Source organism: Peribacillus sp. YIM B13482 (assembly GCF_042787975.1).
GTDB lineage: Bacteria > Bacillota > Bacilli > Bacillales > DSM-1321 > Peribacillus > Peribacillus simplex_A.
The window spans coordinates 1-115,343 of sequence record NZ_JBHZPF010000007.1; the positions used below are offsets into that span (position 1 = coordinate 1).

General features: G+C 41.9%; 116 protein-coding genes, 1 tRNA gene, 2 pseudogenes and 1 riboswitch (1 of these 120 running past the window's edge). Of the genes and pseudogenes, 26 read left to right on the forward strand and 93 right to left on the reverse strand.

Going from position 1 to position 115,343, the window contains the following annotated elements; translation table 11 throughout:
• The 34 genes and pseudogenes from ACFX4L_RS05750 to ACFX4L_RS05915 form a co-directional block, all read right to left on the reverse strand.
• Positions 1–402: pseudogene (locus ACFX4L_RS05750) on the reverse strand (NADH-quinone oxidoreductase subunit C); the annotation flags it as partial.
• Positions 403–879 carry a NuoB/complex I 20 kDa subunit family protein gene (locus tag ACFX4L_RS05755; RefSeq protein WP_176431826.1) on the reverse strand — a complete coding sequence of 159 codons (477 nt, stop codon included), beginning with the start codon at positions 877–879 and terminating at the stop codon, positions 403–405.
• A gap of 26 nt (positions 880–905) precedes the next feature.
• Entirely contained in the window at positions 906–1,280 is a 375-nt protein-coding gene (locus ACFX4L_RS05760) for an NADH-quinone oxidoreductase subunit A (RefSeq protein ID WP_061465692.1), read from the reverse strand.
• A gap of 372 nt (positions 1,281–1,652) precedes the next feature.
• Positions 1,653–2,054 (reverse strand): F0F1 ATP synthase subunit epsilon, encoded by a 402-nt coding sequence (locus tag ACFX4L_RS05765; RefSeq protein ID WP_061465694.1) that lies wholly within the window; start codon positions 2,052–2,054, stop codon positions 1,653–1,655.
• Positions 2,055–2,079: 25 nt separating this feature from the next.
• Positions 2,080–3,477: a F0F1 ATP synthase subunit beta gene (gene atpD / locus ACFX4L_RS05770; RefSeq protein WP_061465696.1), complete on the reverse strand. Its 1,398-nt coding sequence runs from the start codon at positions 3,475–3,477 to the stop codon at positions 2,080–2,082.
• Positions 3,478–3,565: 88 nt separating this feature from the next.
• Entirely contained in the window at positions 3,566–4,426 is an 861-nt protein-coding gene (locus ACFX4L_RS05775; protein WP_061465697.1) for a F0F1 ATP synthase subunit gamma, read from the reverse strand.
• 37 nt (positions 4,427–4,463) lie between these two features.
• Entirely contained in the window at positions 4,464–5,972 is a 1,509-nt protein-coding gene (gene atpA / locus ACFX4L_RS05780; protein WP_061465699.1) for a F0F1 ATP synthase subunit alpha, read from the reverse strand.
• Positions 5,973–5,996: 24 nt separating this feature from the next.
• The gene (locus ACFX4L_RS05785; RefSeq protein WP_377381017.1) at positions 5,997–6,533 is read right to left on the reverse strand and encodes a F0F1 ATP synthase subunit delta; all 537 of its coding nucleotides are present in this window, start codon (positions 6,531–6,533) and stop codon (positions 5,997–5,999) included.
• Positions 6,530–7,048: a F0F1 ATP synthase subunit B gene (gene atpF / locus ACFX4L_RS05790; RefSeq protein WP_317777930.1), complete on the reverse strand. Its 519-nt coding sequence runs from the start codon at positions 7,046–7,048 to the stop codon at positions 6,530–6,532. Before atpF ends, ACFX4L_RS05785 begins: the two co-directional genes overlap by 4 nt.
• Positions 7,049–7,198: 150 nt before the next feature.
• Positions 7,199–7,423: a F0F1 ATP synthase subunit C gene (atpE, locus tag ACFX4L_RS05795; RefSeq protein ID WP_061141280.1), complete on the reverse strand. Its 225-nt coding sequence runs from the start codon at positions 7,421–7,423 to the stop codon at positions 7,199–7,201.
• Positions 7,424–7,495: 72 nt separating this feature from the next.
• Complete coding sequence (gene atpB, locus ACFX4L_RS05800; protein WP_061465706.1) at positions 7,496–8,212, reverse strand: F0F1 ATP synthase subunit A; 717 nt, start codon at positions 8,210–8,212, stop codon at positions 7,496–7,498.
• Between the two features lie 19 nt (positions 8,213–8,231).
• Positions 8,232–8,603 (reverse strand): ATP synthase subunit I, encoded by a 372-nt coding sequence (locus ACFX4L_RS05805; protein WP_061465708.1) that lies wholly within the window; start codon positions 8,601–8,603, stop codon positions 8,232–8,234.
• A gap of 286 nt (positions 8,604–8,889) precedes the next feature.
• Positions 8,890–11,118, reverse strand: coding sequence for a S8 family serine peptidase (locus tag ACFX4L_RS05810; protein ID WP_377381021.1), 2,229 nt, complete (start codon positions 11,116–11,118; stop codon positions 8,890–8,892).
• A gap of 84 nt (positions 11,119–11,202) precedes the next feature.
• Positions 11,203–12,345 carry a non-hydrolyzing UDP-N-acetylglucosamine 2-epimerase gene (wecB, locus tag ACFX4L_RS05815; RefSeq protein WP_317777932.1) on the reverse strand — a complete coding sequence of 381 codons (1,143 nt, stop codon included), beginning with the start codon at positions 12,343–12,345 and terminating at the stop codon, positions 11,203–11,205.
• Positions 12,346–12,367: 22 nt separating this feature from the next.
• Complete coding sequence (gene upp, locus ACFX4L_RS05820) at positions 12,368–12,997, reverse strand: uracil phosphoribosyltransferase (RefSeq protein WP_034315825.1); 630 nt, start codon at positions 12,995–12,997, stop codon at positions 12,368–12,370.
• A 235-nt stretch (positions 12,998–13,232) separates the two neighbouring features.
• Positions 13,233–14,474: a serine hydroxymethyltransferase gene (locus ACFX4L_RS05825; RefSeq protein WP_125159883.1), complete on the reverse strand. Its 1,242-nt coding sequence runs from the start codon at positions 14,472–14,474 to the stop codon at positions 13,233–13,235.
• Between the two features lie 369 nt (positions 14,475–14,843).
• The gene (locus ACFX4L_RS05830) at positions 14,844–15,440 is read right to left on the reverse strand and encodes a TIGR01440 family protein (RefSeq protein ID WP_377381026.1); all 597 of its coding nucleotides are present in this window, start codon (positions 15,438–15,440) and stop codon (positions 14,844–14,846) included.
• An 82-nt stretch (positions 15,441–15,522) separates the two neighbouring features.
• Entirely contained in the window at positions 15,523–15,969 is a 447-nt protein-coding gene (gene rpiB, locus ACFX4L_RS05835; protein ID WP_061465717.1) for a ribose 5-phosphate isomerase B, read from the reverse strand.
• A 129-nt stretch (positions 15,970–16,098) separates the two neighbouring features.
• Positions 16,099–17,388 carry a methyl-accepting chemotaxis protein gene (locus ACFX4L_RS05840; RefSeq protein ID WP_377404159.1) on the reverse strand — a complete coding sequence of 430 codons (1,290 nt, stop codon included), beginning with the start codon at positions 17,386–17,388 and terminating at the stop codon, positions 16,099–16,101.
• 22 nt (positions 17,389–17,410) lie between these two features.
• Positions 17,411–17,854: a low molecular weight protein arginine phosphatase gene (locus tag ACFX4L_RS05845; protein WP_284469192.1), complete on the reverse strand. Its 444-nt coding sequence runs from the start codon at positions 17,852–17,854 to the stop codon at positions 17,411–17,413.
• A 146-nt stretch (positions 17,855–18,000) separates the two neighbouring features.
• Positions 18,001–18,567 carry a manganese efflux pump MntP gene (locus ACFX4L_RS05850; protein WP_377381033.1) on the reverse strand — a complete coding sequence of 189 codons (567 nt, stop codon included), beginning with the start codon at positions 18,565–18,567 and terminating at the stop codon, positions 18,001–18,003.
• Between the two features lie 75 nt (positions 18,568–18,642).
• Positions 18,643–19,692 carry an L-threonylcarbamoyladenylate synthase gene (locus ACFX4L_RS05855; RefSeq protein ID WP_284469191.1) on the reverse strand — a complete coding sequence of 350 codons (1,050 nt, stop codon included), beginning with the start codon at positions 19,690–19,692 and terminating at the stop codon, positions 18,643–18,645.
• A 262-nt stretch (positions 19,693–19,954) separates the two neighbouring features.
• Complete coding sequence (gene spoIIR / locus ACFX4L_RS05860) at positions 19,955–20,884, reverse strand: stage II sporulation protein R (protein WP_377404162.1); 930 nt, start codon at positions 20,882–20,884, stop codon at positions 19,955–19,957.
• A gap of 268 nt (positions 20,885–21,152) precedes the next feature.
• Positions 21,153–22,022, reverse strand: coding sequence for a peptide chain release factor N(5)-glutamine methyltransferase (prmC, locus tag ACFX4L_RS05865; protein WP_377404165.1), 870 nt, complete (start codon positions 22,020–22,022; stop codon positions 21,153–21,155).
• Positions 22,015–23,085 (reverse strand): peptide chain release factor 1, encoded by a 1,071-nt coding sequence (gene prfA / locus ACFX4L_RS05870; protein WP_061465726.1) that lies wholly within the window; start codon positions 23,083–23,085, stop codon positions 22,015–22,017. The genes prmC and prfA overlap by 8 nt, the downstream gene beginning before the upstream one ends.
• A 159-nt stretch (positions 23,086–23,244) precedes the next feature.
• Positions 23,245–23,700 (reverse strand): hypothetical protein, encoded by a 456-nt coding sequence (locus tag ACFX4L_RS05875; protein ID WP_289319332.1) that lies wholly within the window; start codon positions 23,698–23,700, stop codon positions 23,245–23,247.
• A 246-nt stretch (positions 23,701–23,946) separates the two neighbouring features.
• Entirely contained in the window at positions 23,947–24,552 is a 606-nt protein-coding gene (locus tag ACFX4L_RS05880; protein ID WP_061465730.1) for a thymidine kinase, read from the reverse strand.
• Between the two features lie 138 nt (positions 24,553–24,690).
• Positions 24,691–24,891 (reverse strand): 50S ribosomal protein L31, encoded by a 201-nt coding sequence (gene rpmE / locus ACFX4L_RS05885; protein ID WP_053348458.1) that lies wholly within the window; start codon positions 24,889–24,891, stop codon positions 24,691–24,693.
• A 149-nt stretch (positions 24,892–25,040) separates the two neighbouring features.
• Positions 25,041–26,330, reverse strand: a complete 1,290-nt coding sequence (gene rho, locus ACFX4L_RS05890) for a transcription termination factor Rho (RefSeq protein WP_034315849.1) — start codon at positions 26,328–26,330, stop codon at positions 25,041–25,043.
• Between the two features lie 326 nt (positions 26,331–26,656).
• Entirely contained in the window at positions 26,657–27,619 is a 963-nt protein-coding gene (gene glpX / locus ACFX4L_RS05895) for a class II fructose-bisphosphatase (protein ID WP_284469187.1), read from the reverse strand.
• Between the two features lie 99 nt (positions 27,620–27,718).
• On the reverse strand, positions 27,719–29,002 hold the full coding sequence (locus tag ACFX4L_RS05900; RefSeq protein ID WP_061465734.1) for a UDP-N-acetylglucosamine 1-carboxyvinyltransferase: 1,284 nt from the start codon (positions 29,000–29,002) through the stop codon (positions 27,719–27,721).
• 207 nt (positions 29,003–29,209) lie between these two features.
• Positions 29,210–29,860 carry a fructose-6-phosphate aldolase gene (gene fsa / locus ACFX4L_RS05905; protein ID WP_089362031.1) on the reverse strand — a complete coding sequence of 217 codons (651 nt, stop codon included), beginning with the start codon at positions 29,858–29,860 and terminating at the stop codon, positions 29,210–29,212.
• 180 nt (positions 29,861–30,040) lie between these two features.
• The gene (locus ACFX4L_RS05910; protein ID WP_377404168.1) at positions 30,041–30,898 is read right to left on the reverse strand and encodes a class II fructose-bisphosphate aldolase; all 858 of its coding nucleotides are present in this window, start codon (positions 30,896–30,898) and stop codon (positions 30,041–30,043) included.
• Positions 30,899–31,146: 248 nt separating this feature from the next.
• Positions 31,147–31,518 carry a response regulator gene (locus ACFX4L_RS05915; RefSeq protein ID WP_061465740.1) on the reverse strand — a complete coding sequence of 124 codons (372 nt, stop codon included), beginning with the start codon at positions 31,516–31,518 and terminating at the stop codon, positions 31,147–31,149.
• Between the two features lie 298 nt (positions 31,519–31,816).
• On the opposite strand from ACFX4L_RS05915, the gene ACFX4L_RS05920 reads away from it, so the two are divergent.
• A complete protein-coding gene (locus ACFX4L_RS05920; protein ID WP_284469185.1) occupies positions 31,817–32,347 on the forward strand; it encodes a DUF2529 domain-containing protein in 531 nt (176 codons plus the stop codon).
• Positions 32,348–32,398: 51 nt separating this feature from the next.
• Here the strand turns inward: ACFX4L_RS05920 and ACFX4L_RS05925 are convergent, their stop codons facing one another.
• The 10 genes from ACFX4L_RS05925 to ACFX4L_RS05970 form a co-directional block, all read right to left on the reverse strand.
• On the reverse strand, positions 32,399–34,006 hold the full coding sequence (locus ACFX4L_RS05925) for a CTP synthase (protein WP_061465744.1): 1,608 nt from the start codon (positions 34,004–34,006) through the stop codon (positions 32,399–32,401).
• A 411-nt stretch (positions 34,007–34,417) separates the two neighbouring features.
• Positions 34,418–35,002: a DNA-directed RNA polymerase subunit delta gene (gene rpoE, locus ACFX4L_RS05930; protein ID WP_284469184.1), complete on the reverse strand. Its 585-nt coding sequence runs from the start codon at positions 35,000–35,002 to the stop codon at positions 34,418–34,420.
• A 214-nt stretch (positions 35,003–35,216) separates the two neighbouring features.
• A complete protein-coding gene (locus tag ACFX4L_RS05935; RefSeq protein ID WP_284469183.1) occupies positions 35,217–35,378 on the reverse strand; it encodes a hypothetical protein in 162 nt (53 codons plus the stop codon).
• A 139-nt stretch (positions 35,379–35,517) separates the two neighbouring features.
• Positions 35,518–38,784, reverse strand: coding sequence for a fused isobutyryl-CoA mutase/GTPase IcmF (gene icmF / locus ACFX4L_RS05940; RefSeq protein ID WP_377404171.1), 3,267 nt, complete (start codon positions 38,782–38,784; stop codon positions 35,518–35,520).
• 30 nt (positions 38,785–38,814) lie between these two features.
• A complete protein-coding gene (locus tag ACFX4L_RS05945; RefSeq protein WP_061465749.1) occupies positions 38,815–39,447 on the reverse strand; it encodes a TetR/AcrR family transcriptional regulator in 633 nt (210 codons plus the stop codon).
• Positions 39,448–39,562: 115 nt separating this feature from the next.
• On the reverse strand, positions 39,563–40,702 hold the full coding sequence (locus tag ACFX4L_RS05950; RefSeq protein ID WP_089362035.1) for an acyl-CoA dehydrogenase: 1,140 nt from the start codon (positions 40,700–40,702) through the stop codon (positions 39,563–39,565).
• Positions 40,703–40,728: 26 nt separating this feature from the next.
• A complete protein-coding gene (locus tag ACFX4L_RS05955) occupies positions 40,729–41,865 on the reverse strand; it encodes an acyl-CoA dehydrogenase (RefSeq protein ID WP_284469182.1) in 1,137 nt (378 codons plus the stop codon).
• A 31-nt stretch (positions 41,866–41,896) separates the two neighbouring features.
• Positions 41,897–42,754, reverse strand: coding sequence for a 3-hydroxybutyryl-CoA dehydrogenase (locus ACFX4L_RS05960; protein ID WP_061465754.1), 858 nt, complete (start codon positions 42,752–42,754; stop codon positions 41,897–41,899).
• A gap of 31 nt (positions 42,755–42,785) precedes the next feature.
• The gene (locus ACFX4L_RS05965) at positions 42,786–43,976 is read right to left on the reverse strand and encodes an acetyl-CoA C-acetyltransferase (protein WP_377404174.1); all 1,191 of its coding nucleotides are present in this window, start codon (positions 43,974–43,976) and stop codon (positions 42,786–42,788) included.
• A 193-nt stretch (positions 43,977–44,169) separates the two neighbouring features.
• The gene (locus ACFX4L_RS05970) at positions 44,170–46,299 is read right to left on the reverse strand and encodes a (Fe-S)-binding protein (protein ID WP_377382804.1); all 2,130 of its coding nucleotides are present in this window, start codon (positions 46,297–46,299) and stop codon (positions 44,170–44,172) included.
• A 306-nt stretch (positions 46,300–46,605) separates the two neighbouring features.
• On the opposite strand from ACFX4L_RS05970, the gene cls reads away from it, so the two are divergent.
• Together cls and uvsE are read left to right on the forward strand one after the other, a co-directional pair.
• Positions 46,606–47,808, forward strand: a complete 1,203-nt coding sequence (gene cls, locus ACFX4L_RS05975) for a cardiolipin synthase (protein ID WP_377404177.1) — start codon at positions 46,606–46,608, stop codon at positions 47,806–47,808.
• Positions 47,809–47,835: 27 nt separating this feature from the next.
• Positions 47,836–48,789 carry a UV DNA damage repair endonuclease UvsE gene (uvsE, locus tag ACFX4L_RS05980; protein WP_377382703.1) on the forward strand — a complete coding sequence of 318 codons (954 nt, stop codon included), beginning with the start codon at positions 47,836–47,838 and terminating at the stop codon, positions 48,787–48,789.
• A 48-nt stretch (positions 48,790–48,837) separates the two neighbouring features.
• On the opposite strand, the gene argS is transcribed toward uvsE, so the two are convergent.
• From argS to speE, 4 genes are all read right to left on the reverse strand, one after another.
• Complete coding sequence (gene argS / locus ACFX4L_RS05985; protein WP_377404180.1) at positions 48,838–50,508, reverse strand: arginine--tRNA ligase; 1,671 nt, start codon at positions 50,506–50,508, stop codon at positions 48,838–48,840.
• A 3-nt stretch (positions 50,509–50,511) separates the two neighbouring features.
• On the reverse strand, positions 50,512–50,952 hold the full coding sequence (locus tag ACFX4L_RS05990; protein WP_061465763.1) for a YwiB family protein: 441 nt from the start codon (positions 50,950–50,952) through the stop codon (positions 50,512–50,514).
• Positions 50,953–51,229: 277 nt separating this feature from the next.
• Positions 51,230–52,108 (reverse strand): agmatinase, encoded by an 879-nt coding sequence (speB, locus tag ACFX4L_RS05995; RefSeq protein WP_061465765.1) that lies wholly within the window; start codon positions 52,106–52,108, stop codon positions 51,230–51,232.
• A 13-nt stretch (positions 52,109–52,121) separates the two neighbouring features.
• Positions 52,122–52,949, reverse strand: coding sequence for a spermidine synthase (gene speE / locus ACFX4L_RS06000; RefSeq protein WP_061465766.1), 828 nt, complete (start codon positions 52,947–52,949; stop codon positions 52,122–52,124).
• A 207-nt stretch (positions 52,950–53,156) separates the two neighbouring features.
• On the opposite strand from speE, the gene ACFX4L_RS06005 reads away from it, so the two are divergent.
• A complete protein-coding gene (locus ACFX4L_RS06005; protein ID WP_284469176.1) occupies positions 53,157–55,226 on the forward strand; it encodes a transglycosylase domain-containing protein in 2,070 nt (689 codons plus the stop codon).
• A gap of 148 nt (positions 55,227–55,374) precedes the next feature.
• Here ACFX4L_RS06005 and ACFX4L_RS06010 read toward each other — a convergent pair whose 3' ends face one another.
• Positions 55,375–55,884, reverse strand: coding sequence for a YwhD family protein (locus ACFX4L_RS06010; protein ID WP_089362042.1), 510 nt, complete (start codon positions 55,882–55,884; stop codon positions 55,375–55,377).
• 38 nt (positions 55,885–55,922) lie between these two features.
• On the reverse strand, positions 55,923–56,579 hold the full coding sequence (locus ACFX4L_RS06015) for a site-2 protease family protein (RefSeq protein ID WP_089362111.1): 657 nt from the start codon (positions 56,577–56,579) through the stop codon (positions 55,923–55,925).
• Between the two features lie 146 nt (positions 56,580–56,725).
• On the opposite strand from ACFX4L_RS06015, the gene ACFX4L_RS06020 reads away from it, so the two are divergent.
• Positions 56,726–56,911 (forward strand): 2-hydroxymuconate tautomerase, encoded by a 186-nt coding sequence (locus ACFX4L_RS06020; protein ID WP_061465772.1) that lies wholly within the window; start codon positions 56,726–56,728, stop codon positions 56,909–56,911.
• 28 nt (positions 56,912–56,939) lie between these two features.
• Here the strand turns inward: ACFX4L_RS06020 and ACFX4L_RS06025 are convergent, their stop codons facing one another.
• From ACFX4L_RS06025 to ACFX4L_RS06035, 3 genes are all read right to left on the reverse strand, one after another.
• Positions 56,940–57,449 (reverse strand): YwgA family protein, encoded by a 510-nt coding sequence (locus tag ACFX4L_RS06025; RefSeq protein WP_076368383.1) that lies wholly within the window; start codon positions 57,447–57,449, stop codon positions 56,940–56,942.
• Positions 57,450–57,481: 32 nt separating this feature from the next.
• The gene (locus ACFX4L_RS06030; RefSeq protein WP_061465776.1) at positions 57,482–58,789 is read right to left on the reverse strand and encodes an HD domain-containing protein; all 1,308 of its coding nucleotides are present in this window, start codon (positions 58,787–58,789) and stop codon (positions 57,482–57,484) included.
• Between the two features lie 236 nt (positions 58,790–59,025).
• A complete protein-coding gene (locus ACFX4L_RS06035; protein ID WP_048683566.1) occupies positions 59,026–59,247 on the reverse strand; it encodes a YuzB family protein in 222 nt (73 codons plus the stop codon).
• A 291-nt stretch (positions 59,248–59,538) separates the two neighbouring features.
• On the opposite strand from ACFX4L_RS06035, the gene ACFX4L_RS06040 reads away from it, so the two are divergent.
• The gene (locus ACFX4L_RS06040; protein ID WP_284469173.1) at positions 59,539–60,285 is read left to right on the forward strand and encodes an RsfA family transcriptional regulator; all 747 of its coding nucleotides are present in this window, start codon (positions 59,539–59,541) and stop codon (positions 60,283–60,285) included.
• Positions 60,286–60,540: 255 nt separating this feature from the next.
• Here ACFX4L_RS06040 and lipL read toward each other — a convergent pair whose 3' ends face one another.
• Entirely contained in the window at positions 60,541–61,389 is an 849-nt protein-coding gene (lipL, locus tag ACFX4L_RS06045) for an octanoyl-[GcvH]:protein N-octanoyltransferase (RefSeq protein ID WP_284469172.1), read from the reverse strand.
• Positions 61,390–61,423: 34 nt separating this feature from the next.
• The gene (pta, locus tag ACFX4L_RS06050) at positions 61,424–62,410 is read right to left on the reverse strand and encodes a phosphate acetyltransferase (protein ID WP_061466318.1); all 987 of its coding nucleotides are present in this window, start codon (positions 62,408–62,410) and stop codon (positions 61,424–61,426) included.
• 256 nt (positions 62,411–62,666) lie between these two features.
• On the opposite strand from pta, the gene hemQ reads away from it, so the two are divergent.
• Entirely contained in the window at positions 62,667–63,416 is a 750-nt protein-coding gene (hemQ, locus tag ACFX4L_RS06055) for a hydrogen peroxide-dependent heme synthase (RefSeq protein WP_061465782.1), read from the forward strand.
• 423 nt (positions 63,417–63,839) lie between these two features.
• Positions 63,840–64,343 (forward strand): spore coat protein GerQ, encoded by a 504-nt coding sequence (gene gerQ / locus ACFX4L_RS06060; protein WP_284469171.1) that lies wholly within the window; start codon positions 63,840–63,842, stop codon positions 64,341–64,343.
• A gap of 121 nt (positions 64,344–64,464) precedes the next feature.
• Here gerQ and ACFX4L_RS06065 read toward each other — a convergent pair whose 3' ends face one another.
• The 3 genes from ACFX4L_RS06065 to ACFX4L_RS06075 all read right to left on the reverse strand — a co-directional run bounded on the left by ACFX4L_RS06065 (position 64,465) and on the right by ACFX4L_RS06075 (position 66,074).
• On the reverse strand, positions 64,465–64,833 hold the full coding sequence (locus tag ACFX4L_RS06065; protein ID WP_061466320.1) for a DUF423 domain-containing protein: 369 nt from the start codon (positions 64,831–64,833) through the stop codon (positions 64,465–64,467).
• Positions 64,834–64,859: 26 nt separating this feature from the next.
• On the reverse strand, positions 64,860–65,123 hold the full coding sequence (locus ACFX4L_RS06070) for a YwdI family protein (protein ID WP_061465786.1): 264 nt from the start codon (positions 65,121–65,123) through the stop codon (positions 64,860–64,862).
• Positions 65,124–65,393: 270 nt separating this feature from the next.
• Entirely contained in the window at positions 65,394–66,074 is a 681-nt protein-coding gene (locus ACFX4L_RS06075) for a uracil-DNA glycosylase (RefSeq protein ID WP_089362047.1), read from the reverse strand.
• 152 nt (positions 66,075–66,226) lie between these two features.
• Between ACFX4L_RS06075 and ACFX4L_RS06080 the strand changes: the two genes are divergently transcribed.
• On the forward strand, positions 66,227–67,660 hold the full coding sequence (locus ACFX4L_RS06080) for a phospholipase D family protein (protein WP_377382709.1): 1,434 nt from the start codon (positions 66,227–66,229) through the stop codon (positions 67,658–67,660).
• 139 nt (positions 67,661–67,799) lie between these two features.
• On the forward strand, positions 67,800–68,147 hold the full coding sequence (locus ACFX4L_RS06085) for a YflT domain-containing protein (RefSeq protein ID WP_061465792.1): 348 nt from the start codon (positions 67,800–67,802) through the stop codon (positions 68,145–68,147).
• Positions 68,148–68,221: 74 nt separating this feature from the next.
• On the opposite strand, the gene ACFX4L_RS06090 is transcribed toward ACFX4L_RS06085, so the two are convergent.
• Genes ACFX4L_RS06090 through mobA form a run of 4 tightly spaced genes read right to left on the reverse strand, consistent with a single transcriptional unit; the run spans position 68,222 to position 70,581 of the window.
• Positions 68,222–69,241, reverse strand: coding sequence for a MoeB/ThiF family adenylyltransferase (locus ACFX4L_RS06090; protein WP_377404184.1), 1,020 nt, complete (start codon positions 69,239–69,241; stop codon positions 68,222–68,224).
• A gap of 24 nt (positions 69,242–69,265) precedes the next feature.
• Positions 69,266–69,499 (reverse strand): molybdopterin converting factor subunit 1, encoded by a 234-nt coding sequence (gene moaD, locus ACFX4L_RS06095; protein ID WP_377404187.1) that lies wholly within the window; start codon positions 69,497–69,499, stop codon positions 69,266–69,268.
• The gene (locus ACFX4L_RS06100; RefSeq protein ID WP_061465799.1) at positions 69,492–69,956 is read right to left on the reverse strand and encodes a molybdenum cofactor biosynthesis protein MoaE; all 465 of its coding nucleotides are present in this window, start codon (positions 69,954–69,956) and stop codon (positions 69,492–69,494) included. Before ACFX4L_RS06100 ends, moaD begins: the two co-directional genes overlap by 8 nt.
• Positions 69,946–70,581: a molybdenum cofactor guanylyltransferase gene (gene mobA, locus ACFX4L_RS06105; RefSeq protein ID WP_377404190.1), complete on the reverse strand. Its 636-nt coding sequence runs from the start codon at positions 70,579–70,581 to the stop codon at positions 69,946–69,948. The genes ACFX4L_RS06100 and mobA overlap by 11 nt, the downstream gene beginning before the upstream one ends.
• A 326-nt stretch (positions 70,582–70,907) precedes the next feature.
• Here mobA and pdxK point away from each other — a divergent pair, with 326 nt between their 5' ends.
• The 3 genes from pdxK to bshB2 all read left to right on the forward strand — a co-directional run bounded on the left by pdxK (position 70,908) and on the right by bshB2 (position 72,969).
• The gene (gene pdxK, locus ACFX4L_RS06110) at positions 70,908–71,735 is read left to right on the forward strand and encodes a pyridoxine/pyridoxal/pyridoxamine kinase (RefSeq protein ID WP_377382715.1); all 828 of its coding nucleotides are present in this window, start codon (positions 70,908–70,910) and stop codon (positions 71,733–71,735) included.
• A 124-nt stretch (positions 71,736–71,859) separates the two neighbouring features.
• Entirely contained in the window at positions 71,860–72,207 is a 348-nt protein-coding gene (locus tag ACFX4L_RS06115) for a YojF family protein (RefSeq protein WP_061465802.1), read from the forward strand.
• Between the two features lie 96 nt (positions 72,208–72,303).
• The gene (gene bshB2, locus ACFX4L_RS06120; RefSeq protein ID WP_061465804.1) at positions 72,304–72,969 is read left to right on the forward strand and encodes a bacillithiol biosynthesis deacetylase BshB2; all 666 of its coding nucleotides are present in this window, start codon (positions 72,304–72,306) and stop codon (positions 72,967–72,969) included.
• A gap of 146 nt (positions 72,970–73,115) precedes the next feature.
• On the opposite strand, the gene ACFX4L_RS06125 is transcribed toward bshB2, so the two are convergent.
• The 24 genes and pseudogenes from ACFX4L_RS06125 to ACFX4L_RS06240 form a co-directional block, all read right to left on the reverse strand.
• A complete protein-coding gene (locus ACFX4L_RS06125; protein WP_377382718.1) occupies positions 73,116–74,321 on the reverse strand; it encodes an MFS transporter in 1,206 nt (401 codons plus the stop codon).
• A gap of 18 nt (positions 74,322–74,339) precedes the next feature.
• Positions 74,340–74,759, reverse strand: a complete 420-nt coding sequence (locus ACFX4L_RS06130) for a MarR family winged helix-turn-helix transcriptional regulator (protein ID WP_377382720.1) — start codon at positions 74,757–74,759, stop codon at positions 74,340–74,342.
• A gap of 185 nt (positions 74,760–74,944) precedes the next feature.
• Entirely contained in the window at positions 74,945–75,424 is a 480-nt protein-coding gene (locus tag ACFX4L_RS06135) for a hypothetical protein (protein WP_377404193.1), read from the reverse strand.
• Between the two features lie 160 nt (positions 75,425–75,584).
• Positions 75,585–76,676 (reverse strand): PQQ-dependent sugar dehydrogenase, encoded by a 1,092-nt coding sequence (locus ACFX4L_RS06140; protein ID WP_377404196.1) that lies wholly within the window; start codon positions 76,674–76,676, stop codon positions 75,585–75,587.
• A gap of 27 nt (positions 76,677–76,703) precedes the next feature.
• The gene (locus ACFX4L_RS06145) at positions 76,704–77,570 is read right to left on the reverse strand and encodes a Cof-type HAD-IIB family hydrolase (protein ID WP_377404199.1); all 867 of its coding nucleotides are present in this window, start codon (positions 77,568–77,570) and stop codon (positions 76,704–76,706) included.
• Positions 77,571–77,738: 168 nt separating this feature from the next.
• Positions 77,739–78,857 carry a PRK06851 family protein gene (locus ACFX4L_RS06150; protein WP_089362055.1) on the reverse strand — a complete coding sequence of 373 codons (1,119 nt, stop codon included), beginning with the start codon at positions 78,855–78,857 and terminating at the stop codon, positions 77,739–77,741.
• An 89-nt stretch (positions 78,858–78,946) separates the two neighbouring features.
• Positions 78,947–79,423, reverse strand: a complete 477-nt coding sequence (gene ybaK, locus ACFX4L_RS06155) for a Cys-tRNA(Pro) deacylase (RefSeq protein ID WP_284469162.1) — start codon at positions 79,421–79,423, stop codon at positions 78,947–78,949.
• 98 nt (positions 79,424–79,521) lie between these two features.
• On the reverse strand, positions 79,522–81,066 hold the full coding sequence (gene gntK / locus ACFX4L_RS06160; protein WP_377404202.1) for a gluconokinase: 1,545 nt from the start codon (positions 81,064–81,066) through the stop codon (positions 79,522–79,524).
• A 22-nt stretch (positions 81,067–81,088) separates the two neighbouring features.
• Positions 81,089–81,444: pseudogene (locus ACFX4L_RS06165) on the reverse strand (GntT/GntP/DsdX family permease).
• 2 nt (positions 81,445–81,446) lie between these two features.
• Positions 81,447–81,590, reverse strand: coding sequence for a hypothetical protein (locus tag ACFX4L_RS06170; RefSeq protein ID WP_377382733.1), 144 nt, complete (start codon positions 81,588–81,590; stop codon positions 81,447–81,449).
• A gap of 18 nt (positions 81,591–81,608) precedes the next feature.
• Complete coding sequence (locus tag ACFX4L_RS06175) at positions 81,609–81,809, reverse strand: hypothetical protein (protein ID WP_377382735.1); 201 nt, start codon at positions 81,807–81,809, stop codon at positions 81,609–81,611.
• Positions 81,810–82,067: 258 nt separating this feature from the next.
• A complete protein-coding gene (locus tag ACFX4L_RS06180; RefSeq protein ID WP_377404205.1) occupies positions 82,068–82,766 on the reverse strand; it encodes an ATP-binding protein in 699 nt (232 codons plus the stop codon).
• Positions 82,763–83,257: an ECF transporter S component gene (locus ACFX4L_RS06185; protein WP_377382739.1), complete on the reverse strand. Its 495-nt coding sequence runs from the start codon at positions 83,255–83,257 to the stop codon at positions 82,763–82,765. The genes ACFX4L_RS06180 and ACFX4L_RS06185 overlap by 4 nt, the downstream gene beginning before the upstream one ends.
• Before the next feature lie 2 nt (positions 83,258–83,259).
• Entirely contained in the window at positions 83,260–83,844 is a 585-nt protein-coding gene (locus ACFX4L_RS06190; protein WP_098864429.1) for a cob(I)yrinic acid a,c-diamide adenosyltransferase, read from the reverse strand.
• A gap of 13 nt (positions 83,845–83,857) precedes the next feature.
• Positions 83,858–84,286 (reverse strand): bifunctional adenosylcobinamide kinase/adenosylcobinamide-phosphate guanylyltransferase, encoded by a 429-nt coding sequence (locus ACFX4L_RS06195; protein WP_061465826.1) that lies wholly within the window; start codon positions 84,284–84,286, stop codon positions 83,858–83,860.
• The gene (locus tag ACFX4L_RS06200; protein ID WP_284469156.1) at positions 84,238–84,855 is read right to left on the reverse strand and encodes a histidine phosphatase family protein; all 618 of its coding nucleotides are present in this window, start codon (positions 84,853–84,855) and stop codon (positions 84,238–84,240) included. Before ACFX4L_RS06200 ends, ACFX4L_RS06195 begins: the two co-directional genes overlap by 49 nt.
• Complete coding sequence (gene cobS / locus ACFX4L_RS06205) at positions 84,813–85,604, reverse strand: adenosylcobinamide-GDP ribazoletransferase (RefSeq protein ID WP_377382744.1); 792 nt, start codon at positions 85,602–85,604, stop codon at positions 84,813–84,815. Before cobS ends, ACFX4L_RS06200 begins: the two co-directional genes overlap by 43 nt.
• Positions 85,601–86,176, reverse strand: a complete 576-nt coding sequence (locus tag ACFX4L_RS06210; protein WP_377404208.1) for a bifunctional adenosylcobinamide kinase/adenosylcobinamide-phosphate guanylyltransferase — start codon at positions 86,174–86,176, stop codon at positions 85,601–85,603. Before ACFX4L_RS06210 ends, cobS begins: the two co-directional genes overlap by 4 nt.
• A complete protein-coding gene (gene cobD / locus ACFX4L_RS06215) occupies positions 86,149–87,222 on the reverse strand; it encodes a threonine-phosphate decarboxylase CobD (RefSeq protein WP_377404211.1) in 1,074 nt (357 codons plus the stop codon). The genes ACFX4L_RS06210 and cobD overlap by 28 nt, the downstream gene beginning before the upstream one ends.
• Positions 87,197–88,162: an adenosylcobinamide-phosphate synthase CbiB gene (cbiB, locus tag ACFX4L_RS06220; RefSeq protein ID WP_377404214.1), complete on the reverse strand. Its 966-nt coding sequence runs from the start codon at positions 88,160–88,162 to the stop codon at positions 87,197–87,199. Before cbiB ends, cobD begins: the two co-directional genes overlap by 26 nt.
• Positions 88,159–89,631 (reverse strand): heme ABC transporter ATP-binding protein, encoded by a 1,473-nt coding sequence (locus ACFX4L_RS06225; protein ID WP_377404217.1) that lies wholly within the window; start codon positions 89,629–89,631, stop codon positions 88,159–88,161. Before ACFX4L_RS06225 ends, cbiB begins: the two co-directional genes overlap by 4 nt.
• A 6-nt stretch (positions 89,632–89,637) precedes the next feature.
• Positions 89,638–90,693, reverse strand: a complete 1,056-nt coding sequence (locus ACFX4L_RS06230) for a FecCD family ABC transporter permease (RefSeq protein WP_377382750.1) — start codon at positions 90,691–90,693, stop codon at positions 89,638–89,640.
• Positions 90,656–91,621, reverse strand: coding sequence for an ABC transporter substrate-binding protein (locus ACFX4L_RS06235; protein ID WP_483878230.1), 966 nt, complete (start codon positions 91,619–91,621; stop codon positions 90,656–90,658). Before ACFX4L_RS06235 ends, ACFX4L_RS06230 begins: the two co-directional genes overlap by 38 nt.
• 162 nt (positions 91,622–91,783) lie before the next feature.
• A riboswitch (cobalamin riboswitch) is annotated at positions 91,784–91,958 on the reverse strand.
• A gap of 86 nt (positions 91,959–92,044) precedes the next feature.
• Positions 92,045–92,947: a polysaccharide deacetylase family protein gene (locus ACFX4L_RS06240; RefSeq protein WP_377404239.1), complete on the reverse strand. Its 903-nt coding sequence runs from the start codon at positions 92,945–92,947 to the stop codon at positions 92,045–92,047.
• A 188-nt stretch (positions 92,948–93,135) separates the two neighbouring features.
• Here ACFX4L_RS06240 and ACFX4L_RS06245 point away from each other — a divergent pair.
• From ACFX4L_RS06245 to ACFX4L_RS06260, 4 genes are all read left to right on the forward strand, one after another.
• A tRNA-Arg gene (locus tag ACFX4L_RS06245) sits at positions 93,136–93,209 on the forward strand.
• Positions 93,210–93,384: 175 nt separating this feature from the next.
• Positions 93,385–93,615 carry a hypothetical protein gene (locus ACFX4L_RS06250; protein ID WP_377382751.1) on the forward strand — a complete coding sequence of 77 codons (231 nt, stop codon included), beginning with the start codon at positions 93,385–93,387 and terminating at the stop codon, positions 93,613–93,615.
• A gap of 1,086 nt (positions 93,616–94,701) precedes the next feature.
• Positions 94,702–95,178 (forward strand): GNAT family N-acetyltransferase, encoded by a 477-nt coding sequence (locus ACFX4L_RS06255; RefSeq protein WP_377382752.1) that lies wholly within the window; start codon positions 94,702–94,704, stop codon positions 95,176–95,178.
• A gap of 163 nt (positions 95,179–95,341) precedes the next feature.
• Positions 95,342–95,512, forward strand: a complete 171-nt coding sequence (locus ACFX4L_RS06260) for a hypothetical protein (protein WP_377404220.1) — start codon at positions 95,342–95,344, stop codon at positions 95,510–95,512.
• 221 nt (positions 95,513–95,733) lie between these two features.
• Here the strand turns inward: ACFX4L_RS06260 and ACFX4L_RS06265 are convergent, their stop codons facing one another.
• A complete protein-coding gene (locus ACFX4L_RS06265) occupies positions 95,734–97,926 on the reverse strand; it encodes a DNA topoisomerase III (RefSeq protein WP_377382754.1) in 2,193 nt (730 codons plus the stop codon).
• Between the two features lie 261 nt (positions 97,927–98,187).
• Here ACFX4L_RS06265 and ACFX4L_RS06270 point away from each other — a divergent pair, with 261 nt between their 5' ends.
• The gene (locus ACFX4L_RS06270; RefSeq protein WP_377404223.1) at positions 98,188–99,738 is read left to right on the forward strand and encodes an ABC-F family ATP-binding cassette domain-containing protein; all 1,551 of its coding nucleotides are present in this window, start codon (positions 98,188–98,190) and stop codon (positions 99,736–99,738) included.
• A 107-nt stretch (positions 99,739–99,845) separates the two neighbouring features.
• Here ACFX4L_RS06270 and ACFX4L_RS06275 read toward each other — a convergent pair whose 3' ends face one another.
• The 3 genes from ACFX4L_RS06275 to ACFX4L_RS06285 are packed head-to-tail and all read right to left on the reverse strand — an operon-like array spanning position 99,846 to position 103,544.
• Positions 99,846–101,033, reverse strand: coding sequence for a class I SAM-dependent methyltransferase (locus ACFX4L_RS06275; protein WP_377382755.1), 1,188 nt, complete (start codon positions 101,031–101,033; stop codon positions 99,846–99,848).
• Between the two features lie 33 nt (positions 101,034–101,066).
• Positions 101,067–101,975: a phosphotransferase gene (locus ACFX4L_RS06280; protein ID WP_377382757.1), complete on the reverse strand. Its 909-nt coding sequence runs from the start codon at positions 101,973–101,975 to the stop codon at positions 101,067–101,069.
• Between the two features lie 15 nt (positions 101,976–101,990).
• Positions 101,991–103,544 (reverse strand): DEAD/DEAH box helicase, encoded by a 1,554-nt coding sequence (locus tag ACFX4L_RS06285; RefSeq protein WP_377382759.1) that lies wholly within the window; start codon positions 103,542–103,544, stop codon positions 101,991–101,993.
• Between the two features lie 305 nt (positions 103,545–103,849).
• Between ACFX4L_RS06285 and ACFX4L_RS06290 the strand changes: the two genes are divergently transcribed.
• Positions 103,850–105,142: an NCS2 family permease gene (locus tag ACFX4L_RS06290; protein ID WP_377404226.1), complete on the forward strand. Its 1,293-nt coding sequence runs from the start codon at positions 103,850–103,852 to the stop codon at positions 105,140–105,142.
• 97 nt (positions 105,143–105,239) lie between these two features.
• On the opposite strand, the gene ACFX4L_RS06295 is transcribed toward ACFX4L_RS06290, so the two are convergent.
• Together ACFX4L_RS06295 and ACFX4L_RS06300 are read right to left on the reverse strand one after the other, a co-directional pair.
• Positions 105,240–105,779 carry a hypothetical protein gene (locus ACFX4L_RS06295; RefSeq protein WP_061465853.1) on the reverse strand — a complete coding sequence of 180 codons (540 nt, stop codon included), beginning with the start codon at positions 105,777–105,779 and terminating at the stop codon, positions 105,240–105,242.
• 8 nt (positions 105,780–105,787) lie between these two features.
• Complete coding sequence (locus tag ACFX4L_RS06300; protein WP_284469144.1) at positions 105,788–106,981, reverse strand: ParM/StbA family protein; 1,194 nt, start codon at positions 106,979–106,981, stop codon at positions 105,788–105,790.
• Positions 106,982–108,202: 1,221 nt separating this feature from the next.
• Between ACFX4L_RS06300 and ACFX4L_RS06305 the strand changes: the two genes are divergently transcribed.
• The 3 genes from ACFX4L_RS06305 to ACFX4L_RS06315 all read left to right on the forward strand — a co-directional run bounded on the left by ACFX4L_RS06305 (position 108,203) and on the right by ACFX4L_RS06315 (position 110,855).
• On the forward strand, positions 108,203–109,723 hold the full coding sequence (locus ACFX4L_RS06305; protein ID WP_317778034.1) for an FAD-dependent oxidoreductase: 1,521 nt from the start codon (positions 108,203–108,205) through the stop codon (positions 109,721–109,723).
• Between the two features lie 103 nt (positions 109,724–109,826).
• Complete coding sequence (locus ACFX4L_RS06310) at positions 109,827–110,021, forward strand: YwbE family protein (RefSeq protein ID WP_284469142.1); 195 nt, start codon at positions 109,827–109,829, stop codon at positions 110,019–110,021.
• A gap of 174 nt (positions 110,022–110,195) precedes the next feature.
• Entirely contained in the window at positions 110,196–110,855 is a 660-nt protein-coding gene (locus ACFX4L_RS06315; protein WP_125159941.1) for an SIMPL domain-containing protein, read from the forward strand.
• 60 nt (positions 110,856–110,915) lie between these two features.
• Here the strand turns inward: ACFX4L_RS06315 and purU are convergent, their stop codons facing one another.
• Positions 110,916–111,818 carry a formyltetrahydrofolate deformylase gene (gene purU, locus ACFX4L_RS06320; protein ID WP_377404230.1) on the reverse strand — a complete coding sequence of 301 codons (903 nt, stop codon included), beginning with the start codon at positions 111,816–111,818 and terminating at the stop codon, positions 110,916–110,918.
• 508 nt (positions 111,819–112,326) lie between these two features.
• On the opposite strand from purU, the gene ACFX4L_RS06325 reads away from it, so the two are divergent.
• The 4 genes from ACFX4L_RS06325 to ACFX4L_RS06340 form a co-directional block, all read left to right on the forward strand.
• The gene (locus ACFX4L_RS06325) at positions 112,327–113,106 is read left to right on the forward strand and encodes a transporter substrate-binding domain-containing protein (protein WP_061465865.1); all 780 of its coding nucleotides are present in this window, start codon (positions 112,327–112,329) and stop codon (positions 113,104–113,106) included.
• A gap of 26 nt (positions 113,107–113,132) precedes the next feature.
• Positions 113,133–113,798, forward strand: a complete 666-nt coding sequence (locus ACFX4L_RS06330) for an amino acid ABC transporter permease (RefSeq protein WP_061465866.1) — start codon at positions 113,133–113,135, stop codon at positions 113,796–113,798.
• A gap of 11 nt (positions 113,799–113,809) precedes the next feature.
• A complete protein-coding gene (locus ACFX4L_RS06335; protein ID WP_284469141.1) occupies positions 113,810–114,550 on the forward strand; it encodes an amino acid ABC transporter ATP-binding protein in 741 nt (246 codons plus the stop codon).
• A 333-nt stretch (positions 114,551–114,883) separates the two neighbouring features.
• Positions 114,884–115,343, forward strand: partial view of a glutamine--tRNA ligase/YqeY domain fusion protein gene (locus ACFX4L_RS06340; RefSeq protein ID WP_377404233.1) — the 5' end (the start) only. Its footprint extends 1,193 nt past the window's final position; 460 of the gene's 1,653 nt are visible here — the first part of the coding sequence; the start codon lies at positions 114,884–114,886; the stop codon falls past the right edge of the window.

Here is a 115,343-nt window from a genome sequence, read left to right on the forward strand (position 1 = left end):
TTTCGCCTTTTTCCGAGCCAATGCTGCAGCCTTCGCCTTGGCCGCTGCCGCCGCCTTTTGCTTCGCTATATCCGTTTTGCCTTCCGGCTTTTCCGCACTTTCAGCTTTCGCCTTTTTCCGAGCCAATGCTGCAGCCTTCGCCTTGGCCGCTGCCGCCGCCTTTTGCTTCGCTATATCCGTTTCGCCCTCCGGCTTTTCTGCACTTTCAGCTTTCGCCTTTTTCCGAGCCAATGCTGCAGCCTTCGCCTTGGCTGCTGCCGCCGCCTTTTGCTTCGCTATATCCGTTTCGCCTTCCGGCTTTTCTGCCGCTTCCCCTTTCGCCTGTTTTCTGGCTAACGCTACAGCCTTCGCCTTGGCCGCTGCCGCTGCCTTTTGTTTCACTAAGTCTTCCTTCTCACTCATCTATATCACCCGCTTTCCGGTTTTTGCCTCGTAACGGATTTTTTCTTTTAATTTATTGATTCCATAAATAAGTGCAGCTGGGTTTGGGGGACACCCCGGTATATATACATCAACAGGTACAATTTGATCTACTCCTTTGACCACAGAGTATGAGTTCACATAGGGCCCTCCCGCAGTTGCACAGGATCCCATTGCAATGACCCATTTCGGTTCTGGCATTTGGTCGTATAATCTACTTATTATTGGAGCCATTTTTTTCGTTACCGTTCCTGAGACAATCATGACATCCGATTGTCTCGGTGATGTCCGAAAAAATGAACCAAAACGGTCCAAATCATAATGAGAGGAACCTACACCCATCATTTCAATTGCACAGCAAGCTAAACCGAAAGTCATTGGCCAGAGCGAGTTACTTCTAGCCCAGCCTTTTATTTGTTCAAGTGTGGATAAAAAAATACTGTGACGCATTTCTTCCATTTCTTTAGCGGTAAGTTCATCTAACTTCAATTCCACTTTAACACCTTCTTTTTCCAAGCGTAGATTAGCCCTAGCATAAGGATAAGGACAAAAAATAGCATTTCAATCAGCGCAAACAGCCCGAGTTCATCGTAGGCAACCGCCCATGGATAGAGAAAAACCGTTTCTACGTCAAATATGACGAACATCAATCCGAATAGATAATACCTGACATTGAATTGAACCCTTGAATCATGAAAAGGCTCGATTCCACTTTCATAAGTCGTATGCTTCATATCTGTAGGTTTATAAGGTCTTAGCAGTCTACCAAGAAATAATGCGATTACAGGTAATAGAATCCCAAGACAAAGAAAAACAAATACAATTAAATAGTTATTTTGGTAAATATGCAGCTGTCCCATGTTCATCTCCCTTTATGGATAAATCATGATAAATGTGCATTAAAAATTTGCTTGTCTTCTTTTTTGTTGGATACCATTTTTAAATATTATGCAGGGTAACATTCTTTTAGAAGCAAAGTGACAAGGAGGGGTATGAAGCAATTGATGTAAGCGTATACATTATATCATCAAGACAATCTAATGTCGACGATCGTAAGGATTAATATGGTAAAAAAACTATATTCTATAATTCGATTTTTTTGTCGAATGATCAACAGTTTTTTCCTAATTACGACGTTCAATGACAAAAATCCTCAAAACCACATTTGGGTAAATAAAAAAACACCTGATTTTACCACGAATGGTTCAATCAGATGTTTTCATCATTTAAAGTTATCGCATTTCTGCAATTTGGATCCGGTTGATGGCACGTTTAAGCGCTAAATCAGCTCTTTTGGCATCATTTGATCCATCATTGTTCTGCAATCTTTGTTCAGCACGAGCTTTTGCTTCTTGAGCACGTGCAAGATCGATAGTTTCAGCTCTTTCAGCAGATTGAGCTAAAATGGTTACCACATCAGGGCGAACTTCTAAGAAGCCACCATTTACAGCTACATAGTCTGTGTTGCTTCCATTTTTAAGACGGACAGCACCAATGGTAAGTGGGGCTACAGTTGGAATGTGTCCAGCCATAATTCCCAGCTCACCGCTTTTAGCTTTAGTGCTTACCATTTCAACTTCTGCATCATATACTGGGCCATCGGGAGTAACAACATTGACTTTAATGGTCTTCATTTCATTCCCTCCTAGGTCCCTTTAATTAAGCCATTTCTTTTGCTTTAGCAATAACTTCTTCAATGCGGCCAACTAGACGGAAAGCATCTTCAGGAAGTTCGTCATATTTTCCAGCTAGGATATCTTTGAATCCTTGGACTGTTTCTTTAACTGGTACATAAGATCCTTTTTGACCAGTGAATTGTTCAGCCACGTGGAAGTTTTGTGACAAGAAGTTTTGAATTCTACGAGCACGGGCAACGATTACTTTTTCGTCTTCGCTTAATTCGTCCATACCCAAGATGGCAATGATATCTTGTAATTCTTTATACTTCTGTAAAGTCGATTGCACTTGACGAGCCACTTTATAGTGCTCAGCTCCAACGATTTCTGGGCTAAGAGCACGAGAAGATGACGCCAATGGATCAACTGCAGGGTAAATACCCATCTCAGAAAGTTTACGCTCAAGGTTTGTTGTTGCATCTAAGTGAGCGAAAGTTGTAGCTGGAGCCGGATCCGTATAGTCATCGGCAGGTACATAGATCGCTTGAATGGATGTAACTGAACCTTTATTAGTTGAAGTGATACGTTCTTGTAATTGACCCATTTCTGTAGCAAGTGTTGGTTGGTAACCTACCGCTGAAGGCATACGGCCTAGTAGGGCAGAAACCTCAGAACCTGCTTGTGTGAAACGGAAAATGTTATCGATGAAGAAAAGAACGTCTTGTCCTTGTTCATCACGGAAATATTCAGCCATTGTCAAACCGCTTAGAGCTACACGCATACGTGCGCCTGGTGGCTCGTTCATTTGTCCGAATACCATCGCTGTTTTCTTAATAACACCAGAATCAGTCATCTCGTAGAATAGGTCATTACCTTCACGAGTACGCTCACCTACACCAGCGAATACCGAGATACCGCCGTGCTCTTGTGCGATGTTATTAATAAGTTCTTGGATAAGTACAGTTTTACCAACACCGGCACCACCGAAAAGACCGATTTTACCACCTTTGATGTAAGGTGCAAGTAAATCTACTACTTTAATACCCGTTTCAAGAATTTCAACGGATGTTGATAATTCTTCGAATGTTGGTGCTTGTCTGTGAATTGGATCACGACGCACCTCTGCTGTAAGTGGTTCAAATAAGTCAATGTTTTCCCCTAATACGTTGAAAACACGACCTAGAGTAACTTCACCTACAGGAACGGAAATTGGAGCTCCTGTATCAACAGTCTCTGCACCACGGGTTAAACCATCAGTGGAAGACATTGCTACAGTACGAACTGTATTATCACCTAGTTGAAGGGCTACTTCAAGAGTTAGTCCTGTACCAGACGCTGTATTTTCGATTCTTAACGCGTTATAGATCTTAGGAAGTTGTCCGTCTTCGAATTTCACGTCAACAACCGGACCCATAACTTGAGTAACGCGTCCTATATTCATCGTTTTCCCTCCTAACGTTGCTTATAACGACTATCGAGTTTATGGAACGGCCAAGCTTCGTCCGGGCCGACCGTCCCCTTTAATGATTTTATTCTAAAGCTGCTGCACCGCCGACAATCTCTGTAATTTCTTGAGTAATAGCTGCCTGACGTGCACGGTTATATTGTAATGAAAGTGAATCGATCAATTCTTTTGCATTATCGGTTGCATTTTTCATTGCAGTCATACGTGCAGAGTGCTCACTTGCTTTACCATCTAACAAAGCACCATAAATCAAACTTTCTGCGTACTGAGGTAATAATACCTCAAGAATTTCTTCTGCATTCGGTTCAAATTCATAAGAAGTCAATGTAGCATTGGAAGTATTGAAGTCAGCTAACGGAAGGACTTGCTTTTCCGTTACATCCTGCTGGATTGGACTGACATAATGGTTATAGTACATATAAAGCTCATCACACAGTTCATTCAGATATAAATTCACTGTAGATTTAGCAAGGGAGCTGATGTCAGCGAAAGACGGCTGATCAGGAATCCCAGTTACCTCAAGCTCTACGTGCATGTTACGGCTGACAAAGAAATCACGGCCAACCCTTCCGATTGCGATAATGACGAACTCATCATTGGATTTATGGCGTTCAAGAATAGTTTTATGAACGTGGCGAAGGATACTACTATTGTAAGCCCCAGCCAATCCACGGTCAGATGTGATTACCAAGTAACCGGTTTTCTTAACTGGACGTGAAGTAAGCATTGGATGAGATGCATCCGTGCTTCCGTTCGCAATACTAGAAACCACTTCTTGAATTTTTTCCATATATGGAACATATGCTTTAGCATTAGCTTCTGCACGGTTCATTTTAGAAGCAGATACCATCTGCATCGCTTTTGTAATTTGACTCGTCTTTTTCGTTGAAGTAATCCGAGACTTAATATCGCGTAAAGAGGCCATTCATTCTCACCACCCTTTATAAATTAGTTAGACCTTATTATTCGGAAATAACGAAGTTCTTTTTGAATTCGTTAATTGCAGCAACGATAGCAGCGTCTTCAGGAAGACCTTTAGTTGTGCGAATGTGATCTAATAATTCTGGATGAGAACGATCTAGGAACACATAGTATTCTTCTTCAAAACGAAGGATATCCGATACAGGAATATCATCTAAATGACCTTTCGTCAATGCATAGAAAATCATGACTTGTTTTTCAACTTTGATCGGTTTGTTTAGATCTTGCTTAAGTACTTCAACTGTACGAGCACCACGGTTAAGTTTTGCTTGTGTTGCAGCATCAAGATCAGAACCGAATTGAGCGAATGCTTCCAATTCACGGTATGAAGCCAAGTCAAGACGTAATGTACCAGCAACTTTTTTCATCGCTTTAATTTGTGCAGATCCACCAACACGTGATACGGAAAGACCAGCGTTAATCGCAGGACGTACACCTGAGAAGAACAAATCGGATTGCAAGAAGATTTGTCCATCAGTGATGGAAATAACGTTTGTTGGAATGTAAGCAGAGATGTCTCCAGCTTGTGTTTCAACAAATGGAAGCGCAGTGATTGAACCGGCACCTAAAGTGTCATTCAATTTTGCTGCACGCTCAAGTAAACGGGAGTGCAAGTAGAATACATCCCCTGGGAATGCTTCACGGCCTGGAGGACGACGAAGTAGCAAGGAAAGTTCACGGTATGCAGATGCTTGTTTAGAAAGATCATCATAAACCACAAGAACGTGCTTGCCAGCGAACATGAACTCTTCACCCATAGTCACACCAGCATATGGAGCTAGGTATAAAAGTGGTGCTGGTTGAGAAGCTGATGCAGATACAACGATTGTGTAATCCAATGCACCATTTTTACGTAGTGTTTCAACTGTTCCACGAACCGTTGATTCTTTTTGACCGATAGCAACATAGATACAGATCATATCTTGGTCAGCTTGGTTAAGGATTGTATCGATCGCAACTGATGTTTTACCAGTTTGACGGTCACCAATGATTAACTCACGTTGCCCACGACCGATTGGAACTAATGCATCGATTGCTTTAATACCTGTTTGTAAAGGTTCATGAACAGATTTACGGTCCATTACACCTGTTGCAGGGCTTTCGATTGGACGAGTTTTTGTCGTAGCGATCGGGCCAAGACCATCTAATGGTTGTCCAAGCGGATTCACGACACGTCCGATTAATTCTTCTCCAACTGGCACTTCCATGATTCTGCCAGTACGGCGAACTTCACTGCCTTCTTGAATGTCTCTGAATGGTCCAAGAATAACAACACCCACGTTATTTTGCTCAAGGTTTTGTGCTAATCCCATTGAACCATTGGAAAATTCTAAGAGCTCCCCAGACATTGCATTATCTAAACCATGAACGCGTGCGATACCATCACCAACAGTGATAACCGTACCTACATCGCTTACTTTAATTTCCGACTGATAGTTTTCAATCTGCTTTTTAATCAGCGCACTGATTTCTTCAGCTTTGATGCTCATGAATTTCACCCCTATCTGTGAATATTAACCTAATAGTTGTTTGCTAAGGCGATCTAACTTACCGCTAATCGTACCGTCATAAATGCGGTTACCGATTTGAAGTTTGATGCCGCCAATGATATTGCTATCCGTAATATTAGTAATGCGTAAATTCCGTTTGCCGATTTTTGCAGCGAAAGCTGAAGACACAGCTTTTGCTTCAGCTTCAGTTAAAGGATTAACTGTATATACAGTCGCATCCGCAACTGAGTTTTCTTCATTCGCAAGTTCAATGAACTCTAGTGCCATAGCAGTCACTTCATCTGTACGATGCCGCTCCACCATTAACATTAAAGTGTTTTGAACGGAAGATGATAGACCTGCAAATGCATTTGCCAACACTTCACGTTTTGCATCGCTTGTCATTTTGGGATGAGCCAAAAAACCTAAAAGCTCTTTATCTTTTGTAAAAACTTCATTCACTATGCGAAGCTCTTCTTCAAGTTGGTTAATGAGATTTTGCTCTTTCGCAATTTGGAAAAGAGCTACAGCATAACGTCCTGCTACAGTTATATCGCTCATTTACCTTCTCCTGCCTCTTGAATATATTCGTTTATTAGTTTTTCTTGATCAGCTGATGAAAGTTCTTTCTCAATCACCTTAGATGCGATCATGACAGATAAAGAAGCTACTTGCTCACGCAAGGCGGCAACTGCTTTTTCTCTCTCTTGAACGATTTCACGTTTTGCTGATTCTTTAACACGTTCAGCCTCTGCACGCGCTTGATTGATAATATCTTCACGTTGTGCTTCGCCTTGTTGCTTAGCATTCTCTATAAGTTGTCCCGCTTCAGTACGAGATTGTTTTACGATTTCACGCTGTTCTTCTAAATACTTCAGTGCTTCTTTTCTACTAACTTCAGCTGCTTCAATTTCATTTGCAACATGCTCTTCACGTTCTTTCATGATGCCCATTAGCGGACCCCATGCAAACTTCTTAAGCAACGCTAACAAAATGATAAAGATTAAAAGCTGGTATATGATATCCCCACCATTAAAGTGGGTTGCTTGACCAAGAACAAAATTGCTTGTTAACACGCTCGGTTCACTCCCTTCATGAGATTCACTATTGAAGTTCTGTATTTTCAATTGACACTATCAGTGCCATAAATGTTCACTTTAACACAGAGCAATGGCGAAGGGTCTCCTTGGATCATCTTCGCCATTATTGAACTTTTTCAAGTTATCTTATTTACCTAAAACAATAAACGCGATAACTACCGCGATGATTGGTAGTGCCTCAACTAACGCAATACCGACGAACATTGTAGTTTGAAGCATACCACGAGCTTCTGGCTGACGAGCCATTCCTTCAATTGTACGCCCAACGATAAGACCATTACCAATACCCGCACCAAGTGCACCTAATCCAACTGCGATAGCAGCAGCTATAAGACCTAAAGAACCTGTCATGATAAATTTCCTCCTTGAAATGTTGTTTTATTTTTTTCATCAATATAATGTTCGAAATGAACAATTTTATAATTAATGGTCGTCACTTACTTTATGGGAAAGATAAACCATCGTTAACATAGTAAAAATAAATGCTTGAATCGAGCCAACAAAGACACTAAATCCTTCCCAAGCCATCATTGGAATAAAAGCAGTAACTGCACCTAAAGCGCTACTTGTTCCTAAACCAGCCAGTAAGGTTAGAAGTAACTCACCTGCATAAATATTTCCGTAAAGCCGCAATCCAAGGGTTAACGTATTGGAAAGCTCTTCAATAATCTTTAACGGAAACAAGAAACCCATTGGTTGGACATAAGTTTTGGCATAATTTTTCATACCTCTCATCTTGATACCATAATAATGAGTTAATCCCATTACCATAACTGCCAAGGTTAGAGTTATTGCCGGATCAGATGTAGGTGATTTCCACCAAAGTTCATGTCCTATTACAATCGAGAACGGCAATCCTAACATATTTGAAACAAATACGTACAAAATTAATGTCATTCCCAACATTAGGAACTGACCACCAGTACGCCAATCCATATTGCTGTTTATGATGTTTTTCACAAAATCCATGACCCATTCGATAAAGTTTTGGATTCCTGTTGGCTTCATCGCAAGTTTACGAGTTGCTGTAACAGCAATTATGAAGACAATGAGACTTGCGATAGTCATCATAAGCACATTAGCCAAATTGAAATATATTCCAGTCTCCATAAATTCCCACATAGGAGCTTCATGATTCAACAGTATTCACCTCTCTTCTTTACTTCCTACGTATGTTTTGCATAAAATAATCTATCATAATGACAAAATAAACTGTCATTAATCCCACAACCACACAGACCACTTGAAACTCATATGGATATCTCAATGCAATAATTGCAGCTAAACCCGCTACAGACATTCTAGTTAAACTACCAAGGGAGCGCGTTTTCTTACCTTCCGCAACCTCTTGAGAGAACTTTTTGTTTTTTTTGACCATTGACCAGAATATAAATAGGCTGAAGGCAGTACCAAGCAATAATCCTTGGAAGACTGAATCATATGGAGTGAATCCCACACCAAGTACATAAATACCCATTAAATACAACATGTATTTTAGTTGCCTATTGAACATTTTTTCCAATTCTAGCATTTTGTCATGTAATCTCCCTAGAAATATTGTAGAATCTGTGGTTAGCTAGGTGAAGTTTCCCGTAACAAGTCCAATTAAAAAGTCAATAATAAACTTCTTTTTGACACGTTATTTACGTATGAAACCCCTCTCATTCTATATCCTTTGTTAGCATACAATAGGCAAGAATCATTGTCAATGAGTGGTTAGTGAAATTTGTCACAGGTTTGTAATTATTAACGAATTGTTCACAAATTATCTTTTTTATACTATTGACAAGCGTTTTATTTTACTTATTGTCCCTTGTTCACTCAATAAGTAACGTCTTTTCTATCCGATCTTCCCTTCCGCCCTTCCTGGCAAAGATTATTGCTTTATACACTCCTTTAGGCGGCAAGTTCTTTTTCAACACTTCTTTTTTGATCAAACCAGAAGGTGCCGGTCTCGACCAATCCAAATATCCCACGAATTTCAAGCTATCTTCTTCATATAGGGCAACCCCGAATTCATCAGCCCCCCGTGGAAGGTACATTTCGTATCGATATGTGCCTTTCTGGTCTCCTTGGCCAAAATCAAAACCCATTACCCTTGGATAATCAGGTTCTTCTTTTACATATAAATAAGGAAGGGATATTCTTTTGGTTCCTTCCATTATAATAAGGTAGCCATCAAAGACTCCCTTTCTCAGCTTGGCTGGGTTGACCTGCAGTCCCACTTTAATCGTTTTCTTTTCCTTTGGATTCAAAGTAAGGGATTTCGGCAATTCCCAAGTGAGTCCCGTTTCTTTTAATGGGACCATAAAAGAGTACTTCCTTATGTTCTTTCCGGTATTTTCAATGACTATCGTTTCATGATGCTCTTCAATTCCATCTTTTTTTGTATACATCCCGAATGACAATGAACTTGGATTCAAGAGCGTGTCCGCTTTTAGAGCCTCGTCGATCTGGATGCGTCCAGCCCCCTGTTCGTATGTATGATACAATTGTTTTCCAGATTTCCTCAATGGCTTGGAAGTACTCATCAACGCAGATTTCACTTGATCAGGAGTCCATTCCGGGTGTTTTTGCAGGATTAAAGCGCATGCTCCTGCAACATGCGGCGCGGACATACTTGTTCCATCCAGGGACATATATCCTTTAGGAATGGTGCTTTCAATTTCCACTCCTGGTGCCAATACGTCAGGCTTTATTTCCCATGATACGGTTACCGGTCCCCTAGAGCTAAAATCAGCGAGCCTATCTTGTTCATTCTTATAAACAAATTGAACGGTTTTACTGTGATCTTGCTCCATAACTTGCTTAAGTTGCAACCCATCTCTTCTATTAATAGAAGCAGCTGGTATATTCATTTCTTTTTCCAAGGTTCCAGTAAAGGTCCCGCTCGTATTATTATAAACAATTACCCCTTTTGCACCTGCCTTTTCCGCATTGGATACTTTTTGCTGAAAAGTAAGTGTGCCTCGCTCCAACAACACAATCTTATCCTGAACATGCTTCAGGTCTCTTTCATTTCCCAATCCCCCATATATGACATCCTCAGAAAATGTCAGGTTCCACTTTTTGGAGCCTTGAAACAAGGTTAAGTGAGATTGATACTTTTTCGAGCCAAGTCCGTAAACCATATATGGAACCCTTAAGGGGGGAGTCGATGCCCCAACGGAAATCGCTTTTTCTGCTGTTCCGGGTGATCCGACGGTCCAAACAGCCGGACCGGAATTCCCGTTTGATGTCACGGCAACGATCCCGCTTTCCACAACCTTATTCAAAGCAAGAGAAATAGGTAAATCAGGGCCATTGACGTTATTCCCCAGAGAGAGGTTCAATACATCCACATTATCCTTCATGGCCGACTCAATAGCAGTCAAGACTTGCTCTGTATCTCCTGCACCACCTGGTCCCAAAGCCCGATATGCATATATCTCCGCTTCTGGCGCGACTCCTTTCATTTTTCCATTGGCCGCAATGATACCTGCCACATGAGTTCCATGTAATGTATCCAGATCACCTTGATTTTTGGTTTCCATCGGGTCCTCATCACCATCAACTAGATCCTTCCCTCCTTTGTAAGCACGGTCTAAATCTGGGTGTGTATAATCAATTCCAGTATCGATAATTCCTACTTTTACCCCTTTCCCGGTGATTCGATGATTCTCCTTATCGAAGAACCCCCTCACCCTGCCTCCTCCTATGTATGGCACACTTTTATCCAACACGGCATGATACATGGATACTTCCGTTACAGTCTGAATTTCATTCTCCTTTTTGAGTTGTTCTATTTCATTCAGTTTCCCATGTAAAGAAAAACCATTCAGGGCAACCGAATAAACATTCCGCAATTGAAGGGAAGGATATTTTTCAATCAGTTTATTGATCTTTTTTTGCTGAAGTTCCCTATCCAAAGTGACAACTACCGTTACTTCCTTAGCTTCAGATATTTTTGGTAAAGGCGGCAGAGTGACGGACGCCAATCCCTTTTCATTTGAATAAATACATATAAAAACGAAAACAAACACTATGAACGTTTTCTTTCCCAACATAAGCACCCCCCTTAGCAGTTATCTTTTCTCAACAACCTTGGAGTATGCAAATAAAAAAGGAAAAGCCACGTGGCTTTTCCTTTTTTATGAATCAAATCTAGTTGGCGGTATATTTATTTGCTTAAAATAGTATCGGATGGCTTCAGCAATACGGACTGAAGCATTTCCATCCCCATATGGATTTGAAGCCTTGGACATTTTTTCGTGTTCCCCTCGATTGGTGAGCAATTCATGTGCCATATTGAATATGGTTTGTTCATCAGTACCCGACAACCTTAAGGTTCCAGCTGCAATTCCCTCTGGGCGTTCAGTCGTATCCCTCAAAACAAGAACAGGTACACCTAGTGACGGTGCCTCTTCTTGGATTCCTCCAGAATCGGTCAAAATCAGATAAGCTCTTGAAGCGAAGTTATGGAAATCCAATACATCCAGCGGCTCGATTAAATGAACCCGTGGATCGTCCCCGAGAATTTCGTTTGCTAATTCTTGAACAAGAGGATTCAAATGGACTGGATAAACCACTTGAACGTCCTCATGCTCAGCAATGATTCTCTTGACGGCCCTAAAGATATTCCTCATGGGTTCCCCTAGATTTTCTCTGCGATGGGCGGTAAGTAAAATGAGCCTGTCTTCTCCAAGTCCATTTAAAACCGGATGGGAATATGTGGACCGCACAGTCGTTTTTAAAGCATCTGTTGCGGTATTTCCCGTCACGAAGATATTGTCTTTCTTGTTTTCGTTCAGCAGATTCTCCTCCGCTTTTGAAGTCGGCGCAAAATGCAAATCCGCCATCGTACCGGTAAGCTGCCGATTCATCTCTTCCGGATAAGGGGAATACTTATTCCATGTACGCAGCCCCGCTTCTACATGCCCAATGACGATCTGATTATAAAAAGCAGCCAGACTTGCGACAAACGTTGTGGTTGTATCACCGTGGACAAGAACAATATCGGGTTTAGCTTCCTTCATTACGGAATCCAGACCATTTAATGCTCTTGTTGTAATGTCAGCAAGCGTTTGCCTTTCCTTCATTATGTTCAAGTCATAATCCGGCTGAATGGAAAATAATTCGAGAACTTGATCTAACATTTGGCGATGCTGGGCCGTAACAGCAACGATCGGCTTGAAATATTCTGGGTGTTTTTGAAATTCGAGTACTAAGGGAGCCATTTTGACAGCTTCTGGTCTCGTCCCGAAAATTGTCATGACCTTAATCGGTTTATTCATTCGTGACACCTCAGTTTCTTTCTTATTTTGTGCCGAATAAACGATCTCCTGCATCTCCAAGACCCGGAACGATATAACCATGTTCATTCAGTTTTTCGTCAAGTCCCGCAATATAAATATCAACATCAGGATGGGCTTCTTTTAGTGCTTCTACACCCTCTGGCGCTGCGATCAAACACATGAATTTAATATTGACTGCACCGCGCTTTTTAATGGAATGGATCGCTTCGATGGCTGAACCGCCAGTAGCTAACATCGGGTCAACGACAATGCATTCTCTTTCTGCCAAATCACTTGGCATTTTTGCATAATATTCAACTGGTTTCAATGTTTCAGGATCACGGTAAAGTCCAACATGTCCGACCTTTGCAGCTGGAATCAGTTTAATGATTCCGTCCACCATCCCTATGCCTGCACGTAAAATCGGGACGATCCCCACTTTTTTACCAGAAAGCATTTTCACTTTCGCTGTGCTTACAGGTGTTTGGATTTCCACCTCTTCCAATGGCATATCCCTTGTAATTTCAAATGCCATCAATGATGCAACTTCGTCCACTAGTTCGCGGAATTCTTTTGTTCCTGTATTTATATCACGTATATAGGCTAATTTGTGTTGAATTAACGGGTGATCGAAAACATAAACTTTTCCCATTTAGCATCTCTCCAATTCCATCGCTTAATTTTGCGCTTTTTTATGATTTCCCTAATCGAATAGAAAAATTTTCGTGTCTTTTAAAATTCACTTCAACCTATTTTACAGAAAAATGTTTCAATCTTCAATAAAGGTTTAGATGTCAGACCTTTTTTACTATTCGCACTATTCTAATATACTCACCTTCTTTAACCTACAAAAAAACCGCTCCCTTTAAAAGGGAGCGGCTCCAATATTACATTGAAGGATATAATTCAAATTTGCTCGTTAATGATTCAACGCGCTGTTTTGCTTCTTCAAGTTTAGCTTCGTCTTCATTATTTTTCAAAACAAGTCCGATGATTGAAGCTATTTCATCCATGTCTTCCAACCCGAAGCCACGCGATGTCACTGCAGCAGTCCCAATACGAATACCACTTGTAACGAATGGTTTTTCCGGATCATAAGGAATCGCATTTTTGTTAACCGTAATACCGATTTCATCCAAAACATGTTCTGCGATTTTTCCTGTTAATCCTGTTGAGCGTACATCAAGAAGAATCAAGTGATTGTCCGTTCCATCAGAAACAAGGGTGAATCCTTCTTTCTTCAAACCTTCGCCCAAGCGTTTAGCATTATCGATGATTTGTTGTGCATACACTTTAAAATCATCTTGAAGCGCTTCGCCGAATGCAACAGCCTTAGCGGATATCACATGCATCAATGGCCCACCTTGAATACCAGGGAAAATGGATTTATCAATTTTCTTACCGAATTCTTCTTTACAGATGATCATTCCTCCGCGTGGTCCGCGAAGTGTTTTGTGAGTAGTTGTCGTTACAAAGTCTGCATAAGGAATTGGACTTTGATGCAATCCTGCTGCAACTAAACCTGCGATATGCGCCATATCGACCATTAAATAAGCTCCAACTTCATCTGCAATTTCACGGAATCGCTTGAAATCAATTTCACGTGGATATGCACTTGCACCAGCTACGATCAATTTCGGTTTATGCTGACGGGCTTTCTCCAATACATCATTGTAATCAATACGGTGATCTTGTTCGTCTACACCATATTCAACAAAATTGTAGTTAACACCACTGAAGTTAACTGGACTTCCATGTGTTAAGTGGCCGCCATGAGAAAGGTTCATCCCAAGCACTGTGTCGCCAGTTTGCAGTACTGTAAAGTAAACGGCCATATTAGCTTGAGCTCCAGAGTGAGGCTGTACGTTTACATACTCCCCGCCGAAAATTTCTTTTGCACGCTCACGTGCTAGATCTTCAACGATGTCAACATACTCACATCCGCCATAGTAACGTTTTCCAGGGTATCCTTCTGCATACTTATTAGTTAAGACCGACCCTTGCGCTTCCATGACAGCTTCACTTACGAAGTTCTCAGAAGCAATAAGCTCAATCTTACTTCTTTGACGCCCTAATTCCAGTTGAATTGCGTTAAACACTTGTTCATCTTGCTTTGCTAAACGATTCATTCCGTAATTCCTCCCCAAATTGTGCGTGATTCGCTTTTTAGATTTATGTGCAACATGCCTTCTAAAAGACATGAAAAAGCCTTACCAATAATAATTAGAAAATTCTACTCCATTTTAACATGTCTAATTTAGAAGTGATAGTCTAATTTTATCGAACATTAGATGTTTTTTTATTAAAAAACGTTCGTATTTAACAGTTAAATTAAGTTAAATAGCTCTTTTACCCTATATTTAATCAGCGAAAAAACCATTTTATTGGAACTAAAAAATTAAGGATTTTTTGTGAACATTATCTTAAGCTTTACACTTTCGCTATCATTCTATACGAAAAACAGCATTCCCCACCCGAGAAATGCTGTCTAACTTTACCTATAAAGTACAACTCTTGTTTTCAATGAGGTCCTGATAAACGGCCCGTTCCCCGCCTATTAGTTTCGGGCGGGTTTTTGCCATGGTCACATGTGCATGTCCTATTTCTTTAATAGCAGATCGAACTGGAACCGCCACATGCTTTAAATGCATGCCAATGAAGGTATCCCCAATGTCTATCCCCGCTTCCGCTTTAATATGCTCAACGACGACAGCATCCTTCCATTGTTGATAAGCGAACGTTGCCATCGATCCCCCAGCTGTTCTTACCGGCACAACCGAAACTTCTTCATAATCGTTTCGCACTGCGGTTTCCCTTTTCAAAACCAGGGCCCTATTTAGATGCTCACAACATTGATATGCAACCTGAATACCCGTTTTTTCTTGAAAATCCCTCACTACGGAATAAACCATCCCCGCAACGTCGAGTGTCCCTTCCGTACCGATTCGTTTTCCGATCACTTCACTTGTACTGCAGCCGATTACCAGTAGCTGGTTTTCTTTTAAAGCTGCCTGTTCTTGAAACTCATGTAATAGTTTCCGAAACTGATTTTCCCATATCTCAAGCTCATTCGAAAATATAGCATCACTTGTCATGAAAACGCATCCTTTCAATAAGAAAACTTGCTATTGGAAGAAAAGAGTGGACTCTCTAAATTCTTTTCCAGAACCTTAACGATTAGCTGTGTTTACCTTCATACTCCGCTATCTTACCAATCCTGTTTTGATGACGTCCGCCTTCGAATTCCGAAGTCAGCCATGTTTGTGCAATTTCCCTGGCAAGACCCGGACCAATGACACGTTCCCCCATAGCTAACATATTGGTATCATTATGCTGACGGGTCAACTTTGCACTATAGACATCATGAACCAATGCACAACGGATCCCTTTGACCTTATTAGCCGCAATGCTCATTCCAATTCCAGTACCACAGATTAAAATCCCCCGATCGAACTCACCCTTTGCAACTTTTTCTGCAACTGGCAATGCATAATCCGGATAATCCACTGACGTACTGCATTCACAGCCAAAGTCCTCAAATGGAATCTGTAATTCATTCATTAAATTCTTTATTTCTTCACGGATATGTATGCCACCATGATCCGAAGCAATCGCAACTTTCATCAAAAATCCTCCCCTAGCTTTTTTATTTGATTTTATTGTGTCACAAAATTATGAAAAAATAAAGGACGGCCAACCTTTTTCCTCCCGTAAAGAAGCAGGAAACCAACTAAGGTTTCCTGCTGAAAAATGTCAAGTGTTAAAGCGTGTAATGGTCCCGTTCAACTTTTCCGCTTGCACTTTAAGGTCCATCGCCGATTTTTTGACGTTTTCCATGACTATTGCTTGTTCGCTCGTCGTAGCTGTTACTTCTTCCGCTCCAGCAGATGTTTCTTCTGCAATGGCAGCCACCTCTTGGGACTGCCTAGATGTTTCTTCTACACTTTCCATTTGACGGTCAACAAGCTCAGTAATATCTTTTACTGCAACGACCACATTATGTACCGTTTTTGTCATTCCTTCTATGGCTATATCCGTATTTGTCCCTTTTTGGGCTTCTTCATTTGCCGATATGACCTGATCGCCGATTTGTTTCACAACTGCCTGGACCTCAACTTGAATATTTTGAACCAGGTTCGAAATGCCCTGAACAGCTTTTGCACTCTGATCAGCTAACAACCGGACTTCTTCGGCTACAACTGCGAACCCTTTTCCATGTTCTCCTGCCCGTGCAGCTTCAATGGAAGCATTCAATGCCAGCAGGTTCGTCTGTGCCGCAATCTCGCCGACAAGTTCGATGATTTGCTCCACCTTTTTTGCATTTTCCTCTAAACGATTGACTGTTTTCAGCGACTTTTGATTTTCTTTAGCCAATTGTTTAATGCCATGAACCAAGGAATTGACTACCGCTTTGCTCTGAACAAGTTCTGTAGCCATATCACTGGATAGTCCAACGGATTCCTGTGCTTTGCTTTGAACCTTTTTGGCAATCATGACGACATCATCAATGGATTCAGCAGTATTCATGATGGAAGCGGCAGATGTATCCGCCCCTTTTGAGATTTCCTCTATGGTTCTTGCTATATTATCTGCCTGTTCGGTTGCTTTTGAAGATTCTTGAGAGATATGGAGGACCTTTTTGTTGGTCTCACGGAAATTCTCTTCAATATTCCGAACCATGTCCTTAAGGTTAGAAAGCATATGATTGAAAGCAGTGCCTAATGAACGGATTTCATCATCCGTCTTCGATAACACCACTTCTTCGTTTATACTTCCATCAGCAGCACTTAATACGGCTTTTTCTAGTCTTTTTAGTGGTTTAGTAATAAGACCAGAAGCAAAAAACGAAAGAATCCCCGACCACAATATGCCTAATAAAAGCGTCCCTACACTAAAACTTAGCGAACTCGTTTTTTCAAAAAACATTGGATGGATCACGAAAATAAAAAATGCCGAGGTTGAATAGGTGATCAGAGCAAGGACTGTAGTGAAGATAACCATTTTTTTTCGCAAGCCAAACTTATAATGTGTTCTTTCCTCCATACCGCTCCCCCCTGTAGACTGTTTACTCTTTCAGCCTTATGACTAATTCTTCTATTAATTCCTGCAGCTCCCTGAAGGTTTCCCGATAGATGCCTTCAGAACCGCCAAACGGATCTATTATGTCTCTATCATATTTATCGTCAATAACGAATTCTTTTAAAGTAAAAGTCTTATCGATCATCTTGGGATATGTACGGATAATGACCGCTTTATGCCCTTCCGTCATGGTGAAAATATGAGTCGCCCACTCCATTTCCTTCTCGGATAAAGGCGTTGAATGATGATTATGCACTATGTCATTCTCAACCAATACATTTTTAGCATGCATGGAAGCATCCTGGCCCGCTGAAGCATAAACACCAGCGGACTTCACTTCAACACCTGCAATATGCTTATTTTTTAATATCGCTTCTGCCATGGGGCTTCTGCATGTGTTACCCGTACATACAAATAATACACGGATCATTTTAACGCCTCCTTTTTATTCATTATAAGCTATCGCCCGTTCTATATAGACAAAAAAATAAACACTCTCTTTATGTCATGAGAAAAATAAAAACCGTCCCGATAATCGGAACAGTTGAGGAAGGAAAGGTATGAGGTCAAGTGGATTTAAAAAGAGAACAATAATTTTAATCCAAACGCACACAGGATGCTTCCGCCAAGAATCTCACTATAAACTCCGAGCACCCCCTGTATTTTTCTACCCAGTAATAGCCCTCCCCACGTTAACAGAGTGGCAGCCAACCCAAAACAAAGAATGGTTATAATCGTTTTCGCACCGTAAATCCCCAGGGTTAATCCTACTGAGAAGCTATCCAGGCTTACCCCTAAAGCAAAAATGAATAGGCCTTTCCCGACAGGAGCCAGCATCTTAATTCCCCTGGTATCAGCTTCACCCTTTTTACCCGGGATGAACATCTGTATACCAAGAATGATCAACAAGAGACCGCCGGCGTATGTAGCAAAGGTCCCGAATTTTTCTGAAATGAAACGACCTGCCCCCATACCAAGCAAGGGCATCCAAATATGAAAAATACCTACTATCAGCCCTATAAAAAATACTTGCCTCAACCTTAGCTTAAACATTCCCATTCCTAGGCCGACGGAAAAGGCATCCATTCCCAACGCGAATGCCATGAGCAATAAGGTGATGATTTCCCCAGCAAATGTATTCATTCCAACCCTCCCTCGGACGTGCCTATTACATGTTATGCATGTCCGAAAAGAAATAGAAGAATAAATCAGTCCTTGTTACACATGTTCCTCGATGATTTGATGACCTGCCGCCTTCTCAAGCCGGTTCATGACAGCAGCCCCGATACCGTAGTCAGGAAACATTTCACTGAAAATGATATCGACCTCCAGCTCATCAAATTGTCGTAAAGTATCATATAAGCCTGTCGCAACTGTATGTAAATCCGATAAAGAACCTGGGACAACCACATAATCCGCATTATAATCCTGTTGATGTTCTAAAGCCGTTATGATGCCTACCTTTAACCCGTCATTCCTTTTTTCATTCACAAGCCTCTGAAGGAAAGATTGATTACCCTTGACTAAAAATAGAGGGGCTTTTGGAGCATAGTGGGTATATTTCATGCCCGGAGCTTTTGGCGCCGTTTCCTCATTCTTCAAAGCGACATCTTGCCTAACTTCTCCTATTACCGCTTCCAACTGTTCCAAGGTCACCCCACCAGGCCTTAAAATAACAGGGACTTCCACCGTGCAATCCAGTACTGTGGATTCTACGCCCACACCAGTAGTACCGCCATCGACAATGCCTGCAATCCGGCCCATCAAGTCATCTTCAACATGTTTGGCTGAGGTGGGGCTCGGTTTTCCTGAAGTATTTGCACTTGGAGCCGCAATGGGCAAATCACTCGCACGAATAAGACCGAGGGCAACCTGATGATCTGGCATCCTGACAGCCACCGTGTCCAATCCAGCTGTCACAAGGGTTGATAGCTGGCCCGGTTTTCGTTTCATGATCAAAGTCAAAGGACCCGGCCAAAATTCCGCCATTAGCTTCCGTGCCTTTACCGGGATCTCTTCTACAATACCTGACAACTGGTCATCTGAGGCTATATGAACGATTAAAGGATTATCACTCGGACGCCCTTTTGCTTCAAACACTTTTTTGACCGCCTCGTCACTTTTGGCATTCGCGCCTAGTCCATAAACGGTCTCTGTAGGAAAGGCAACCACTTGATTAGCCATTAATAATTCAGCTGATTGTGTAATCTGGGGATAACTTTGTAAATTATCCACATTTTTATCCACTGACCAAACTTTCGTTTTCATTTTTAACACCATCGCCTTTTAACATTTCTTATTTTATATAATCGCTTTTATATGAACGATATTTTCAACTTATCTTACTAATTTCACTTAAAAGATACTTTGAAAGTATAAAAGAAGTATACACATAATTCAAGTGTTATCCACAAATTGTGGATAACCATATCGAATCCGTGGATAAGTTTGTGGATATTAAAGATTAATGACAGACTTTTTTGATTTTTTGTTAATAACCCTGTGGATATGTTTTTTAAATTGTCTGATCTTAAAAAAGCTCATTGAAGATTTCTGCAAATAAGGACTTCACTTCTACCTCAGGCTCCTTTTCACCTTCATATAATTGTTGACCCTGTTCATTGGATGCCGCAAGCTTCTCTTTGTTTTCCTCAACATTCCCATCAATGACTTCCTCCGTTACTTCCTCGTTCCCTTTTACTTCTGTCACTTCTCCTTTTACCTCTGGCTCGATAACCTTTTCCTTTACCGTTTCTTCCGGCACTTCCTCTTTTACACTTTCATCTTTTACCGTTTCTTCCGGCACTTCCTCTTTTACACTTTCATCTTTTACCTTTTCTTCAACTTCTTCCTCTTGAACAAGTTCTTTCTCTTCATTCGTTGCAGCATAAGCCTTCCCTCCCGAAGTTACGGATTCTTTATCTTCATCCTCGACAATCGGACTTTGACTTACAGCCGTCCCATTTGAAAAATCCAAGAAACATAATGGAGGAAATAACACACACCACCAATTAGCCCCTTCCCCTTCACCCAGTGTAATGATCACAGCTTCATAATCCCCTGCCGGATATAAATACTGCCCGTAAAGTTTTGTTGGAAATTCCGCTTGTCCAAAATCTACTTTTACTGACTGTTCCAAACCATGTTCCTTTATAACCGCCTCAGCCGTGGCCTGGATATCCGGTAGATGTGAGGTGATCACATCCCTCGCGTCATCCAAAGAAGTAAGCTCCTCGACCCACTTTGTGATATCTTTATTTACCTCATCCCTAATCAGCCGCTTAACCGATTGATCCTCTTCTGTATCACTATTAGCAAGTATCCGCAGACGAATCGCCTCATCCGGGATCACCATCGTTTCCTCTGCACCGACCATTTCCGCTTTAGGCATATATATACTTACGATCGTTCCTATAGTTAAGATTAATAGATAAATAATGGCTAAATGTTTAGTTTTCATCGCCTTCGCCCCCTCACATGAATTAGTCTCACCATTTTCCAGCTATCTTAAACTAGTAAAAATCAAAAAAGTTGATAGTTGGAAATATAGCAATTCGATAGTGAGGGGGAGATTATAAAAAAACCGCCTCTAAGTAGAGACGGATCCAGACTGTAGACCAACTCGATATTTAATTGATTTTTTTGCCTACTGTTGTTTGAGGGTTTGCACTATTAAAACGTTGATTGGAACGTAGGGCACTCGCTTTCCGTCCCAAAGAAGAGACGAATTATTTTAATACGGCAAAGACCATTCTATCTTTTTCGTTAATGTCATTTACAATGGATACTTCTGCGGCGGGAAAGGTTCGCTTCAATAAATCGGCAACCGCCTGACCCTGTCCAGTGCCCACTTCAAAACCGATCAGTCCAGGCACATTTATGATTAGAGGTAACTGTTCCATAAAACGGCGGTAAAAATCCAGCCCGTCGACACCAGCAAATAAAGCCCGATGTGGTTCATGGCCTGTTACGACTACAGACATGGATTTTTGATCATCATTTGGTATATATGGCGGATTCGATAAAAGGATGTCCACCTTCTGGTTCGTGTTAATGAGAGGCTGAAGCAAATCACCCTGCATGAACTGCACTTCGGCACCAAGTGATTCGGCATTTTCCCTCGCCACTTCAAGTGAAGGATCTGCTATGTCCGTGGCCATCACCAACAAGCTTGTTTTTTCAAGTTTCATCGTAATGGCGATTGCACCGCTGCCCGTCCCAATATCCGCTAATCGGAGCTTCTGTCCCTCCATAAAAATGGCCGGGAGTTTTCGTAATGTATAATAAATCAATTCTTCTGTTTCAGGTCTCGGTATCAGCACTTCTTCATTTACAAAGAAGGTCCGTCCATAAAATTCTTCACTGCCTATTATATATTGGATGGGTGTTCCATCAGCGTGAAGCTCAATAGCTGCCTTAAATTGTCCAAAATCATCTTCACTAAGCTCATCATGAAGGTTGGCTAGTAGCTGGGAGCGAGTTTGTTTTAATAAATGCTGTAACAGGATTTCCCCTGCATTGGCGTCACGATCATTTTCCTTTAAAAAAGAAGAAGCCCACTTAAGGGCTTCAAACACTTTCAGGCCAGAATTATTCATCTGCATTTTCCAGCCTTGAAGATTGGTCTTCCATGATTAAAGCATCCACGACATCATCCAGTTTACCTTCCATGATTTGATCCAGCTTTTGAATCGTTAAACCAATGCGGTGGTCAGTAACGCGGTTTTGCGGGAAGTTATACGTGCGAATCCTTTCGGAACGATCGCCTGTTCCAACAGCAAGCTTCCTATTTTGATCATATTCCGCCTGCACTTCGCGATGGATTTTATCATACACCCTAGCACGCAAAACCTTCATCGCTTTTTCTTTGTTCTTGATTTGTGATTTTTCATCTTGACAGGATACAACCGTATTAGTCGGAATATGAGTCAATCGCACCGCTGACATGGTCGTATTGACACTTTGCCCTCCAGGACCGCTTGATGCAAAGGTATCGACACGAACATCCTTATCATGGATCTCGACTTCCACTTCCTCAGCTTCGGGTAAAACGGCAACCGTTGCTGTAGATGTATGAATCCGTCCACCTGATTCAGTTTCAGGCACTCGCTGAACCCGATGGGCTCCATTTTCGAATTTCAATTTTGAATAAGCGCCATTGCCATTAATCATGAATATGATTTCCTTGTAGCCTCCAAGCCCGGTAGGACTTGCTTCAATGACTTCAGTCCGCCAACCCTGCACTTCTGCAAAACGGCTATACATTCGGTATAAGCTACCTGCAAATAAAGCCGCTTCATCTCCGCCTGCCGCTCCGCGGATCTCCATGATTACGTTCTTATCATCGTTAGGGTCTTTCGGAATGAGCAATATTTTCAGTTTATCCTCAAGGCCTTGTATGGTCTCTTCGAGTTCATTAATCTCTTCTTTTACCATTTCACGCATATCCGCATCAAGTTTGTCCTCCAGCATAGCCTTAGCTTCCTGAAGTTGCTCACGAACCGCTTTATATTCTTTATAAGTCGATGCGGTCTCTTGAATACTGGATTGCTCCTTAGAATATTCCCTTAGCTTCTTATTGTCATTAATGATCTCCGGGTCACTTAATAGTTCATTCAATCTTTCATATCTATCTTCTACTGCTTGCAATCGATCAAACAAATTATTCACCTCATAATTTTCCAAAACATCTGAAACGAATTGGAAGTAATCCATCTTTTCTAACTATAAATAAGTAGTTCAGTGCCCCAGCTCAGTTCACTTCTAGGTTAATTATAGTATAGGTGAATAATCAACGTCAAAGAGGATTCAAAATTGTGGTTATTTCTTTAACTTAACATCTATTTTATATTGGGGCACAACCCTGGTTATCATGTCTTGAATTCGCCGCTTTTCCTCATTTCTTTTCTCTTCCGTCTTGATTTCGCCTTTATCATGGACCGTAACATGTATGGTATTGCCATTTAACCACACGGTTCCCGCTTCATAATTAGTTTTCGACTTAACGACCTCTCGGATTTTATCAATTTCCTGCCCCATGGAAGGGGAATTATTCGATGTTTGATGCGGAGTGTTTAGGACTTGATCCGATGGCCGTTCCGTTTCATTGTCCCAATCATTATTAGACATACGTTTTAAACCTTTGCCAACAAAATCTTTTCCATCCCGGGATTGATCGCCATATTCCGAATCATTATTTATTGCATTGTCATTTTGACCGCATGCTGTTAGTGCAGCAAGAAAAAAGGCCATCATAAAAACCAGTATTGATTTCATATTTTTCCCCTCCATTTTGACTAGTTAAACAAGGACATTTCCTAAGTTAGCCTTCCCAAAATGGGGCAATATTTATCTTTTAATTTCCCTTCCATGTATTGGTCTTACCACCTGAATGCCTTTAGAAAGTTTTTTCAACATGGCTTATCCGCTTTCAGAATAAACTCAATTTCCCGTATAAATTACTTAACCATTTCTTCATAAAAAAGCACCCTAAGATCTCAATCGATCCTAGGGCACCATCATTCAAATATGTTCTTTAATCCCGACAGCCTGCTTACCTGGAACTTCGTGATGATGGCGGCAACGGGGCTCGTATGATTCCGATGCACCCACAAGGATGATCGGCTCATCATAGGAGGCCGGCGCCCCATCTATCAAGCGCTGTGTCCTGCTCGCAGGTGAACCGCACACTTCACACACAGCCTGCAGCTTAGTCACTGATTCTGCTAGCGATAATAGAACAGGCATAGGACCGAATGGTTCACCTCTGAAGTCTTGATCGAGTCCAGCCATAATCACTCGATAACCGCTGTCCGCAAGATGCTGGGCAACCCCGATAATTTCATGATCAAAAAATTGCACTTCATCTATAGCAATGATATCCAGGGGCTTGTCCAAATGCTTAAAAATATCAGTTGAATGGGCAATCGGTTTTGCCATCACAGAAGAGCCATTGTGCGATACGACAGCCTCTTCCGCATAGCGATTATCTATAGCCGGTTTAAATACAGCTATTTGCTCTTTAGCAAATTGAGCACGGCTGACTCGTTTAATCAATTCCTCAGATTTACCTGAAAACATGCTTCCGCAAATAAGCTCAATCCAGCCTGTTTGTTTCATTACATACATGGAAACAGCTACTCCCTTCCACCTGTCGATCCCTTAGCCATAATTGAAGTGGACCCGGCTTTATAAAAATTCTTACCTGTTTACAGAAAATAAAAAACAGGCAAGAAAAATACTTGCCTGTTTTTTAAAAAGTCCGGCTTATTTAATACCGTATTTTTTGTTGAAACGATCAACACGTCCGCCAGCTTCAGCGAATTTTTGACGACCAGTATAGAATGGGTGGCACTCTGAACAAGTCTCAACTTTGATCTCTTCTTTAACTGAACCAGTTTCAAAAGTGTTTCCGCAAGAGCAAGATACTTTTGAAAGTTTATAATTTGGATGAATTCCAGTTTTCATTCTTTTCAGCTCCTTCTGCCCTGAATCATTCGAAACAGAGTTATATACTTCAAGGTGAGGGAAAAGCACCCTCACATTTATTGTAAAAACACATGAACCCATTATAGCAACTTAAGACTAGTTGTGCAACAGTTTGTTTCTTTCACTGTTTAAGAACGTTTAACGCTCGCTGGTCCCTTTTTCATTTCTGACATCTCTTCATCCAACTTACTGAAAAACTCTTCATTACCTTTTGTCTGTTTTAGACGGCGAAGGAATTTCTCTGAGAAATCAGGTGAATCTGACATCGTTTTCCTAATAGCCCATAATTTATCCAGGCGATCTTTCGGAATTAACAATTCTTCTTTACGAGTGCCTGAGCGACGGATATCGATTGCCGGGAAGATACGTCTTTCTGCAAGGGCACGATCTAAATGCAGTTCCATATTACCCGTACCTTTAAATTCCTCATAAATGACATCGTCCATTCTTGAACCCGTGTCTACCAATGCCGTAGCAAGGATCGTCAAGCTGCCGCCCTCCTCGATATTCCTCGCCGCACCGAAAAAGCGTTTTGGACGATGGAATGCAGCAGGGTCAATCCCTCCGGATAGTGTACGCCCGCTCGGCGGAATGACAAGGTTATAAGCACGGGCAAGCCGGGTAATGCTATCCATTAAAATGATGACATCCCGTTTATGCTCCACAAGGCGCATAGCTCTTTCCAACACTAGCTCTGCCACCTTTATATGGTTTTCAGGCACTTCATCGAACGTTGAACTCACCACGTCACCAGCAACGGAGCGTTCAATGTCCGTCACTTCTTCCGGGCGTTCATCGATCAACAGTACAATCAATTCCGATTCAGGATGGTTCGTGGTTATCGCATTGGCAATTTCTTTGATAAGCATCGTTTTACCAGCTTTTGGCGGTGCGACAATCAGACCACGCTGTCCAAAACCTACCGGTGCCAAGACATCCATAATTCTAGTTGATAAGTTCTTCGGTGTCGTTTCCAGTTTAATTTGTCTGTTTGGATACAGCGGTGTTAAGCCTGGAAAATGAACACGCTCCTTAGCCGATTCCGGATTATCGCCATTGACAGCTTCAACATGCAGCAATCCATAATAGCGCTCGTTTTCTTTTGGAGGCCTTACCTTACCGGACACTTTATCTCCATTTCGCAAATCGAATCTGCGGATCTGTGAAGCAGAAATATAAATATCCTCCGAGCTTGGAGAATAATTAATTGGACGCAAGAAACCGAAGCCCTCGGAAGGGATGATCTCTAAAACGCCCTCCATGAATAGGAGACCATCCTGCTCAGCTTGTGCTTTCAGGATAGCGAAAATAAGTTCCTTTTTTGAAAGTTTGCTGTAATAGGAAACTTTATATTCACGCGCGTGCTCATAGAGATCCTTTAGTTTCATGTTTTCTAAATTAGAAATAGTTAAATTCATTATGACACCACACTTTTATTAATTAAACGTTTTCACCCATACTGAAAAAGAAATGGTTTGTTAGATGGAAGAAAAACCGCAATCCATGTACCCGACCAGAGTTTTCTTAGAAAGGATGATACATTTTTACATGTAAAGAAGAAAATTATTTGAAGGCTTCTTGAAGTTTGGAGTGAAAGGGCAGATTTTATATATAAATCAATTAATAGTAAACCAAGCTTTATTTTACTTTTTTTATTTTAATTATTCAACTTAAATTTTTAAAAAGAGAAAGCGAGCGATGAACCCGCTCGCTTTTTAGCTGTGATCTTTTCTAAAAAACGTTCTTAGTCAATCAGACCATTCGGTTTAATTTTAAGACTGTGACGTCCATCAATGAAACGAACGGTTCCAGATTTAGCACGCATGACTACGGATTGTGTTTCGCCGTAATTTCCTTTAAATTGTACACCTCGTAAAAGCTCTCCATCAGTCACACCTGTTGCAGCAAAAATTGCGTCATCTCCGCGAACAAGGTCTTCCATTCTGAGGACTCTTCCTAATTCAAGGCCCATTTTTACACAGCGTTCCACTTCTTCATCACTTTGAGGAATAAGTTTACCTTGAATTTCTCCTCCGAGGCATTTCAAGGCAACAGCTGCAATAACTCCCTCTGGAGCTCCGCCAGATCCGAATAAGATGTCAACACCGGTAAGATCGAAGGCCGTATTGATGGCACCTGCTACATCTCCATCGTTGATCAACTTGATACGTGCCCCTGCCTCACGAAGTTCGTGAATGATCTTCGAATGACGATCACGGTTCAAAACTGTTGCGACTACGTCTTGGATATCTTTATTTTTCGCCTTGGCTACCGCTTTCAGGTTGTCCAACACAGAAGCATTGATATCAATCTGACCAACAGCCTCGGGACCAACGGCTATTTTATCCATATACATATCCGGGGCATGAAGCAAGTTCCCCTTATCTGCTATCGCCAATACAGCCAATGCATTCCAGCCGCCAGATGCAACGATGTTCGTTCCTTCCAAAGGATCAACTGCAACATCGACTAGTGGCCCAAGACCAGTACCAAGCTTTTCACCAATATAAAGCATTGGCGCTTCATCCATTTCCCCTTCACCGATTACAACCGTCCCTTGCATGGGTATTGTATTGAAAACATCCCTCATTGCAGTTGTTGCTGCATCATCTGCTTCGTCTTTCATTCCTCTTCCCATCCAACGAGCAGAATTTAGTGCCGCCGCCTCTGTTACGCGGACAAGCTCCATCGATAAACTTCTTTCCATTTCCGGTTCCCCCTCATGTACACTAGCATGATTTATTTATATATTAGTATAACACATTATATCATATATAGTAACACAATGGGGTAACAAGAAAAGGGATCAGCTTTTAAGCTGCTCCACCTCTTCTTGCGTCATTTCTTCACGCCAAATCGTTGCTCCCAAACCTGAAAGTTTTTCAACCAGATGGCTATATCCGCGATCTATATGTTCAAGCCCGGTCACTTCGGTAATCCCTTCAGCCATTAAACCGGCAATTACCAGAGCTGCTCCGGCACGTAAATCGCTTGCCTTCACTTTTGCTCCATGAAGCTGGACAGGACCATCAATGATGCCTGCTCTGCCCTCGACTTTGATCTTCGCATTCATGCGTCGCAGTTCATCAATATGCTTAAATCGTGCCCCGTATATCGTATCGGTCACCATGCTAGAACCGCTTGCTTTTGTTAAGAGTGAAGTGAAGGGCTGCTGAAGATCTGTTGGAAATCCGGGATAAACCAGCGTCTTGATATCAACGGACTTATATTTATCTCCTGGTGAGACAAAAATCTGATCATCACCGGCTTCAATATTAATTCCCATTTCCCTCATTTTGGCAGTCAATGACTCCAAATGCTGGGGGATGACATTATCGATCAAGATTCCTTCACCGACCGCAGCGGCTAAAATCATGAAAGTCCCGGCTTCAATCCGATCTGGTATGATCGTATGTTTGCACCCATGTAAACTTTCCACACCATCAATACGAATGATATCGGTTCCGGCACCCTTGATTTTCGCTCCCATGTTGGTCAACAATGTGGCAACATCGATGATTTCCGGTTCTTTCGCAGCATTTTCAATCACTGTGCGGCCTTTGGCCAAAACAGCGGCAAGCATAATATTGATCGTTGCCCCTACACTGACGACGTCCAAATAAATGCGTGCCCCCCGTAGCTCGTCCGCCCTAAGGTAAATGGCTCCTTGTTCATTCGTCACTTGTGCGCCTAGCGCTTCAAACCCCTTTATATGCTGATCTATTGGGCGAGGACCTAAATGGCAGCCTCCAGGCAAGCCAATCACTGCCTTTTTGAATTTACCAAGCATCGCCCCCATTAAATAATAGGAGGCACGTAACTTCTTAACTCTTCCATTGGGAAGAGGCATTGAAATCATTCTGCTGGGATTCACTGTCATTTCCCCATCATCAAAGGAAACCTCACCGCCAATTTCCTCCATTAACTCTTTCAGCATCTGTACATCCGAGATATCAGGCAGGCCTTCAATCGTTACAGGAGAGTCCGCCAAAATTGTTGCAGGGATAAGGGCAACCGCACTATTTTTTGCTCCGCTGACACGAATGCTTCCCTTTAAAGGATAGCCACCGGCAATTTTAAGTTTTTCCATAATAAACTCCCTTCCACGCTAAGCACTTAGATGCTACTTCCAAAAGTAATATTTTACCACAAGAAAATTGCATAATCCGACAACATTCACTATCTGTTCCTTAGTTTACACAAAATTATAAAATTCATGTAAAAAAAGCTAAAAATTTCTAATTTATGTTAATTTTATTTAAAACGGTGCAATCTATAGCGACTTAGCGGCAAGGCATTATGCTTCAGTACGAGAATTCCAATCCTTCAAGAAAGCTTCAATCCCTTTGTCCGTTAATGGGTGGTGGAATAGTTGCATTAAAACTTTATAAGGGATCGTTGCAATATGTGCCCCTTTAAGAGCCGCTTCAGTAATATGCATCGGGTGGCGGATAGAAGCTGCAATGATCTCAGCATTGATATCATGGATCGCAAATATGTCAGCAATATCCGAAATTAAATCCAAACCATTTTGGCCAATGTCATCCAAGCGTCCTAAAAATGGCGATACATAAGTTGCCCCAGCCCTAGCTGCCAATAATGCTTGGTTGGCACTGAAAATAAGGGTGACATTTGTTTTGACACCTTGTTTTGTAAGAGCTGCAACAGCCTTCAAACCGTCTGGAGTCATTGGTACCTTAATCGTGATATTAGGTGCAATTGCAACTAATTCCTTGGCTTCAGCCATCATTCCTTCAAAATCAAGCGCAATGACTTCTGCAGAAACGGATTCCTTAACAAGGCTTGTGATTTCTTTTAACCGTTCATGGAAAGAAACTCCCTTTTCTCTTGCAACAAGGGACGGGTTAGTCGTAACACCTGCTAAAACGCCAAGTTCGTGTGCTTGCTTTATTTCTTCCATGTTTGCTGTATCAATAAAGAATTTCATAAAATATCCTCCGTATGTAATCAATTTTTTTATCTGAATTCTAATTGTTCAAAAAATAGAGCTCGGATTCCAGTCTGCATCTAAAAGAAACCATTAGGGGGGTGCCCCCCCAAATGGAATTATCATCTATTTCATCTTCATCTTACATTTAAGGGATGAAACCCATATTGCTTTTGTTATTTATGCTTTACCGTTTGAACCGAATTCACGCATTTTGCCGATGACAGTTTCTTTAATCGCTTCACGGCCAGGTACCATGTATTTACGTGGATCGTATACTTCAGCATCGTTATTCAGAATTTCACGAACGGCTTTGGTAAACACAATTTGATTTTCCGTATTCACATTGATTTTTGATGTTCCAAGAGAAATCGCTTTTTGGATATCTTTCGTAGGAATGCCTGTACCACCATGAAGAACAAGAGGTTTGTTTGTTAAATCCCGTACTTCTTCCATTTCTTTATAGCCTAGGTTAGGTTCACCTTTGTATGGACCGTGAACGGATCCCAACGCAGGAGCAAAACAATCGACATTCGTTTCTTTAACTAACTGTTCACATTCTTGAGGATCTGCATATACGACTCCATCAGCGATCACATCATCTTCTTGTCCGCCAACTGTGCCCACTTCCGCTTCAACAGAAACATTACGTGCGTGAGCGAATTCGACAACCTTCTTGGTTGTTTCGATATTCTCTTCAATCGGGTGGTGTGAAGCATCGATCATTACTGAAGTGAATCCAGCTTCGATAGCCTCTTTACATTTATCAAAACTTGAACCATGGTCAAGGTGAATGGCCACAGGAACAGTGATTTTCATGTCTTCCAACAATCCTTGAACCATCATGACAGTCGTTTTAAAACCACCCATATGACGGGCAGCCCCTTCGGAAACACCAAGGATGACTGGAGATTTTTCGTGTTCTGCAGCAGCTAAAATGGCTTGAGTCCATTCCAGGTTATTGATATTGAATTGACCTACTGCATATTTTTCATCAAGAGCTTTATTCAGCATATCTTTCATAGAAACTAAAGGCATTTGATTTCCTCCTACTAGTGAATGTAATTATTTTAAAGTTAATTCTTTCTAGATATTCCCTAAAACCAAAGTAGCATACGCTTATAAATCAGAATATCTCGCTTCTTTTAGCATATCAATACATCAAAAAAACAGCAACAAATACACTATATCGTGCTTCAAATTTTATTCCAAAAAAAACAACGGCCCATCTTAAAAAAGATAGCCGCGGCAATTCCTTAGTCAAAAACATTAAATTTCCAAGACCATTAACTTGACTGTATCGGTAAATATTCACGAACGGCTTTTCTAATATCATCAATATCAAACGGCTTTGCAAAGTGGGTCATTGCACCTAAATCCTTCGCTTCTTGAATCATATCGAGTTCACCATATGCGGTCATGATTATGACCCGGATGTCCGGATCGACCACTTTCATCCTCTTCAATATCTCAATGCCATCCATTCCGGGAATCTTCATATCCAGTAATACAAGATCTGGTGAATGATTATTTAGCACTTCCAGGGCCTGAATGCCATTTGCGGCTTGAAATGTTTCATACCCTTCTTTATGTAAAACCTCGTTCAATAAAATACGAATCCCAAATTGATCATCAACTATTAATATTTTCCCTGACATTTAATCACCTCTCCCTTACCCGATTTATTTAATTAAATGTATTAGCCTAGTCGGCCATTACATAGGTTGCGTCAAATTACTTGTAGTCCAACGCATTTATTCCCCATTCATGATTTCTATGTTCATATTCGATAATTGTAACAAAATTCCTGCTCTATGGCTAAAAGGATTTTCAATTTTTTTGTTTTTTCGACCGATTTAGTTAATTTAGCCCTTTGGATCAGAAGCCCAGAAGCCTGTCAATGCAAGGGAAAGTCCTTTATAATAAAGATATAATTTTTTAAAGGAGTCCCTAATCATGTTAAAAATTTTCTCGACACAGATAAGCGGTTTATTTAAAAAAATGATTGAAAATGAAGCCTTTGAAATGGAGGATGCCGGCCGCCTGCTGGCTCAGGCGGCGATTGGGGATGGCTCAGTGTTCATTCACGGATTTGGTGAAATGCAGGGCGTCACGTCGGAGGCTTTGGATGGGGCAGAGCCTTTTCCTAAGGCAAAAAGATTTGAATTGGGAGAAACTATGTCCAGGGAAGATCGATTTCTTATATTCACTCGCCATTCAGATGATTTTGAAGCATTGATGCTGGCAAAACAACTAAAGGAAAATGATATACCATTTGTTGCAGTTTCTACATCCGTTCCTTCTAAAGAGGAGTCCCTTCTAGAGTTGGCAGACGTACATATAGACTTACGTATGCAACGAGGGTTGATCCCCGATGAAACTGGAAATCGATATGGGTACCCTACCCTCATTGCCGCTCTTTTCGCTTATTATGGGATTAAATTCACTCTTGAAGAAATCATAAAAGAATATGATGATGAAGAATGATAAATTATCTTAAACAAAAAAAAACAGCCACATGGGCTGTTTTTTTATTTATTAAAGTTTTTTGCTGCTCTTTAAAGACATACCGACAAAGTCACGGAATAGCGGCTGTGGACGGTTAGGGCGTGACGTGAATTCCGGATGGAATTGGGAAGCCACAAACCAAGGATGATCTTTCAATTCAACGATTTCAACCAGACGGCCATCTGGGCTTGTACCTGAGAAGACGAATCCTGCCTCTTCCATAGCCTGACGGTAGTGGTTATTGAACTCATAACGGTGACGGTGACGTTCATAAACAACCTCATCATTATATGCTTCGTATGCTTTAGTTCCTTCGATAAGCTTACATGGATACAGACCAAGACGCAGTGTTCCGCCCAAATCTTCTACATCCTTTTGCTCAGGAAGAAGATCGATGATTGGATCTGGAGTATCTTCCTTAATTTCAGCTGAATGCGCTTCTGGCAATCCTAGGACGTTGCGTGCATATTCAATGGATGCCAACTGCATGCCTAAACAGATTCCGAAGAACGGTGTTTTTGTCGTACGGGCAAACTCGGTCGCTGCAATTTTCCCTTCGATTCCACGATCTCCAAAGCCACCAGGGACAAGGATTCCATCTGCATCTTTAAGAAGTTCAGCAACATTTTCTTTTGTTACATCTTCAGAATTCACCCAGTCGATTTCAACATCTGCATCAAATGCGTAACCTGCATGCTTAAGTGCTTCCACAACAGAAAGATAAGCATCTTGCAATTCAACATATTTTCCGACTAGAGCGATTTTCGTTTTCTTTGATAAAGAAGTTACCTTTTTGACAAGTTCCTTCCAATCTTCCATATCCGCTTCGCCACAGTCCAATTTCAAGTGATCACAAACGATTTGGTCCATATTTTGTGCTTGAAGCGCAAGAGGGATGGAGTAAAGTGTATCCGCATCAAGACATTCGATGACAGAATTTTTATCGATATCGCAGAATAAAGCGATTTTATCCTTCATATCTTGTGAAATTGGGCTTTCTGTACGTGCAACGATGATATTCGGCTGAATGCCAAGACTGCGTAATTCTTTTACACTATGCTGTGTCGGTTTTGTTTTCATTTCACCAGCAGCTTTGATGTAAGGGACCAGTGTACAGTGGATATACATAACATTATTGATCCCGATATCACTTTTAATTTGGCGAATCGCTTCAAGGAACGGAAGAGACTCGATATCCCCTACAGTACCACCAATTTCAGTAATGACTATATCGGCATTCGTTTCATTACCTGAACGGAAAACCCGTTCTTTAATTTCATTCGTGATATGGGGAATGACTTGAACTGTTCCACCTAAATAATCACCACGGCGTTCTTTTCTCAGGACGGTTGAATAAATTTTACCTGTAGTCACATTGCTGTGTTTACCAAGGTTGATATCAATAAAACGCTCATAATGCCCAAGATCCAAATCCGTTTCAGCACCATCATCTGTTACAAACACTTCACCATGTTGATATGGACTCATCGTACCAGGATCCAAGTTGATATAAGGGTCAAACTTCTGGATCGTAACATTCAATCCCCTATTTTTTAAAAGTCTACCTAAAGAAGCTGCAGTTATCCCTTTTCCTAAGGAAGAAACTACTCCACCTGTCACAAAAATATATTTTGTCATCTTATATCCTCCTATAGATTGTTTTCTTCGAATGCCGTTCTTCATATCATTTAATCAGAACCTGCATCAAATCTTCCGCCACACAGGCGGTTAAAGCTATAACCATAAAATCTGTACAAACCATTAATCACTTAAAGGTTTTTAGTGAGAGTCATGCAGGATACATGAACAAGAATAAATTTCCTTAAATGACAGTTAACATAAATATGTTCTCTATAGTTTTTACAATTCTAAGAGAAATCATTTTTAAAAATAAAAAAATGATGTCATTTATTCATTCCATCATTAAAAACAAAAACGCTCCGCTTACAATAAAAGTAAGGGAGCGATATAATTTAATCATTGTGTCCTTTTTTAAGGAGCCCAAAAATGATTCTACAAATTTCGCCTCAAAAAGTCAAGGGCGATTATTTATTTGTCATTCTCTTCTTTCAACTCTTCTTCGTCTTCATCTTCGTCCTCATCATCTTCCAGGACAAATGCTTCATCTTCAATTATTTCTTCTTCCAGATCATCATCATCATCCACGTCATCATCCAAAAGCACTTCGTCAATAACTGGAGAACCTAGAATATCATCATCATCGTCGTCATCTTCATCCTCATCCAGATCATCGACATCTTCTTCAAAGTCAAGATCTTCGTCTTCAAGTTCATCGAAATCGTCGATAACGACAGCAGCCTTTTTCGTTTTCTTTTTCTTTTTAGGTTTTACAACATGCACGACTTCTTCTTCGATTTGGTCAACTGGATACCATGTTTTCAATCCCCAGCGGTTGTCCCCAAGTGAAGTGAAGCGGCCATCCACATTTAAATCCGTATAGAATTGTGCAATTTTCTTTGCCACTTCCGCTTTAGATAAATGGTGCAGCGATGCTAATTCGCTTATTAAGTCTTTAAATGGAATCGGTTCATTTCTTTCCACCAACAAATCATATGCCATCTCTATTAAGGACATTTCCAATAATTGCTCTTTTGAGTGTTCTTTTAAACTCAAATTCCGCACTTCCCTTCTCTATTCAAACACTGAATTCCGTGTTTTTTCACATAAAAAAATAATCTAAAACAGTATTTCGATAAAATAACGACAATTCCTGCTAGACATATACTCCATTATAAACAATCTAAATGGGTTTATGCTAGTTCTATCTGATACTTTCACAGATTTACCTAAATGTCTATCTTTCACCGGAACCCTTAAGCAGAAAAAATCATGCACTTTCTTTTTTCGATTTCTGACGAAAGGCTGCCGTAAAAAATACAACAGTCAGGATAAAAAAAGAGATGGCACCCAATTGATGCTCATACAATTCAATTAAAATAACGATGGCAAGAATGTAACCTATGATTTTCCCAATCATTTTCAGGTTCATTTTCTCAACTCCAATAGGGCTGATTCTTCATTTATGCCCCTTTTCCAAATAATTATAAGGTAAAATCTTCATTTTGTTAAAAAAGACGGAAATTATTTAAAAAAGGGGCCCCTAAAAATCGGTGCCCCCCCTTCTTGCTCTACATATTTCTTCGATACTGACCGCCTACATCATATAGCGCCCTGGTTATCTGGCCAAGACTGGCCACTCTCACACAGTTCATCAGTTCAGCAAAGATATTTTCCCCATTCATGGCTGCCAATTTCAGTTTAGTTAGCGCCTCATCCGTGAACTCCTTATTCCTTTCCTGGAATGCCCGGAGATTTATGATTTGCCCTTCCTTTTCTTCCTTTGTTGCACGGGCAATTTCCATGCTGTTCACAGCTTCCTCGGAAGGAGGATTGGGGTTCAAATACGTATTGACCCCAATGATCGGCAATTCACCCGTATGCTTTTTCATTTCGTAATGCATGGATTCATCCTGGATTTTCCCGCGCTGATACTGTGTCTCCATAGCACCCAACACCCCGCCTCGATCATTGATCCGATCGAACTCTTGCAGTACAGCTTCTTCAACCAGATCCGTCAATTCCTCTACGATAAAGGCACCTTGCATCGGGTTTTCATTTTTTGAGAGCCCATGCTCCTTTGTAATGATCATTTGTATGGCCATTGCCCGGCGTACGGATTCTTCAGTAGGCGTCGTGATAGCTTCATCGTACGCATTAGTATGCAGCGAGTTACAGTTGTCCTGTAGTGCCATTAAAGCCTGTAGTGTCGTTCTAATATCATTAAAATCAATTTCTTGCGCATGAAGGGAGCGCCCTGAAGTCTGTATGTGGTATTTCAGCTTCTGGCTACGGTCATTCGCACCATATTTATCCCGCATGACTGTCGCCCAAATCCTTCTTGCCACCCTCCCGATAACCGTATATTCCGGGTCAAGCCCATTTGAGAAGAAGAATGACAAATTCGGGGCAAAGTCATCAATATTCATTCCGCGACTTAAATAATATTCGATGTAAGTAAAGCCATTCGCTAATGTAAAAGCCAGCTGTGAAATGGGATTGGCACCCGCTTCAGCAATGTGATAGCCAGAAATGGATACAGAGTAGTAGTTCCTGACTTTCCGATCAATGAAATATGCTTGGATATCTCCCATTAACCTTAAGGCAAATTCCGTAGAGAAGATGCAAGTATTCTGGCCTTGGTCCTCCTTCAGAATATCCGCTTGAACGGTTCCGCGTACCGTTTGAAGAGTATAAGCCTGCACTTCTTCTGCTTCGGCATCCGTAAGGGGGCGGCCTAGCTCTTCTTCTTTCCGTTGAATCTGCTGATCGACTGCCGTATTCATGTACATGGCCAAAATGATCGGTGCCGGTCCATTGATGGTCATGGATACAGAGGTTGAGGGGTGGCAAAGGTCAAAGCCTGCATAAAGCTTTTTCATGTCATCCAACGTACAGATACTGACTCCACTTTCCCCTACCTTTCCATAGATATCAGGCCGATGATCAGGATCCTCGCCATATAAAGTTACAGAATCGAAAGCCGTACTTAGCCGTTTAGCATTATCATCCTTTGACAAATAATGAAAACGCCTGTTGGTCCGGTCGGGCGATCCTTCACCGGCAAACTGCCGCTTCGGGTCTTCCCCTTCACGCTTGAATGGAAAGACTCCCGCTGTGTAAGGAAAGAAGCCGGGAACGTTCTCACGGAATACCCATCCTAAGATTTCTCCATAATCAACATATTTAGGCAATGATACTCTCGGAATCATTAAACCTGATAAACTTTTAGTTTTCAGCTTTGTGACGATTTCCTTATCCCTGACTCTCGTTACAAACTGCTCCCCTGCATACTTTTCTTTTAAATCCATCCATCCTGAAAGGATTTTTTTAGATTCAGGTGATAGATTTGAAGCGGTTTCCTTTTTCAAATTCTCTAAAGAAGCCACAATGCCTTCGTTACCATCATTTTCCTTAACTGTTTCAATAGCTCCTTCAAGCTGGAAAAGCCTGCGGGCAATACGTACTTGTTCAGTCGCGCGTTTATGATACGATCTGACCGTATCACTGATTTCACGTAAATAATAACGGCGATCGGTTGGAATGATGACATTTTGCTTATAGACATCCGCTTCTTTCGAAAAGGCAGTAATCCAACCCGTCCCTGATTTTTCATTAAGCTTTTCAATCAGTGCTGCGAATAATGCATTTGTTCCTGGGTCATTGAATTGGGAAGCTATTGTACCGTATACCGGCATTTCCGATGGATCTTGATCAAAAAGCGTACGGCTTCTTTGATATTGTTTTTGAACTTGGTTTTTTGCATCCTCGGAGCCTTTACGCTCATATTTATTAATGACTATCAAGTCTGCGTAATCAATCATATCGATTTTTTCGAGTTGTGAAGGCGCACCGAATTCACTCGTCATTACATACATGGATACATCGCATATTTCGGCAATTTCTGCATCTCCCTGACCAATTCCGCTCGTTTCAACGATGATTAGGTCGAATCCAGCTGCCTTCACGACTGAAATGGCATCTTTTATCGCCAAAGACAACTCACTTTTTGAATGACGCGTGGCTAAGCTCCTCATATAAACTCGCTCTGAAAAAATCGCATTCATTCTAATCCTGTCACCTAACAGGGCACCGCCTGTTTTTTGTTTGGTCGGGTCGACAGATAGAATGGCGACTTTCTCGTCTGGAATTTCGTTAATGAACCTCCGTATCAATTCATCAGTCAACGAACTTTTTCCAGCGCCGCCCGTCCCTGTAATCCCAAGAACAGGAACCTTCTTTTCGGAAGTCTTGATCTGCTCAAAAAGACTCTCCACCGCTGCTGCAGATTCCTTTGAAGCGTCGAGTCTATTTTCAGCAAAGGTAATAAATTGGGCAATGGCATTTGTTCCCCCTGCAATCAATTCATCAAAGCGTTCCTGTAAAGATGGTTTGACAGTCGAGAAATCACACTCCTCCATCAATACATTTATCATGCCTTGAAGCCCATATTCCCGCCCTTCATCAGGAGAAAAGATGCGGGCAATCCCATAATCATGGAGTTCTTTAATTTCCTTCGGGATGATGACACCGCCACCTCCGGCAAAAATCCGAATGTGCTCGGCTCCCTTTTCTTTCAGCAGGTCATACATATATTTAAAATATTCCACATGACCGCCTTGATAAGATGACATGGCTATTCCCTGAACATCTTCCTGAATGGCAGCATTCACGATCTCCTCCACCGAACGATTATGTCCTAAGTGAATTACTTCCGCCCCGCTGGACTGAAGGATTCTCCTCATTATATTGATAGATGCATCATGTCCATCAAATAAACTCGAAGCTGTAACGAATCTGATATGGTTCTTCGGGTTATACACCTCAACTGTACTCATTTAGCTCCTCCTTATTGAAACGTTTTTATATCAGAGACTTTTCTGAAGCGATACATTTTGAATCAATAATTGCGTCTGCAGTTCAACATACTCTTGAAGCGTGTAATTTTTATGCAAAGCCCATCTTCTGAAACTCCACATCTGTCCCTGAACAAAAATGTTATGTGAAACAAGGCTTATTTGTTTTTCCGTCAACAATAGCTCCCCATTCTCAACACACTTCGTTATGACCTTTTCGAACATGCCCACCATCCGAATTTCTTTGTTCAGAACATAAGGTAAAGCATCTTTCGTCAGAGCTTTCACTTCCTGATACATGACCAGCACTTCGTCCTGCATTTCATCCATCACTTTATAAAAGTAAGCGATCGTCAGCTTCAAACTTTCAAGTGTCCCATCACTCTGTTCTATTTCTTTTTGAAGCTTTTCCTGGACTTCATCGTAGATAAAGTCACAGACGAGATATAATATATCTTCCTTGGTCCGGATATACTCGTATAACGTGCCAATACTGAAGCCAGCGGCTTTGGCAATTTCCCTGGTAGTCGTTCGATGAAATCCCTTTTCCTTAAAAAGGGTCACCGCCCCTTTAATCATTTGTGTACGCCTTTTTTCAACCAGCCGCTCATCCTTTACCGATGCAAGAACTTCTCTTTTTTCCATTTTCAAACCCCTTTTTTGAATCCCTTCAATTAATTACCAAAGACATACTTCCGAAGAAATTGAAAAGGGTATTCCGGTAAGGACGATGCCTCATCGGAAAACCTCGATTTCAATACTATTTAGTAATCATCCTTGAGATGACCAGCTTTTGAATTTCCTGTGTACCTTCGTAGATCTGGGTTATTTTCGCATCACGCATATACCGCTCCACTGGGTAATCTTTTGTATAACCATAACCACCGAAAACCTGCACGGCTTCCGTCGTCACTTTCATTGCTGTATCTCCAGCAAAGAGTTTGGACATGGCCGACTCTTTTCCATAAGGAAGGCCCACTGATTCCAACCAGGCAGCCTGATAGGTTAATAGCCTTGAAGCTTCAACACCCGTTGCCATATCCGCCAATTTAAAACCGATTCCTTGCTGTGCAGAAATTGGCTTGCCGAATTGTACGCGCTCTTTTGCATAGTCAACTGCGGCATCCAGTGCACCTTGGGCTATGCCTACAGCTTGTGCTGCAATTCCATTACGGCCCCCATCAAGCGTCATCATCGCAATTTTAAAGCCTTCTCCTTCTTTTCCAAGAAGGTTTTCTTTAGGAACTCGGCACTCATCAAAGATGATTTCCGTGGTCGGTGATGAACGGATTCCCAGCTTCTTCTCTTTTTTACCAACACTAAAACCCGGGAAGTCCTTTTCAATGATAAAGGCACTCGTTCCTTTTTGTTTCGATTCAGGATCTGTCAATGCAAAGACGACATATGTATCAGCAATCCCGCCGTTCGTAATGAAGATTTTCGAACCGCTGATAATATATTCATCACCTACAAGCTTTGCAGACGTTCTCATACCGCCTGCGTCTGAGCCTGAGCTAGGTTCAGTAAGGCCGTATGCACCGATTTTTTCCCCCAGTGCCATCGGGCGAAGGTATTTTTGTTTTTGCTCTTCAGAACCAAATTTATATATTGGCCACCCTGCAAGCGAAGTATGGGCTGATAGAGTCACTCCAGTAGAAGCGCAAACGCGGGAAAGTTCCTCAATCGCTATGCAATACGCTAAGTAATCGCTTCCAATTCCGCCGTATTCCTCTGGCCACGGAATCCCTGTCAGTCCAAGTTCAGCCATTTTATCGAAAATCTCTCGGTCAAATCGTTCTTCTTCATCCCTCTCAGCAGCTGTCGGAGCCACTTCATTCTGGGCAAAGTTGCGTACCATCTTCCTAATCATTTCATGTTCTTCCGTTAGTTTAAATTGCATGACCATGTCCCCCGTCTTTTTCGTATTTATAGACTCTTACTGATGACCATTCTCTGTATTTCACTCGTTCCCTCATAAATTTCGGTTACCTTTGCATCCCTGAAATAGCGCTCGACCGGATATTCTGTTGTATACCCGTAGCCTCCGAACACTTGGACTGCTTCTATCGTCACATCGACAGCCGTCCTCGAAGCAAATAGCTTAGCCATGGCCGCTTCTTTACCGCACTTCAATCCACTTGAGCGTAAATACGCCGCCCGATAGACCAGTAGCCTTGATGCTTCTATGCCTGTTGCCATTTCGGACAGTTTGAAACCGATCCCCTGTTGTGCTGCAATGGGTTTGCCAAATTGAACCCTGTCTTTTGCATATTGGACAGCATGTTCCATGGCGCCTTCTGCAATTCCCAGAGCTTGAGAAGCAATGCCAATCCTTCCAGCATCCAAGTTGGCCATTGCAATTTTAAAGCCTTCACCTTCTTTGCCTAAGAGATTGGCAGCAGGCACTTTCATATCCTCGAACGTCACCTGTACGGTGCTCGAACCATGAAGGCCCATTTTACGTTCATCTTTACCGATGATTAAGCCTGGCGTCCCTTTTTCTACGATAAAAGCAGAGATTCCCTTGCTTCCCTTCTGAGGATCGGTTGAAGCAAAAACAATAAACACATCCGCTTCCCCGCCGTTGGTGATAAAAACCTTGGACCCATTTATTCGATATTTTCCGTCTTCCTTTACCGCTACTGCCTTGGATTTCAAGCTCGCGGCATCTGAACCCGAGCTTTGCTCAGTTAAGCAAAAGGCTCCCAGATATTCACCAGCGGCTAACTTAGGCACATATTTTTGCTTCTGCTCTTCCGTTCCAAAATAAACGATTGGATTTGTGCCAACAGAAGTATGAACGGACAGTATGACACCAAGAGTTGGACTTACTTTGGAAATCTCATTGATGGCGATGATATACGACATGAAATCCATACCTGCGCCACCGTATTTTTCTGGAATGGGGATTCCCATCAAACCAAGCCCACCCATTTTTTGCAGGATCGTTTTTGGAAACACTCCCCTTTCCATTGTCTCGATATGAGGTGTAATCTCATTTTCTGCAAAATTGCTTACCATCTTCCGCATCATTTCCTGTTCTTCGGTAAACTTGAAATCCATTCCTTCACTCCTCCCTAGCTGCAAATGCTTTCTATGATTGGTTATATTCATAAAATCCACGTCCTGCTTTCTTGCCTAGCCACCCTGCTTTCACATATTTCCTTAACAGCGGACACGGTCGGTATTTATCGTCTCCCAGCCCCTGGTGAAGGGTTTCCATTATGTATAAGCATGTATCGAGCCCAATGAAGTCAGCTAGCGTAAGCGGGCCCATGGGATGGTTCATTCCCAACTTCATTACATCGTCAATCGCCTCTTTAGTAGCGACGCCCTCATAAAGTGTATAGATGGCCTCATTGATCATCGGCATCAAAATCCGATTCGCTACAAAACCTGGAAAATCATTGACTTCCACCGGTACCTTGTTCAAGGTTTCAGCCATCTTTTCAACCTCTTTATAAACTTCATCCGATGTAGCAAGGCCACGGATGATCTCAACCAGCTTCATGACTGGAACGGGGTTCATAAAATGCATGCCAATTACCTTTTCCGGCCTATTCGTGGCAGCGGCTATCTCAGTAATCGGAAGCGAAGAAGTATTGGATGCAAGAATGACCTGCTGCGGCGTGATTTCATCCAGCTCGGCGAATATTTTTGTTTTTATTTCCATATTTTCCACTGCCGCTTCAATCACTAAATCAACGGCAGCTGCATTTTTTAAATCCGTCGATGATGTCAAACGGGAAAGGATCGCATCTTTTTCCCCGGGCCCCATTTTCCCTTTTTCTACTTGACGGGAAAGATTCTTGGTAATTGTCCCTAGTCCCTTTTCTACATATTCTTCTTTTAAATCGTGTAAAAGTACTTCATAACCGCTCATTGCACAAACCTGGGCAATGCCAGATCCCATCTGTCCCGCACCAATGACCATCACTTTTTGAATGCTCATGAAAACCCCTCCTCACTTATCTATGAAACTATCATCCTTGTTTTGGCACTTCGATTAAAATGGCATCTCCCTGCCCGCCTCCACTACAGATCGCTGCGATGCCCAATCCTCCTCCGCGGCGTTTCAATTCATGCATCAGCGTAATGATGATGCGAGCACCACTTGCCCCGATTGGGTGACCTAATGCTACAGCACCGCCGTTAACATTCACTTTTCCAGGCTCGATGTTGGCAATTTTTCCACTGGCGAGTGCAACCGCTGCAAATGCTTCGTTCACTTCAAATAAATCAATATCCTCTATCGATTTACCTGTCTTCTTCAGGATTTCATTTATGACCAAACCTGGCGTTTTAGGGAAGTCCTTTGCTTCCACTGCCACTTCTGCATGAGCCACAATATAGGCAAAAGGCGTTTTCCCTTCTTTTTCCGCACGTTCCTCACTCATCAATACGAGTGCTCCTGCCCCATCATTGACGCCAGGTGCATTACCTGCCGTAATGGTTCCCTCATTATTAAAAGCTGGACCTAATTTAGCTAACTTCCCGGCAGATGTATCTTTTCTTGGGCCTTCATCATGTTCGATGGTAATTGGTTCGCCTTTTCGCACCGGCACCTGTACGGCAATGATTTCTTCTGCAAGAATACCGCCATCGATTGCTTTTATCGCTTTTTGATGACTCTCGTAAGCCCAGCTATCCTGTTCCTCACGGGTGATTTCAAGATCTTCGGCAGTACTGTTTCCGTAAGTGCCCATATGAACGCCTGTAAAGCTGCAACTAAGTCCATCCGAAATCATGGTATCCTTAAGTTGTGCATCTCCCATCCTTAGGCCCCACCTTGCTTTTGGAAGAATATAAGGCGTATTGCTCATCGATTCCATTCCTCCGGCAACAATGATTTCTTCTTCACCTAAGCGAATGATCTGATCAGCCAATGTAACACTGCGAAGTCCTGATGCACATACTTTATTAATGGTTTCCGTTTTCACTTCCCAAGGCATTCCAGCATGACGTGCTGCCTGTCGTGACGGTATTTGACCTTGGCCCGCTTGAAGTACATTCCCCATGATGACCTCGCCTACTTGCCCGCCATCAACCCCTGCCCGATCAAGTGCCTCTTTAATTGCTATTCCACCAAGCTGAGATGCTGTCAAACTGCTGAGGCCGCCGCCAAATTTACCAAAAGGTGTTCTCACACCACTAATAATCACTGTTTTTGCCATCATTATTTCCCCCTTCAATAACATTGATTGAACGCTCGCTCAATATGAAGTTAAAAAAAATCGTTTTGTAAGCGCTTAATATCATCTTACATAATTTTTACAAAAATTAAAATATTTAGTTTGTAAATATTTAAAAATTGCCTGCTTCCATTTGACTCATTCCATATAGAAGAAGCAGGCATTCCGTTTTAAATTAAGATGCAATCGATTTATTTTCACCAATGACCGCTTTTTCGAGCAGTTCAGCTACATCATACGTTTTAACATTTTCCTCAACTTCTTTTGCTTTCGTCCCATCAGATAGCATGGTCAGGCAATAAGGACATCCGGAACTGATCACTGTTGGACTGACGGCGAGTGCTTGTTCAGTACGTGCCACATTGATGCGGTTTCCTGTTTCCTCTTCCATCCACATCAAACCGCCTCCAGCTCCACAGCACATCCCTTTTTCACGGTTACGCTCCATCTCAATAAGTTTCACACCGTCAATGGATTGTAAAATTTCACGCGGCGGGCTATATACTTCATTGTACCTTCCCAAATAACAGGAATCGTGGAATGTAATCGTTTCATTCACTGGATACTGAGGCACCAATCTGCCTTCACTTACAAGTTTGGCTAACAATTCAGTATGGTGATACACTTCAGCTTCCAAGCCAAAATCCGGATACTCATTCTTAAAAATATTGTATGCATGCGGATCGATCGTTACGATTTTCTTGATTTCATTCTTCTGGAATTCTTCTATATTCTTCATGGCAAGCTCTTGAAAAACAAACTCATTTCCCAATCGACGAGGAGTATCCCCTGAGTTTTTCTCCTTATTTCCAAGGATTGCAAATTTGACGCCCGCCTCATTCAATAATTTTGCAAAGGAAAGGGCAATCTTCTGGCTTCGGTTATCGTATGATCCCATTGAACCTACCCAGAATAAATATTCGAATTCCTCGTCTGCCTTTTGTAATTCCTTCACGGTAGGAACGCTGACATCTTCCCGAAGGCTTCTCCAATCTTCTCTCTCTTTACGGTTAAGCCCCCACGGGTTTCCTTGACGTTCGATATTTGTCATGGCACGTTGTGCATCTGGATCCAGCCTACCCTCTGTCAATACCAGATAACGGCGCATATCGATGATTTTGTCGACATGTTCATTCATTACCGGGCATTGATCTTCACAGTTCCGGCAAGTCGTACATGCCCAAAGTTCTTCTTCCGTAATGACTTCGCCAATCAGGCTCGGACTGTATGCTTCGGTCGCTGCAGCTGATTCCTGCGCCCCCTTTGCGGCACTCGCTAGAGCTATCTTATTTCCCTCCGTATTCCCAAAAACAAAAGATGGCACCCATGGCTGCTTCGTTGTAACAGCAGCGCCTGTATTTGTTAAATGGTCACGCATCTTGATGATGATATCCATCGGTGACAGCATTTTACCGGTACCAGTAGCAGGGCACATATTCGTACAACGCCCGCACTCCACACAGGCATAGAGGTCCACCATTTGATATTGCGTCAAGTCTTCGATATATTTGGCGCCGTAATATTGATTGCCTTCTTTGTCGAAAACTTCTTCTTCCAAATCAACCGGCTTCAATTTTCCCGGATTGTCCAGGCGATTGAGGAATACATTTATCGGACCGGCAATCAAGTGGGCATGCTTAGATTGCGGGATATAAACAAGGAACGATAATATGATCAGTAAATGCAGCCACCAAGCTACATAAAAAACAACTGTTGCCGCTGCTGTTCCCATCCAGCCAAAAAGGAAAGCAATGCTTGATGCGACTGGCTCTGACCAAGTTGCATCGTGTTCATGCCAGATCATTCCCATTCCATTCCCCAGTAACACGGTAATCATGATTCCAGTAATGAAGATGACAACCAATCCTGCTTTGAGATCCCTTTTCAAGCGAACGAGCTTCTCGACATAACGACGGTATGCCGCCCATAGGATTGCGACAAGAACGGTAAGCGTCACAATTTCCTGGAAGAAAGTAAAGGCCGGATAAACAGGGCCAAACGGTAAATGCCATCCCGGTCTTAAGCCTTTAATGAAGAAGTCCAGTGCCCCAAATTGCACTAAGATGAAACCATAAAATAACATGGCATGTATGATTCCGCTTTTCTTATCTTTAAAGAGCTTCTTCTGTCCAAATACATAAACCCCTATTTTCACAAGACGATCTTTCACACGGTTATCGAATTCCACTTTTTTGCCAAGTTTTATATAAGCTATACGAGTCCTTACCAAATAGATAAATAAACCCGCGGCGTAAGCGGTTACAATCAGGAATGCAGTTAAGTTGATCCACAGCAAGCCATTCATTTCCATGCAGTCTTTCCCCCTTTTTGTAAATTGTAAAATGCCAAAAGGCAGCCATTTAAATAAAATAGAAAATTTGGCATTTTTCTGAAATTTAATTAACTCCATTATATAATGAATGAGCATTCAGTCAACTTTTTTCTTCTAAAAACATATTTGATTTTTCTACACCTTATTGTATAGTTCGACAATTCCGTTAATTTCCCTTTTGTATTCTAAAAAAAATTGAGGTTCCTCTCCCCGCTTTTTAATGGTTACTAACAGGGAATTTGAGCCAAACTAAATGAAATCATTTAGGGGGGATTTTTTTTGAAGATTATCACTACGATTGCCTCTATATTTTTATTGATCTTCACTTGGTGCTGGGTTGATCTTAAGTTAGGGCATAAGCGTTATATGAAGCAGGCAACCAACATTAAATCCCCGCCTCGGAACAGTGACATGACTATATTCACATCAGGAAAAATCCTGTTTGATGATTTTATGAAAGAAGTCAAGCGAGCCCAGCATTCCATCCATATCCTTTTTTATATTGTGAAAAATGATAAATTCAGCAAGGATTTTTTGAAGTTACTGCAATCAAAAGCGGAAGAGGGCGTGGAAGTGCGACTTTTAGTAGATTGGGTTGGAAGTAAAAAGATTTCCCGCAAAACCATTCAGGAGCTAACTAAAAGCGGGGTTCATTTTTCTTTTAGCTTTAAACCGAAACTTCCTTTCCTTTTCTATACAATACAAAAAAGAAATCACCGAAAAATTACTGTGATAGACGGCAAAATCGGCTATCTTGGGGGCTTTAATATCGGTAAGGAGTATATTAACCAAGGGGAAAAGCTCAACCCTTGGAGGGATTATCATTTGAAAATGACCGGGGAGGGGGTAAGGGACCTGCAGGAAGTCTTCCTCTCGGATTGGTTCTATGATACAAACGAGGATCACAGGGGAACACCTGCCTATTTCCCGACATTGACTCCCGGGTCGCAGGTACATCAGGTTTTTGTCACGAATGGAAGTGATCTTGAACAGTCCTTAGCACGCATGATTCAGCAAGCCAATAATAAAATCATCATCGGGACTCCATACTTCATTCCCAGTGAAACTCTATTTCAAGAATTAAGGGAGGCCCTTGCACGCAATGTTTCCGTAACGGTCATCGTACCTGAAAAATCAGACCATGCCCTTGTCAAAGAAGCATCCTTTCCCTACTTCCGGGTACTATTAAAAGATGGGGCTGAAATCATGCAATTCCAAAGAGGGTTCTACCATTCTAAAGTGATACTTATTGATGATACAATCTGTGATATCGGTACGGCTAATTTTGATAAACGCAGCCTTTTTTTAAATAGTGAAATTAATTGTCTGGTATTTGACCGGGCATTTATAGCAGATGCAGAAAAGGAATTGGCGGTGGACCTAGCTGAATCCAAGCCATTAAGCAGTGACGCGCTTTCCTCCATGAATGTTGTCCGATCAGCAAAAGAATCGCTGGCCTCCGTCCTTTCTCCTTTTCTTTGAAATCCCGCTGTTCAAGGAGAAAATATAATGAAAATAAGATTTGGATTTGTATCCAACGCAACCTGTTTATGGGAAGCTTCTCCAGCTAAGACACTTACTTTCAAGCGATATAGCACACTTGGCCCGGAAAAAGGGATGGAAAAACTGCTGAGTGTGACTAGGCAGAACATTGAAAATACCTTAAGGGTCCTTCAATATAACACGGCCCACCAAATAGAAATATACCGGATGTCCAGTTCAATTGTTCCTTTAGCCACGCATCCCGAAATAGAATGGGATTTCGTCACTCCTTTTAGAAGAGAGTGGAAACAGCTTGGAGATTGGGTTTCTGAACATAAGATGAGGATTAGCTTCCATCCCAATCAGTTTACGCTGTTTACCAGCCCTAAACCCGAGATTACACAAAATGCCGTAAAAGATATGGAGTTCCATTATAAAATGCTTGATGCAATGGGCATTGCAGACTCTTCTTTTATCAATATCCATGTCGGCGGAGCCTATGGTGACAAAGATTCCGCCATAGTAAGGGTTCATGACAATCTTAAATCGCTTCCTATCCACGTCAAGGAAAGAATGACCTTGGAGAATGATGATAAAACCTATACAGCATCAGAAACCCTGAGGGTATGTAAGAAGGAAGGCATTCCACTTGTCTTTGATTACCACCACCATCTCGCAAACCTTTCAACTGAGCCTCTTAACGAGCTGCTCACCGAGGTGTTCACCACTTGGAGTCAGGCAGGGGCGGTACCAAAGATTCATATTTCATCCCCGAAATCGGCAGGTGAATTTCGCTCGCATGCTGATTATATCGATTTGGAATTCATCATGCCCCTTTTTAAAGTGCTTAAGGGACTTGGACAAGACGTGGATTTCATGATTGAAGCCAAGATGAAGGACCGGGCGATGTTGCAGCTGATTGAAGATATAGCTAAGGTACGTGGTGTAAAAAGGGTATGCGGCGGTGCCATCGAGTGTTAATCAAATTAAAAAAAGCGTCTGTTTCGTTAGAAACAGACGCTTTTTCCTTTACATTTTTTCCGGCGCCGAAACCCCGATTATAGCTAATGCATTCTTTAAAGTAATTTGGACGGATTTGACCAGTCCTAGACGTGCCTTACTTCTTTCCATCTTTTCAACATCCAAAACCTTATCGGCATTGTAAAAACTGTGGAATGTAGAAGCCAAGTCGAATATATAATTCGTCATGCGGTGAGGCATACGTTTTTCGGCAGCTTCCGCTATTGCCTGCGGGAACTCACCTAATTTCTTCAGAAGCTCCACTTCTTTTTCAGTAGAAAGGGCCGAGAAATCAGTGACCCCTTCATAGCTGATCCCTTGTTCCACACCTTGGCGTAAAATGCTGGAAATACGGGCGTGAGCATATTGCGCATAATAAACCGGATTATCATTGGATTGTGATACCGCAAGATCCAAATCGAAGTCCATATGAGTATCCGCACTTCTCATTGCAAAGAAATAACGTGTTGCATCCAGACCCACTTCATCAATAAGATCACGCATCGTGACGGCTTTACCGGTACGCTTACTCATCTTCATTTTCTCGCCGTCTTTATACAGGTGAACAAGCTGGATGATTTCTACTTCAAGCTGCTCGCGTTTGTACCCTAATGCTTCGATCGCTGCTTTCATACGCGGTATATAGCCGTGGTGGTCCGCACCCCAGATATTGATCAACGTTTCAAAGCCGCGCTCCAGTTTATTACGGTGATAGGCAATATCCGGTGTCAGATATGTGTAGGACCCATCCTGTTTAATAAGCACGCGGTCTTTATCATCGCCTAATTCTGTAGAGCGGAACCATGTAGCCCCATCTTCCTCGTAGACATGGCCTCTTTCCCTCAACACTTTGAGTGCTTCATCAATCTTACCGTCTTGATATAGGGAAGTTTCGGAGTACCATACATCAAATCCGACACGGAAATTCCCCAAGTCTGTTTTCAGTTTTTCCATTTCATATTTCAAGCCGTACTCTCGGAAAAATTCAAAACGCTCTTTTTCATCTGCATTTACATATTTATCCCCATATTCACTGGCAAGCGTTTTACCGATGCCAATGATATCTTCGCCATGATAACCACCCTCAGGCATATCCTTTTCGAGGCCAAGTGCTTGGAAATAACGTGCTTCGATGGAAAAGGCCAAATTATTGATTTGGTTTCCTGCATCATTGATGTAATATTCACGTGAAACATCATAACCTGCTTTAGACAGGATATTACATAACGTATCACCCACTGCTGCACCGCGGGCATGGCCGAGATGGAGATCACCGGTCGGATTCGCTGAAACGAACTCCACTTGGACTTTTTCGCCTTTTCCAAAGTCACTTTCCCCATATGCTCCATCCACTTTCAAAATAACTGGAATCAATTCTGTCAAATAAGAATTATTCATGTAGAAATTTATGAATCCTGGACCAGCAATTTCAATTTTTTCGATGGATGCTTTTGAATTGTCAAAGTTTTCGATGATTGCTTCCGCTATCATTTTTGGTGCTTTCTTTGCAATCTTCGTTAATTGCATGGCCATATTCGTGGAATAATCTCCGTGTGTTTTATCTCTTGGAAGTTCCAATACAACGTTTGGAATCTGCTCTTCCGTTGCTAAACCAGCTTTAATGACTGCCGCTTTAATTTCTTCTTTCAGTTTTTCCTGTACCTCTTTTACTATATTCATGTGCTATGCTTCCTCCTTATAGGAAATCGTCATCTCATATTGACCGGGTTCGCTTCCCTGCATATGTAACGTATATTTAAGGACAAGTTTCCCTTGTTTGGACTGCTCATCCCATTGATGATGAATTTTTTTCGCGGTCGTCCGTAACCCTAACCTGCCGTATATACTTTCATAATGTCCATTTGTCGCTTCCTGCAAGCGGAAAAGCTGCCTCATTTTAATGGCACCATTTCTAAGCAGGATCGTTTCATCCGTTTTGTGCTTGATGGTCGTTTGTGTTTGACCGGCTTCATTTTCCTCTTTATATTGCAAATATAAGTCTGAACCTTTATACATTTTTGTACCAAAAGTGACCAGCTCATACGTTTCCGTTTCTGAGCCGTGCTTGATTTTTGTTTGTAAAGTCACTTTAATAGTATGCTTATCTATATCATGAAGAGTCAAAGCTACACTTCCTTCATCATGTCGTTCTTAACTTTATAAGTATAAATATTCTTCAAGGAAGTTTCAACTTGGAGCGGGAAAATAAAGTGTAAATCCAATAAAGTGAGGATAAACTTGCGAAATCATATTGTAGCAATTCATTTGATTTTAACGCAAGAATGACTCATTGGGGTGGAATTATTAAAAAAGAGTCCATCAGGTGTAAAATTCTTTTCCGGATTGGATGAAAAAAAGACCATCCCCGCTAAAAAACAGGAACAGTCAAGTCTTCCATCCATTAACCTTTTTGTACCCAACCTAAAAGCATTTCGCGAATCAGCTTGCTCGCCGTGTTCGCCGTTTGCTCGGATGGATCATAAATCGGTGCCACTTCAACTAAATCGCAGCCGACTACATTAATTTCAGAACGGGCTATCTCATGAATCGAAGCTAAAAGCTCTTTTGAAGTGATGCCCCCACAATCTACGGTGCCTGTTCCTGGCGCATGTGCAGGATCTAGAACATCGATGTCGATCGTCACATATACAGGACGACCTGCCAACTGCGGCAGTACTTCTTTCAGAGGTTCAAGAACTTCAAATTTAGAGATGTGCATGCCGTTTTCTTTTGCCCATTGGAATTCTTCCTTCAAACCGGAACGAATGCCGAAAGAGTATACATTTTTCGGACCGATAAGTTCCGCAGATTTACGGATGATGGACGCATGGGAAAGCGGCTCGCCCTCATAGTCCTCACGTAAGTCTGTATGGGCATCCATATGGATGATGGCCATATCGGGATACTTTTTGTACATGGCTTTAATGACAGGCCATGTGACAAGGTGTTCCCCTCCCATCCCCATTGGGAACTTACCTGCATCCAACACGCTGTCGACAAATTTTTCAATCATATCGATGCTGCGCTGCGGATTACCGAATGGTAATGGAATATCCCCTGCATCAAAGAATTTAACTTCCTCTAATTCACGATCTAAATACGGGCTGTACTCTTCCAAACCAATCGAAACTTCACGAATCCGGGTAGGGCCAAAGCGAGAGCCCGGACGGAAACTTACCGTCCAGTCCATCGGCATACCGTATAGCACAGCTTCAGATTCCTCAAAAACGGGATGGCTTTTAATGAATACATTGCCTGAATAGGCTTCATCGAATTTCATTGTCATGCCCCCCTTATTTCACTAAGTCTTGAACGAATTTAGGCAGGACGAAAGCTGCTTTATGAAGTTCTTTTGTATAATATTTCGTTTCGATTTCATGGAAACGGTCTTCTGTCACTTCTAATGGATTATATTTTTTTGATCCGATGGTGAACGCCCAAAGGCCGCTTGGATACGTCGGGATATTCGCTAAATAAAGGCTAGTGATTGGGAATATTTCTTTCACATCACGTTGTACATCACGAATTAAGTCTGCCTTAAACCAAGGATTATCTGATTGTGCCACAAAAATCCCATCTTCTTTCAAAGCTTTGGAAATCCCGGCATAAAAACCTTTAGTGAATAAATTGACAGCAGGTCCAACAGGTTCAGTCGAGTCGACCATGATCACGTCATATTCATTTTCACTTTTGGCGATGTGCATGAAGCCATCCCCCACTTGTACGTCTACACGCGGATCTTCAAGCATGCCTGCTATTTCAGGCAAGAATATCTTTGAGTATTCGATAACTTTCCCATCGATATCAACCAATGTAGCTTTTTTTACGCTTGGGTGTTTAAGGATTTCACGGATAACTCCTCCGTCCCCTCCTCCTACAACCAAAACGTTTTCTGGATTAGGATGAGTAAATAAAGGAACATGGGCTACCATCTCATGGTAAACGAATTCATCGCGCTGTGAAGTCATTACCATGTCATCCAACAATAGCATATTGCCCCACTCTTCCGTTTCAATCATATCCAGCTTTTGAAACTCAGTTTGCTCCGTATGTAAAGTACGATTCACTTTCATCGTAATACCAAAATTCTCTGTTTGTTTTTCAGTAAACCAAATGCTCATTTATTAACGCTCCTTTTCCATTTCATATTGTCAGTCACCTAATAGGTTCCCCAAAATCGTTATAGTCATTAGCTAGAAAAATTATAGACGAATCTAGCAGAATTGCAAGATAAATTTCATAAATGCAGTTCTTATGTTTAAAAATTTCTTTTTTTTCCATAATAGTAATAGATAATAGATTCTTTTCTGATAAGAGAGGTGAAAGCAATGGAATTGATTCCAAGCGAACGATTCAAAAGGACAACTAAATATGTACGGGCCTTCATTATCCTTGCCACAATCGGGCTCACGATACTCTTTGTATTGCTTCTCTCTTTACTGATTTATGCAAAAATATTAGGTCCGCCTCCTTTGGTCGTGCCGCAGTCCACTCTTTACTATAGTGATAATGGAAATGTGATCGGCGAAACCGATAATGGCCAGAAACGTTATTGGGCCGGGCTGGGTTCGATTTCACCACAGCTCATCAAAGCGACTGTCGCTGTTGAGGACCGTCAATTTTACACTCATAATGGATTTGATATAAAACGGATCGGCGGTGCCATCCTTGCGGATATTAAGGCAATGTCCAAAGTCCAGGGCGCAAGCACCATTACCCAGCAGTATGCCAGGAACCTGTTTCTTGGTCATGACAAAACGTGGTCGCGTAAATTTAATGAAGCCTTTTATACGGTACGTTTAGAAATGAATTACTCAAAAAAGGATATTCTAGAAGGTTATTTAAATACGATTTACTATGGCCATGGTGCATATGGGGCCCAAGCTGCAAGTCAATATTACTTTGGCAAGGATGCCAAGGATTTGACCCTTCCTGAAGCGAGCATGCTGGCAGGAATACCAAAAGGGCCGTCAAATTATTCTCCATTGGATAATTTTGAAAAAGCGAAATCAAGGCAGAGAGTTGTCCTTCAAGCCATGAAAAACAAAAACTACATTTCAGAACAAAATATCGCAGAAGCGTTGCGAACATCCCTTGCATTAAAGGGTGAGCACGGAACGGTTACAAATAAAACCGCTCCCTATTTCCAGGATGCAGTCAAGCAGGCTTTAAAATCACAGCTTCATTTAGATGACCGGATGATCGAGCTGGGCGGGCTTAAGGTCTATACAACACTGGATGAAACCCAGCAGGATGCTGCCGAAAAAGTTCTCTCCAATATCATACCCAAGTCTTCAGGGATCCAAGCCTCGATAGTGGCAATGGATCCGGACACCGGGGAGGTCCGTGCACTGGTCGGCGGTAAAGATTACGCGGAGTCGCCATTCAACCGAGCTACGCAGGCCGTTCGCCAGCCCGGTTCCACCATTAAGCCATTGCTATACTATTCAGCGCTGGAGAACGGTTTCACACCGTCTACCACCTTAAAAAGCGAGACCACTACATTTTCTTTCGATGATGGTCACTCATCTTACACACCGCATAATTACAACCATCAATATGCGGAAGGCGAAATCACGATGGCCCAGGCCATAGCTCTTTCCGATAATATCTTCGCCGTAAAAACGCACTTGTTCCTTGGGGAACAGACATTGGTCGATACGGCGCATCGTTTCGGCATCACGGCGAAAATGGATGCAGTTCCGTCCTTGGCACTCGGTACGTCAGGTGTAAGGGCGATTGAAATGGTGAACGCATACAGCATTCTGGCTAACGGTGGCAAGAAAGTTGAACCCGTGTTTATCAAAAAGGTTGAAAATCAAAAAGGTGAAGTGATTTTTGATGAAAATAAGAAACCAGAACAGATTTTGGATGAGGATAAGGCATTTGTCATGACTCAAATGCTTACAGGGGTTTTCGATGAAACCTTAAATGGCTATACGAAAGTGACTGGCAGCACCATCAACTCCCAGCTGACCCGCCCATATGCCGGCAAATCAGGTTCCACCCCGACGGATAGTTGGATGATCGGTTACACACCGGAGCTTGTAGCTGGAGTATGGACTGGGTATGATCAAGGGAAAAAGATCGAGATCCCCGCTGAAAAAAGCTATGCTAAGAAAATCTGGGCTTCCTATATGGAAAAGGGCCTACAGGGGAAACCGGCAAAATCGTTTAAGGAAACGAAAAACGTAATCGGGGTAAACGTGAATCCCGCAAGCGGAAAATTGGCAACAAAGGATTGTCCTGTCTCAAGACTGACTTATTATGTTAAAGGAACCGAACCTGTCGAATACTGTGCCGAGCACTTTAAGGGTAAGGGTCCGAAACATGCCCCAAAAGAAGGAGAGCAAAAAAAGTCCCCGTGGTATAAAAAAGTCTTAAAACCATGGGGATAACGAAAAACCCCGAAGCCGGTAGCGGCTTCGGGGTTTTTCTGTCCTAGTTCCACAGTGTCTAAACTGCTGTCTTTAAGTTTACTGATTTTATCCGTTTCCTACAAGTGCATTTTTCACTAAACTTAACATTTCATCCATTAAATCAAATTCAAACCGTCAATGACTCCTTGAGCTTTGCTGAAGAGCGCTCCCACATTCCTGCATCATGGTTTTTCAGGAAGTCTGCAAGTATACGTTTTGATTTATCGTCCATGTCCTCGACGATGATATGCCGTTTAAGCGATTTATCCATCCGGTTAACATGCTCCGGAAGGGATTTGTAACCGCGTCTAATTGACCGGTCGACCATCATTTCACACGCTGTCACACCTGCATAGTGCGGACCATTTTGAGTGGCTTCAATGGTCACCCAAACAAGCCAGTAAGGTTTGGCATTCGGGACCTCCTCTTTAGTCTTTAAAAACTTAATCCCTTTTTCCACTGCACTCCTTGCATGCATCGCGCCGATATCGACCTCGGCTTCACCTGCATCCACATCGATGATGACCGGAGAGATATTATCGAGCGTCAAAACCCCTGCTCCATATCCGCCATGACCTTCTGTAGGGTCGTTTTTTATAATATTGAAGCCTACCTTTTTCTTTGGTTGTTCTTCCATGTTTGTATCCCCCTTTATCGTTTGTCATTCCATATAATTTAAAAAAGCAAAAGTGTAAAGAACTGATTCAAGGCGCCGCCTACCAATGGCACAACATTGTTCAAAATCGGGCTAATCGTATAACGGCTTAGCGGTGTGATGATCAGAATCAAAAAAATCAGGGAGCCATATTGTTCATACTGGGTCATTTTTGCCCGCAAATCAGCTGAAACAAGATCCTGTACGATCCTATAACCATCGAGCGGCGGCAGCGGTATCAGATTAAATACAAACAAAAGGATATTTAAGTTGATGAGCATCTCGAAGAATGGCTGAATGAAAAACGGTAAATCAGGTCCAACGCCTGCCGCCAGTAATCCGTAAAAAATTAAATACCCTAAAATTGCAACAAGCAAATTACTGAACGGGCCGGCAAAAGAGACGAGCACTCCTGCCAATTTTGGATTCTTGAAATGAAAACGATTAACCGGTACAGGCCTAGCCCAACCAAATCCAGCTATTAATATCAACAATGTTCCGATCGGATCCAAATGAGAAATCGGATTCAATGTGACTCTTCCTTCATTTTTAGCTGTCGGATCACCGAACTTATAGGCTACATAAGCATGTGAAAATTCATGAACCGTAAAGGCGATTAACAGTGACACAATGACATATGGAAGGTCTTCCAACCTATAAGCTAAAAATCTTTCTATTTGGTCCAATAGCTTCTCCCCCAATATTTATTACCGTTAGTATACATCAAAAGAGCAAGAAGTGAAAAAACTCTGACTTCCACATCTTGCAATTACTTTTCCATTGTGAAACACTACAAGATAAGAGAGGAAGGGGGGAATGAGAGATGCCATATGTAACAGTCAAAATGCTTGAAGGCCGTACAGACGAACAAAAAAAGGCTTTAGTTGAAAAGGTGACGGCAGCCGTTACGGAAACAACTGGAGCACCAGCTGAAGCCGTGACGATTTTCATTGAAGAAATGTCAAAAAATCATTTAGCAGTAGCCGGTGTCCGTAAAAGCGATCAATAAGATTTACATAATGGTAAAAGCTAAGCCATCAATTCGGCTTAGCTTTTGTTTTTAACTGCTCAATATATTCATATGCCTCATCAATTTCTTCAAGCGTATATTTTTGTTTGCTTTTCAGCGTGAAAATTTTCTCGGTGACTTCCTCTTTTTCTAGCGTGTCAAAGTATAACACCGTAGAAACCAGCTCCAAAAACCGGGCATTCTGTTCGTTCATATCGAGTAAGCATGCCTCAAGTGCCGGCATCTCCACTTCCTGTATGGATAGGAAATCCTGGCCGGCATCCGTTATCGAATAACAATATTGATAATAGCCTGCTTTTTTTTCCCTTACTTCATTCAAATAACCCATTTCGCAGAGCTCTTCAATCCGTAAGGTCAACTCCTCCGAATACGGTCCATAAAAGTGAAACTGAAACTTTTCATGAAATGGGAAGGACAGCTTCTTCGCGATATAAACGATTTTTTGTAATTTTTTCCGACCCGAGATTTCACCGGCAGTAGAAATTGCATTGATAATGTTTGCATGATCCTTAAACAAGGCTCGTCACTCCTCACCAAAAATGTACCACTTTAATCCGATAGCTCCAAAAGCTTACGAATTTGTTTTTTTATATTTTTCTTCGTAGATTCATCACGCAATAAATCTGCTGGATAGTACAACTTATGATCCGTTCTTCTTTTCCCTGAAATTGCATCGACAATTTCGGATTCACGTGATAATTCACGAATTTCGCCATTATTTTTCAGCAAGTGAATCGGCAGCCTCTCCTCTTCCTCACCTGGCCGGTAAAAATCATACGGCAGATCTGATGAAGAATCGACGACAAGATAATAATCCGGATCGATGCCTGCCTTCTTGAAAAGTGTCCTTAATTCCATCAACCTGTTCATCTGACTGTTCGATGGATGGAATTCCACATATTTAAATAGTTTACGGTTAACGAAGCGAGTGCATAAATCTTTTAAAATCGCATCGTTTTCCTCTTCCCATGCTTCGAAATAATAGAGCATCACCGCTTCATCCATTTTCAAATAGTCCGTTAAAGTCACTTCTCCCTTGAACAATGAATAAAAATGGTTCGGTTCTTGGGCAAACTCATAACCGGATTCATATAAATGTTTCGCTCTATGTAGGATCTTGGTAAGTATGACCTCCGCACTTCTCGTAACTGGATGGAAATAAACCTGCCAATACATTTGGTAGCGACTCATGATATAATCCTCAACCGCATGCATCCCGCTTTGTTTGATGACGGCATGTTCTTCCCTTGGCCTCATTACACGCAAAAGCCTTTCCATATCGAAATGTCCATAACTCACGCCAGTGAAGTAGGCATCACGCTGTAAATAATCCATTCTATCAGCATCGATCTGACTTGAAATCAGGCTGACTACTAATTTGCCTTTATAGGTTTTCGCAATGACTTCTGCCACTTTTTTAGGAAAATCACGCCCAACTCTAAGGAGGATCTTATTCACTTCCGTATCGCCGAGGATTATCTGCTGCGTGAATTGCTCATGATCCAGGTCAAACACCTTTTCAAAAGAATGAGAGAAAGGACCATGACCTAAATCATGCAGAAGGGCTGCGCACAAGGATAGTAACCGTTCCTCAGGTTTCCATTCCGGTCTTCCCTCAAAAACATCATCCACGATTCTCCGGACAATCTCATATACTCCAAGCGAATGGCTAAGCCGGCTATGTTCCGCACCATGAAAGGTTAAATAAGTCGTTCCCAGCTGTTTGATCCTTCGAAGCCGCTGGAATTCCTTCGTCCCTATTAAATCCCATATAACCCGGTCACGAACATGTATATATCGGTGCACAGGGTCCTTGAATACTTTTTCTTCTTGTAATTTTTCGGCGGAATATTCCATGAACTACCCTCTTTTTCATAATCTCGATGCACACATTATAGCGTGTTTTGACAAAAAAACCTAACTTCCACCTTGCTAGTAAGAGGGGTCATTTTGTAAGAAAACGGAAGTTTCCGTCTGGTTTTGTTTCGAAAATAAGGAAATAAAAAATCACCGCAGTGTGTTGAATCTGGGTGATGATTACTTGTTCCATTTATCAAAAGCAAATAATCCACTCTACCTATATATCATGGATCCTACTTTAGTTTTTTATTGATTTTATCTAGTAACTCGTCTTCTGTCGGTGCAGCAACTGGACGGTTATTGACAAAGGCAAAAGACTTCTTTCTGCCAGGACCGCAATAGGATTGACAGCCCACTTCGATTTTCGCGTCGGGATCAAGCTTTTCAAGACGGGGGATTAATGTTTTAATGTTTACCGCCAAGCAGTCATCGCACACTCTGAATTCATTGGACATCCTCCGGTCACCATCCTTTCCATGACAAACTATGTTTCATTCCATTTATATAACTAAAGGGTATTTTACCGTTTCTACTTATGAATATCAAGAGGGCTGGATGATGTGAAAAAGAAGGGGCCGCCGCTAGCAAATGATGTAATTCATCAAAAAACTAGTATCCTTTTAACCTTTTTGTATAAAAAATCCAGATTTTGTCCAAAATGCTAGTAGAGCACTCCATTAATCCTGCTACACGAAATTTTATATAGTTGTTTATTTTAAAAGTTACCAGAAAGGGAGTATGTAGAAATGAAGGTTCGTCAAGATGCCTGGACAGAAGAAGATGATTTGCTTTTGGCAGAAACGGTATTGCGCCATGTGCGGGAAGGCAGCACTCAGCTGAATGCTTTTGAAGAGGTAGGGGATAAGTTGAATCGCACCTCTGCCGCATGCGGATTCCGCTGGAATGCTGTTGTCCGCCATAATTATGACAAAGCGCTATCCCTTGCCAAGAAACAGCGTAAGCAGCGGCAAAGGATTCTTGGAAAAGATCAAGGAGGGAAAAAACGGCTTCTTTATACTCCGCCGTCCCCTACGATTTCTGACATAATGGTTCCTCATGAACAAGAAGTGGAACTAGAGTTGGAATCCGAAGTCGATACTACCAATTATGAAGCAGCAGAAGAATTCGTTGTGGCTGAAGCACTCCCCCCTAAACCACAGCACACTCCTGTGGCATTGGAAAAGGCCATGAACCTTGATACCGTCATCGCCTATTTGGAATCTATGAACGGCCGTATGCTTCAAGCCGAAGTATTAAAAACCGAAAATGAAAGATTGAAGCTTGAAATCAAAGGGCTGAAAAAGCGAAACGAAGATTTGGAGAATAAAATCAGCCACCTTGAACAAAACAGCGGCTTGATGCAGGAAGATTATGAAACTTTGATGAATATCATGAATCGGGCAAGAAAGCTGGTCTTGTTAGAGGAAGAGGAACGTCCGGCAACTAAGTTCAAGATGGACCGGAATGGCAATTTGGAAAAAATGGCTGAGTAATAAGATAATGTGGGGTTCAGTTACATAGATCAACCACATGCTAATGGCCGAATCACCAAAGTTCATCCGAAAGAAGGAGCCTAAACAAGGCTCTTTTTTCATGGTTCCAAGAAAAAGGAATAAAATCGTCTAAAAACGCTCGTTGATTATATCTCTGCTACCTATCATACATTCCCCTTCACAGTTTCAGTGAATGCTAAAGTCGTATTAAATGCAAAAAGCCGTTCCTGACTTACTGGAACGGCTTTTTGCAAATCAATCATTTAATGAATCGAATACCTTATCGTTGCGTTCTACCACTCTTTTCAAATATGCCTCATACAACGGCCATTCTTCAACAGAAAGAGTGTCAGAGAATATCCTTCCGCTATGTGCCTTCAATACATGAAGGAATCTGAGCATCACGTCCTGAACGCTCAATTGCACCCCCAACAATTCTGAAAGGGACGCCATAACCGAAGGGTCGATATCAGGATAGGCGAATTTCGTTTCTGAATTTCCTTTAGCTGCATCATAAAAACCCTTCACGAGACTTGCACGTTCAGCCCCGCTTCCATTGACACATAAATAGATTTGAACAGCTACGCCATTGCGAATCCTGCGTTGGGATATACCGGCAAACTTTTGCCCATTTATACTTAAATCATAACTTCCAGGACAATATGAGCCGACGATTTCCCTTGCCTCCATATTTACTTGGAAATCGGAAAACATCAATTGGACAAGCTCCCACATTGCATCATATCCACGATTGATTTCAATTTTCTGATCGTTTTCAGGAAAGATGAGCGAAAAGTTAAGGACCCCTTCATCCAACACGACTGCCAGCCCCCCAGAATTCCGTACGATGGCCTGATAATCCTGCTCTTCTAAATGTTCCAAACCCTTTTTAAGAAAAGGCAGCTTCGTATCCTGTATACCCATTACGATGGTTTGATGGTGTACCCACGCTCTGGCCACTGCCGCTGATTTACCTGAACCTACGGAAGTGCAAAATGTATCATCCATCGCAAAGGACTCCAGAGCAGGAAACTGAGGTCCAACGGAAGATTGATCAATAACCCGCCACTCTTGCTGCATTAATAATGAATCTGTTTCACTCATATGAATCTCCCTCTACATTTAATCCTCATGCTGCCTATTGATACTGCGCCACAAACCCTTGTACCGCTGTAATGACAGCCAGTTTATATACATCCTCTTCACTGCATCCCCTCGAAAGGTCATTTACAGGACGGTTCAGCCCCTGAAGGATCGGACCGACCGCTTCGAAGCCACCCAAGCGCTGTACCATCTTATAGCTAATATTCCCTGCTTCGAGACTTGGGAAAATAAAAACATTCGCATCCCCCTGAATAAGAGAATCCGGTGCTTTCTTTCTTGCTACCGAAGGAACGAATGCCGCGTCAAACTGAAATTCCCCATCCAGAATGATTTGAGCATCCATTTCTTTTGCTAATTCGACAGCATCTGCGACTTTTAGGGTCTCGGGGGATATTGCCGACCCTTTCGTAGAAAAGCTCAGCATCGCCACACGCGGTTCGATATCGAACATTAGTGCAGTCTTCGCACTTTCTATAGCAATTTCAGCCAGGTCCTGAGAATTAGGGTTTATATTAATCGCACAATCCGCGAACACATATTTTTCTTCGTTCCGGACCATGATGAATACGCCCGATGTTTTATTGACGCCTGGCTTTGTTTTGATGATCCTTAGGGCAGGACGTACCGTATCGGCAGTCGAATGCGTTGCACCACTCACCATTCCATGTGCCAGTTTCATTTGGACGAGCATGGTTCCAAAATAGTTCTCATCCTTTAAGATTTCCCGTGCTTGTACATCAGTAGCTTTACCGTCACGGACCTTCACGAACGCTTCAACCATTTCATCCATCATGATATAATTCTTCGGATCATATATTTCGATTGCATCAAGGGAGATTTTTAAATCTTTCGCCTTCTCTTGAATCAACCCGATATCCCCGATCAATACTGGTGTCACTAGTTTCGCTTTGGCAAGCCTGCCTGCCGCTCCCAAAATCCGTTCATCCAATCCTTCTGGAAAAACGATCTTTAAATTATGCCCCATAACCTTCGATTCCAATATTTCAAATAAATCACTCACTGGCTCATCCTCCTTTTCAGATACGTTTCCCCTGTTTTCCCTATATTTAACCATTCGGTAAACTTCTAGTCGTCTTCTTTTAAGAATACTCTAGCAGCCAGGTAAATTCCAGCCACTTTGGTCCCTCCCAATCCGCAAATTTGAAAATTGTTTGAACACCGAAAAACAGTGATGGTGTTTGCGGGTTGATATAAATTTCCTTATACTGAAACTATGGTATATTTAAAGTTATTAAAAGACTTAGGAGTGAATCGAAATGAGTGAAGCAGCACAAACACTGGACGGCTGGTATTGTTTACATGATTTCCGTTTGATCGACTGGACTTCTTGGAAAACGTTATCAAGTGACGAACGCCAATTAGCTATTTCAGAATTCCAAGGTTTACTGGATAAATGGAATATGACACAAAGTGACAATGAAGGCAGCCATGCCCTATATTCCATCGTTGGTCAGAAAGCGGACTTCATGCTTATGTTTGCCCGCCCGACCATGGAAGAATTGAATGCAATTGAAAACGAATTCAACAAAACGAAGCTAGCCGAATATACAATTCCCGCTTATTCATACGTTTCCGTCGTGGAATTAAGCAATTACTTAGCAGGTGGAGATGGTGAGGACCCTTATCAGAACCCTCATGTTCGTTCTAGACTCTATCCGATACTTCCAAAAGCGAAACATGTATGCTTCTATCCGATGGACAAGCGTCGTGATGGAGATGACAATTGGTATATGCTTTCCATGGAAGAACGCAAAGGCTTAATGCGTTCACACGGCTTGATTGGCCGCAGTTATGCCGGCAAAGTAAAACAGATCATTTCCGGTTCTGTCGGTTTTGACGATTATGAATGGGGCGTTACACTATTCGCAGATGATGTCCTTCAATTTAAAAAATTGATCTATGAAATGCGTTTTGATGAAGTGAGTGCACGTTACGCTGCATTTGGTTCTTTCTTTGTAGGCAATATCCTGCCTGAAGAAAACGTTACTTCTTTCTTATACGTATAAGGCGATGGGCTTCCGGTCTCCGGAAGCTTTTTTTCTTTTTGCGTCCCCTCCCTTTTATTTTTCCCCGGCTATGGAATAAATCCAATGCACATCCCATACATTTTCAATAGTGATGAATTTATTTTTTTTACAGTCCATTCAGCATCAGGAAAATTGACCAAGGCAATTCCTGACTCCAGCGAGGTGAAGGAACGTTACTTCTATTCATTAGCCGACAAGAGGATATGACTTGAATCATGAACGCAACCGTTAAGTATCACTTAAAATTCATTGTGGTTTTTTAAGCCACCCGGGGATTGTCCAGAACAGCCGTAAACAAATACAATACTACCGGTCGCTATAAATCGCACTGTTTCTCCCAGTCCACATTCTCGGATTGTCCAAATTCCACAAAATCCAATAAACCTTTTAGGAGGGAATGCAATGTCACAAAATAACCCATATGGTAATTACCCGTACGGCGGAAGCCCCTATTACCCATATGAAAACAATGAGTCTGACCCGCGGCAGCAGCAGGCTCCTTACCAGCAACAAGCATACCAACAGCCATCATACCAGCCACAACTGCCCACTAAGGCAGGTACTCCACAACAAGTGCCCATGCCGATGAATCCAGCCACTTCCGGACCACAGGTACCTGGCATGCTTCCAGTCGAAGCATCGTACATCGAGAACATATTGCGTTTGAATAAAGGGAAATTAGTCACTGTTTATACCACGTTTGAAAACAACAAGGAATGGAATGCAAAGATCTTCAAAGGAATCATCGAGGCTGCAGGGCGCGATCATTTGATCATTAGCGACCCTCAAACAGGAAAACGATTCTTAATCCCGATGGTATACTTAGATTATATAACCTTCGATGAAGAAATCGAATATGAGTATCCATTTGGAGGCGCTGGGCTTGCCACCTATTCGCCAAGGTGAAGAAAATTCTATAAAGAAGAGCCTCAGAATCTATTTGATTCTGAGGCTCTTCTTTATTGGGATGACCTTTTTTCCAAAATGGAATCTTAAAAGGCTGACCTAAGAAGGTCAGCTGCCTTCATTACAAGTATTTATATGCAGCAATGGCCATTAGGACCCAAGCAACCAAGAATGAGACACCGCCAAGTGGAGTGATGGCCCCCAGGACTTTGATTTGCGTAACGCTTAGAACGAATAGGCTTCCGGAAAACAGGATGATTCCTATTAGCATAAGCCAGCCGGACCAGTTGATTAGCGGACTTGAAATCTTCCCAGCCAATAAACCGAGCACTAATAAACCCACAGCATGGAACATTTGATATTGAACTGCCGTTTTCCATATTTCTAAATATTTATCAGGAATCTTCCCTTCCAGCCCATGTGCACCGAATGCACCTAGTGCTACAGCAATAAACGCATTCAATGCACCTAAAATGATGAACAGTTTCACTATTATTTCGCCTTCCCTTCCCTAATTTAAAAATCGAACAAGGACTCCCCATTTGCCTCATCCATTTTAACCGGTTCTACATTCGATGTAGCCGACATAACGGGTTGGGTCAATGTGATTGGGTTAGGATTTGGAATGCTGATGTTCCCAGCTTTTTCATCTACCATTACCTCGCAAAGGGATTTAATGGCGATTACATACCCCTGTACCTTATCCTCTGAATTTGCCTGTTTCGCTTTCAAAACAAGCTCTTCGATTTTATTTAACATTTGTCTTGATGAAATATCCAACTTTACCACCTCGTCTATATACAGGTCAAAACTTTCATAACTAGCATAGCAAAAATCAGAGAAGAAAACACCTTGCATATTCCCTACTTTTTAATTGGCTTGGATTGAAATTTCAAGCATGGCTGTCCTGAAGAACGAACGACATCAAGGGAGGGCAGGTTTGGTGTTTTGAATTGAAAAGCACGGCAGCCCTTTGGAAAATTGGGATCCCAAGTTATATAGAAATGACTGCACGCCATGCAATTAACCCGTTCCGTTTTCTCGCCCCAATCATCGCTTCGAGATTTTCCAATCAATTGGAGATTCCCCCATTTCCATCAGCAATTGATTTGTTTTGGAAAAAGGTTTGCTGCCAAAGAAACCACGGGAGGCCGACAACGGACTCGGATGGACGGACTTAATGATTTTATGACGGGTTTCATCAATCAAGGGGATTTTAGTTTGGGCAGGTTTCCCCCACAGGATGAATACAACCGGTTTCGGACGGTCATTCAATAGGCGAATAACTTGATTCGTAAAGGTTTCCCACCCTTTTCCGCGGTGTGAGTGAGCCTCTCCCTCGCGGACAGTCAAGATGGTATTCAATAGCAGCACCCCCTTGTCCGCCCATTCAACAAGGTAACCATTATCAGGAACTTCATGTCCTAGATCAGTGTGTAACTCTTTAAAGATATTCCTTAAAGAAGGTGGGATGCGAACCTCCGGCTTAACTGAAAAACTAAGGCCATGTGCTTGATCCGGTCCATGATAAGGGTCCTGTCCAAGGATGACAACCTTTACGTCCTTATAAGAAGTATAGTGAAACGCATTGAAAATATCATCCTTATCCGGGTGAATGACTTGCTGACTGTACTCCTGCTTTATAAATCCCCTTAGCTCCTTGTAATATGTTTTTTTGAATTCCTCTTCCAATAGAGGCCACCAATCATTTGTTAATAATTGATTTTCCATTTGCCACAGCCCCTTTCCACTTTTTGAAACTATATTATATCAAACTTAATCGCCTTACCTTTTTCCATAGATTACGATTTATGTTTCTATATACCCCTAAAGTGGGAAATTAGATAGTTAGCAATCAATTTATTCATGTTGGAGGATTCCCTATGAAAAAATGGTACAAAAGAAAACGATTTTATCTGCTTGTCAGCATTGTGATCGTCATTACAGCCGTAATCAACTATAACAGCTACAAGCCTCTCCCTGATGGCATTTCTTATGAAGGGAAGGTTCATCATGTCGAGGATATGGATTTCATTTATGACCTTTCCTATCACGATGAGCAAGGGAATCTGCAACATGAGCAGCGAATTTTCCAAACCATATATCAAGCCATAGAGGACGCAGATTCTTTTGTCGTAATCGATATGTTTTTGTTTAATGCTTTTTATGATGAAAAGATAAACTTTCCAAAGTTAACCGAGAATCTGAAGGATAAACTGGTTGAACAGAAGAAAAAGAAACCTGACCTCCAGGTTATATTCATTACTGATGAAGTGAATACTTCCTATAATGCCTACCAGTTAGAGGCATTGGAAACGATGAAGAAAAATGGCATTGAGGTCATCGTTACCAACTTAGACCGGCTTCGGGATCCGAATCCTCTCTATTCAGGTGTATATCGGACCTTTTTCCAATGGTTCGGTGAAAGCGGGAAAGGATGGATTGTGAATCCAATGGCTAAAAGCGCACCAAAGGTCACCTTACGTTCTTATCTAAGACTGATGAACATTAAAGCCAATCACAGAAAAGTGGTCGCTACCGAAAAAACGGCCATCATTTCATCAGCCAATCCTCATGACGCGAGTGGATTCCATTCCAATATTGCATTTCAGATGGATGGGAATATCATCGGCGACTTTGTTAAAGCAGAAGAAGCCACTTCGAAATTTTCGGGTGGCCCAAAGTCATTTCCTGAATTAAAAGGGATATCTGCAGATAAAGGACCAATATCGGTACAATTGCTAACGGAAGGAAAAATCAATAAACATGTCCTTAAGGCAATAAAGGATGCACAAAAAGGCGACAAGATCCATCTTGCCATGTTCTACATTGCCGATCGTGATGTTGTCGAGGCATTAACCGATGCAGCTAAACGGGGTGTGAAGATTCAAATGATATTGGATCCGAATCAAAACGCTTTCGGAAGTGAGAAAATCGGTCTTCCTAATCTTCCAGTTGCCGCTGAATTCGAAAAACTGGGGGATGAAAACATTTCGATCCGCTGGTACCAAACAGAGAAAGAACAGTTCCATACAAAGTTGATGATGATCCAAAAGGCTAATGAAACGATTATTCTTGGAGGATCGGCTAATTATACCTCACGCAATCTGGATGACTACAATCTTGAAGCAAATGTTGAAATCCACGCTCCAAATGATGCGGACGTTTCTTATGATGTCGATAACTATTTTCAAAGACTTTGGACAAATCAAAATGGAACATACACGGTAGATTACAGTGAATATCAAAAGAAACTACCTGTCTTCAAATACTTGACCTACCGCATACAAAAGGTGTTCCGCTTCACCACTTATTAAATATATTTCGATATAAAATGTTTATACTTGCCCAAATAAGGTTATATACTACTATAACCAATCAACAACTATGATAAAGCAAGATTCCATTTACCCATATCCAAGAGAATCTTACACTGAAATTCAAGGAGGAGTTTATATGTATCAAGTACATGTAGTAGAAAACGGTTTACAAGCAAAGGAAAAAATCGATGAATTAACTACATCAGGATATACGAAGGACGATGTATATTTGTTTGCCCATGATAAAACCCGTTCGAAGCACCTTACCGAGAATACAAATACAGAAGATGTAGGCATGAAGGAACAAGGCTTCCTTGATACCGTTGGAAATCTCTTTAAATCACGTGGAGACGAACTTCGTAATCGAATGAGCAACCTTGGTCTTAGCGATATGGAAGCAGAACGTTACGAGGAAGTGCTTGACGAAGGCAAAGTCGTCATCGTTGCTTCCAAACAAGATAATAAAGACGGTGTTACACACTAATACCCGATAACCACTACCCTATATGATTCATAAAAAGCGAGGCACCCTACCGGCAGCCTCGCTTTTTATATTCATTATCCCAGGATACTTTGGTATGTGGCCTTTGCATGGACCATATCCTTCGTTCCGTGAATCAACGCCCGGCCATCCTCGAAAATGACAATACGTTTCCCATCTTTTTCACAAGAGAGAAGAAATGGATTGAATTGCACCAAATAACCACTGCCGTTCAGATCTTTGGCTAATTTCTCGAGTTGCAGTTTCAAAGGTTTTGGCGGTCTGACCTGTACAGTATCCCTACCGCAAAGAACCGCAGTTTTCGTTGCGTTTTCCATAGTTAAAAAGGGATATGTCCTCTGATCTCCGCAAGAGAGACAATCTTTCTTTCTCGCTTTTGTTAATTTTACGGTTTGGTATTGATTCCTCCACAGATCAAAAGTAACAAGTGCAGGTCGAACCGATTCCCAATCTTCAACGAGGATTTTCAAAGCTTCAGCAGTTTGGTGTGCCACTACCATCGTTACAGCTGGTGATATGATTCCTCCTGTGTCACAGGTCATTCCTTGAATGGGGATAGCTTTAAGTAAACAGTGCAAACATGGCGTCTGTCCTGGAAGGATGGTCAAAGTCATGCCCACACTCCCCACACATGCCCCATAAATCCATGGTATCTGTAACTTTTGTGACAGATCATTAATAATCATCCGTGTCTCAAAATTATCGGTTGCATCCAATATCAAATCAACATCACCAAGCAGCTGTTCAAGGTTCTGGGCGGTCGCGTCCATAACGATGGCATTGACTTCGACTTCATGATTGATATCAAATAGGTGGCGCTTTGCCGCTTCTGCTTTTGGCAGTTTCTCCTCGACATCCCGTTCCGTATACATTTGTTGACGCTGTAAATTACTGGTTTCGACATAATCCCTGTCGACAATGGTAAGCTTCCCTACACCCGCACGAGTAAGGGCCTCTGCGTTAGCAGACCCCAATGCCCCCGCCCCTAGAAGTAAGACATGCTTCTTCAAAATTCTCGATTGGCCCCCTTCACCAATGGGGGAAAATAAAGTCTGTCTTGAATATCGCTCTTGCACTATGAACCCTCCCATCCGATTTGCTCAGCCTCCACTGACAGGTGGAATGAAAGCCACTGTATCACCATCAGATAGAATCGTGTCATCGTCAGCAAATTCTTCATTGACCGCTGTCATCACGGTTTCAAGACCTTCCAATTGAAATTCCATCCTCATTTTGCCTTTAAGCTGGGCCACACTCATTCCATTTCCTTCTATAGAAAGAGTCTCTTTGCCTAACTCATCTTTCAATTGGGCAAATAAAAGTACATTAATCATTGATATCCACCTCTTCCGGTTTCCCTTTTGGATATGGAACGGTTTCCAACTGATTTCCGACCCATGTCTCCCCATCTTCCCAATGTTCCTTTTTCCATATAGGGACAATTTCTTTTATTCTTTCAATCGCATACCTGTTTGCCTCATATGCATCATTTCGATGTGGCGTACTAACGGCAATAACGACTGCGATATCCGTGATTTCAAGTTTTCCAACACGATGGGTGATTGCCGTTTCTGAATCTGGCCACCGCTCCTTAATTTCAGAACCGATTTGCTCTAATTTCTTAATGGCCATCGGTTCATATGCTTCGTAAATTAAGAAAAGAGTCTTTTTTCCTTTCGTCATTTCCCTCACTGTACCAATAAAGGTCGTGACGGCACCTGCATTCCGCTCTACTACTTTATCAATCACTTCCTGGATGACAATCGGCTCTTTTGAAATTTTATAATTCATGTCTACCATCCTTTATATATAATTCAGTTTGATCAATATACCCTGCCTCTTTATAATCTTCCCTCGTATTCATATTGAAAAAAAGGTGTTGAAGATGTTCAGGATTCTCGTGATATAACTTAAAGTCGGTTTCCTTCATGATTTTCACCGAAATTTTTTCCAAAAATAGACCCATTTTCAACTCGCGTTTTAATAAGCACTCCGTCAGTACAAGGAGACACCTTTTATGATAAACAGCAAAAAGCGGCTGGATCCTGCCATTTATTTCCGGAATGACAGCATCGAATTCAGGTTTATAATAGGAAAGGATATCATTTATGGCAGCCGCATTCACAAAGGGCATATCACAGGCCGTAAGGAATTGAAGCTCCGTTTTCGCAGCGGTCATCCCTGCATGCAATCCGCCAAGAGGTCCTTGATCCTTATGTATATCCGGTATTAACGGAAGTTGCAGAAAACGATAATCTTCAAAAGTATTGGTAATGACCAGAATGTTTTCTGACACCTTTTTCAATTCGGCTGCCACTCTTGAAATGTTCGTAACGCCGCCTATGGTCAACAGAGCTTTATTCACTCCCATACGACTTGATTTCCCACCAGCTAAAAGTAACATAGTCCATTCCAAACGAATCACCTCCCTATTTTGGGTTTAATCCCGCACCCAACGGTAAAGCTATAATAAATGCATCCCCTAATGAAGCGTCCCTATATTTAAATATTTTAAATCAACTTTGAAAATAATGACACTTTCACATCTTTGCTTATATATCAAAAGTTTGGACAAAGCATATTTCCAAGGAGCAGACGAGGCCTTTCCATTTCCTTATTAAAGGGCTCATATAGGGTGACAACTAAGTTTTACATAAAAGAAATTTTGGTATATTCTAAAAATAGGATATTACCTGGTATGCTGATAATATCGATATCTAATTCTCCTGAGGAGGTCACATAATGACTATGAAAAGAGCTATGACAGTTGCCGGATCGGATTCGAGCGGCGGAGCGGGTCTTCAAGCAGATTTAAAGACATTTCAAGAATTCGGCGTTTACGGTATGTCCGCTTTAACGACAATCGTGACGATGGATCCTAAGAATGGGTGGTCCCATAATGTATTCCCTACACCGGTTGAGGTTTTGGAAGCCCAAATCGAAACGATTTTATCAATCGGCATTGATGCCATGAAAACGGGAATGCTTGGATCAGTGGAAATCATTGAACTTGTTGCCCGTAAAATAGACGAGTTGAAACTGGACAAAGTCGTAATCGATCCAGTTATGGTATGTAAAGGTGAAGATGAAGTGCTGCACCCTGAAACAGCTGTAGCTTTGCGTGAACTTCTTGTTCCACGTGCAACAGTAGTTACGCCAAACCTGTTCGAGGCTGCCCAGTTAGCGAGGACAGCACCTATCAAGACGATCGATGATATGAAGGGTGCAGCTGAAAAGATTCATGCACTTGGTGCTAAATATGTCTTGATCAAAGGCGGAAATAAGCTGGGGAATGACAAAGCCATCGACCTTCTATATGATGGAAAAGAATTTGAGATCCTTGAATCCGAGAAAATCGAAACAACCAACACACATGGTGCCGGCTGTTCATCTTCAGCAGCTATTGCAGCTCAATTGGCTGAAGGGAAAAGTCCTCGTGAGGCTATCCACATTTCGAAGGACTTCATTACCGAAGCGGTTCGCCATTCTTGGAAGATGAATGACTATGTAGGACCTGTCAACCATGGTGCATACCATAAATATGGAATTGCTGAAAACACCCAAAAATAAAACATCAAGTTTAGTGGCCGCTCAAATTCATCGAGCGGCCTTTTTCGCTTTTTTTGTTTTTATTTAGTAAACTAGAAAGAAGGAAAAGCTTATCTAGCCGCCCAGTTAAGGAGGAAATTATAGAATGAAACCTATAGACCGTACAGAGGTGCAAAATGCTATTGATACTTTCGCCGGACAAGATGTATATCTTCACCTTGAAACGACAAATGGTGCCTATGCCACTCATGTAGATGAAGCTTTCTTTTCGGCAGGTGCTTATATTCGTAATGCATTAATACAGTATGAACACGGGAAGATAGTTGGGGATGGACCCTACCGCATCGGCTTAAAGCTCAATATTGGCTGGGTATATGCAGAAGGCGTTAACCACTTCGAAATGGATGAACAAGGTAGGTTGCTGTTGGCAGGACTTGATTTTTCCGGGAAGCTTGCTGTCTCCATGCAGCTCAGCCCTACTCCCTTTGAATGAGTACAACTTGCTTGATATTTCAATATTATTCCGATGAATACTCCCATTCACCGATAACCATACTCACTGTAAGTAGAACGGAAGGAGAAATATACCTTGGAAAAAGAACGTCATGTATTAGTTATTTTCCCACATCCCGATGATGAAGCCTTCTCGGTCTCTGGAACGCTTGCCCTTCATAGAGAAGAGGGCACTCCCGTCACCTATTTATGCTTAACTTTAGGAGAAATGGGACGTAATTTAGGAAATCCTCCATTTGCAACAAGAGAATCGCTCCCTAAAATTCGTAAAAAGGAATTAATCGATGCAGCAAATGCGATTGGAATCCAGGACTTACGCATGCTCGGTTTGCGTGATAAGACAATCGAATTCGAAGATGATGAAAAGCTGACTTCATTATTTACCGATGCTATCAATGAATTGAATCCTTCATTGATCATTACGTTTTACCCAGGATACAGTGTCCATCCAGACCACGAAGCAACAGCACGGGCTGTGGTTCGGGCTGTGGAAAGAATCGAAGAAAAAGAGAGACCTAAACTTCATTGTGTCGCGTTCTCCAATAACTGCATCGATGAGTTAGGACAGCCCGACATCATCCATGATATATCTGCCGTAGAAGAAAAAAAGGTAGCTGCATTCACTGCCCATCGTTCGCAAACGCAAGCGATGGTGATCGATTGGAAAGAGAAATTCGAAAATCAGGATGCTGATTTTCTCGACTGGATCCGCAAAGAACGATTATGGACCTATAAATTTTAAAGAAACCGCCAATATGGCGGTTTCTTTGTTTATGGCATAAAAAAAGCGCCTGCTGATTACAGGCGGAGAAAAGGGGGATAATTTGGAAAATTAATCATTATAAAGTATCCCCTGAATTTCCTATTTTATACAGACATATAAAAAAATTAAGCAGACACACGTTCCTCATGATGCATTTTCTTTCTTGCCGAGGCTTTTTTTCCATGTGCCAAATAATAAATCCCGATAAGGGCGAATGCAAAGATTGACATTCCCATGAATAACCCTTTGAACCCGGTAAATGGGATAAGGAAGCCCAATAGGAATGGGCCAACACCAATACCAAAATCATACATTGTAAAAAACGTGGATGTGGCTAATCCCATCCGATTTGATGGGGATTCCTTGATAGAAATCGCTTGACTGCTTGATTGGAACGTACCATATCCCACTCCGATAAAGGCACCGGCAATCAGAAGCGTGACACCATGATGGGATTGGCTGAGGATGACCATACCCATGGCAAATAGGAAGAGTGATGGGTAAATGACTGCATTCTCCCCCTTCACATCGAACATTCGTCCTGTAAACGGGCGGGATGCCAAAAGGAATACTGCAAATACGACAAAGAAAAAGCTCGCCGCATCCATTAAATCGATTTCCTTTGCAAAAGATGTTAAATAGGACAAGATGCTCGAATAGGTAAATCCGGCAAATCCGATAAAAATGGAAATGGGCAGGGCCCTTTTTTCAAAGTAATCACTGATTTTAAATCCCTTTTGTGGTAGAGCTCTGCCTTTTTCCCCTTCAGGCACATTCATGAACAACGATGCGACTAAAGAAAATGCGGCAAATAAAGAGGCAGCATAGAAAATGATCGAATAGCTAAAATGCTGTGTGATCAGCAATCCAATAAACGGACCGAATGCCATTGCCAAGTTTGTACTCATGGCAAAATAGCCTGTACCTTCCCCGCGTCTTTCATTCGGAATGATATCTGCAGCAATCGTTCCAGTTGCCGTTGTGGCAAGGCCAAAAGCAAAACCATGAATAAGACGATCGATCAATAAGAGGGGTAAACTATTCACCAGGAAATAGCCAATGGATGCGGCCAGGAATAGAATCAAGGATCCAAGCAACATTTTTCTGCGGCCGATCTTATCAATTTTTTTTCCTGCAATCGGTCTGACAAGCACTGCCCCGAGGACAAAGATACTTGAGGCAAGTCCTGCTTGTGCTTGCGACGCATGAAAGCTATCCATCGTATAAATGGTCAATGTCACCATCAAGACATAAAAAGTTAAAAAAAGAAAAAAGTTCGCAGACGAGACAATCAGAAAGTCTTTCGTCCACAATTTCGGTTTGTCATTCATTTCAATCCTTCTTCCTTACTATTGTTTTAATTTTCCCTTCAGGAAAGTCAAAGTTCGTAACGTTGCCTCACGATCCTCTTCAGCCAAACCACTCATTAATTGAAGTTCAAACTCTTCAACCACTTTTTTGGCCTCTTGAAAAGTCCTTACACCAGTTTCCGTTAACTGTATTCTCCGTTCCCGCTTATCTTTTCCTGGGATTTGTTCAATCAAATCAAGTTCTTCCAAACGGTTTACCGTCCGGGTTACCGTCGGCTTCTCCACATCTAGATAAGTGCTTATTTCAACAAGCGTAGAACAGCCATACTGATTCAGATAATATACAATCAGCCACTGGGAATGAAAAAGATCAACCTTAGCCAATTGTTCATTTAACTTTTTGGTAAATGACCTTGAAAATTGTAAGTTATGATGAAAAAAACCATTTTGAAAGGACAAAGGTATTCCTCCTGTTAATTAGTTACCTAGGTAACTATAAACTTATTCTTTAGAAATGTCCAGCCTTCGATGAAGAAAACACTTGTCGTGAGTTTGGAGCATTTACTCGTGGTTTCGCATGTTTACTCGTGAGTTTCGCGCTTTTACTCGTGAGTTTTATTGTTTTACTCGTGAATTTCACGCTTTTACTCGTGAATTCCGCTGCACTCATGATTTCGAGCTGTTTTACTCATGAATTTCGCACGTTTACTCGTTAATTTTACTGTTTTACTCGTGAATTCTGCTACACTCGGTGATTTCGCATGTTTACTCGTGAGTTTTGCTGTTTTACTCATGAATTTCACGCTTTTACTCGTGAATTCTGCTGCACTCGTGATTTCGCGCTGTTTACTCGTGAATTTCGCATGTTTACTCGTGAGTTTTACTGTTTTACTCGTGAATTTCACGCTTTTACTCGTAAATTTGGAGCATTTACTCGTGAATTTCGCACGTATACTCGTGAGTTTTACTGTTTTACTCGTGAATTCTGCTACACTCGGTGATTTCGCATGTTTACTCGCGAGTTTTGCTGTTTTACTCGTGAATTTTGCTGTTTTACTCGTGAATTTCACGCTTTTACTCGTGAGTTTGGCGAAACTGTATGGGTCAAATTGGGGCCATGCCATGCTCTTCGTGGTCGATGCTTCGAGGCCATAAACAAAAAGGGAACCCCGCTATTAAAAAGCGAGGCTTCCGATATTTGATCTTTGGGTTTCGGAATGATTTCATTCGAAAACTATTTTGAATCACACAAATACCACATCTCCGAGCTTCTCATTGATAACTTCAGGGAATATTTTTTAATTGGGATAGTGGCACACGATAAAGCTTATCATCCTTTTCATCAGGATTTCCTCGGCCATCCGTATTGTTGCTTATGAAATAAAGGAATTCTCCATCTACGGATACATCACGTATCCGCCCAAAACCCGTAATGATATTAGTCAGCTTGCCGCTCTGTACATCATAACTTTTAACCGATTCGCCCCTTAAGGCAGCAAAATAAAGCTTTCCGTCAAAATAGGCCATTCCAGAAGGGGCCCATGTTTTCTCACCGGAATGAATCAATGGATTTACCATATCAGGTTTTTGCTCATCGCCCTCTATTTCTGGCCAGCCGTAGTTCTTACCTGGATCAATCTTATTTAATTCATCGTGAGCCGAGTCCCCGTGCTCACTTTCATACAACTGTCCGGATTCATCCCACGCCAGCCCTTGTGGATTACGGTGACCGTATGAATAAACGTATGAATTCCCGAAAGGATTATCTTTCGGAATGGTGCCATCCAGATTCATGCGCAAAACCTTCCCGCCTAAGGAATTAATATCCTGTGCGATCTCCGGCTTTCTTGCATCACCTGTTGTTGCATATAGCTTCTCATCCGGTCCAATCTTGATCCGGCCACCATGGTGGTATTCCCCGCTTGGTATGCCATCAATCAAGGTCTCCATCTCCTGCCATTTATCACCAACTTTTTGTAAAATGATGATTCGATTGATGGAATCCCCGCCTTCTTCATACGTATAATAGGCGAAAGCTTGCCCGCTCTTAGAGAAATCGGGAGTTAACAAAAATCCAAGTAATCCCGCTTCCGCTTTTGCGGACAATGTCTTTTTAAGATGGACCTTTTGCCTTGTCGTCTTCCCCTTGTCCCATTTTACGATGGTTCCTGTCCGCTCTGATACATACATTGTGTCCCCATCCTTCTGAATCGACCATGGGGAATGCAGGTTCGTTACTAGCACATCCGGATCTTCTCCTAAAGTGCCCGTCACTTCTTTATCAGGCTTCGGCTGGGTTTTGCTGTCCTCTGTAATCATGTTACAGCCAGTTAAAGTCAATGTAGCCATAAGGAAAAATAAGAGCCATCTTTTCAAAAGTCATTCCCCTTTCGATTGATGAGTTTAATAGGCTGACTGTTTAAGTACCTTTAAAATGGCCTCCGCTACACCGGATTCATCATTCTTACCTGTTACTTCATCACACAGTTTTTGAATATCGAGCGGGGCATTTCCCATTGCAACAGACAAACCTACCCGTTCAAACATGGATACATCATTATAATTATCCCCAATGGCCATGGTTTCCTGCATCAAGCCGGATTTTTCATTTACATAAGTTTCAAGTGCCGTACCTTTTTGAGCTGTCCCACTCATGATTTCCACATTTCCCCGTCCCGATGAAGTGACTGTAACTCCCTTTCCTTTCAATTTAGAAGCAATTTGATTTAATAAACTTAAATCTTTTGAGAAGCTGAGAATTTTATAATATTCCACATTCGAATGGCGGAATAACTCGGAATAATCGGAAATGGAAGTCACCTGCCCAAGCTGTAAACGCTCCTCTGCAAATTTCCTCATTCTCTCAGGGTCAATCTCCGGATTGGCTGTAACAAATACATCCACCAAAGCAGCTATTGCGTTTTCATAGTCTTTAGAATAGATTCCCTGACTCGTATATACTTCGAAATAAATTCCTTGTTCTTCGAGGAATTCACCTACCATGCTAGCAGTGGCGGCTGACATTGGATTGGAAGCTGCAATCTTTCCATCCTCCCTGAAGAGTGCAGCACCATTTACACAGATGACAGGACAAACGATGCCTGCTTCATCTAAAGCGAACCTTGCTTCTACATAAGATCTGCCAGTAGCAATGATCACTGCCACTCCCTCACTTTGCGCCTTCTGGATTGCGTCTCTATTTTCCTTACTGACCTTTTGCATTTTGTTTAACAATGTTCCGTCCATATCAATTGCGATCGTCTTTATCAATTCTACCGGCTCCTTTTTTTCAATATAATCCCTATTTTAACCGAAAGAGCATGGATAAACACGTTTTACAAACTCGTCTTGATTCTTGGTGTAACTTCAGTCATTTAAAAAGTCCAATTATGTAAATAAATAAACTGCACCTAATGAAGAAAGGTGCAGTTTGTTTTCTTAATGTAGAATCGTGTGGCTATCCACTTCCTGTGCCCGTTCAATAATCTGTTGGTGGATGTCGCTTTGAATGTCATCGATTGCTGTAAAGTCCATCGCTTTCACATAAATCTTTTCAAGCTCGTCATGCAGCTCTTTTGCTTTAGCAAGACTTGCTGTAGCTTCATTCATTTTCGTCCTGTACCTGGAGGAAACATCCTTTATCTGATCAGCATAAATTTCATCTGTTCCTGGCAAGATGGCCGTTTTATATATATCAATGATTTCATCACCTTCACAACTCGGAAAATATTCATGAGGGGATGTGCTGTCAAAAATGGCAATCCCTACTTCCCGGACGATTACCATGTCCAAGCTATGCGGATCAAAACCACAATGATATACTTCCACATCAAAGCCTCTTTGCTCCGCAGCCTTTGCAATCTTTTTCAGCATCGTTGATTTACCGGAACCCGGACGCCCCTTTAAAAAGTACCGTTTTTGTACTCCTTCAGTAATATTGGGAACGAAATCAACTGCACCTTTTGGTGTAGCGGCACCTAAAAACCGATGACGAACATCAGCCTTCTTGTTAAGGACGATATCTCTATAAAAGCCTTCTATCAATTTATTGGTCAACCCATTCAATTTAACGAAATCAATATTTGCCTTATAAATGTCTTCCCATTCATCATGTATCTTCAATGCTTCAGCGAAAAGGGCATATGCCTTCTCAAAACTCTTGCTTCTCGCATTCGTCAATCTTATGATTGCCGCTCTTTCGGAAGCCAGCTGCTGGGAATTCCAAGCAGACCCTAGATTGACATATTCCTCAATGGCCCCTGGTGCCTTCGGCTCAATCACATGCGGCGCTGTCCCATCCACGAGTCCAATCTTCAAAGCCGGTATGATTACTCCATCAATGGAATCATTATCGGACGAACAATGTAAAAACTCGATGTCATAGTCTTTATCCAGCCATTCTTGGCCGATTTTTTTCATAATGGTCGATTTACCGGAACCAGGTCCGCCTTTTAATATGAATAATCTTTCCAAACCTGCTAAATTGGAATCATATAAACTATAAAAACCTTTAGCCGTATTGCCTCCAGCGAAATAATGCATCACTTTTCCTGTCACTTTTACACTCTCCCTCACAATACAGATGTGATATTCAAGACAGCGTATGCAGAAAAAACCTATTAGGTGAATGCCTAAAGATAAACAGTTTATTTTATAAGGGCTACAGATTCCGCTTGTGTGATTTCCAGGAACTCTGACGGTTTTAAAACTATCTGTGTACCGATTCGCCCTCCGCTTACGATGATTTCAGGCAGGATGGTTGCACTTTCATCGATGAAGGTGGGGTATTGCTTTTTCATTCCGATCGGTGAACAGCCTCCCCGAATGTAACCTGTATATTTTTGCAGGTCTTTAACCGCGAGCATTTCAATTTTTTTTGCACCTGCCGCTTTCGCTGCTTTTTTTAAATCCAGTTCGGTGGCTACAGGAATGACGAATACATAAAGCTGCTGCGGTCCGCTATGGGTAACAAGTGTTTTAAAAACGGTCTCTGGAGCTTTTCCAATTTTGTCCGCAACAGTGATCCCGTCGATTTTTCCATCATTGGCATCATAACTCATCATGCCATACTCTATACGTTTGTTATCAAGAATTCGCATTGCATTCGTTTTACTTGCTCCCATATTAATATTCTCCTTATCGTTTTCTTCCATCTTACCATTTTTAAATACCAGGCAAAAAGAAAAGCACAGTGCTTATACACCTGTGCTTTCACTTAAATTCATTCTAAATGACGTCTTTGGAAATCAGCAATCCGCTTGTAGTCGCCTTCCAATTGCCTGCTCACGGATAAATAAATCGACATTAATTCTTCATACACTTTAACGTTCTCTTCGATTGGGACAAGTTCATTCGTTTCACCGATCATACCCTCAACTTCATCGAGGCTTTCGATTTCCCCTAAAGCGTATAATCCAAGTACGGCGGCACCTAAACTAGAACTCTCAAAGCTCTTAGGAATTGTCACATTCTGATTGAATATATCAGCCATGATTTGACGCCAGAGCTTTGAGCGAACAAATCCACCGCTTGCATGAATTTTCTTGGGAGCACCAGTCAGTTCCTTTACAGCAAGAAGGACACTGTACAAGTTATACATCACACCCTCCAACACTGCCCGGACCATATGATCACGAGTGTGATGAAGCGCAAGTCCAAAGAAGGAGCCCCTAGCATCGGCACTCCATAATGGCGCCCGTTCCCCAGCCATATACGGGTGGAATATTAGCCCATCGGATCCAGGTGCGATATTGGAAGCCATATCCGTCAGTATCTCATACGAATCCTGGCCCGAAGCCTTCGCTTTTTCAATTTCCACACGGCCTAATTGATCGCGTGCCCATCGGAAAGTGATTCCCCCATTGTTGACCGGTCCGCCGATTATCCAATGATTCTCAGTAAGGGCATAGCAGAATGTCCTGCCTTTCGGATCGGTAATCGGTCGGTCACTGACGGTTCTTACCGCACCGCTCGTTCCGATTGTCACTGCCAGAACTCCTGGCTTGATGGCGTTTTGCCCTAAGTTGGCAAGCACACCATCACTCGCGCCAATCACAAACGGGGTACCTGCCCGAATGTTCATTTTTGCAGCTAATTCCTCACTTAAACCTGAGAGGGTATGCGTTGTAGGGACAAGCGTTGGCAGCTTGTCAGCCCCAATACCGGCAATGGTAAGTGCATCTTCATCCCACTTCAAGTCATTCAAGTTGAGCATGCCCGTTGCAGATGCAAGCGAATAATCCATCACATACTCATTGAAAAATTTATAGATGATGTATTCTTTAATTCCTATGAATTTGTCCGTTTCGTTAAAAACCCCAGGATGCTCATTTCTTAACCACATTACTTTCGTGATTGGGGACATTGGGTGAATGGGTGTTCCCGTCCTGTGATACAATTGCATCCCCTGTTCCGAAGCCTTCAATTTCTCCGCATAAGAAACACTTCGATTATCCGCCCAAGTAATGCTATTCGTTAGCGGATTACCGTCTTTCCCCATGGCGATCAAGCTATGCATTGCCGAACTGAACGATATGAAACCCAGTTCATCCTTATCTATACCGCTTGCAATCATGACCTCGCCTATAGCAATGATGACCGCTTTATAAATTTCTTCGGGATCTTGTTCCGCAACGGAAGGAGATGGACTTTTAAGAGGGTATCCCTTCGAACAAGATTGGATAACCTCCCCCCTTTTTGAAAAAAGAACAACCTTCGTACTCGTCGTACCAATATCGATTCCCATCATATAACCTGAATGTTTCATACTTACATCATGCTCCTTTCTCTTAAACAATTGAATTCAATAGTAAGATTAGGATAAGTGAAACGACTGATATATTCGTTTCCATAACCGTCCAAGATTTTGCCGTTTGTGCGACCGTTAAATTAAGGAACTCTTCGATCATCTCAAATCCTCATCATTCAAGTGGGATGGAATTAATGAACTCGAACCGATAGCAAGGACCAGCAATTTAAAATTAACACCTGGAAAAGAAGATATGATCGGCAGTACACTACCTGCCGCAGCTGTCATCACGACAGTTGCTGAACCTGTGGCCTCTTGAATCATAACTACCAAACAGAATCGGTGAAATATCAAAGGAAGCCCCTTAACTTGCAATGGCTTCACGACTCCACTCATGATCAATACATTTCGCCAGCTCCGATAATCAAAATAATGGACGCGGTTGGAGCAAGACAGGCGGATATAAATTGGTTTATTTCTTCTTTATTTTGATTGTTTTTCAAATGAAGGCATGCCAATTCATTCTTCTGCAAACACGGCATCGAAAGCACCAACCTGCTTTAAAACGTGATTAAGGTAATGCCGAAAGCCGGGAGTATTACTGCCCCTGTCTGAACAGCATCTGCAATATCCGGAACATCCATACCTGCGACAATCCTTAAAATGACGGAAGCAAGCAGTAACCATTGGCGACATTTAGCTTTTGGATAATAATGAACAAGAAAATCCTGGAACTGGCCATAAATCAATAAACTAGACATCTGCTGCATGTCTGATGTTGATTAAAAAGACCGTTATGATTGTTTGTCATTCCTAAACCAGCCCGAATCTTTGGAACCCCTTATAATCTCTCTATGTATATAAGGCAAAATCAGAATAATATTTTATAATGAAAAAATAACATAATAGAGAATTCAAACGCTTTTCTCATGAAGCATTAAATGTATACCTAAATGAAAAAAGCATCGAACTAGTTCATTGTGAACTGGAACCCGATACCTGATTCATTCATGAAATGATCATTCACCAATAAAAAGAGGACCGGATTGGAGCTTGATTTCTTCCTCCAGATGTTCAGGATAAGCAATGAGGAAGCATGTAGATGGTCCAGACGATTTTTTGATATCGACTTTATTACTTATATGGATAGAAACATCTTCACCACTTGGGTCCAGATGCTTCCACTCATACGCTATCCCTTTTGAACCGACTGGAAGTGCCTGAACTTCTTCCATTTCACATAGGCTTTTATATAAAGATAATGGGGCGATCCAATCTTGTTGATCCATAACTTCTTCTCCAACGAGCGGCCTGCCGATGAGAGCGATTTTCTGTAAAGGATGTTGCTTCATAGCACCTTCATTCCTTCGTTTACCAATCACCATAAGACCAATTGCTGATTGAAGAAGCGGCATGTTACTTTCTGTGCTGCCAGTAATGGGGAGGCCCTCCATTCCCAATTCTTTCAGCCCCTCCCTGACACCCCTGGTCAAGTCTTCCCAGGCTTCATCACCGCAGAAATTATTTAGAACGACGGATACTGGACTTCCGCCAACGCCCAAACATTCCATGACGGCAACCCGAAAGGAATAATATCCAACGACCTCATAAGGGACATGGACCAGATCTTTTTCCTTCAGACCGATTCCGCCACTATTATCACTTGAAACAATCAATGAATCTGATTCGGAAAATGGTAAAATCAATGAATCACTCATTCTGTGAGTCCATCTTTAAAAATCATTTTTTTCAAAACAGGCTCCAAGCGTGGCAGTAAAATGGCTGCCAATACTACATTTACCGCCGTTGCCGCCGTTAATCCCGGAACAAGCAACGTGTAAAAACCCGTGCTGACCAGAAAGGCGAAAGGCAGCGCCAAGATGAAGGCATTACAGATAAAGAAGAGGAAAAATGCGCCTACTTTTTTCCCGTGTATATATAAAATGCCGAACATCCATACGAGGACTGCCATTTCGGCCATGATCAAAAAATGGAATGGCCCAAGTGGCATGTTGCCGATGAACGCTGAGATGATATGACCAAGCCCCGCTACAATAGCCCCCGATACCGGGCCAAGTATGACAGCCGCCAAAAGGGCCGGAAAACTATCCAAAGCGATGCTGCCGATTGGGGAAGGGATTTTAATCATCGCCCCCACCGCCGATAAGGCAATGAATACAGCGATTGCACTAATTTTTCTTACGTCCATGTTTACTCTTTTTCCTTTCTTTTCCCTCCACGGAATACATTTGCACTGCGGATATATTCCACATCTTTCACACCAAGGCGGAAATTGATCACACGTGCAACAGCAAAAAAGTAATCCGACAAACGATTTAAATATTGAAGTGATAATGGTGAAACTGCTGCACCCGACTTGATCAATGAAACGACCAATCGTTCCGCCCTGCGTGTAACCGTTCGGGCAATATGAATGGTTGCAGCCGCTTTTGAGCCGCCAGGCAGGATGAATTTTTCCAATTCCGGCGCTTCGAGTATGAAGGCATCTATTCGTTCTTCCAAATAGGTAATGGCCTCATCCGTCAGCTTTTGTGGTGCCTTCTCGGAAACAGTTGCCAAATCACCGCCACAGTCAAATAACTCATGCTGGATTTTCTCTAGATCGGCCAATACATCCGTAAATATAGCGGGATCCAATTCAGTCACCGCAAGACCGATATAGCTATTCACTTCATCCACTGTTCCATACGATTCAACACGGATGTCATCCTTGTCAAGCCGGCCTCCGATTACGCTTGTTTGTCCCTTATCCCCTGTACGTGTATAGATTTTCATCCCATTACCTCCTCTATTTTATTCTTTGGTTAATTCCGTACCAAATGATGTCAACGCGCCTTGATATGGATGCTACATCTTGAAAGACCCATCCGCAGGCATCGCGCCATCTGCGATCACTTGCTTCCATCGGTACAATGCCTTTGGAAATATCAGAGCCGATCACAATGAAATGGTGTTCATCCCTTTCCTTCTCCCATATTCGCCAATCAGCCATGATTTCCTTCCACCTTTTTCGAATCGAATCAGAATCCATCTTTTCTGCATCTTGTTGTATCCATGCATCCAACCCCTGCAATACAACAGTATTGCCTTGAAAATCAATCAATTCCGGCTGTTCTTTTCGATAACCGGATAGCCAAAGGACATCACTTTCCAGACCATACAATTGCTTTACCCATTTAGTTTTCCCATTATAGGCGCCCCCTGTAACAAAGTGCATCGTTCTCCCCTCCTTAAGCTGTTCCGGTCTTCCCATATCAGCTCATATCCCCTGCCATGGGAAATCCCCCAATCAAAAAAATTCTTTTCCTTCGGGGCATAACGGACCAATAAGTCACGAATTACCCCACCATGTGTCATTATGGCAAATCGGTTCTCCTTACAGGCAATCAATTGTTTCCAGCCATTATTAACACGTTCGGAAAATCCCGGAAAGCTTTCACCCCCAGGCACCAATGCCTCCATGGGACGTTCCAGCCAATTAAGATAATCTTCATCTGCCTTCAAATCATCATACGTCTGCCCTTCCCAACTGCCGAAATTCATTTCACGGAACGAAGCGTTTTTGACCGGAACTATATCTGGGAACAGCAGTCTTGCAGTTTCCACACAACGAGGCAAATCACTCGTGTAAATTTTTTCATACTGTGGGTAAGAGCCCCTTAAGTCTAGAATTTCCTTTTCTCCTTCGGTACTTAATGGAGAATCCGTCCAGCCTAAATAGGCCTTTCGCTCATTTGCTACTGTCAGCCCATGGCGAAGTAGTGTAATAGCCACAATATCAGCCATAACCAAAGCTCAACCCCTTCCACGGATGCCCCCAGTACATCCCCCGTTATCCCACCGAACCAACTGATGACTTTACGTTTTATATAAAACAGGAAAAACAGTGCAGCCAGACACATGATGAAAAATAAGGTGACAAGCTTAGAATCGATGATCCAGGCGATCGCCAGACTTACAAGGAGGTACAGCAAATAAATGGGCAAACTGCTTTTCTTTACTGCACTTTGAAAAAAAGCGCCGAGCCCCTCTTTTTTAGCCAGTGGCATCCGGATAAGTAAATAACCCATCACACATTTGCTTAAGAGTGGAAGGGCAATGATCAAGAAGTATGTCCATTCATTGACCCTTTCGACAATTTCATAGATAAATATGAACCGGGCGGCCAAAAGGACAATGACGGAGATGACACCGAATGCACCTGTCCTTGAATCCTTCATGATTTCCAATCGCCGCTCTTTATCCTGATAGGAAAAAAAAGCATCACTTGCATCGATCCAGCCATCGAGATGCAAACCTCCCGTTAATGCCATCGTCAAAAACCAAAGGAAAAAGGCAATTGCAAGCGATGACAATGGGGTCCATTCCACTAGTGCATATAAAACACCGCCCAATATCAAGCCTAGTAAAAGACCAACTAGTGGAAAGGTTTGAATGGCACGGTGTATATATTTCTTCTCCATAGGAAGCTGCTTCTTAATTGGAAAAACTGTAAAGAACTGCAGGTTAATTAAAAATCCAATCACTGCGTTCATTCCTGCATGCACCCTTTCTTCCGCAATGGGATTCCCGATTCAACTAGATAGGCTTCATTCGCCTGCCCGACGATCGTTTGATGAAGCAGGCCTAATGTTTTTCCGTACATATGGAGGAAATCATTCTGGAAAATCGGTTCCTGCACCAATTCATTGCTCACGACTATTAAACAGCTGGATCGTTTTCTTATCTCATTGATCCCGGTTATTATTTTTGAAAAAACGCTTTGTAAAAACTCCTTTTCAAGCGGAACACCTGGGCCAAATAGTTCGTTATCAAGCAGGGTTGTCAGACAATCGAGCAGGATTATTGAATCCTGATTAATGTCCGCTCCTATTCGTGTAATATCCGTTGCGTATTCCGAAGTCTTCCAGGCGATTGGGCAGCTTTCTCTATCTTTCTGGTGCCTAAGGATGCGTTCACCCATTTCAACATCACTGACACGGCCGCAAGCGAGGTAATGCAAGTTCCCATCCGTTTGAAGTGCATATTCAAGGGCTTTACTTTCCGCGAAACTGCTTTTTCCGGACCGGACACCCCCGGTTATAAAACAGAGCCTTGCTTTCTCCACTGTCTTACCCCCTCCATCAGCGCTTCGTTATCACGTTCACTCTTCACTGCAAACCGAAGCCACTTTCCATCCAACCCCGGGAAATTATAGGTATGGCGCGGTACTATTCCTTTTTTTAGCAAAAAGGGAAAAAGGGATAAGGATTCATCTTTCACTAAATAGAAATTAACTGCGCTATCAGAGACACTCAACCCTTGTTCCTCATAAAACCGGAATAGTTTCTGCTTTTGCAATTGAATATAGCCTCTTGTTTTTCTCATATATGCTTCTTCAGCAAGACAGATTTTCCCTACTTCCAATGCAACATGGTTGACGCTCCAATGCGGTTTATAAGTTCTTACACGGGTTATGATGTCAGGTGCCGCAAGCAAATAGCCTAGTCTCAAACCCGGAATTGCAAAGATTTTAGTCATTGATCTTAGAATGAGTAAATGTGGAAATTCATTGATTAAAGAAGCATAAGTAAAGGCATCTTCCGTGAAATCATAAAAAGCCTCATCCATGACAACCAGGCAATCCGCTTTTTGACATTCAAAGATCAATTCCCTAACTTCATCCTTCTTAAATGAAACACCCGTCGGATTATTAGGCGTACATAAGAAAATTGCATCATATTCGGATAATCTAGGAATCAACCGATCCAAGTCCAGTTGCCACTCAGGTGCATCAAGCTGATGAAAATCGACCTCACATCCTGCTGCCAAACAAGCTTCTGCATATTCCGCAAATGCCGGCTGAATGATCAACACCCTTTGATTGGTTAACCTGTTCGCTACCAACATGATTATTTCTGCACCACCATTACCCACCAAAACGGATTGCTCAGGAAGCGCTTCTTTTTTGGCAATTGATTTTGTCAGTTCAATGGCATGCGGATCTGGGTAATGTAAGATTCCTTCGAAAAATCTAGGCCACTGTTCCTTTATACGTAAAGGCGGACCCAATGGGTTGATGTTAGCACTGAAATCGAGAACAGATTCAGGCATTTCGATTTCCAGCGCTTCGTAAAGATAATGAGGATTAGAGCCATGAGAAGGTAATGTCAAGAATAAGTCCCCCTAGCCATAGCATCAGTAGAAATAGAAAAGATGACCGATGCATGATGGTAATCGTTTTTGGTATATGTTTTGCTTCTAATCGAACAAGCGGAACGCCCATCCTCGCACGGTCGGAAACAATTCCTTTGTACATATTCCGGCCGCCTAGCTGTATTCCCAAAATGGCAGCAACGCCTGCTTCACACCACCCGCTATTCGGACTTGGATGTTTTTTAGCATCATTGAATAATATCTTCCATCTAGCACCAAATCCATGATAGCCGGATTTTGAGCTCAGCAACATCAGGAACCCAGTGAGGCGGCTGGGAATCCAGTTCACGATATCATCGAGCTTAGCTGAAGCCCAGCCAAATTGCCCATATTTATCATTTTTGTACCCAACCATGGAATCGCAGGTATTAATTGCCCTGTACACCATCGCGAGCGGCGCACCGCCAACAGCTGCCCAAAACATTGGGGCAGTAACACCATCACTGGTATTTTCTGCTACGGTTTCTACCGTCCCCCTGACGATTTCGGATTCATCAAGATCAGCAGTATCACGGCCCACGATATAGGAAAGTTTTAGCCTCGCTTCAGGGTAATCCCGTTCATTCAGCGGATGGCACACATCCATTCCAGCTTGCTTTAAGCCCTTCTGAGCTATCGTAGTGGCAATGACAACAGCTTCCCAAAGGATACCTGCAAGCGGATGGATCCGATAAGCCAAGTAGACGGTTAGACCTGTAATCAATATCACCATCGATAAGACGATGATCAACATGAAGAGTCCATTCCGTTTCTTATATGCCCCTCTATTGAATGCCTGATCCAACTTGCTTATCATCGTTCCTATCCATTTAACTGGATGCGGCCAATTTGGCGGATCACCAATTAATAAATCAAGGAAAAACGCCAGTGTAACTGCAATAAGATGATGGTAAATCATAGATCCTCAACCCGTTTCCGATTATTCGTTAAGGCTTCCACTGTGCAATCATATACACCGCGACTGATCAGCTTCCCTAGCGGAGTGATGGTGCCTGCATATTGAAGCACCTTCCCTCTTTGGGACGCTGCAATCAAAATACTGTCGGTCGATGTTCCTGTTGCACATGTATTCGTCACCTTATCCATGACATGCGAATCATGAAGCGCTTTTACTTTTGCCTCGGTTGCAGTAACTATGCTGTGTATGAAAGCCTCTTCTGCCAAATGTCCATTTATGAATATCCATGTATTTATGGTTCCTGGAGCGGCACTCCAAGAATGCCGGTCAGATAAAGAAGCGTCGATGGCATTCCCTACACCAGCCGTCACGATGATAAAAACCGAGAAATCTTCAGCTCTCATTAACTTGAAGGCAACCGTATCGAGAAAGACGGCTGTCATCATCCCCACCGTTTCTTGCGGTTCAAATCCATGAGTTCTTAAATAGCCGGCCATTTCAACATGATGATCCCTGCAGTCATAATCATGATGGACATGCCTATTCACGAAATATTTATGCCAGCCCGTACCCGAACCGGTCACTCCAGAAGACATCGTTCTAAGCGGGATCGGAGAATTCAATTGAATCATCTCAGGTCCCACTGTCAGATAAGATTCATCAATTTCCAATGGGAGAGTGTCATTGCCATGCTTCTCCGGAACGATGAACATTTGAGGTTTCGGAAGTGCGGGATGTGGATGTTTTTCAATCGTCGTATGATATACACCTTGAATCCGTTCCTTCTGGAGCACTTCATTCGGCACATCAACAACCTGAATTTGCCCTTTTTCAAGCAACATAAGCCGATCACAATATAATCCAGCCAAATTCAAGTCATGAAAAATTGAAATAACGGTTAACTCCTGTTCTTTTGCCATTCTTCTCATTAGATCAAGAAGGTCCTTTTGATAGGAAAGATCCAAATGGTTTGTAGGCTCATCCAAAAAAAGGACTTCCGGTTCCTGGGCAAGGGCCTGTGCCAGCAAGACCCGTTGTCTCTCCCCACCTGACAATCGTTCAAAATGAAGATCCTGAAAATCCGCTACTCCCGTTTGTTCCATAACCCGTTGGACGATCATTTCATCTTCTGCGGACCAACTATGGAACCAGCCCGTTTGATGGGCATACCTCCCAAGTGAGACCGTCTCTTTTACTGTATAGGAGAAAGCTAATGAGGAATGTTGAGGGAGCACGGCAATGACCTGTGCAAGTTGTTTTGATGAATATTCCTTCAAATCCCTGCCTCTTAACCGTACGCTTCCGTCCTTATAATTAAGCACCCCGCTAAGCATGCTTAAAAGCGTCGTTTTTCCGCTGCCATTAGGACCAAGGATCCCGAATAATTCCCCTTTATGTACATCAAAAGAGACAGAGTCCAAAACAGTTTTGTTGTCATATCCACCTGTTAACCCTTTTACTTCAAGCATCCGTTTTTACCCTTCTCTCCGTCTCTTTAATAAAATCAGCGCAAATGCCGGTGCCCCGATAAGTGAGGTGATCACCCCGATCGGCAGTTCCGATGGGGCAATGATCGTTCGTGCTACAAAATCCGCCAATATTAAGAATCCGCTTCCTACCAGCAATGACAACGGAAGCAAATGTTTATGGTCAGGTCCCCAAATCTTCCGGACAAAATGAGGAATGACCAATCCTACAAAGCCAATCGCCCCTGAAACGGCAACGGCTGCCCCTGTCAATGTCGAACCGGCTATCAAGATCCACATTTTCCGCCGCTTCACGTTCACACCTAAGTGTTTTGCCCGGTCTTCCCCGAAAGTCATCGCATTCAATTCGCTTGCATTCATGATCAAGGTCAACGAACCAATAATAAAAAACGGCAAAATGATTACGATATAATTCCATCCGCGCATTGAGACGCTTCCCATCAGCCAGCCGATGATTTGTCTTAATTCATCACCCGTCAGCGCAATCATCAATGAAATGAAGGCACTTAAAAACGAGCTGAAAATGATTCCCGTTAAAATGATCGTTTCCACTTTCATCGATCGATCCATTTTTTTTGCAAAAGTCAGTACGCAGAACATCGTGAGTACTGAACATAAGATGCTCAATGCCGGAAGAGTATATAAACCGATGAATGGCAGTGATATATTCAAGAATATTGTCAATACGGCGCCGACCGATGCTCCTGAAGAAATACCTAATGTGTAAGGATCAGCGAGCGGGTTCCGGAGCAGTCCCTGAAAAGCTGCACCCGCAATCGCAAGTGATGCCCCAACCAAACCCGCAAGCAACACACGCGGCAAGCGGATGTTCATCACGATATTCGTAAGCATCACATCCGGATCAGCAGAAATCGGCAAGTGAAAAATCTCCTTGCCGATTATTTGTATAAGTACGGAAATCGGAACTGGCACCGAACCAAAGGAAATGCCTATCGTCATTGCAAATAACAAAAATAACAACGCAATTAAATAAGCAAACGTCCATTTAGTTGTCAAATAGGTTCGGATAGACTGATTTGGCAAGTTCCTCTACTCCCTCTATTAAGCGTGGACCGGAACGGGTCACCAAGTCAGAAGGGACATCAAAGACTTGGCCATTCTTAACGGCATTTACGTCTTGCCATCCTTTTCGGCCTGTCACTTCACTTACTGGATCTTTTGTATAATTACCATACGTTGTAATGATGACATCCGGATTTGCAGCAATCATTGACTCTTCATCAATTTTTGCCCAGCCGTCCAATTCAGCAGCAGCATTATCCGCTGAAATAATATGAAGCATTTCATCCATGAAGGTATTTTTTCCAGGTGTATATATATCCGGTGATGGCGAAACCTCAATTAAAACGGTCTTCCTATCCGCTTCTTTAACGGATTTGGCTTTTTCCTGAATATCCTTGAGCTTTGTTTTCATATCCGTAACGATTTCGCTTGCCTTATCATTTTCTCCCGTTGCCTTTCCAATCATTTCAATAGATTCATAGACTTGGTCAAAGCTTTGTGCATCATTGACTACAAGGACATCTATTCCAGCATCCTTAAGCTGCTTTAAACCCTCATTCGAATTATGGGCACTTGATGCATGGGCAAGAACAAGGTCGGGCTTCATGGAGACAATCAGCTCCGTGTTCATTTCCATTCCGCCAACTTTTTTAATTTTTTTCGTTTCTTCCGGGTAATTATCATTGTCGGATACACCAACGACCTTTTTACCTAAACCAAGTGCAAATACCACTTCTGTATTACTTGGTATCAACGTAACGATTTTCTTCGGTTTTTGTTCTATCGTTACTTTTTCGCCCGTTGCATCTTTAATCGTAATCGGGAAAGCGTCGTGTTGAGCATGATTCGTTTGCTGCTTTTCTTTTCCTTCATCAGTAGCGCCACTGCAGCCAACCATCATGCCTGCAGTAAGCAACATCAACAATATCAAACCAAAAATCTTCTTCATTTTCATTCCCCACAATCTTTTCATTTAATTTCTTCACCTAATAATCTCGGAAGATGCACCCAAAACAAAAAGCACCTCCCGTTAAACGGAAGATGCTTGTATGGCAACAATATCATTACGGACTCTTAGGGTCTGCCACACACCTTCCCATCCGCGTAGGTTACAGGTGTACGAATCTTGGCAGGTCTCCTGGCTCATGGTCATCGTCAACGGCACCTTCCCATATCCCATACAGTGGTACACAGCCGTCAGCTCCCAAATACAGTGGCGGGACCGCGCTGGCATTTCACCAACTTCCCTTTTAAGTCATTAAGACACCAAATCGTTCATATGTATATAATTTTCACTGCCTTCATTATACACCATGTAAGAATCGATTATTATATGATTTTTCTGAACAAGTTTGAAATGCACCGTCCATTTTCAATGATTTGAAGCATTTTCTATCAGCGACGCGAACCCATCGACTGATAATCCAGGTGAAATCCGAACTCGATGCAAGGCATACATCCCTTGGTCCCTTGAAGCTCCTCCAGGTTCAGTAGTGACTGCCATCTTGTATCCAGCTTCTTCTGAAAGCCTGAGACTCTCTTCATTATAACGACCAACTGGATAGGAAAGCACTGTCGTGTCCTGTTGCAGGATACGATCGAACAGATCCTTTGACTGGACCATTTCCGCTTCTTGCTGCTCTGCCGTCATTCGGTTCAGCTCCAAATGGTTGATAGTATGGCTTTCGATCGAAATCCCATTCCCGCTCATCTCCATCATTTGATTTTCAGTCAGGTGATGACCTTTATCGATGGACTTCCCGATCATGAAGACAGTCGCTTTCATATCATATTCTTTTAGTATATGGAAAGCGTCCGTGTAGTTATCTGTATAGCCATCATCAAAAGTAAGCCAGACACACTTTTCACTCGGCATCCGATTTTCGGTTAAAACGAGAAATGCTTCTTCAGGGGATAATGTATAGTAACCATTTTCCCGAAGCCAAGTCATTTGTAATCGGAATTCCTCTTTTGGTACCCGAAGGCCATTGCCTTCAGAAATGCTATGATACATCAATATTGGAAGCTGTACCGCGGACTCGGCCGTTATCCAGTCTCTCGTATCGATTCGTTCAGTATATAATTCGTCCTCCGAATCCTGCCCAGTGTCATTCTCCGCTGCTGCAGCCACTTCAATGTTATCTTCCGTGATCGGCGCAGCCGTCTTTGTGCCTATACCCTCTAAAATCCCTTGTGAGCATGCCGGTAAAATTAAAATCCCCAGCAGCGTCACCATCCATAAAACTCTATAATTCCCCACTATCATTCTCCTAATTTTTTCTAGCATTATAGTACCAGAAAACCAGGAAATAATAAAGTATTCCATTTAATGAAGAGTAAGGAAACAGGAGAGCTGAGTGCCCCCTAAGCGTCTAGATGTTTTTTTTCATAATTATTATTGCTATTAACTTGAAAAGTTTGCCTATAAGAAATATAATAAATAAGTCGTCGACTTTTTTATATGTCCCAGTAGCTCAGCAGGATAGAGCGACAGCCTCCTAAGCTGTAGGTCGTAGGTTCGATTCCTATCTGGGACGCTAAAGTTTATAAGCCCTGTTATAATGCGGTTTCTCCGTGTTGTAGCAGGGTTTTTTTCTGTTGGCATGACCGTAAAAGCCGTAAATTGTATGTAGGATAAAAGCACTTCTGTACGTAGGAAACAGTGATATTCCATTTCACTATTATCTTTCTATGTCTGGAGGTGCTTTTTTTATGAAAAAACACGTTATTAAACAGCGTGGAACAGCGTTAAAGGAACGGAAATTGACCAGTAAGACTACGGAAAGTTTCACAATTGAATACACACTGCAAGAAGCCTTAGATATTTTTCTCCGTGCAAAAGTTGCTGAAGGTGTCCGACAGCGAACATTGGGCGAATATGTACGGCACATTAGGTACCTAACGGAATACTTATCTGTTTATCATCCGTCTTTTATGAAATGAAAAAACTAGTCGCTTTTGGGTCCATGTAACCTGCACGATGGAGCCAAGCATGAAACATAGAACCAGTTAGAAGAATCTCATTAATATCTACTCGATCAAGTTGGAGGGGATTAATGACCCTTATTGTAATTGGCTGAAGAAACAAAGGCACAAAAAAAGGAAGAGGGACTACAAAAGTCCCTCTTCCTTTTTCACTTTATTTTTTTGAAATTTTTCTTAATAAATATAAAGCGTATATGATAGCTGGTATAGCTCCAATCATTAAAATCATGTTTATTAAACCAAATATAAAATAAGAAGGCGATACATTCATTTTAATTCAACTCCATTAAAAATTTTAGTCTCTATATGAATATTTTTGATAAACACGAGCATATTTACTATTTTTATTTAAAAGAGTAAGTTTGAGAGAACTAGTAAGACTTACATAGCCATTAGAAACGCTACCACTCAATTTATAATTTCCTACAGCATTCATATCATAACCTATTTTTTCAGCTTTTGAATCAGTAACATCACATGAAGCATCTACATTTGACCAAGTAGACCTTTTGTTCCTGCTACAGAACAATATCTCATTTTCAACCCATAATTACCAACAGAATAATGATTACCTAATTTTAAGGTAGCAACAACCACCCCTACACTTTTTAATTTAACCCAAGCAGTATACAATCTTTCTCCATAATCTTTAGGTTCATGACGCCATGGCCCCATCTTTGTAGAGGTAATTGCCAGAGCCTGTATGCTTCTTGAATTACTGTTATCAACTTCATCTGTTGAACTAAGTTCAACAGATGAACCATCGCTTAATTCTATTGTTGTAGGTCCTTCAGAATTAACATTTGATTCGTCTGATAAAGCTTTCTGCTTTACCTCCCTTTTTTGAATTCAAATTGTAGTTATCATGATATGTATCGGATAAATCTTTGAAATTGGATGGTAAATAATAATTAAAAATCTAAAATATTACCATTCTTGAACATTCAGTGAACATTAATTTTAAATGGCACTAATTATTTAAATTAAGAAGATAGCCGGCTTCGTAATGGTAATATGTAGAAGAAGGGTCAGGGGGAGCATTTTATGGAAAAGGTAAATTTCGTTGAGTTAAAGCATTTTTCAGATGAATATTCCGAAAAGCTAAATCAGTTTGAACTGCCTGAAGAACAAGGTCTATTTACTGCCTTGCCAAACAAGTTTACAGACGTAACAAAAGGGCAGCATCGTATTGTCATTTTAAGTGATGATGAACCTGTGGGTTTCTTTTTACTGCATTCAACAGATCGCGTAAAAGAATATTCGACTAACCCCAATGCCATATTGCTGACCGCATTATCAGTTGATTATAAGCAGCAGGGAAAAGGCTATGCAAAACAAGGCATGCTCCTACTGGACGAGTTTGTTAAATCAGAATTTCCTAATTGCGATGAAATTGTATTAGCTGTCAATCATAAGAACATCCCCGCACAAAAGCTGTATGTTAGGGCTGGATTTCATGATACGGGTTTGAGAAAGTTTGGAAATATCGGCGAACAATATATTATGAATTTAACCATTTAATTCATATTCATTTTTTTATTTCGATAAATATCTGCAGAAAAATAATGGATATACATTACAGCTGGTATATAATTACACTTTTTTAAAAAGAAATGTTTGAACCTGTCCCATCCGGGTATACAAATACTGTAAGACATTCTCACCAAAGGAGATGATGTGCACGATGAGTACAATCAGAAGCCAATGGAACAAAGAGAATGATGAAGCAATTTTCAGTCCGGGTGATCAGCAACCATTCTGTACGCTTACACTAGTGGATTCGGATAAACACACAAAAAAAACTGATAAAACACTTGAATATGAATTGCAAGGGACCGTACTGAATGAAATTTAGTCGTAGCCGCGATATATGGAAAGGGATGGAGTGAATGCTCCATCCCTTTCCACTGTCTTTTTTTATGAATTTCGCCACTTCATTAAGCGGCAATCTTATTGTCAGGAAAGATGGCCCTGCGGAAGCAGAAAACTGCAAGGATTATGCCCACTCTGCCCATGCAAATAATCCCACAAAAAGAGCCCTCACTATAAAAACTAATAGTGAAGGACCTATTTCTTTTATTTATCGAATTTCAATTTGGCCAAAGCATCCGCTAATGCAGTATTGATCGGCTCTTCTTTATTTTGCTTTTTCATATAATTGGAGACTTCATTTTTTGATACTTTTTGATTTTTAGTTTGCCCTCTTCGTTTATTGTAAGAAGAAAGTTTTTCGTGAAAACCGCATTTACATGTGAATGTCTGTGCTTCTCCTTGACCGCGCATTTCCATCTTTTTGTGACATTGTGGACACCTGGCATTTGTTACACGTGAAACACCTTTTTTGTGGCCACATTCACGATCTTGACAGACAAGCATTTTTCCCTTTTTACTATTCACTTCAAGCATCAGCTTGCCGCAATCAGGACATTTCGTTCCTGACACGTTATCATGCTTGAATTTTTGGTCACTATTTTTGATTTCATGAACGATATTTTTAGCGTAGGCGCGCATATCGCCGATGAAAGCCTGTTTTGCTAGCTTTCCTTTTGCAATTGCTGTTAACTTTTGCTCCCATTGAGCTGTCAGTGCTGGAGATCGTAAGTCTTCAGGTGCCAATTGAAGGAGTTGTTTTCCTTTCGAAGTAACATGAAGGCCCTTCCCTCTCTTTTCGATCAGGAAGCTATTGAACAGTTTTTCAATAACGTCAGCACGCGTTGCAACAGTCCCAATCCCGCCAGTTTCACCCAGAGTCTTGATGAGTTCTTTGCTTTCCCCTGTCATGAAACGAGCAGGATTTTCCATTGCCGAAAGAAGTGAGCCTTCATTGAATGGTTCCGGCGGTTTCGTTTCACCCTCTGTTTGTTTCACAGTCGAAATGGTTAAACTGTCACCTTTTTGAACGTTCGGAAGCAGTTGCTCGGCAAGGCCATCTTTAGCTTCTTCCTCATCAAATTGATGATCATAGACTTCCTTCCAGCCTGATTTCAGGACGACCTTCCCTTTTGCCATGAACGTCTCCTGCCCCATTTTCGCGGTTATGGTCGTTTGCTCATATTCAAAAGGCGGCATCAATACGGCAAGGAACCTTTTAACGACCAGATCATAGATTTTCGATTCTTTGTCGCTCAGTTTTCCCGGTAGCGGCGTTTGCTCAGTGGGGATGATTGCATGATGATCCGATACCTTACTATCATCCACGAACGATTTATTGGCCTTAATCGGACTGCGCAGGATCCTCGATGCATACTGGGCATATGGTTTAATGCTGACGGCCTGTAATCTTTCTTTTAGCGTATCAACTAAATCCGTTGATAAAAAGCGTGAATCCGTCCTTGGGTACGTCAAGACTTTATGGCTTTCATATAAGCGCTGCATGATCGATAATGTCTCTTTCGCCGAATAGCCGAATTTCTTATTGGCGTCCCGTTGAAGTTCCGTTAAATCATATAAAGAAGGGGCAAAACTTTTCTTATGGGCTTTGTTCACTTCCACCACTTCTGCCTTTTTCCCCTTCACGGCTGCTAGAACCTTTTCTGCCTTGGCTTTATCGAATGTGCGTATATCTTTTGATTGGGCATCTTGCCAGATTAGGCGCAAATCGGATTCTGCATTTGCCGAAACGCCATAATATTTCTTAGGCTGGAATTGTTTTATTTCTTCTTCCTTTTTTGCAATCATCGCAAGTGTCGGCGTTTGGACCCGACCGCAGGATAACTGGGCATTGTGCTTGGTTGTAAGAGCGCGTGTCGCGTTCATCCCAACGATCCAGTCCGCTTCCGCTCTGGCCACAGCAGAGGCAAATAGATTTTCATACTCCTTGCCATCCTTCAGCTTTTTAAATCCATCTTTGATCGCTTTATCCGTTACAGAGGAAATCCAAAGCCGCTTGATTGGCTTCTTCACATTCGCTTTTTCGAGAATCCAGCGTGCAACAAGTTCCCCTTCACGGCCTGCATCTGTTGCAATGATGATATCCTTGACATCATTGCGGTTCAGCTGTGTTTTAACTGATTGAAATTGCTTGCCTGATTGCTTGATCACGACCAATTTCAAAGAATTCGGCAACATGGGCAGGTCCTCAAGGCGCCAAGTTTTATATTTTTCATCATAAGTTTCCGGATCTGCATGTGTCACCAAATGACCTAGAGCCCATGTGACGATATACTGATCGCCTTCAAAAAAACCATTACCCTTTCTCCCGCAATTCAGCACTTTTGCTATATCTCTTCCGACCGAAGGCTTCTCGGCCAGTACGACTGTTTTACTCATAGTAAACATCCTTCCCTTTTAAACTGATTTCTCTATTATCTCACATAATTTATGACAGGGCGATAATGCATAGGCATGGCATCCAAAAACAGGTCCAACAGGTGTCGATCCTATATTCATCATTACGATTTTCCCTGCCAAGGGCTCGATTGTCACCAAAGGGCATATATGTAAATTAATAGATTAGATAGCAATCCCGTGCAGATTTTAGTATGATGAAACGTAGGGATTTTTTCAAATTAATTGGGAGGTTCAATATAAATGAGCTTACTTTCTATAGATAAATTAGCACACAGCTTTGGCGACCGCACCTTATTCAAGGATGTTTCCTTCCGCCTGATGGCCGGCGAACATGTTGGTCTGGTCGGGGCAAATGGTGTCGGAAAGTCAACGATGATGAATATCATTACAGGACAGCTTATCCATGATGATGGCCGGGTGGAATGGACACCTGGTGTCGAATATGGATATCTAGATCAGCATACGATACTTTCTAAAGGTAAATCGATTCGCGACGTCTTAAGGGATGCATACTTACCTTTATTCGAGCAGGAAAAAGCATTGAATGAAGTAACAGAGAAAATGGGGACAGCCACTCCAGAAGAACTTGAAGAACTCTTGGAACAAATGGGTGAAATCCAGGACAAGCTTGAAGCCGGTGGTTTTTACAATCTGGATATTAAAATTGAAGAAGCGGCACGCGGTTTAGGGTTGGATGCAATCGGATTGGACCGTGACGTTTCTGCCCTAAGCGGTGGACAACGGACAAAAGTTTTACTAGCCAAGTTACTTTTGGAACAGCCTGAAGTACTGCTCCTTGATGAACCGACGAACTACTTGGATGTAGAGCATATCCGCTGGCTGAGCAGCTACCTAAAGGAATATCCTAATGCTTTCTTATTAATTTCGCATGATACCGAGTTCATGAACGGCGTCGTCGACATCATTTTCCATCTTGAATTTTCAAAACTGACCCGTTACACGGCAACTTATGAAAAATTCCTTGAGCTTGCCGAATTGAATAAAAATCAGCACATCAATGCCTATGAAAAACAGCGTGAATTCATTAAAAAGCAAGAAGATTTCATTGCAAAAAATAAAGCCCGTTACTCAACGACCGGTCGGGCAAAGAGCCGTCAAAAGCAATTGAATCGCATGGAACGTATCGATCGTCCAGAAACTGCAATGAAACCTACCTTTGACTTTAAAGAATCACGTGCGAGCAGCCGTTATGTATTTGAAGGTGAGGATTTGGAAATTGGATATGACCGCCCATTGCTTCCGAAGTTGTCCATGACAATCGAACGGGGAGAAAAAATCGCCGTGGTCGGCTGTAATGGAGTTGGAAAATCCACTCTTTTAAAAACGATTTTGGGCAAAATTGATCCTCTAGGCGGCAAAAGATCACTTGGCGATTTCCTTTTTTCTTCTTATTTTGAACAGGAAGTCAAAGCAGGCAATACGACACCAATCGATGAAGTGTGGAATGCATTCCCGCATCTAGACCAACCACAGGTACGTGCCATTCTTGCCCGTGTCGGTCTGAAAAACGAGCACATTACACGTCCAATGAGCCATTTAAGCGGTGGTGAACAATCAAAAGTACGTCTGTGTAAACTTATGCTTACCGAAAGCAATTGGCTGTTATTCGATGAACCGACTAACCATTTGGATGTAGTTGCAAAAGAAGAACTGAAACGTGCATTGAAAGAGTATAAAGGAACGATTGTCCTCGTATGCCATGAACCTGACTTCTATGAAGATTGGGTTACCAAAGTATGGGATGTAGAAGAATGGTCGGCTCAAAATTAATTTTTTTTAGGGGATGTCGCAGAACGCGGCATCCCCTTTTATTATGAAGTAAATAAAAAGCTGACTGAAAAGACTCATTCAGTCAGCATTATTTCCTTAACAGCAGCTTAAACTCGTTCCGCCACCAATGTATATGTTTTCGGAAGTCCAATATCGTGGATTTTATGATTCGGTTCTTCCTCGAGTACTTTAATAACAAGCCCTGATTGACCTATTGACGTTATAAGTTCCCCGATTGTCCATTTACGCTGTACAACTCTTGAAAGGCTCCCTTTTTCCTCATCCGGCATATGCTTGGAAAAAGCGACCTCATTATTTTCGATTGCCGGTGCAAAATAGTTTCCTGTTATCTTATGCTTTTTGCCATTCGAAGTAATGAGCTTTGTTGAAATCGGGTGAAATTCATGCAGTACGAATCGGCCTCCGGGTTTCAACATCGATTTAATTTTTTCAAATAACGGCTGGAGATCGATTAAATAGTGAAGCACGCCAAGCTCCATTAAGATCAAATCCTGATTCCCTGATTCATGTTCCGACGGTAATGAAAGCACATCGGAAACAATATACTCGATGGAGACATCGGACCCATTTGCCAGCTCATTTGCAAACGTTGCGTTTTCCTGGGAAAAATCAACAACTTTCACTGTGGCTCCCAATATGGCCATCGCAACTGCTTTGACACCGTTCGACCCCATCAAATGAGTAATTTTTTTACCGGATATGTCCCCCATATATTTATAAAAAGGGTGCAGTCTCCATTTTGGGTTTTGCTTGATTTTCGATGCCAGTTCCGCAGGATTTCCATAACGATTGACAAGCGCTAAGTAATTATTCTGGTTCCACGCCTGTTCATTTTCCGCTGTGAACCCTTTCTGCTCGGCAAATAAGTAAGCATGAATCTCGGCACTGTACCTTCTCATTTCTTCATCGTATAAATAACTGTACAACGACCTGCACCATACCTCCATATCCCCCATCTTTATAGACAAACGATAAGGGTCAGTTTTAATGGTCGTGTTAAACCTGCAGTGGACAGTGACAGAAATCCCCTCGACATCCATTTGAAAAGAGGCAGTCTCAGGACTTTTTTCAGGCTTTGTCGGGGAGTATTCGGAAAAAAGATCTAATGCCTCATCAAAAAGATCCCATTGTACATCAATGACGATGTTCTCATAATTATCAATATCCACTCCTTGCACGAACAGAGCAGGTTGACCTGTATATTGATAAGGAATATTAGCTTGTTCCAACATGTTCCCCATTAATGTGATTGTATGATAATAACTTGCCTTCATATGAACCTCCTAGACATCAAAAGAGCATTACAATTATTCTTCTATAGCAAATTTCAAACCGATACTCGTAATGGCTATCAGCTCTTCATCATGGCGATCAATGCCATAAACGAGTAATGTAACAAGCATATATATTGCTCTGAACCTGGCTAAGCTCTCCGTTTCTTTTTCGATTTCACCATAGATTTCAAAAAAGCCTCGGCGCGCTTCTCTTGGGAAATAACTATATAAAAAGGATAAATCAATGGCAGGGTTTCCGATATGCACATCTCCCCAATCAATGATACCTGTAAGAACGCCTTCGTCATCAAGTAAAACATTTCGGATATGAATGTCTCCATGAACGAGTGAACTCGGTTGCGGAGCACCCAACTCGCCTAGCCCTCCAACAAAATCTTTAACCGCATCAGCTTGTTCAAAGTATCCTAGCTTTATTAGATTTGAGACATTTTCCATTAGCGACTTCTTGCGATAGGATACATCAAGCCTCATCATCCCATCAGGCTGTACACCTAAATGCTTAGCCCTTTCTACAGGGAAAAGGTGAACAACTTTCAAAAAATGGGCAAATCTTTTTGCCGATTCAGACTTCTTTGCTTTTGTTCCTTCTACAGGCAAGTGTCCCTTTACCATTTTATAACCGGTAAAAGGATAAGGATATAGTGTACTTGGTTTCCCAAAAAAGATTGGTTCAGGGATATCAAGCGGAAAAGTCCCTGCAATTGAAGGCAAAAGCTGATTTTCCAACTGAATCAACGTAACTGCAATAGGGCGGCGAGGGAAACGGAATACAAATTGCCCATTGATTTGTATGACCGTATTATCGAACCCCTCCCCAAGCTGCTTGATCTCTTTCAACTCAATTTCCGGAAACTGCAGCATGATTAATTTTCCTGCAAGCTCCAACGAAACTGGATATTCTGCCAACCAAGGCTTTTCCACTCCAGTCTCCCCCTTTTACCGGTTTCTCCCTCTATTGGGGCTGCTGCCTGATCCACCCCTAAGATTACTTGGCCCTTGTGCACTGTTTGCTCTACGGCTGTCTCTTTGATCTCCTCGTGGATTGTCACGCTTTGGTCCACGGCTGTCTTCCGATCGGCCTCCCCGCGAATCCTCACGTTTAGGTCCGCGGCTGTTTTCCATCCGGCCTCCCCGTGAATCCTCACGTTTAGGTCCGCGGCTGTTTTCCATCCGGCCTCCCCGTGGTTTCTCCCTCTCGATTTCACGATTGTCCGCTTGATTTACAGAACGGTGACTGCCTCGATTCGGTCCTCTCGTATCTATCCGTTCCCGATGGCGCCTTCCCCCTCCTGAATGCGGTCGGCGGGTACCCACTTCAGCATTATCATCATAACGTTTCTTTTTTTGTCCCACCTCATCAGGTTGGAACATTTTCACTCCTTCAATCGTCTTTCTTTCGATTTTCATGGAGATCCCTTTTTCTATATCGCTTAAAAGCTGAAGATCCTTCGTGGCAATGAAGGTTACAGCCAAGCCATTTTCACCCGCTCGTCCTGTACGGCCAATTCGATGGATGTAACTTTCAGCGTCCTCGGGAACATCATAATTGAATACATGTGTCACACCTTCTACATCAAGTCCTCGTGCAGCAACGTCCGTTGCCACTAAATATTGAAGCTTGGCATCCCTGAAGTTTTTCATGACGCGTTCCCGCTTTGCCTGTGAAAGGTCCCCATGGAGTTCTTCAGAATTGAATCCAGCTGCCTTGAGGGCATCATTCAAAACTGAAACGCGACGTTTTGTACGGCAAAATATGATCGCCAGGTATGGCTGTTCTTCTTTAATTATATTAATTAATGAAGACTGTTTGGCACGATCGGTCGTTTCGATGACAAGCTGTCTGATTTGCTCAACCGTTACTTGCTCAGCCTTCACAGCGGCGGTTAATGGTTTATTCATGTAGCGCTTAGCCAATTGATGCACTTGTTCAGGCATCGTCGCTGAAAAGAGCAACGTTTGGCGCTCCTCTGGAAGCTGACCCATGATTTCTTCCACTTCTGGTAAAAATCCAATATGGAGCATTTGATCAGCTTCATCCAGCACAAGTGTTTGAGTTTGGGAAAGGTCAATGGTGCCCCTTCTTAAATGATCTAATAACCTGCCTGGTGTGGCAACCACAACAGAAATATTTCTTGTCAGCTTTTTCATTTGCTGCTCGACATCCTGTCCGCCATAAACTGCAAGCACCTGAAGTCCTTCGATTTCATTGGCGAATTTTTTCAATTCGGCTGTGATTTGCAAAGCCAATTCTCTGGTTGGCGTGACGATCAGGGATTGTATGTGGGATGCAGCAGGATCGACTTTTTCCAGGATTGGCAGCAAAAACGCCAAGGTCTTCCCCGTTCCCGTCTGCGCCTTCGCGATGACATCTCTTCCAGCAAGGATATCCGGTATCGATTTCTCCTGTATGGGGGTGGGGTTGGATATTCCTATTTGCTTTAATATCATGTTAATCGCCGGGCTGACGCCAAGGTCGATGAATTTTGTCATGTATTTGCCTACTTTCTGAATTTCTTCATTTTATTGACTGGTAAACCAACTTCAGGAAATGGGTACACTTCCTTCACTAAAGGTCATTTTTCTTAGTCTAAGCTATTTGTTAGTATATCATTATCTATTTTCGAGAAAACCTGTCACTTAAAATTTTTCATGCTATTGTACTTTAGTTATTTTTCTAATATAATTTATAAGGTTTTATTATCCATACTATCGAGCTGCTTACTTGAAAAAGGGTAAGCATCTTATCCTTGTAGAGTTTTGCAAGGATTTTTTTTATATAAAAAAGGAGTGACCGCATGTTTAAATTAAAAGAACGGAATTCAAATATTAAGACCGAAGTACTTGCGGGGCTTACAACCTTTTTAACACTGGCTTATATCATCGTTGTAAACCCAATGATCCTTTCTGATGCCGGAGTTCCTTTCGACCAGGCATTCACAGCAACCATAATCGCAATAATAGTCGGTACCCTATGCATGGCCCTTTTAGCCAATTACCCAATTATCATAGCACCGGCCATGGGATTGAATGCTTATTTTGCATACTCGGTACTGGGAGCCCATGATATCTCATACACAGTTGCCTTTTCGGCAGTCTTTGTTACCGGTATCATCTTTATCCTTTTATCACTTACCTCTTTCCGCTCAAAATTGATTGAGGCCATCCCCAATAACTTAAAGCATGCAATCAGTGCCGGAATCGGACTTTTCATCACCTTTATCGGACTTCGCTTGTCAGGTGTCGTAACACAGCATGAATCCAACCTAGTCACCCTTGGAAGCTTCAGGGACCCTAGTGTGGCACTTACATTGGTTGGTCTGGTCATTACGATTGTGCTGATCGTACGTAATGTACAGGGTGCGATATTCATCGGGATGATCGTGACTGCCATAATCGCTTTCTTTACAGGCCAATTGGAAGTGGATGGTCTTGTTTCCACTCCTACATTACCTGAAGGGATAATAGTCGCCAATCCAATCACATCTATCGCGGATGTTATTAACTACGGGCTTTATGGCGTCGTCTTCTCCATTTTACTTGTGATGTTATTCGATACGACAGGTGCTTTATTAGGCATTGTTCGCCAAGCCGGATTGTTGAAGAATAATAGGCTTGAAAAATCCGGCAGTGCTTTTTTTGCAGACTCCATCGGCACTACCGTTGGTGCCATGTTCGGTACAAGCCCGACCGCAGCCTCAGTTGAATCTTCAGCTGGGGTAGGAGCAGGCGGCAAGACAGGCTTAACCGCGTTAGTTGTGGCCATCCTTTTCTTAATAACTGCCTTCTTCAGTCCACTGATAGGGGCTGTTTCAAATGTAGCGGCAATCACGGCACCAAGCTTGATCATCGTGGGTAGTATGATGATCAAAAGCATTAATGAAATTGACTGGACACACTTTGATGAGTCATTCCCAGCCTTTTTGGTCATTGTCGCCATGCCTTTAACGTCAAGCATCGCAAACGGGATAGCACTTGGATTCATCGCCTATCCCATTTTAAAAATGGCTAGAGGCAAGTTCCGTGAAGTGCATCCGTTCGTGTACGTGTTTGCTATTCTATTCCTCTATCAACTGATTTTCCTAGCTTGATCATTTCAAGAGGAACCCCCTGTGGTTCCTCTTTTTTTAACCAGCTCTCCAATAAAAAGAAGGATATCCAACTTTTCGTCAGATATCCTCCTATATATTACTGGTTCATTTGATCAAGAAAATCACCCAGGAGATCATCAAGATTTTCCTCTTCTTGTTCGGGTTCTTCCACTTGTTGTTCGGGTTCTTCCAAACTCCAATCAAAATCATCCAGATCTCTCTTAGGCAAGTCTTCCTTGACCCCCTCCACTTCCTTTTCTTCAAGCTCAACTTGCATATATTCCTCATTCGATCCATTACTGTTCAAAGAGGCAAGCAAGGCCGTAGCGCGTAAAGGATCGGATAAAAGGTTGTACATAATCGTTCCAAGCATAGCTTCTGAGTGGGAATGCTTGAGCCAATCACGCTGAGATTTGCTTAGCTTGTTCGGCATGGGCAGGGCAATCATTTCCCGATCCTGATGGGTGGATTGCCCGACTCCATCGAGAACATACTCGGCAATTTTACTGGAAAAATTCCTTCTTTCCGTTTCCTTCAATTTCTGCAGCTGTCTTAACGTATAGTCTGATACATCCGAAGGGATACGAAAAGTGATGGCTTGCCCTCTTTTAATTTCAGAAGAAGCTGTTTTTTTCATTCTCTCACCTATTTAATGGAACCCGTTCTTTGTTCTTTCTTCTTTTGCTGGGACTGATTCTGTTCCTTTGCATTCCGGCGTTTAAAATCCGAAATCAATTTATAATAGGCGTTTGCCATCATCCAAACGCTTTCCCGCTCATCTTCGAAAAAGTCTATATTGTAGCCATCGAAATTTTGATTCAATGTTTTCAAGTAATCTTTCAGGACAATTGATCCCCCGCCTACGAAATAGCAGATTTCCGTTTGGGAATTTTTTTGCCATACATTGCGCAGGTGGCGATATTGCTTTTTGGCCAGTTCTCCCAAAATACGGTCAACGATATCATGGACACTAGTCCGGCTTCCGCGAACCATAATATGATTGCGATCATTTTTCTTCGTGATGATTTCAACGACGTCGCGTCTGCTATCCAGCTCGACACCATGTTTCTTCCTGATTTCTTCACGAATCGATTCAAGGGCTTCAGCTACTCCCAAATTGAATCCTTGAGCTTTGTCATCGTCAACTTTACGGTTTTTAATGACCGCGATATCTGTCGATAATCCACCGATATCCTGAATGAGTATTCTTCTATCTATTAATTCACGGTTAATGATATTCAAATCTTTATCCATGACCAAATTTATGTATGCAGCGAAGCCTTCTGGATAGACTTTCACTTCATCGAATTTGATATTAACCTTCATGCCTTGGTATTTAGGAGTAATTAAAAATTCCACCTGGTGGACTGAACCAAGTAATTTCGAGCGGTACCCGACGTCTTTCCCTTCTTTAACCTCCCGAAGTGGCAACCCTGTTCCAAGCGTATAGTTGGCTTCCACAACATTATTCACTTTTTTGAATGTATCGTTGTCCCCCAACTTGGCAGCGTCTAATGCAAGAGCCGCAAAAAGCATGACTAATGTTTGATCTTCTTCCGATTTACTGCTTCCTAAATCCAGTTCTGTAGGATTATCACTTTTTGTCGCCAAGTTCCCAACGCGATAAATCGCATTATTGTCTTGCAGAGCCGGTGAATGGACCCTAATATGAATCCCTTCCAATGGGTTTTTTTCATTAAGTTCCTCAATCCCAATGACCGGACGGTCCTCTATGTCTTTTGCAATGACATTTGGTATATATAGTTCAGACTCTAGCTTTCCAAAAATAGCTTTGATAGCATCATTTCCTACGTCTACTGCTGCGATTCTAGAACTCATCTAAAAACATCCCCTTTTTTATAGAAAAAAAATAGTGAACCATTCCCTTTAAGGATAGAAAAGGTTTCCACGATAGTCAATCCTTCATTAGTAATAGCTAGATTTGTCGAATTGTTTTCAAATTGTTTACAATAGGAACAAATATGTATACACCATATATATAGCTATGTGTACGCATTTGCACACAGGTATACGTAATTGTACACGATGCATCTTTTTTTGTTTACACGTATACGTTTTTGTACACAAACCTTATATTGTATTTTTAATTGATCATTCCCCCTACAAAAATAAGCGTATAAATAGTGAATTTGGTTGTGGTAATAAATGGGCGATTCACTAATGAACTGTACAGAGGTATTCAAATGATTGAGAAAAATACAGAAACCTCCAAACTCAGGAACCTTATTAGCCCAGTCCGTTAACTTTCCCTTCTTTTACTAGATACAGATATAACTACTGACGTCTTAATTGCAGGCGGCGGAATTACAGGGATTACTCAGCTAAACAAGGTATTAAAGTTACACTGATTGAGGCTGGCGAAATCCTTAATGGAACAACGGGAAGGGACACACCACAGCATGGCCTGATTTACGATTTGTTTGATCACTAAAACATGGTGAAGAGAAAGCCAAACTATATTATGTAGCCAATGCAGACGGAATGAGCTTATCAAAGACTTGGTAGAAGAACATTCCATTGAATGTAATTTGACTGCAATGGATACCTATATTCACGCGAATACTGATGAATATAAAAGTAAAATTCAAAAAGAACTAAAAGCCTATCGAAACTAGCCATTCGCAGGGATTATGCAGAAGAAATGCCTTTCTGCTTGTAAATCTTCTATGATCCAAGCACAGTTTCATTCCTTTAAGATATTTAACAGCCCTCCTTCCCACGATTCTGGAAGCTGAAAAAGTTATCCCGATAGTCATTCCTTCATTAGTTGTAGCTATATTTGTCGAATTGTTTTCAATTTGTTTTCAATAGAAAAAATATGTATACACCTTATATATAGCCATGTGTACATGATTGTAAACATGAATACATATTTGTGTACAACAAAACTATTTTTGTTTACATGTATACTAATTTGTAAACAAACCAAATAATGTATTTTTCTGAATCTTTCTCTTACAAAAAATAGGGGTATAAATAGCGGATTTGGGTATGGTAATAAATGGACGATTCACTAATGAACTGTATGGAGGTATTCAAATGACTGATAAAAATACAAACCTTCCTCAATTTCCGGAACCCTATTGGCGCAGTGCGTTAACTTTCCCTTCGTTTTCTAAACTAGATAAAGATATAACCACTGATGTTTTAATAGTAGGCGGCGGAATAACTGGAATCACTTCAGCTTATCTATTGGCTAAACAAGGCATTAAAGTCACACTGATTGAGGCAGGCGAAATCCTTACTGGAACAACCGGACACACTACAGCAAAAATAACAGCCCAGCATGGCCTGATTTACGACCAGTTGATCACCGAACATGGAGAAGAGAAGGCCAAACTCTATTATGAAGCGAATGCAGATGGAATGAAATTAATCAAAGACTTGGTAGAAGAACATTCCATTGAATGTAATTTGACTGCACAAGATGCCTATGTTTACGCGAACACCGATGAATATAAAAGCAAAGTCCAAAATGAACTGAAAGCCTATCAAAAGCTTGGCATTCGGGGGGATTATGCAGAGAGTATCCCTTTCTCCATTCCTTGTAAAGCTGCAGTGATAATGAAAGATCAAGCTCAGTTCCATCCGTTAAAATATTTAACTGCCCTCATCTCCAAGATTCTTGAAGCTGGAGGGACAATCTATGAACGGACAACGGCCATGAAGATTGAAGACGGCGACCCACCGACCGTTCAAACCGATACTGGATATACAATCAAAAGCAATCAGGTAATCGTTGCCTCCCACTTCCCTTTCAATGATGAAACGGGCTTATACTTTGCCCGTGTTTATGTAAAAAGGTCCTATGTACTTGGAATTAAGACTGATCAGGAATATCCAGGTGGGATGTATTACAGTGCAGACAACCCTACCCGATCCCTTCGCTATACGGAATTGGAAAATGGGGAAAAACTTATACTTGTCGGCGGGGAAGGCCATAAAACAGGCCAGGGAATCTCGACTATCGAGCATTATGAGGCCTTAAAGGACTTCAGTTCCCAATATTTCGATGTTACGGATATTCCATATCGCTGGTCGGCACAAGATATTATGTCACCGGATAATATCCCCTTCGTCGGTCCAGTGACATCCAATCATCAAAACGTTCTAATTGCAACGGGTTATGCAAAATGGGGTATGACGAATGGATCGATTGCCGCTAAAATCTTGACTGACCATATTTTGCAAAGGGATAACCGGTATGCAGAATTGTATGCCCCTTCCCGTTTAAAAGGCTTGAAGAATATAGTTCAAGTTAATGCTGATGTAGCAAAACATTTGATAAAAGGCAAATTGGCCACCATTCTTAAAACGCCAGAAGACTTAGGCATTGATGAAGGGGCAATCGTGAAGGTCAATGGAGACAAGGCTGGGTGCTACCGAGATCATGATGGTCAGCTGCATATTGTCGATTCCACATGTACCCATATGGGGTGTGAGGTTGCATGGAACAGCGGCGACCGTACCTGGGACTGCCCATGCCATTCCTCCCGTTACTCTATAACCGGGGAAGTATTAAATGGTCCTGCCGTCGAACCATTGAAAAAAATACGCTAATGGACAATGTTAGTAATAGTCGACTGGGTTCGCCGTTTTCCTTATACTGAAGTTATGCATGATTGAATGATTGCAAATAACTCTGAAAAGGATTGAATTGAACATGAACGGTAAAAATCGGAAAGACATTACCCCTGGTACCTCAGTGGACATTATACTTAAAGCTGATCAACGCAGCGGAAAACTGACAAGCGGAACTGTAAAGGATATTTTAACCAACTCCAGCAGTCACCCTCATGGAATTAAAGTAAGATTGACTGATGGCCAGGTTGGCAGGGTTCAAGTCATTCATAAGTAAAGCGCACTCGGTCCAGGCCGAGTGTTTTTTTGTATATCTTAAGCTTGAAGATATTATAGAAATTTTTTATGGGTTTTTCGACGGTATCGATAAAGATGGAGATATTTCAATCATGTTTCCCGTTCATACTTCGTACAATAGGGTTGAGATCTCATTAAAAAGGCTGGTGTCAACATGAATCAAGAATATAATGCCCCCGATAGGGATTATTACCGCAATGATGAACATACATTAAGAGTTTCCGGCTCAGAGACGCTTCAAGCTGCCCCGGATCAAGCCATAATCACCCTTGGAGTCATAACAGAGGATAAGGACCCGCAAAAGGCCCAGCAGGCCAATTCCCAAGCAATCGCGAATGTCATCGCATCACTTAAATCCGCTGGCATACCCGAAGAGCAATTGAAAACGAGTGATTATAGAATCGATCCACAATATGATTATATCGACGGAAAGGAATTGTTCAAGAACTATAAAGTCCAGCACATGATCCAAGCCCAAACGACAGACATCGAAAAAATAGGCAGCATTATCGACACGGCAGTCAGAAGCGGTGCCAATTCGATCACAAGCATCCGCTTTTCCTTATCCAATCCAGAAGCATATTATAACCGGGCACTTTCGCTCGCTTTAAAAAAGGCATACGAAAAGGCACTCTCCATGGCTCGAACAATAGGAATCTCATTGAATCCAATCCCTAATCAAGTTGACGAAGTATCAGAAACCACGACGCCAATCCTTTTCCAAACGAGCACCTTTTCAAAAATGGCATCCACCCCGATCCAGCCTGGAGAATTGAATATCACCGCCTCAGTCAGGGTGGTGTACACGTATTAAACATTTCATTATCCAATCCATGCTAAAAACCCCCTTGGCAAACCAAGGGGGATCTTCACTTTAAAAGACTACCGTTTTATTTTCATGAACGAGGACGCGGTCCTCCAAATGCCATTTAACTGCACGGGCCAGCACTCTGCGTTCAGCTGAACGACCGATTTTCTTCATATCCCCTGCTGAATCGCGATGGTCCACACGTTCAATATCCTGCTCGATGATTGGACCTTCATCCAAATCATTCGTCACATAATGGGAAGTCGCCCCAATTAGCTTAACACCTCTATCATAAGCTCTTTCATAAGGCCGGGCACCAATGAAGGCAGGTAAAAATGAATGATGTATATTGATGATTTTGTTTGGATGGGCAGCTACGAAATCCGGCGTCAATATCTGCATATACCTAGCTAATACAATTAGGTCCACATTGAACTCTTCCAAAAGTCCAAGCTGTTTTGTCTCAACTTCCTTACGTATATCCTTATTTGCAGGAATATAATAAAAAGGGATGCCCATCGATTCGACAATTTGCCTGGTATCTTCATGATTACTTATGACTAGCGCAATATCAGCTAATAAATCCCCGCTTTGCCATTCCCATAGCAATTCCAGAAGACAATGCGGTTCCTTGGAAACGAAGATTGCCGTCCTCTTCAAATCACTCACATGGTTAAATGTCCATTGCATTGAAAATGTTGTCGAAACTTCCTGAAATGCAAGTTGCATATCCTTTGCCTTATCCTTTAATCCTGGACAATCGAATTCAATCCTGGTGAAAAAGGTACCGCCCTCAGGATTCATCGAATACTGGCTCAATTCAACAATATTTGCATCATATTCTTTAAGAAAGGCTGTAACTGTTGAAACAATTCCTGACTGGTCCGGACATTTTATAATTAAGCGGCCTCTATCTTGATTTTTTTCGCGAAATTCCTGTAATTGATCTTGCACAAAGTTGCTTACCATTTTCCCAACTGCCCTTCTTCTATTTTGCTATATTATACTTCACTTCATAGGCAAAATTAAAGTCAGTCAACAAATTCAGGATTTTGTTGGCAGACAATACGAAGCTTTTTTCGTTATCCCCACAGTTTTAATTCATTTCCTTTCATTTCAATAGATGCGGTTTTCAACCATTTTTCTCTTTCGATAGAGATTAAACCATCATCCTGAATTGTTTTATATTCATTTTTATATTCATTTCTAGAGTTGAATCTAGTCGAAATCTCTTACCCTATTAAATAATTATTGTCATTTTTTCAGGAAATTACCGGTAATTTAGGAGGAAATGAAGGCAATGGCCGAGAACCTTTAAGAAGTGCATAGTGAAGGGATTCATGAATGAAATGTCAGCATGATCTGGGCACCCTTTTTTATTTCAGTTTTATTTTCCCTAGTGAATGAGGTTATTTCACTACCTCATAAGGGTATAGACCATTCTATTAGTTTTTTCAAAGGGGGAAATGAAATTATCATGAAATCATCAGTTACATTCATGCTATCCATTCTGGTTATTCTTGGTCTTCTGTCCGGCTGTGCTGAAAAAGACCAGCTAGAGGATGGGAGTAAGCTGATCAATAAGGAACAGTTTGTATTCGCTGCCTCAGGCGAATTCAAGCCATTCAGTTATGTCAATGATGACATGACCGTAACAGGATTCGATATTGAAGTTGGCGATGCAATAGCCAAAGAACTCGGCCTAGAGCCAGTACCTAAACGGATAAAATTCAAAGGTATAGTAGAAGGTGTCAAAACCGGTCGGGCAGATGCCGCGGTTGCCAGTCATACAATTAATGAACAACGAAGTAAACATGTTGCCTTCTCCACCCCTTATTACTACTCAGGTCCTCAAATTTTCGTCCGCTCAGATAGCGATATTAAAACGGTCGAAGATTTAAAGGGAAAGGAAGTTGCGGCTTCTAAAGGCTCCACTTACGCAACCACAGCCGAAAAGTATACAACCAATGTAAAAACCTATGATAGTGATATCACCGCCCTGAAAGCATTGAGCGGAGGACGTCATGATGCCGTCATCACCGACTTTGTAACCGGCAAGGAAGCGACCAAGGAAGGTTTCGACATCAAAGGACGACAATTGATAGAACGAAGCGAGCAGGCCATCGTACTGCCTAACGACAACCCACAGCTGCTTGCACGCATCAACGAAGCACTTGAAAACCTCCGGGAAGATGGAACTCTTGCGAAAATCAGTAAAAAGTACTTTGGTGAGGATATCACAACTAAGCCTGAATAAAGATTGTTAGAAAGGGAGTCATTACATTGCCAAGTTTCTCACATTTTTTTGATACATTATTTAGCTCCTCGGACGTATTCATCCGAGCCATGCTCCTAACATTGGAACTGACGGTAGTCTCCATATTGGTGGGAATCATCATTGGGCTGTTATTTGCACTTTTAAAAATATCAAATATAAAAATTCTTGCATGGATTTCAGATACATATGTATTCCTGGTACGGGGTACACCGCTTATCGTACAGATTTTCATACTCTATTTCGGTATCAGCAATCTCTTCTTACTACCAGACTTCTGGGCGGCGTCACTTGCCCTGGCCTTCCATAATGGAGCTTATATCTCTGAAATTTTACGTGGTACGATCCAATCCATCGACAAAGGCCAAATGGAAGCCGGACGCTCCCTTGGCATGAGCAATTCGCTCACATTAAGAAGAATCATCTTACCTCAAGCCTTCCGTCGTGCATTGCCGCCGCTAGGCAACCAATTCATCATCGGTCTGAAGGATTCATCACTGGCAGCCTTCATATCCATGAATGAGCTGTTTAACGTAGCCACTACGTTAGGTTCCAACAATTTCGATGAAATGACTTATTTATTGATTGTAGCGGTCTACTACTTGATTCTAGTGGCATTCCTGACCATTATCGTCAATTTATTCGAAAAGAAACTGTCCATTAGTGATCGATAGGGGGAATTGAAATGGAACAAAAAGAAATGATTCGCATTAGGAATTTAAATAAATCTTATGGAAACCTACATGTACTCAAAGATATCGATATGAAGGTGTTGGATAGCGATGTTGTCTGTCTGATCGGACCAAGCGGTTCCGGAAAAAGCACACTTCTCCGCTGCTTGAATTATTTGGAGAAGAAGGACAGCGGGCAAATCCTTATTGAAGGAACGGAAATCAAACCTGGTACACATGATATTAATAAAATCCGTGAGAAAGTCGGAATGGTTTTTCAGCATTTCTATCTCTTCCCGCATATGACCGTACTTGAAAATGTCATCGAAGCACCGACTCACGTCAAAAAGATCCCTAAGGCCCAGGCTATTGAAGATGCAAAAGCATTGCTTGCCAAAGTCGGTTTATCAGATAAAGCGGATGTTTATCCAAGCAAGCTCTCAGGTGGTCAGAAACAGCGTGTTGCCATAGCCCGCGCCCTTGCCATGAAACCTGATATCCTGCTCTTTGATGAGCCCACCTCCGCTCTGGATCCCGAACTTGTCGGGGAGGTTCTTGCTACGATGAAGGAACTTGCCTTGGAAGGAATGACAATGGTAGTCGTTACACATGAAATGAGCTTTGCACGTGAAGTTGGGGATTGGATTGTCTTCATGCATAATGGACGGGTTGTCGAAAGCGGCCCGCCAAAAGAATTCTTCACCAATCCAAAAGAAGAGCGTACAAAAGAATTCCTGCAAACGACAGTCTTTTGATTTGGCGGGAAGAATTCGTCCTTCACTGCCGATAATCCGGCCTTGAGCCCGGACATCATTATAAGCAGTACAGGCGTGAATTCCTGTATTGCTTATTTTGCATGTAAAACCCGTTCATTTTTTCTTTATTTGCCAGTTAGCTAGTTCTTCATTTATATGATTGAAATTTCAGGGATATTTTCAATCTGACTGTACAAAATATATACTTGATGATTGTTTCAGAACATATCCCAAAACCCTGATTCCGGCTCGAACATGGAAAAATATCTGTATTTATGGTATATATACAGGTAAAATTAAAAGAAGTATATAAATGAAAGAGGTCGAATTCAGTTGGAAAATAACTCTTCGAATTTTATTAAAAATATTATAAAAGATGATCTAGAGTCCGGAAAACATGATCATGTCATCACCCGCTTCCCTCCTGAGCCTAATGGATATTTACATATCGGGCACGCCAAATCAATTATTTTGAATTTTGGGGTGGCTGATGATTTCAATGGGAAAACAAACCTTCGTTTCGATGATACGAATCCATTGAAAGAAGATATCGAGTATGTCAACTCCATTAAGGAAGATGTAAAATGGCTCGGCTACGACTGGGATAACCTTTTCTTCGCTTCCGACTATTTTGATGAAATGTATAAGAGAGCTGTGCTGCTCATCAATAAAGGACTGGCATATGTGGACGACCTTAATGCCGACCAAATCCGTGAATATCGCGGAACGCTGACCGAGCCAGGGAAAGATAGCCCCTACCGCAATAGAACCGTAGAGGAAAACCTTGAACTAT

What these genes read in the sequence shown, in the direction of transcription:
- ACFX4L_RS05755 (WP_176431826.1), bottom strand. Translation starts at nt 879, where the DNA reads ATGGAAGAAATGCGTCACAGTATTTTTTTATCCACACTTGAACAAATA.
- ACFX4L_RS05760 (WP_061465692.1), bottom strand. Translation starts at nt 1,280, where the DNA reads ATGGGACAGCTGCATATTTACCAAAATAACTATTTAATTGTATTTGTT.
- ACFX4L_RS05765 (WP_061465694.1), bottom strand. Translation starts at nt 2,054, where the DNA reads ATGAAGACCATTAAAGTCAATGTTGTTACTCCCGATGGCCCAGTATAT.
- atpD (WP_061465696.1), bottom strand. Translation starts at nt 3,477, where the DNA reads ATGAATATAGGACGCGTTACTCAAGTTATGGGTCCGGTTGTTGACGTG.
- ACFX4L_RS05775 (WP_061465697.1), bottom strand. Translation starts at nt 4,426, where the DNA reads ATGGCCTCTTTACGCGATATTAAGTCTCGGATTACTTCAACGAAAAAG.
- atpA (WP_061465699.1), bottom strand. Translation starts at nt 5,972, where the DNA reads ATGAGCATCAAAGCTGAAGAAATCAGTGCGCTGATTAAAAAGCAGATT.
- ACFX4L_RS05785 (WP_377381017.1), bottom strand. Translation starts at nt 6,533, where the DNA reads ATGAGCGATATAACTGTAGCAGGACGTTATGCTGTAGCTCTTTTCCAA.
- atpE (WP_061141280.1), bottom strand. Translation starts at nt 7,423, where the DNA reads ATGACAGGTTCTTTAGGTCTTATAGCTGCTGCTATCGCAGTTGGATTA.
- ACFX4L_RS05805 (WP_061465708.1), bottom strand. Translation starts at nt 8,603, where the DNA reads ATGCTAGAATTGGAAAAAATGTTCAATAGGCAACTAAAATACATGTTG.
- ACFX4L_RS05810 (WP_377381021.1), bottom strand. Translation starts at nt 11,118, where the DNA reads ATGTTGGGAAAGAAAACGTTCATAGTGTTTGTTTTCGTTTTTATATGT.
- wecB (WP_317777932.1), bottom strand. Translation starts at nt 12,345, where the DNA reads ATGAATAAACCGATTAAGGTCATGACAATTTTCGGGACGAGACCAGAA.
- upp (WP_034315825.1), bottom strand. Translation starts at nt 12,997, where the DNA reads ATGGGAAAAGTTTATGTTTTCGATCACCCGTTAATTCAACACAAATTA.
- ACFX4L_RS05825 (WP_125159883.1), bottom strand. Translation starts at nt 14,474, where the DNA reads ATGAATCGTTTAGCAAAGCAAGATGAACAAGTGTTTAACGCAATTCAA.
- ACFX4L_RS05830 (WP_377381026.1), bottom strand. Translation starts at nt 15,440, where the DNA reads ATGACAAGTGATGCTATATTTTCGAATGAGCTTGAGATATGGGAAAAT.
- rpiB (WP_061465717.1), bottom strand. Translation starts at nt 15,969, where the DNA reads ATGAAAGTTGCGATTGCTTCGGATCATGGTGGCATACATATCCGTGAA.
- ACFX4L_RS05840 (WP_377404159.1), bottom strand. Translation starts at nt 17,388, where the DNA reads ATGGAGGAAAGAACACATTATAAGTTTGGCTTGCGAAAAAAAATGGTT.
- ACFX4L_RS05845 (WP_284469192.1), bottom strand. Translation starts at nt 17,854, where the DNA reads ATGATCCGTGTATTATTTGTATGTACGGGTAACACATGCAGAAGCCCC.
- ACFX4L_RS05850 (WP_377381033.1), bottom strand. Translation starts at nt 18,567, where the DNA reads ATGAATACATTTGCTGGGGAAATCATCACCTTATTGCTCATGGCATTC.
- ACFX4L_RS05855 (WP_284469191.1), bottom strand. Translation starts at nt 19,692, where the DNA reads ATGAAAACGAAAGTTTGGTCAGTGGATAAAAATGTGGATAATTTACAA.
- spoIIR (WP_377404162.1), bottom strand. Translation starts at nt 20,884, where the DNA reads ATGAAAACTAAACATTTAGCCATTATTTATCTATTAATCTTAACTATA.
- prmC (WP_377404165.1), bottom strand. Translation starts at nt 22,022, where the DNA reads ATGAATAATTCTGGCCTGAAAGTGTTTGAAGCCCTTAAGTGGGCTTCT.
- ACFX4L_RS05875 (WP_289319332.1), bottom strand. Translation starts at nt 23,700, where the DNA reads ATGAAATCAATACTGGTTTTTATGATGGCCTTTTTTCTTGCTGCACTA.
- ACFX4L_RS05880 (WP_061465730.1), bottom strand. Translation starts at nt 24,552, where the DNA reads ATGTATGTAATGAAACAAACAGGCTGGATTGAGCTTATTTGCGGAAGC.
- rpmE (WP_053348458.1), bottom strand. Translation starts at nt 24,891, where the DNA reads ATGAAAACTGGAATTCATCCAAATTATAAACTTTCAAAAGTATCTTGC.
- rho (WP_034315849.1), bottom strand. Translation starts at nt 26,330, where the DNA reads ATGAATTTAACTATTTCTAATTTAGAAAACATGAAACTAAAGGATCTC.
- glpX (WP_284469187.1), bottom strand. Translation starts at nt 27,619, where the DNA reads ATGGAAAGAAGTTTATCGATGGAGCTTGTCCGCGTAACAGAGGCGGCG.
- ACFX4L_RS05900 (WP_061465734.1), bottom strand. Translation starts at nt 29,002, where the DNA reads ATGGAAAAACTTAAAATTGCCGGTGGCTATCCTTTAAAGGGAAGCATT.
- fsa (WP_089362031.1), bottom strand. Translation starts at nt 29,860, where the DNA reads ATGAAATTCTTTATTGATACAGCAAACATGGAAGAAATAAAGCAAGCA.
- ACFX4L_RS05910 (WP_377404168.1), bottom strand. Translation starts at nt 30,898, where the DNA reads ATGCCTTTAGTTTCTATGAAAGATATGCTGAATAAAGCTCTTGATGAA.
- ACFX4L_RS05915 (WP_061465740.1), bottom strand. Translation starts at nt 31,518, where the DNA reads ATGTCAGGGAAAATATTAATAGTTGATGATCAATTTGGGATTCGTATT.
- ACFX4L_RS05920 (WP_284469185.1), top strand. Translation starts at nt 31,817, where the DNA reads ATGTTAAAAATTTTCTCGACACAGATAAGCGGTTTATTTAAAAAAATG.
- ACFX4L_RS05925 (WP_061465744.1), bottom strand. Translation starts at nt 34,006, where the DNA reads ATGACAAAATATATTTTTGTGACAGGTGGAGTAGTTTCTTCCTTAGGA.
- ACFX4L_RS05935 (WP_284469183.1), bottom strand. Translation starts at nt 35,378, where the DNA reads ATGAACCTGAAAATGATTGGGAAAATCATAGGTTACATTCTTGCCATC.
- icmF (WP_377404171.1), bottom strand. Translation starts at nt 38,784, where the DNA reads ATGAGTACAGTTGAGGTGTATAACCCGAAGAACCATATCAGATTCGTT.
- ACFX4L_RS05945 (WP_061465749.1), bottom strand. Translation starts at nt 39,447, where the DNA reads ATGGAAAAAAGAGAAGTTCTTGCATCGGTAAAGGATGAGCGGCTGGTT.
- ACFX4L_RS05950 (WP_089362035.1), bottom strand. Translation starts at nt 40,702, where the DNA reads ATGCAATTTAAACTAACGGAAGAACATGAAATGATTAGGAAGATGGTA.
- ACFX4L_RS05955 (WP_284469182.1), bottom strand. Translation starts at nt 41,865, where the DNA reads ATGGATTTCAAGTTTACCGAAGAACAGGAAATGATGCGGAAGATGGTA.
- ACFX4L_RS05960 (WP_061465754.1), bottom strand. Translation starts at nt 42,754, where the DNA reads ATGAGCATTCAAAAAGTGATGGTCATTGGTGCGGGACAGATGGGATCT.
- ACFX4L_RS05965 (WP_377404174.1), bottom strand. Translation starts at nt 43,976, where the DNA reads ATGGCAAAAACAGTGATTATTAGTGGTGTGAGAACACCTTTTGGTAAA.
- ACFX4L_RS05970 (WP_377382804.1), bottom strand. Translation starts at nt 46,299, where the DNA reads ATGAATGGCTTGCTGTGGATCAACTTAACTGCATTCCTGATTGTAACC.
- uvsE (WP_377382703.1), top strand. Translation starts at nt 47,836, where the DNA reads ATGAAAATAAGATTTGGATTTGTATCCAACGCAACCTGTTTATGGGAA.
- argS (WP_377404180.1), bottom strand. Translation starts at nt 50,508, where the DNA reads ATGAATATAGTAAAAGAGGTACAGGAAAAACTGAAAGAAGAAATTAAA.
- speB (WP_061465765.1), bottom strand. Translation starts at nt 52,108, where the DNA reads ATGAAATTCGATGAAGCCTATTCAGGCAATGTATTCATTAAAAGCCAT.
- speE (WP_061465766.1), bottom strand. Translation starts at nt 52,949, where the DNA reads ATGAGCATTTGGTTTACTGAAAAACAAACAGAGAATTTTGGTATTACG.
- ACFX4L_RS06005 (WP_284469176.1), top strand. Translation starts at nt 53,157, where the DNA reads ATGGAATTGATTCCAAGCGAACGATTCAAAAGGACAACTAAATATGTA.
- ACFX4L_RS06010 (WP_089362042.1), bottom strand. Translation starts at nt 55,884, where the DNA reads ATGGAAGAACAACCAAAGAAAAAGGTAGGCTTCAATATTATAAAAAAC.
- ACFX4L_RS06020 (WP_061465772.1), top strand. Translation starts at nt 56,726, where the DNA reads ATGCCATATGTAACAGTCAAAATGCTTGAAGGCCGTACAGACGAACAA.
- ACFX4L_RS06030 (WP_061465776.1), bottom strand. Translation starts at nt 58,789, where the DNA reads ATGGAATATTCCGCCGAAAAATTACAAGAAGAAAAAGTATTCAAGGAC.
- ACFX4L_RS06035 (WP_048683566.1), bottom strand. Translation starts at nt 59,247, where the DNA reads ATGTCCAATGAATTCAGAGTGTGCGATGACTGCTTGGCGGTAAACATT.
- ACFX4L_RS06040 (WP_284469173.1), top strand. Translation starts at nt 59,539, where the DNA reads ATGAAGGTTCGTCAAGATGCCTGGACAGAAGAAGATGATTTGCTTTTG.
- lipL (WP_284469172.1), bottom strand. Translation starts at nt 61,389, where the DNA reads ATGAGTGAAACAGATTCATTATTAATGCAGCAAGAGTGGCGGGTTATT.
- hemQ (WP_061465782.1), top strand. Translation starts at nt 62,667, where the DNA reads ATGAGTGAAGCAGCACAAACACTGGACGGCTGGTATTGTTTACATGAT.
- gerQ (WP_284469171.1), top strand. Translation starts at nt 63,840, where the DNA reads ATGTCACAAAATAACCCATATGGTAATTACCCGTACGGCGGAAGCCCC.
- ACFX4L_RS06075 (WP_089362047.1), bottom strand. Translation starts at nt 66,074, where the DNA reads ATGGAAAATCAATTATTAACAAATGATTGGTGGCCTCTATTGGAAGAG.
- ACFX4L_RS06080 (WP_377382709.1), top strand. Translation starts at nt 66,227, where the DNA reads ATGAAAAAATGGTACAAAAGAAAACGATTTTATCTGCTTGTCAGCATT.
- ACFX4L_RS06085 (WP_061465792.1), top strand. Translation starts at nt 67,800, where the DNA reads ATGTATCAAGTACATGTAGTAGAAAACGGTTTACAAGCAAAGGAAAAA.
- moaD (WP_377404187.1), bottom strand. Translation starts at nt 69,499, where the DNA reads ATGATTAATGTACTTTTATTTGCCCAATTGAAAGATGAGTTAGGCAAA.
- ACFX4L_RS06100 (WP_061465799.1), bottom strand. Translation starts at nt 69,956, where the DNA reads ATGAATTATAAAATTTCAAAAGAGCCGATTGTCATCCAGGAAGTGATT.
- pdxK (WP_377382715.1), top strand. Translation starts at nt 70,908, where the DNA reads ATGACTATGAAAAGAGCTATGACAGTTGCCGGATCGGATTCGAGCGGC.
- ACFX4L_RS06115 (WP_061465802.1), top strand. Translation starts at nt 71,860, where the DNA reads ATGAAACCTATAGACCGTACAGAGGTGCAAAATGCTATTGATACTTTC.
- ACFX4L_RS06125 (WP_377382718.1), bottom strand. Translation starts at nt 74,321, where the DNA reads ATGAATGACAAACCGAAATTGTGGACGAAAGACTTTCTGATTGTCTCG.
- ACFX4L_RS06135 (WP_377404193.1), bottom strand. Translation starts at nt 75,424, where the DNA reads ATGGCATGGCCCCAATTTGACCCATACAGTTTCGCCAAACTCACGAGT.
- ybaK (WP_284469162.1), bottom strand. Translation starts at nt 79,423, where the DNA reads ATGGGAGCAAGTAAAACGAATGCAATGCGAATTCTTGATAACAAACGT.
- gntK (WP_377404202.1), bottom strand. Translation starts at nt 81,066, where the DNA reads ATGAAACATTCAGGTTATATGATGGGAATCGATATTGGTACGACGAGT.
- ACFX4L_RS06170 (WP_377382733.1), bottom strand. Translation starts at nt 81,590, where the DNA reads ATGCCGTGTTTGCAGAAGAATGAATTGGCATGCCTTCATTTGAAAAAC.
- ACFX4L_RS06175 (WP_377382735.1), bottom strand. Translation starts at nt 81,809, where the DNA reads ATGTCTAGTTTATTGATTTATGGCCAGTTCCAGGATTTTCTTGTTCAT.
- ACFX4L_RS06180 (WP_377404205.1), bottom strand. Translation starts at nt 82,766, where the DNA reads ATGAGTGATTCATTGATTTTACCATTTTCCGAATCAGATTCATTGATT.
- ACFX4L_RS06185 (WP_377382739.1), bottom strand. Translation starts at nt 83,257, where the DNA reads ATGGACGTAAGAAAAATTAGTGCAATCGCTGTATTCATTGCCTTATCG.
- ACFX4L_RS06190 (WP_098864429.1), bottom strand. Translation starts at nt 83,844, where the DNA reads ATGAAAATCTATACACGTACAGGGGATAAGGGACAAACAAGCGTAATC.
- ACFX4L_RS06195 (WP_061465826.1), bottom strand. Translation starts at nt 84,286, where the DNA reads ATGCACTTTGTTACAGGGGGCGCCTATAATGGGAAAACTAAATGGGTA.
- ACFX4L_RS06200 (WP_284469156.1), bottom strand. Translation starts at nt 84,855, where the DNA reads ATGGCTGATATTGTGGCTATTACACTACTTCGCCATGGGCTGACAGTA.
- cobS (WP_377382744.1), bottom strand. Translation starts at nt 85,604, where the DNA reads ATGAACGCAGTGATTGGATTTTTAATTAACCTGCAGTTCTTTACAGTT.
- cbiB (WP_377404214.1), bottom strand. Translation starts at nt 88,162, where the DNA reads ATGATTTACCATCATCTTATTGCAGTTACACTGGCGTTTTTCCTTGAT.
- ACFX4L_RS06225 (WP_377404217.1), bottom strand. Translation starts at nt 89,631, where the DNA reads ATGCTTGAAGTAAAAGGGTTAACAGGTGGATATGACAACAAAACTGTT.
- ACFX4L_RS06235 (WP_483878230.1), bottom strand. Translation starts at nt 91,621, where the DNA reads ATGAAGAAGATTTTTGGTTTGATATTGTTGATGTTGCTTACTGCAGGC.
- ACFX4L_RS06250 (WP_377382751.1), top strand. Translation starts at nt 93,385, where the DNA reads ATGAAAAAACACGTTATTAAACAGCGTGGAACAGCGTTAAAGGAACGG.
- ACFX4L_RS06255 (WP_377382752.1), top strand. Translation starts at nt 94,702, where the DNA reads ATGGAAAAGGTAAATTTCGTTGAGTTAAAGCATTTTTCAGATGAATAT.
- ACFX4L_RS06260 (WP_377404220.1), top strand. Translation starts at nt 95,342, where the DNA reads ATGAGTACAATCAGAAGCCAATGGAACAAAGAGAATGATGAAGCAATT.
- ACFX4L_RS06265 (WP_377382754.1), bottom strand. Translation starts at nt 97,926, where the DNA reads ATGAGTAAAACAGTCGTACTGGCCGAGAAGCCTTCGGTCGGAAGAGAT.
- ACFX4L_RS06270 (WP_377404223.1), top strand. Translation starts at nt 98,188, where the DNA reads ATGAGCTTACTTTCTATAGATAAATTAGCACACAGCTTTGGCGACCGC.
- ACFX4L_RS06275 (WP_377382755.1), bottom strand. Translation starts at nt 101,033, where the DNA reads ATGAAGGCAAGTTATTATCATACAATCACATTAATGGGGAACATGTTG.
- ACFX4L_RS06285 (WP_377382759.1), bottom strand. Translation starts at nt 103,544, where the DNA reads ATGACAAAATTCATCGACCTTGGCGTCAGCCCGGCGATTAACATGATA.
- ACFX4L_RS06290 (WP_377404226.1), top strand. Translation starts at nt 103,850, where the DNA reads ATGTTTAAATTAAAAGAACGGAATTCAAATATTAAGACCGAAGTACTT.
- ACFX4L_RS06295 (WP_061465853.1), bottom strand. Translation starts at nt 105,779, where the DNA reads ATGAAAAAAACAGCTTCTTCTGAAATTAAAAGAGGGCAAGCCATCACT.
- ACFX4L_RS06300 (WP_284469144.1), bottom strand. Translation starts at nt 106,981, where the DNA reads ATGAGTTCTAGAATCGCAGCAGTAGACGTAGGAAATGATGCTATCAAA.
- ACFX4L_RS06305 (WP_317778034.1), top strand. Translation starts at nt 108,203, where the DNA reads ATGACTGATAAAAATACAAACCTTCCTCAATTTCCGGAACCCTATTGG.
- ACFX4L_RS06310 (WP_284469142.1), top strand. Translation starts at nt 109,827, where the DNA reads ATGAACGGTAAAAATCGGAAAGACATTACCCCTGGTACCTCAGTGGAC.
- ACFX4L_RS06315 (WP_125159941.1), top strand. Translation starts at nt 110,196, where the DNA reads ATGAATCAAGAATATAATGCCCCCGATAGGGATTATTACCGCAATGAT.
- purU (WP_377404230.1), bottom strand. Translation starts at nt 111,818, where the DNA reads ATGGTAAGCAACTTTGTGCAAGATCAATTACAGGAATTTCGCGAAAAA.
- ACFX4L_RS06325 (WP_061465865.1), top strand. Translation starts at nt 112,327, where the DNA reads ATGAAATCATCAGTTACATTCATGCTATCCATTCTGGTTATTCTTGGT.
- ACFX4L_RS06335 (WP_284469141.1), top strand. Translation starts at nt 113,810, where the DNA reads ATGGAACAAAAAGAAATGATTCGCATTAGGAATTTAAATAAATCTTAT.